General features: G+C 72.5%; 116 protein-coding genes and 3 pseudogenes (2 of these 119 cut by a window edge). 67 read left to right on the plus strand and 52 right to left on the minus strand.

What is annotated here, in order from left to right:
* Positions 1–229: the beginning of a universal stress protein gene (locus tag ACQB60_RS22205; RefSeq protein WP_496927805.1), read on the minus strand. The gene continues 323 nt to the left of window position 1, outside the view; the window shows 229 of its 552 coding nt (coding positions 1–229); its start codon is at positions 227–229; the stop codon falls past the left edge of the window.
* 312 nt (positions 230–541) lie between these two features.
* On the opposite strand from ACQB60_RS22205, the gene ACQB60_RS22210 reads away from it, so the two are divergent.
* The 3 genes from ACQB60_RS22210 to ACQB60_RS22220 all read left to right on the plus strand — a co-directional run bounded on the left by ACQB60_RS22210 (position 542) and on the right by ACQB60_RS22220 (position 3000).
* Positions 542–1165 (plus strand): hypothetical protein, encoded by a 624-nt coding sequence (locus ACQB60_RS22210; RefSeq protein WP_496927806.1) that lies wholly within the window; start codon positions 542–544, stop codon positions 1163–1165.
* A 62-nt stretch (positions 1166–1227) separates the two neighbouring features.
* Positions 1228–1590, plus strand: a complete 363-nt coding sequence (locus ACQB60_RS22215; RefSeq protein ID WP_496927807.1) for a response regulator — start codon at positions 1228–1230, stop codon at positions 1588–1590.
* A gap of 411 nt (positions 1591–2001) precedes the next feature.
* On the plus strand, positions 2002–3000 hold the full coding sequence (locus tag ACQB60_RS22220; RefSeq protein WP_496927808.1) for an NAD-dependent epimerase/dehydratase family protein: 999 nt from the start codon (positions 2002–2004) through the stop codon (positions 2998–3000).
* Positions 3001–3075: 75 nt separating this feature from the next.
* Here ACQB60_RS22220 and ACQB60_RS22225 read toward each other — a convergent pair whose 3' ends face one another.
* Together ACQB60_RS22225 and ACQB60_RS22230 are read right to left on the minus strand one after the other, a co-directional pair.
* Entirely contained in the window at positions 3076–3708 is a 633-nt protein-coding gene (locus tag ACQB60_RS22225) for a GNAT family N-acetyltransferase (protein WP_496927809.1), read from the minus strand.
* A 167-nt stretch (positions 3709–3875) separates the two neighbouring features.
* Positions 3876–4241, minus strand: coding sequence for a hypothetical protein (locus ACQB60_RS22230; RefSeq protein WP_496927810.1), 366 nt, complete (start codon positions 4239–4241; stop codon positions 3876–3878).
* 198 nt (positions 4242–4439) lie between these two features.
* On the opposite strand from ACQB60_RS22230, the pseudogene ACQB60_RS22235 reads away from it, so the two are divergent.
* The 7 genes and pseudogenes from ACQB60_RS22235 to ACQB60_RS22265 all read left to right on the plus strand — a co-directional run.
* A pseudogene (locus tag ACQB60_RS22235) lies at positions 4440–5174 on the plus strand (MFS transporter); the annotation flags it as partial.
* Positions 5175–5250: 76 nt separating this feature from the next.
* Positions 5251–6507, plus strand: coding sequence for an SLC13 family permease (locus ACQB60_RS22240; protein WP_496927960.1), 1257 nt, complete (start codon positions 5251–5253; stop codon positions 6505–6507).
* Between the two features lie 34 nt (positions 6508–6541).
* Positions 6542–6991 (plus strand): universal stress protein, encoded by a 450-nt coding sequence (locus tag ACQB60_RS22245; protein WP_496927811.1) that lies wholly within the window; start codon positions 6542–6544, stop codon positions 6989–6991.
* 29 nt (positions 6992–7020) lie between these two features.
* The gene (locus ACQB60_RS22250; protein ID WP_496927812.1) at positions 7021–8355 is read left to right on the plus strand and encodes a threonine synthase; all 1335 of its coding nucleotides are present in this window, start codon (positions 7021–7023) and stop codon (positions 8353–8355) included.
* 74 nt (positions 8356–8429) lie between these two features.
* Positions 8430–8810 (plus strand): DUF1801 domain-containing protein, encoded by a 381-nt coding sequence (locus tag ACQB60_RS22255; RefSeq protein WP_496927813.1) that lies wholly within the window; start codon positions 8430–8432, stop codon positions 8808–8810.
* Between the two features lie 134 nt (positions 8811–8944).
* On the plus strand, positions 8945–9724 hold the full coding sequence (locus ACQB60_RS22260; RefSeq protein ID WP_496927814.1) for a methyltransferase domain-containing protein: 780 nt from the start codon (positions 8945–8947) through the stop codon (positions 9722–9724).
* A 120-nt stretch (positions 9725–9844) separates the two neighbouring features.
* The gene (locus ACQB60_RS22265; RefSeq protein ID WP_496927815.1) at positions 9845–10666 is read left to right on the plus strand and encodes a DUF8817 family protein; all 822 of its coding nucleotides are present in this window, start codon (positions 9845–9847) and stop codon (positions 10664–10666) included.
* A 91-nt stretch (positions 10667–10757) separates the two neighbouring features.
* Here the strand turns inward: ACQB60_RS22265 and ACQB60_RS22270 are convergent, their stop codons facing one another.
* Positions 10758–11366 (minus strand): phosphoribosylanthranilate isomerase, encoded by a 609-nt coding sequence (locus tag ACQB60_RS22270; RefSeq protein ID WP_496927816.1) that lies wholly within the window; start codon positions 11364–11366, stop codon positions 10758–10760.
* Positions 11367–11579: 213 nt separating this feature from the next.
* Between ACQB60_RS22270 and ACQB60_RS22275 the strand changes: the two genes are divergently transcribed.
* Entirely contained in the window at positions 11580–12281 is a 702-nt protein-coding gene (locus ACQB60_RS22275; RefSeq protein ID WP_496927817.1) for a ribonuclease H family protein, read from the plus strand.
* 99 nt (positions 12282–12380) lie between these two features.
* A complete protein-coding gene (locus ACQB60_RS22280) occupies positions 12381–13166 on the plus strand; it encodes an SAM-dependent methyltransferase (RefSeq protein ID WP_496927818.1) in 786 nt (261 codons plus the stop codon).
* A 5-nt stretch (positions 13167–13171) separates the two neighbouring features.
* Here the strand turns inward: ACQB60_RS22280 and ACQB60_RS22285 are convergent, their stop codons facing one another.
* Complete coding sequence (locus tag ACQB60_RS22285) at positions 13172–13498, minus strand: hypothetical protein (protein WP_496927819.1); 327 nt, start codon at positions 13496–13498, stop codon at positions 13172–13174.
* A 123-nt stretch (positions 13499–13621) separates the two neighbouring features.
* Here ACQB60_RS22285 and ACQB60_RS22290 point away from each other — a divergent pair, with 123 nt between their 5' ends.
* A complete protein-coding gene (locus ACQB60_RS22290; protein WP_496927820.1) occupies positions 13622–14011 on the plus strand; it encodes a hypothetical protein in 390 nt (129 codons plus the stop codon).
* A 25-nt stretch (positions 14012–14036) separates the two neighbouring features.
* Positions 14037–14621 (plus strand): TetR/AcrR family transcriptional regulator, encoded by a 585-nt coding sequence (locus tag ACQB60_RS22295; RefSeq protein ID WP_496927821.1) that lies wholly within the window; start codon positions 14037–14039, stop codon positions 14619–14621.
* 13 nt (positions 14622–14634) lie between these two features.
* Here ACQB60_RS22295 and ACQB60_RS22300 read toward each other — a convergent pair whose 3' ends face one another.
* The 3 genes from ACQB60_RS22300 to ACQB60_RS22310 all read right to left on the minus strand — a co-directional run bounded on the left by ACQB60_RS22300 (position 14635) and on the right by ACQB60_RS22310 (position 18624).
* Positions 14635–15846 (minus strand): MalY/PatB family protein, encoded by a 1212-nt coding sequence (locus ACQB60_RS22300; RefSeq protein WP_496927822.1) that lies wholly within the window; start codon positions 15844–15846, stop codon positions 14635–14637.
* 3 nt (positions 15847–15849) lie between these two features.
* On the minus strand, positions 15850–17475 hold the full coding sequence (malX, locus tag ACQB60_RS22305; RefSeq protein WP_496927823.1) for a maltose/glucose-specific PTS transporter subunit IIBC: 1626 nt from the start codon (positions 17473–17475) through the stop codon (positions 15850–15852).
* Between the two features lie 210 nt (positions 17476–17685).
* Positions 17686–18624 (minus strand): cation diffusion facilitator family transporter, encoded by a 939-nt coding sequence (locus tag ACQB60_RS22310; RefSeq protein ID WP_496927824.1) that lies wholly within the window; start codon positions 18622–18624, stop codon positions 17686–17688.
* Positions 18625–18742: 118 nt separating this feature from the next.
* Between ACQB60_RS22310 and ACQB60_RS22315 the strand changes: the two are divergent.
* Positions 18743–19231: pseudogene (locus tag ACQB60_RS22315) on the plus strand (2-oxo acid dehydrogenase subunit E2); the annotation flags it as partial.
* A gap of 323 nt (positions 19232–19554) precedes the next feature.
* Here ACQB60_RS22315 and ACQB60_RS22320 read toward each other — a convergent pair.
* Complete coding sequence (locus ACQB60_RS22320) at positions 19555–20343, minus strand: SDR family oxidoreductase (protein ID WP_496927825.1); 789 nt, start codon at positions 20341–20343, stop codon at positions 19555–19557.
* A gap of 116 nt (positions 20344–20459) precedes the next feature.
* On the opposite strand from ACQB60_RS22320, the gene ACQB60_RS22325 reads away from it, so the two are divergent.
* Positions 20460–21041 carry a TetR/AcrR family transcriptional regulator gene (locus tag ACQB60_RS22325; RefSeq protein ID WP_496927826.1) on the plus strand — a complete coding sequence of 194 codons (582 nt, stop codon included), beginning with the start codon at positions 20460–20462 and terminating at the stop codon, positions 21039–21041.
* A 13-nt stretch (positions 21042–21054) separates the two neighbouring features.
* On the opposite strand, the gene ACQB60_RS22330 is transcribed toward ACQB60_RS22325, so the two are convergent.
* The 4 genes from ACQB60_RS22330 to ACQB60_RS22345 all read right to left on the minus strand — a co-directional run bounded on the left by ACQB60_RS22330 (position 21055) and on the right by ACQB60_RS22345 (position 24005).
* Entirely contained in the window at positions 21055–21336 is a 282-nt protein-coding gene (locus ACQB60_RS22330) for a hypothetical protein (protein WP_496927827.1), read from the minus strand.
* Positions 21272–22705 (minus strand): FG-GAP and VCBS repeat-containing protein, encoded by a 1434-nt coding sequence (locus tag ACQB60_RS22335; RefSeq protein WP_496927828.1) that lies wholly within the window; start codon positions 22703–22705, stop codon positions 21272–21274. Before ACQB60_RS22335 ends, ACQB60_RS22330 begins: the two co-directional genes overlap by 65 nt.
* 233 nt (positions 22706–22938) lie before the next feature.
* On the minus strand, positions 22939–23607 hold the full coding sequence (locus ACQB60_RS22340) for a permease prefix domain 1-containing protein (protein WP_496927829.1): 669 nt from the start codon (positions 23605–23607) through the stop codon (positions 22939–22941).
* 26 nt (positions 23608–23633) lie between these two features.
* On the minus strand, positions 23634–24005 hold the full coding sequence (locus ACQB60_RS22345) for a PadR family transcriptional regulator (RefSeq protein ID WP_496927830.1): 372 nt from the start codon (positions 24003–24005) through the stop codon (positions 23634–23636).
* Between the two features lie 89 nt (positions 24006–24094).
* Between ACQB60_RS22345 and ACQB60_RS22350 the strand changes: the two genes are divergently transcribed.
* Both ACQB60_RS22350 and ACQB60_RS22355 read left to right on the plus strand, forming a co-directional pair.
* A complete protein-coding gene (locus tag ACQB60_RS22350) occupies positions 24095–24652 on the plus strand; it encodes a hypothetical protein (protein ID WP_496927831.1) in 558 nt (185 codons plus the stop codon).
* 4 nt (positions 24653–24656) lie between these two features.
* Positions 24657–24941: a DUF3817 domain-containing protein gene (locus ACQB60_RS22355; RefSeq protein WP_496927832.1), complete on the plus strand. Its 285-nt coding sequence runs from the start codon at positions 24657–24659 to the stop codon at positions 24939–24941.
* 12 nt (positions 24942–24953) lie between these two features.
* Here the strand turns inward: ACQB60_RS22355 and ACQB60_RS22360 are convergent, their stop codons facing one another.
* A complete protein-coding gene (locus ACQB60_RS22360; RefSeq protein WP_496927833.1) occupies positions 24954–25322 on the minus strand; it encodes a hypothetical protein in 369 nt (122 codons plus the stop codon).
* A gap of 407 nt (positions 25323–25729) precedes the next feature.
* Between ACQB60_RS22360 and ACQB60_RS22365 the strand changes: the two genes are divergently transcribed.
* Positions 25730–26401: a hypothetical protein gene (locus ACQB60_RS22365; protein WP_496927834.1), complete on the plus strand. Its 672-nt coding sequence runs from the start codon at positions 25730–25732 to the stop codon at positions 26399–26401.
* A gap of 136 nt (positions 26402–26537) precedes the next feature.
* Here the strand turns inward: ACQB60_RS22365 and ACQB60_RS22370 are convergent, their stop codons facing one another.
* The 3 genes from ACQB60_RS22370 to ACQB60_RS22380 all read right to left on the minus strand — a co-directional run bounded on the left by ACQB60_RS22370 (position 26538) and on the right by ACQB60_RS22380 (position 28407).
* Positions 26538–26954 (minus strand): VOC family protein, encoded by a 417-nt coding sequence (locus tag ACQB60_RS22370; protein WP_384841703.1) that lies wholly within the window; start codon positions 26952–26954, stop codon positions 26538–26540.
* 10 nt (positions 26955–26964) lie between these two features.
* The gene (locus ACQB60_RS22375) at positions 26965–27354 is read right to left on the minus strand and encodes a helix-turn-helix transcriptional regulator (protein WP_496927961.1); all 390 of its coding nucleotides are present in this window, start codon (positions 27352–27354) and stop codon (positions 26965–26967) included.
* A gap of 132 nt (positions 27355–27486) precedes the next feature.
* On the minus strand, positions 27487–28407 hold the full coding sequence (locus ACQB60_RS22380; protein ID WP_496927835.1) for an SCO6745 family protein: 921 nt from the start codon (positions 28405–28407) through the stop codon (positions 27487–27489).
* A 130-nt stretch (positions 28408–28537) separates the two neighbouring features.
* Here ACQB60_RS22380 and ACQB60_RS22385 point away from each other — a divergent pair, with 130 nt between their 5' ends.
* Positions 28538–29104, plus strand: a complete 567-nt coding sequence (locus ACQB60_RS22385) for a TetR/AcrR family transcriptional regulator (protein WP_496927836.1) — start codon at positions 28538–28540, stop codon at positions 29102–29104.
* On the opposite strand, the gene ACQB60_RS22390 is transcribed toward ACQB60_RS22385, so the two are convergent.
* Entirely contained in the window at positions 29091–29510 is a 420-nt protein-coding gene (locus ACQB60_RS22390) for a nuclear transport factor 2 family protein (protein ID WP_496927837.1), read from the minus strand. The genes ACQB60_RS22385 and ACQB60_RS22390 overlap by 14 nt on opposite strands.
* 73 nt (positions 29511–29583) lie before the next feature.
* The gene (locus ACQB60_RS22395; protein WP_496927838.1) at positions 29584–30255 is read right to left on the minus strand and encodes a DUF6445 family protein; all 672 of its coding nucleotides are present in this window, start codon (positions 30253–30255) and stop codon (positions 29584–29586) included.
* A gap of 164 nt (positions 30256–30419) precedes the next feature.
* Between ACQB60_RS22395 and ACQB60_RS22400 the strand changes: the two genes are divergently transcribed.
* Positions 30420–30899, plus strand: coding sequence for an SRPBCC family protein (locus ACQB60_RS22400; RefSeq protein WP_496927839.1), 480 nt, complete (start codon positions 30420–30422; stop codon positions 30897–30899).
* A gap of 69 nt (positions 30900–30968) precedes the next feature.
* On the opposite strand, the gene ACQB60_RS22405 is transcribed toward ACQB60_RS22400, so the two are convergent.
* The 5 genes from ACQB60_RS22405 to ACQB60_RS22425 all read right to left on the minus strand — a co-directional run bounded on the left by ACQB60_RS22405 (position 30969) and on the right by ACQB60_RS22425 (position 34358).
* Positions 30969–31262, minus strand: coding sequence for a transposase (locus tag ACQB60_RS22405; RefSeq protein WP_496927840.1), 294 nt, complete (start codon positions 31260–31262; stop codon positions 30969–30971).
* The gene (locus tag ACQB60_RS22410; protein ID WP_496927841.1) at positions 31259–31561 is read right to left on the minus strand and encodes a hypothetical protein; all 303 of its coding nucleotides are present in this window, start codon (positions 31559–31561) and stop codon (positions 31259–31261) included. The genes ACQB60_RS22405 and ACQB60_RS22410 overlap by 4 nt, the downstream gene beginning before the upstream one ends.
* Before the next feature lie 124 nt (positions 31562–31685).
* The gene (locus ACQB60_RS22415) at positions 31686–32726 is read right to left on the minus strand and encodes an NAD(P)-dependent alcohol dehydrogenase (RefSeq protein WP_496927962.1); all 1041 of its coding nucleotides are present in this window, start codon (positions 32724–32726) and stop codon (positions 31686–31688) included.
* Between the two features lie 133 nt (positions 32727–32859).
* Positions 32860–33684: an SDR family NAD(P)-dependent oxidoreductase gene (locus ACQB60_RS22420; protein ID WP_496927842.1), complete on the minus strand. Its 825-nt coding sequence runs from the start codon at positions 33682–33684 to the stop codon at positions 32860–32862.
* Positions 33685–33698: 14 nt separating this feature from the next.
* Positions 33699–34358 (minus strand): TetR family transcriptional regulator, encoded by a 660-nt coding sequence (locus tag ACQB60_RS22425; protein ID WP_496927843.1) that lies wholly within the window; start codon positions 34356–34358, stop codon positions 33699–33701.
* A 140-nt stretch (positions 34359–34498) separates the two neighbouring features.
* Here ACQB60_RS22425 and ACQB60_RS22430 point away from each other — a divergent pair, with 140 nt between their 5' ends.
* The 6 genes from ACQB60_RS22430 (at position 34499) to ACQB60_RS22455 (ending at position 40019) form a co-directional block, all read left to right on the plus strand.
* A complete protein-coding gene (locus ACQB60_RS22430; protein ID WP_496927844.1) occupies positions 34499–35047 on the plus strand; it encodes a hypothetical protein in 549 nt (182 codons plus the stop codon).
* Positions 35048–35124: 77 nt separating this feature from the next.
* Positions 35125–36027, plus strand: a complete 903-nt coding sequence (locus ACQB60_RS22435; RefSeq protein ID WP_496927845.1) for a DUF4097 family beta strand repeat-containing protein — start codon at positions 35125–35127, stop codon at positions 36025–36027.
* A 41-nt stretch (positions 36028–36068) separates the two neighbouring features.
* Positions 36069–37052 (plus strand): ATP-binding cassette domain-containing protein, encoded by a 984-nt coding sequence (locus tag ACQB60_RS22440; RefSeq protein ID WP_496927846.1) that lies wholly within the window; start codon positions 36069–36071, stop codon positions 37050–37052.
* Entirely contained in the window at positions 37049–37849 is an 801-nt protein-coding gene (locus tag ACQB60_RS22445) for an ABC transporter permease (protein WP_496927847.1), read from the plus strand. The genes ACQB60_RS22440 and ACQB60_RS22445 overlap by 4 nt, the downstream gene beginning before the upstream one ends.
* A gap of 89 nt (positions 37850–37938) precedes the next feature.
* Positions 37939–38769 carry an NAD(+) synthase gene (gene nadE / locus ACQB60_RS22450; protein WP_496927848.1) on the plus strand — a complete coding sequence of 277 codons (831 nt, stop codon included), beginning with the start codon at positions 37939–37941 and terminating at the stop codon, positions 38767–38769.
* A gap of 125 nt (positions 38770–38894) precedes the next feature.
* Positions 38895–40019, plus strand: coding sequence for a serine hydrolase domain-containing protein (locus ACQB60_RS22455; RefSeq protein ID WP_496927849.1), 1125 nt, complete (start codon positions 38895–38897; stop codon positions 40017–40019).
* A 23-nt stretch (positions 40020–40042) separates the two neighbouring features.
* Here the strand turns inward: ACQB60_RS22455 and ACQB60_RS22460 are convergent, their stop codons facing one another.
* The gene (locus ACQB60_RS22460; RefSeq protein ID WP_496927850.1) at positions 40043–40945 is read right to left on the minus strand and encodes a GNAT family N-acetyltransferase; all 903 of its coding nucleotides are present in this window, start codon (positions 40943–40945) and stop codon (positions 40043–40045) included.
* A 139-nt stretch (positions 40946–41084) separates the two neighbouring features.
* Here ACQB60_RS22460 and ACQB60_RS22465 point away from each other — a divergent pair, with 139 nt between their 5' ends.
* Positions 41085–41786, plus strand: coding sequence for a peptidylprolyl isomerase (locus tag ACQB60_RS22465; RefSeq protein ID WP_496927851.1), 702 nt, complete (start codon positions 41085–41087; stop codon positions 41784–41786).
* On the opposite strand, the gene ACQB60_RS22470 is transcribed toward ACQB60_RS22465, so the two are convergent.
* The gene (locus ACQB60_RS22470; protein ID WP_496927852.1) at positions 41773–42750 is read right to left on the minus strand and encodes an NAD(P)-dependent alcohol dehydrogenase; all 978 of its coding nucleotides are present in this window, start codon (positions 42748–42750) and stop codon (positions 41773–41775) included. The two genes, ACQB60_RS22465 and ACQB60_RS22470, sit on opposite strands and share 14 nt — an antisense overlap.
* Positions 42751–42903: 153 nt before the next feature.
* On the opposite strand from ACQB60_RS22470, the gene ACQB60_RS22475 reads away from it, so the two are divergent.
* Entirely contained in the window at positions 42904–43560 is a 657-nt protein-coding gene (locus tag ACQB60_RS22475) for a TetR/AcrR family transcriptional regulator (protein WP_496927853.1), read from the plus strand.
* A 39-nt stretch (positions 43561–43599) separates the two neighbouring features.
* Here ACQB60_RS22475 and ACQB60_RS22480 read toward each other — a convergent pair whose 3' ends face one another.
* Positions 43600–43977, minus strand: a complete 378-nt coding sequence (locus ACQB60_RS22480; protein WP_496927854.1) for a VOC family protein — start codon at positions 43975–43977, stop codon at positions 43600–43602.
* Positions 43978–44365: 388 nt separating this feature from the next.
* Here ACQB60_RS22480 and abc-f point away from each other — a divergent pair, with 388 nt between their 5' ends.
* The gene (gene abc-f, locus ACQB60_RS22485; protein WP_496927855.1) at positions 44366–46090 is read left to right on the plus strand and encodes a ribosomal protection-like ABC-F family protein; all 1725 of its coding nucleotides are present in this window, start codon (positions 44366–44368) and stop codon (positions 46088–46090) included.
* Between the two features lie 32 nt (positions 46091–46122).
* Here the strand turns inward: abc-f and ACQB60_RS22490 are convergent, their stop codons facing one another.
* The 3 genes from ACQB60_RS22490 to ACQB60_RS22500 form a co-directional block, all read right to left on the minus strand.
* A complete protein-coding gene (locus ACQB60_RS22490) occupies positions 46123–46692 on the minus strand; it encodes a TetR/AcrR family transcriptional regulator (protein ID WP_496927856.1) in 570 nt (189 codons plus the stop codon).
* Between the two features lie 108 nt (positions 46693–46800).
* Positions 46801–48192: an amidase gene (locus ACQB60_RS22495; protein ID WP_496927857.1), complete on the minus strand. Its 1392-nt coding sequence runs from the start codon at positions 48190–48192 to the stop codon at positions 46801–46803.
* Entirely contained in the window at positions 48155–48388 is a 234-nt protein-coding gene (locus tag ACQB60_RS22500) for a hypothetical protein (RefSeq protein WP_496927858.1), read from the minus strand. The genes ACQB60_RS22495 and ACQB60_RS22500 overlap by 38 nt, the downstream gene beginning before the upstream one ends.
* A gap of 180 nt (positions 48389–48568) precedes the next feature.
* Between ACQB60_RS22500 and ACQB60_RS22505 the strand changes: the two genes are divergently transcribed.
* Together ACQB60_RS22505 and ACQB60_RS22510 are read left to right on the plus strand one after the other, a co-directional pair.
* The gene (locus ACQB60_RS22505; RefSeq protein WP_496927859.1) at positions 48569–49474 is read left to right on the plus strand and encodes an MBL fold metallo-hydrolase; all 906 of its coding nucleotides are present in this window, start codon (positions 48569–48571) and stop codon (positions 49472–49474) included.
* 141 nt (positions 49475–49615) lie between these two features.
* Complete coding sequence (locus tag ACQB60_RS22510; protein WP_496927860.1) at positions 49616–50539, plus strand: GNAT family N-acetyltransferase; 924 nt, start codon at positions 49616–49618, stop codon at positions 50537–50539.
* A gap of 65 nt (positions 50540–50604) precedes the next feature.
* Here ACQB60_RS22510 and ACQB60_RS22515 read toward each other — a convergent pair whose 3' ends face one another.
* On the minus strand, positions 50605–51234 hold the full coding sequence (locus tag ACQB60_RS22515) for a TetR/AcrR family transcriptional regulator (protein WP_496927861.1): 630 nt from the start codon (positions 51232–51234) through the stop codon (positions 50605–50607).
* A gap of 118 nt (positions 51235–51352) precedes the next feature.
* On the opposite strand from ACQB60_RS22515, the gene ACQB60_RS22520 reads away from it, so the two are divergent.
* Genes ACQB60_RS22520 through ACQB60_RS22530 form a run of 3 tightly spaced genes read left to right on the plus strand, consistent with a single transcriptional unit; the run spans position 51353 to position 53295 of the window.
* Positions 51353–52264 carry an SDR family oxidoreductase gene (locus ACQB60_RS22520; protein WP_496927862.1) on the plus strand — a complete coding sequence of 304 codons (912 nt, stop codon included), beginning with the start codon at positions 51353–51355 and terminating at the stop codon, positions 52262–52264.
* A gap of 42 nt (positions 52265–52306) precedes the next feature.
* Positions 52307–52594, plus strand: coding sequence for a hypothetical protein (locus tag ACQB60_RS22525; protein ID WP_496927863.1), 288 nt, complete (start codon positions 52307–52309; stop codon positions 52592–52594).
* Positions 52595–52599: 5 nt separating this feature from the next.
* Positions 52600–53295 carry a hypothetical protein gene (locus ACQB60_RS22530; RefSeq protein ID WP_496927963.1) on the plus strand — a complete coding sequence of 232 codons (696 nt, stop codon included), beginning with the start codon at positions 52600–52602 and terminating at the stop codon, positions 53293–53295.
* 19 nt (positions 53296–53314) lie between these two features.
* Here ACQB60_RS22530 and ACQB60_RS22535 read toward each other — a convergent pair whose 3' ends face one another.
* Positions 53315–54037 (minus strand): TetR/AcrR family transcriptional regulator, encoded by a 723-nt coding sequence (locus ACQB60_RS22535; RefSeq protein ID WP_496927864.1) that lies wholly within the window; start codon positions 54035–54037, stop codon positions 53315–53317.
* Between the two features lie 130 nt (positions 54038–54167).
* On the opposite strand from ACQB60_RS22535, the gene ACQB60_RS22540 reads away from it, so the two are divergent.
* The 3 genes from ACQB60_RS22540 to ACQB60_RS22550 all read left to right on the plus strand — a co-directional run bounded on the left by ACQB60_RS22540 (position 54168) and on the right by ACQB60_RS22550 (position 56335).
* On the plus strand, positions 54168–55097 hold the full coding sequence (locus ACQB60_RS22540) for a zinc-binding dehydrogenase (RefSeq protein WP_496927865.1): 930 nt from the start codon (positions 54168–54170) through the stop codon (positions 55095–55097).
* Between the two features lie 72 nt (positions 55098–55169).
* Positions 55170–55847, plus strand: coding sequence for a hypothetical protein (locus ACQB60_RS22545; protein WP_496927866.1), 678 nt, complete (start codon positions 55170–55172; stop codon positions 55845–55847).
* A 50-nt stretch (positions 55848–55897) separates the two neighbouring features.
* Entirely contained in the window at positions 55898–56335 is a 438-nt protein-coding gene (locus ACQB60_RS22550; RefSeq protein ID WP_496927867.1) for a hypothetical protein, read from the plus strand.
* Positions 56336–56366: 31 nt separating this feature from the next.
* On the opposite strand, the gene ACQB60_RS22555 is transcribed toward ACQB60_RS22550, so the two are convergent.
* The 3 genes from ACQB60_RS22555 to ACQB60_RS22565 all read right to left on the minus strand — a co-directional run bounded on the left by ACQB60_RS22555 (position 56367) and on the right by ACQB60_RS22565 (position 60620).
* Complete coding sequence (locus ACQB60_RS22555) at positions 56367–58076, minus strand: alpha,alpha-phosphotrehalase (RefSeq protein WP_496927868.1); 1710 nt, start codon at positions 58074–58076, stop codon at positions 56367–56369.
* 17 nt (positions 58077–58093) lie between these two features.
* Positions 58094–59719 carry a PTS trehalose transporter subunit IIBC gene (gene treB / locus ACQB60_RS22560; protein WP_496927869.1) on the minus strand — a complete coding sequence of 542 codons (1626 nt, stop codon included), beginning with the start codon at positions 59717–59719 and terminating at the stop codon, positions 58094–58096.
* Positions 59720–60026: 307 nt separating this feature from the next.
* Positions 60027–60620 (minus strand): TetR/AcrR family transcriptional regulator, encoded by a 594-nt coding sequence (locus ACQB60_RS22565; RefSeq protein ID WP_496927870.1) that lies wholly within the window; start codon positions 60618–60620, stop codon positions 60027–60029.
* 48 nt (positions 60621–60668) lie between these two features.
* Here ACQB60_RS22565 and ACQB60_RS22570 point away from each other — a divergent pair, with 48 nt between their 5' ends.
* Positions 60669–61226, plus strand: coding sequence for a GNAT family N-acetyltransferase (locus ACQB60_RS22570; RefSeq protein WP_496927871.1), 558 nt, complete (start codon positions 60669–60671; stop codon positions 61224–61226).
* Between the two features lie 24 nt (positions 61227–61250).
* Here ACQB60_RS22570 and ACQB60_RS22575 read toward each other — a convergent pair whose 3' ends face one another.
* Positions 61251–62165: an NAD(P)H-binding protein gene (locus ACQB60_RS22575; protein ID WP_496927872.1), complete on the minus strand. Its 915-nt coding sequence runs from the start codon at positions 62163–62165 to the stop codon at positions 61251–61253.
* A gap of 69 nt (positions 62166–62234) precedes the next feature.
* On the opposite strand from ACQB60_RS22575, the gene ACQB60_RS22580 reads away from it, so the two are divergent.
* The gene (locus ACQB60_RS22580) at positions 62235–63062 is read left to right on the plus strand and encodes a LysR family transcriptional regulator (protein WP_496927873.1); all 828 of its coding nucleotides are present in this window, start codon (positions 62235–62237) and stop codon (positions 63060–63062) included.
* 64 nt (positions 63063–63126) lie between these two features.
* On the opposite strand, the gene ACQB60_RS22585 is transcribed toward ACQB60_RS22580, so the two are convergent.
* Positions 63127–63966 (minus strand): SDR family oxidoreductase, encoded by an 840-nt coding sequence (locus ACQB60_RS22585; RefSeq protein ID WP_496927874.1) that lies wholly within the window; start codon positions 63964–63966, stop codon positions 63127–63129.
* Positions 63967–64059: 93 nt separating this feature from the next.
* Between ACQB60_RS22585 and ACQB60_RS22590 the strand changes: the two genes are divergently transcribed.
* On the plus strand, positions 64060–64431 hold the full coding sequence (locus tag ACQB60_RS22590; RefSeq protein ID WP_496927875.1) for a winged helix-turn-helix transcriptional regulator: 372 nt from the start codon (positions 64060–64062) through the stop codon (positions 64429–64431).
* Positions 64432–64444: 13 nt separating this feature from the next.
* Here ACQB60_RS22590 and ACQB60_RS22595 read toward each other — a convergent pair whose 3' ends face one another.
* Complete coding sequence (locus tag ACQB60_RS22595; RefSeq protein WP_496927876.1) at positions 64445–64675, minus strand: hypothetical protein; 231 nt, start codon at positions 64673–64675, stop codon at positions 64445–64447.
* 41 nt (positions 64676–64716) lie between these two features.
* A pseudogene (locus ACQB60_RS22600) lies at positions 64717–64797 on the minus strand (DUF2071 domain-containing protein); the annotation flags it as partial.
* A gap of 204 nt (positions 64798–65001) precedes the next feature.
* On the opposite strand from ACQB60_RS22600, the gene ACQB60_RS22605 reads away from it, so the two are divergent.
* On the plus strand, positions 65002–65544 hold the full coding sequence (locus ACQB60_RS22605; RefSeq protein ID WP_496927877.1) for a DM13 domain-containing protein: 543 nt from the start codon (positions 65002–65004) through the stop codon (positions 65542–65544).
* Between the two features lie 46 nt (positions 65545–65590).
* Here the strand turns inward: ACQB60_RS22605 and ACQB60_RS22610 are convergent, their stop codons facing one another.
* Positions 65591–66595, minus strand: a complete 1005-nt coding sequence (locus ACQB60_RS22610; RefSeq protein ID WP_496927878.1) for an alpha/beta hydrolase — start codon at positions 66593–66595, stop codon at positions 65591–65593.
* A gap of 122 nt (positions 66596–66717) precedes the next feature.
* On the opposite strand from ACQB60_RS22610, the gene ACQB60_RS22615 reads away from it, so the two are divergent.
* Positions 66718–67122, plus strand: a complete 405-nt coding sequence (locus ACQB60_RS22615) for a nitroreductase family deazaflavin-dependent oxidoreductase (protein ID WP_496927879.1) — start codon at positions 66718–66720, stop codon at positions 67120–67122.
* A 110-nt stretch (positions 67123–67232) separates the two neighbouring features.
* On the opposite strand, the gene ACQB60_RS22620 is transcribed toward ACQB60_RS22615, so the two are convergent.
* The 3 genes from ACQB60_RS22620 to ACQB60_RS22630 form a co-directional block, all read right to left on the minus strand.
* Positions 67233–68315, minus strand: coding sequence for an alpha/beta hydrolase (locus ACQB60_RS22620; protein WP_496927880.1), 1083 nt, complete (start codon positions 68313–68315; stop codon positions 67233–67235).
* Positions 68316–68603: 288 nt separating this feature from the next.
* Positions 68604–70148 (minus strand): AMP-binding protein, encoded by a 1545-nt coding sequence (locus ACQB60_RS22625; RefSeq protein ID WP_496927881.1) that lies wholly within the window; start codon positions 70146–70148, stop codon positions 68604–68606.
* Between the two features lie 99 nt (positions 70149–70247).
* Positions 70248–70568 carry an ArsR/SmtB family transcription factor gene (locus ACQB60_RS22630; RefSeq protein ID WP_496927882.1) on the minus strand — a complete coding sequence of 107 codons (321 nt, stop codon included), beginning with the start codon at positions 70566–70568 and terminating at the stop codon, positions 70248–70250.
* Between the two features lie 176 nt (positions 70569–70744).
* Between ACQB60_RS22630 and ACQB60_RS22635 the strand changes: the two genes are divergently transcribed.
* From ACQB60_RS22635 to ACQB60_RS22670, 8 genes are all read left to right on the plus strand, one after another.
* The gene (locus ACQB60_RS22635; protein ID WP_496927883.1) at positions 70745–71062 is read left to right on the plus strand and encodes a putative quinol monooxygenase; all 318 of its coding nucleotides are present in this window, start codon (positions 70745–70747) and stop codon (positions 71060–71062) included.
* 519 nt (positions 71063–71581) lie between these two features.
* Positions 71582–74647: an eCIS core domain-containing protein gene (locus ACQB60_RS22640; RefSeq protein WP_496927884.1), complete on the plus strand. Its 3066-nt coding sequence runs from the start codon at positions 71582–71584 to the stop codon at positions 74645–74647.
* 105 nt (positions 74648–74752) lie between these two features.
* Entirely contained in the window at positions 74753–75625 is an 873-nt protein-coding gene (locus ACQB60_RS22645; protein ID WP_496927885.1) for a GyrI-like domain-containing protein, read from the plus strand.
* Positions 75626–75695: 70 nt separating this feature from the next.
* A complete protein-coding gene (locus ACQB60_RS22650) occupies positions 75696–76274 on the plus strand; it encodes a TetR/AcrR family transcriptional regulator (protein ID WP_496927886.1) in 579 nt (192 codons plus the stop codon).
* Between the two features lie 120 nt (positions 76275–76394).
* On the plus strand, positions 76395–77177 hold the full coding sequence (locus ACQB60_RS22655) for an oxidoreductase (RefSeq protein ID WP_496927887.1): 783 nt from the start codon (positions 76395–76397) through the stop codon (positions 77175–77177).
* 184 nt (positions 77178–77361) lie between these two features.
* A complete protein-coding gene (locus tag ACQB60_RS22660; protein ID WP_496927888.1) occupies positions 77362–78720 on the plus strand; it encodes an LCP family protein in 1359 nt (452 codons plus the stop codon).
* A gap of 180 nt (positions 78721–78900) precedes the next feature.
* Positions 78901–79524, plus strand: coding sequence for an RNA polymerase sigma factor (locus ACQB60_RS22665; RefSeq protein WP_496927889.1), 624 nt, complete (start codon positions 78901–78903; stop codon positions 79522–79524).
* Positions 79524–79988, plus strand: coding sequence for a hypothetical protein (locus ACQB60_RS22670; RefSeq protein ID WP_496927890.1), 465 nt, complete (start codon positions 79524–79526; stop codon positions 79986–79988). The genes ACQB60_RS22665 and ACQB60_RS22670 overlap by 1 nt, the downstream gene beginning before the upstream one ends.
* Before the next feature lie 755 nt (positions 79989–80743).
* Here the strand turns inward: ACQB60_RS22670 and ACQB60_RS22675 are convergent.
* Positions 80744–81304 (minus strand): hypothetical protein, encoded by a 561-nt coding sequence (locus ACQB60_RS22675; protein ID WP_496927891.1) that lies wholly within the window; start codon positions 81302–81304, stop codon positions 80744–80746.
* Between the two features lie 111 nt (positions 81305–81415).
* Between ACQB60_RS22675 and ACQB60_RS22680 the strand changes: the two genes are divergently transcribed.
* Together ACQB60_RS22680 and ACQB60_RS22685 are read left to right on the plus strand one after the other, a co-directional pair.
* A complete protein-coding gene (locus ACQB60_RS22680; RefSeq protein ID WP_496927892.1) occupies positions 81416–82945 on the plus strand; it encodes a cellulase family glycosylhydrolase in 1530 nt (509 codons plus the stop codon).
* A gap of 309 nt (positions 82946–83254) precedes the next feature.
* Entirely contained in the window at positions 83255–84490 is a 1236-nt protein-coding gene (locus tag ACQB60_RS22685) for a methyltransferase (RefSeq protein ID WP_496927893.1), read from the plus strand.
* 47 nt (positions 84491–84537) lie between these two features.
* On the opposite strand, the gene ACQB60_RS22690 is transcribed toward ACQB60_RS22685, so the two are convergent.
* Positions 84538–85938: a PucR family transcriptional regulator gene (locus tag ACQB60_RS22690; protein WP_496927894.1), complete on the minus strand. Its 1401-nt coding sequence runs from the start codon at positions 85936–85938 to the stop codon at positions 84538–84540.
* A 126-nt stretch (positions 85939–86064) separates the two neighbouring features.
* Here ACQB60_RS22690 and ACQB60_RS22695 point away from each other — a divergent pair, with 126 nt between their 5' ends.
* From ACQB60_RS22695 to ACQB60_RS22705, 3 genes are all read left to right on the plus strand, one after another.
* Positions 86065–87234, plus strand: a complete 1170-nt coding sequence (locus ACQB60_RS22695) for a lactate 2-monooxygenase (RefSeq protein WP_496927895.1) — start codon at positions 86065–86067, stop codon at positions 87232–87234.
* Positions 87231–88301 (plus strand): 2-hydroxyacid dehydrogenase, encoded by a 1071-nt coding sequence (locus ACQB60_RS22700; RefSeq protein WP_496927896.1) that lies wholly within the window; start codon positions 87231–87233, stop codon positions 88299–88301. Before ACQB60_RS22695 ends, ACQB60_RS22700 begins: the two co-directional genes overlap by 4 nt.
* Positions 88302–88518: 217 nt before the next feature.
* Entirely contained in the window at positions 88519–88950 is a 432-nt protein-coding gene (locus tag ACQB60_RS22705) for a hypothetical protein (RefSeq protein WP_496927897.1), read from the plus strand.
* Here the strand turns inward: ACQB60_RS22705 and ACQB60_RS22710 are convergent.
* Complete coding sequence (locus ACQB60_RS22710; protein ID WP_496927898.1) at positions 88903–89385, minus strand: hypothetical protein; 483 nt, start codon at positions 89383–89385, stop codon at positions 88903–88905. The genes ACQB60_RS22705 and ACQB60_RS22710 overlap by 48 nt on opposite strands.
* A gap of 2 nt (positions 89386–89387) precedes the next feature.
* Positions 89388–89573 (minus strand): hypothetical protein, encoded by a 186-nt coding sequence (locus ACQB60_RS22715; protein WP_496927899.1) that lies wholly within the window; start codon positions 89571–89573, stop codon positions 89388–89390.
* A 226-nt stretch (positions 89574–89799) separates the two neighbouring features.
* Between ACQB60_RS22715 and ACQB60_RS22720 the strand changes: the two genes are divergently transcribed.
* Both ACQB60_RS22720 and ACQB60_RS22725 read left to right on the plus strand, forming a co-directional pair.
* Positions 89800–90474: an ArsR/SmtB family transcription factor gene (locus tag ACQB60_RS22720; protein WP_496927900.1), complete on the plus strand. Its 675-nt coding sequence runs from the start codon at positions 89800–89802 to the stop codon at positions 90472–90474.
* A 35-nt stretch (positions 90475–90509) separates the two neighbouring features.
* On the plus strand, positions 90510–91733 hold the full coding sequence (locus tag ACQB60_RS22725) for an MFS transporter (protein ID WP_496927901.1): 1224 nt from the start codon (positions 90510–90512) through the stop codon (positions 91731–91733).
* A 112-nt stretch (positions 91734–91845) separates the two neighbouring features.
* On the opposite strand, the gene ACQB60_RS22730 is transcribed toward ACQB60_RS22725, so the two are convergent.
* Positions 91846–92274: a DUF4190 domain-containing protein gene (locus tag ACQB60_RS22730; protein WP_496927902.1), complete on the minus strand. Its 429-nt coding sequence runs from the start codon at positions 92272–92274 to the stop codon at positions 91846–91848.
* Positions 92275–92518: 244 nt separating this feature from the next.
* On the opposite strand from ACQB60_RS22730, the gene ACQB60_RS22735 reads away from it, so the two are divergent.
* Positions 92519–92953 (plus strand): OsmC family protein, encoded by a 435-nt coding sequence (locus ACQB60_RS22735; protein ID WP_496927903.1) that lies wholly within the window; start codon positions 92519–92521, stop codon positions 92951–92953.
* A gap of 31 nt (positions 92954–92984) precedes the next feature.
* On the opposite strand, the gene ACQB60_RS22740 is transcribed toward ACQB60_RS22735, so the two are convergent.
* A complete protein-coding gene (locus ACQB60_RS22740) occupies positions 92985–93647 on the minus strand; it encodes a TetR/AcrR family transcriptional regulator (RefSeq protein WP_496927904.1) in 663 nt (220 codons plus the stop codon).
* A gap of 127 nt (positions 93648–93774) precedes the next feature.
* Here ACQB60_RS22740 and ACQB60_RS22745 point away from each other — a divergent pair, with 127 nt between their 5' ends.
* On the plus strand, positions 93775–95277 hold the full coding sequence (locus ACQB60_RS22745; protein ID WP_496927905.1) for a cytochrome P450: 1503 nt from the start codon (positions 93775–93777) through the stop codon (positions 95275–95277).
* 27 nt (positions 95278–95304) lie between these two features.
* Here ACQB60_RS22745 and ACQB60_RS22750 read toward each other — a convergent pair whose 3' ends face one another.
* Positions 95305–96786, minus strand: coding sequence for an amidase (locus tag ACQB60_RS22750; protein WP_496927906.1), 1482 nt, complete (start codon positions 96784–96786; stop codon positions 95305–95307).
* Positions 96787–96862: 76 nt separating this feature from the next.
* The gene (locus ACQB60_RS22755; RefSeq protein ID WP_496927907.1) at positions 96863–97609 is read right to left on the minus strand and encodes a helix-turn-helix domain-containing protein; all 747 of its coding nucleotides are present in this window, start codon (positions 97607–97609) and stop codon (positions 96863–96865) included.
* Positions 97610–97807: 198 nt separating this feature from the next.
* Here ACQB60_RS22755 and ACQB60_RS22760 point away from each other — a divergent pair, with 198 nt between their 5' ends.
* Entirely contained in the window at positions 97808–99028 is a 1221-nt protein-coding gene (locus ACQB60_RS22760) for an MFS transporter (RefSeq protein ID WP_496927964.1), read from the plus strand.
* On the opposite strand, the gene ACQB60_RS22765 is transcribed toward ACQB60_RS22760, so the two are convergent.
* A complete protein-coding gene (locus tag ACQB60_RS22765) occupies positions 98997–99869 on the minus strand; it encodes an LLM class flavin-dependent oxidoreductase (RefSeq protein ID WP_496927908.1) in 873 nt (290 codons plus the stop codon). The two genes, ACQB60_RS22760 and ACQB60_RS22765, sit on opposite strands and share 32 nt — an antisense overlap.
* Before the next feature lie 439 nt (positions 99870–100308).
* Between ACQB60_RS22765 and ACQB60_RS22770 the strand changes: the two genes are divergently transcribed.
* The 6 genes in view from ACQB60_RS22770 to ACQB60_RS22795 are tightly spaced (at most 35 nt apart) and all read left to right on the plus strand, a layout consistent with a single transcriptional unit that may run on beyond the window.
* Positions 100309–101655: an ABC transporter substrate-binding protein gene (locus ACQB60_RS22770; protein ID WP_496927909.1), complete on the plus strand. Its 1347-nt coding sequence runs from the start codon at positions 100309–100311 to the stop codon at positions 101653–101655.
* The gene (locus tag ACQB60_RS22775) at positions 101652–102626 is read left to right on the plus strand and encodes a carbohydrate ABC transporter permease (RefSeq protein ID WP_496927910.1); all 975 of its coding nucleotides are present in this window, start codon (positions 101652–101654) and stop codon (positions 102624–102626) included. The genes ACQB60_RS22770 and ACQB60_RS22775 overlap by 4 nt, the downstream gene beginning before the upstream one ends.
* A gap of 12 nt (positions 102627–102638) precedes the next feature.
* A complete protein-coding gene (locus ACQB60_RS22780) occupies positions 102639–103451 on the plus strand; it encodes a carbohydrate ABC transporter permease (RefSeq protein ID WP_496927911.1) in 813 nt (270 codons plus the stop codon).
* A gap of 28 nt (positions 103452–103479) precedes the next feature.
* Positions 103480–106686: a glycoside hydrolase family 38 N-terminal domain-containing protein gene (locus tag ACQB60_RS22785; RefSeq protein WP_496927912.1), complete on the plus strand. Its 3207-nt coding sequence runs from the start codon at positions 103480–103482 to the stop codon at positions 106684–106686.
* Positions 106687–106721: 35 nt separating this feature from the next.
* Positions 106722–108425, plus strand: a complete 1704-nt coding sequence (locus tag ACQB60_RS22790; protein ID WP_496927913.1) for a class I mannose-6-phosphate isomerase — start codon at positions 106722–106724, stop codon at positions 108423–108425.
* Positions 108422–108426, plus strand: the start of a protein-coding gene (locus ACQB60_RS22795; RefSeq protein ID WP_496927914.1) for an ROK family protein. It continues 865 nt past the right edge of the window; 5 of the gene's 870 nt are visible here — the first part of the coding sequence; it begins with the start codon at positions 108422–108424; its stop codon lies beyond the right edge, outside the window. Before ACQB60_RS22790 ends, ACQB60_RS22795 begins: the two co-directional genes overlap by 4 nt.

Genomic DNA, 108426 nt, shown 5'->3' on the forward strand with positions numbered 1-108426 from the left:
TCAGCTCCTGCCCGGCGAGCCGCCTGCAGTGTTCGAGGAGGTCGGCCGGGACGGGGGAGCGGCGGTGGCTCAGCTCGCCGCCGGGCGGCTCCCAGGCGCGCACGATCCACAGCCGGGCGCCGCGGCAGCGGGCCTCGTCGGCGGCCCGGTGCAGGGCCGTCAGACTGCCCGGCGAACCGCTCACGCCCACGACGACGCGGTCCGCCTTCAGGGCACCGGAATCGGGCATGGGTCGATCGCTCCTCGTACGTGTGGCCCACCGTGTGTGGTGTCTCCATCTGACGCCCCGTGGCCGGGATCCGGACAGTCCGCGGGGTGCTTCTTGGCGCGCTTCTGACGGGGTGTCGGGGCTGCGGATCCGGCCGCCGTCAGCGTCGCCGGGCGAGCGGCACGCATCCCTCGCCCGGAGGTGCAGCCCACACCGACAGGGTGGTTGTGCATCCGCCCGTACCGCATCACCGTCTGAACGACGTGGACCTCACCAGAGGAGCCGACACCGGCATCAACTACGTTGCGTGATGAAGCAGGTACGGTGCGTCACATGCCTGAAAGTGATCTTCCCTCCCGGGTATCCCGAACCTCCCGGGCCGCCACCGCGATCCGGCGGACCCGGCGCCGCCGCCGCACCGTCGCCCTGCCCGGCGGCCCTCGTGCCCTGCTGCGCCCCGCCACCCTCCGCGACCTGCGCGCCATCGCCGCCCTGCACGCCCTGTGCGCCCCGCTCCCGCCACGGCCCCGCTCCGGGTTCCCCGACCGTGCGGCGCTGCCCCGGCTGCTGGGCTCGCGGGCCGGGCGCGGTGTGCTGGCCGTGGCGCCCGGACGGCGCCCGGTCGGCTGGGCCTCGCTGGCCCAGGACGGGAACGGCGGCGGCGACGCGATTCTGCTGGCCGCGGCGGCCTGGCGGGACCGCGGCCTGCTCGGCGTGCTGCTCGCCGCACTCGCCGAGACCGCGCACGAGTCCGGCTGCCGCACGCTACGGGTGTGCGCGGCCCTCGACGACACCGCCGTGCGCCGGGCGGTGACGGACCTCGGAGTGCCGTACGCGGCGGCGGTCCCCGACGGCGCCGACACCTTGTACACCCTGCGCCTGCCCGCCCCAACCGCCCCCGGCGGCACGGAGGTTCCCACGGCACGCCGCGACGCGGCACGCACCCCGTCGCACTGAGCCGCCACCGGCACGGACGGCCCACACGTGCGCGGCGGGATGACCCCTTCGACAATGGGGGAGTGCTGACCGTCCTGGTACTCGCCGGAACATCGCGGGCGAGCGAGCTGATCGCCCAGATCGAGGGCGTCCCCGAGCTGTCCGTCGTCTCCCACACCTACGACGGCGGCCTCGCCCTGGCCCGCGCCCGCACCCTGCTCCCCGACGTCCTGGTGATCGACCTCAGCGCCCGCTTCTCCGGCGACGCGGCCGCGTTCATCCACCAGGCCCGCCACCTCGATCCCCCCGTCGACCTGGTGGTGCACGAGGGCGGGCGGGTCCTCGGGACCGTGTGCCGGCAGAGCGGTGCGGTGCTCGCTCCGGACGAGCGGCCGGGCGGGCTGGCCCGAACCCTGGCGGCACTCGCCCGTCATCGTTCACGCTGAGGCATGGCGGAATCCGGCGAACTCCGATCGGCACGCGGACGAGCGCTTCGCTGTGCGCTACGACGTACGCCCGCTCGACGCGACGACCTGGCCCGACTTGTCACGGCTCGTCGAGGCCGACAACGGCGTGTGGGGCGGATGCTGGTGCATGGCCTTTCACGCCGAGGGCGTGGGGCGGGGGAGGACGCCGGAGCGGAACCGGTCCGAGAGCCCGAAGACGCCGCGGGTCGGCGCGTCGCCGCGCCGTTCCTGCACAACGGCAGGGTGTCACTCTTCGAAAGCCATGGATTCGAGCGGACCCGTCAGCTGGGCAAGCACCACGGGGTGGCGAGCAGGGTCCTGCCGTGAGCGGGTGTCTGCTGTCGGCTAAGCCCCTGGGCAGCCGGGCCGCCCACCTGCTTGGGTGGCCCCATGGAGATCTTGGTTCTCGGAGGGACGGCCTGGCTGGGCCGGGAGGTGTCGCGGCAGGCGATCGCGCGCGGGCACCGCGTGACGTGTCTGGCCCGGGGCGAGAGCGGACGGGTCGCGGACGGGGCGCGGCTCGTCGCCGCCGACCGGCGCGAGCACGCGGCGTACGAGCCGCTCCTCGACCGCACCTGGGACGCCGTCGTCGAGGTGTCCTGGCAACCCGGTTTCGTACGGGGGGCGTTGGCGGCCCTCGGCGACCGGGCCCGGCACTGGACGTACGTGTCCTCCGTCAGCGCCTACGCCTCCCACGCCGAGCCGGGCGCGGACGAGTCGGCGGCGCTGCTCCCTCCGGCCGACGGCGACGAGGTCGACCGCGAGCTGTACGGCGAGGCCAAGTCCGCCTGCGAGCAGGCATCCCAGGGCGCCGTCGGCGAGCGCCTCCTCGTCGCGCGCGCCGGGCTCATCGGCGGTCCGGGAGACGGCAGCGGACGCTCCGGCTACTGGGCGGCCCGCTCCGCACGCGCTCCGCACGAGCCCCTGCTGGTCCCCGACGCGCCGACCCTGCCGACCCAGGCCATTGACGTGCGCGACCTCGCCGCCTGGCTGCTCGACTGCGCGGAGCGGGGCACCGCAGGCACGTACAACGCCGTCGGTCCCGTCGTGCCGTTCGAGGAGTGGCTCCGGCTGTCCCGCGAGGCGGGCGGGCACACCGGCCCCGTGGTCGCCGCCGGCTCCGCGTGGCTGCTCGCGCAGGGCGTCGCCGAGTACATGGGCGAGGAGTCGCTGCCGATGTGGGTGGTCGAGCCCGGCTGGGAAGGGTGGTCGGCCCGCAGCGGCGCCGCGGCGCACGCCACGGGGCTGCGCCACAGGCCGCGCGCGGAACTGCTGGCCGACACCGTGCGCTGGGAGCGCGAACAGGGCCTGGACCGGGCCCGGCGCGCGGGGCTCAGCGCCGGCCGGGAGCGTGAACTGCTGGAAGCCCTGGGCCAGTTGGCCGACTGAGCCCCTCACTCCCCTTACCGGCCCCACGGCTCGTCTCCAGGGGGTCTCCTGACGTGGCTCGCCTTCAGGGGACCCTCACGGCCGGTACACGCACGCCGTGAGCCGCGCCCGCCACGTCCACCCCAGCGACTCGTACAGCGCCCGCCCCTCGTCCGTCGCGCCCAGAACGCCGACCGCCGCCCCCTCGGCCACGGCCCGGTCGGCCAGCGTGCGCATCACCAGGCCGCCAAGTCCCCGGCGGCGATGGGCGGGTGACGTCTCCACCTGGTCCACGACCGTCGCCCCGCCGACCACCGCCATCTGCCCCTTCGCGGCGAGCTCCCCGGCCCGGTCGTGCACGCGGACGTACGTGACCCCGGCCCGGGTCTCCGCCGACACCGTGTAGCCCTCGGGCGCCGCCGGGTGCGTCGTCCGCAGGTCCACGGCCATCAAGTGCCCGGTGTCCTCCTTGTCGACGATCCACCCCTCGGGCAGCCACGGCTCGACGTCCACCGGCTCCGCGGGCACCTTCAGCCAGGTGTGCGGCACCGTGACCGAGGCGGCCGCCGCGCGCACCAGCGGCTCCCGGGCCTCGGCCACCACGTGCCGCCCCGCCTGGGCCGGCTTGCCCACCTCGATGTACCAGCCCCATGGGTGCGCCACCGGTCGCGGTGTCGCCCGCGAAAGCGCCCAGCCCGCCGCCCAGATCTCGACGAGTTCTCGATCCATCCAGTCCCCCAAGCATCGCGTGCGTAATAGTCTCAGTTGGGCTGAGCTTATTACGGCGGGCTCGGTTCGTCACAGGTACCTCTCCGTTCGTCACGGGTACCTCTCCGTGGCGCCGGAGAGGTACCTGCTGTGAGGGGCTCAGCGGGCTGGCGCGTCCGCCCGGTCCGTCAGCCGGTGGAGCCGAGACGCACGCTCTGCGCGGCCGTCCCGGTGGGCGCGTCCCACTGCGCGCCCACGCCCACCAGGTCCCAGCCCTGACTGCACGAGGGGTCCGGGTAGACGAAGACCGTCGCGTCGGTGTCGTTGCCGAGGCGCACCGCACCGCCGGGGATCTGGAGGCAGACGTCGTTCGGCGGGTTGAAGAAGGCGTCCACCGTGCCGGTGTCGGCCCGGATGTACGTGAGTTGGCCGCTGGCCGCGTGTGCGCTGGTCGGCACCGCAGCCACCAGCAGCAGCGCCGAGGCCGCCGCCATGAGCGGGCCGCCGAGCCGTCGCCGCAGTGCCGCAGCCGTCTGCCGTGATCGCTTGGCCATGGTCGTTCCCCTGTCGCTTGTCGCTCGCGCCGAGAGGGAGCCGTGGGCATCCCCGCCCCCAACACCCTTGTCCCTGTCGAGTGTTGTGGGCTCGGAGGGCGCGGACCGGGCTGTCGGCGGGCAAACAGCCGGATGGGGTGAAGGCGCGTCGCGGAAGGGGCGTGCGCGGCATGCGCCGGGGGAAGGCGCCGTGCTCCCGGTGCGCTCGGCCTGCCGTTCGCCTCGGCGATCGCCGGCTACGGCAGCTGGCGCGTGCTGTTCTGGGTGTCCGGCGCGCTCAGCCCGGCGGTGGCCGTCCTGATCCGCGTGGCCGTCCCCGACACCGAGCCACCGCGCGCGGCCCGCGGAGGCTTCGACCACGTCGGAGCCGTCGGCCTGGGCACGGGGCTCGTGTCGCTGCTGCTCGCGGTGTCGAAGGGCGCCGACTGGGGATGGCCGAGCGGCGCCCCGCTCGGCGGGAAGCTCACCACCACGTACGGGCCGAAGGCCACCCTGTTCCTCGGCTGGCTCGTCATCTCCGCGGGCTACGGCCTGTCCGTCGGGATGATGGGCTCCGAGTGGACGCCGATGGCCGTGATGATGGTGATCAACGGCGGCGTCGGTCTCGCCTGCGGCGCCATGCCCGCCCTCATCATGGGTGCGGTCCCGAAGTCGGAGACGGCCGCCGCCAACAGCTTCAACACCCTGATGCGCTCCATCGGCACCTCGGTCTCCGCGGCCCTCGTCGGCGTGGTCCTCTCCCAGATGACCGTGGCCGCCGGCCCCGTGCGCCTGCCCTCCGAGGACGCCTTCCGCACCGGCATGCTGATCGGCTGCGGCGTCGCCCTCCTCGCCGCCGCGATCACGCTGACCATCCCCGACCGCACACCCGGCCCCGGCCCTCGTGCCCGTAACGACGACCACACCTCCGTAACGGAGAATGTGCGCAGGTGACCGCACGTGCGTCACCGGCGGTGACACGGCGGACAGCAGGGTCCGGCCGGGACCGCGCGCCACCGGGAGGCAGGCCCTGAGTACCGTCGCCGCCGAGATCGTGTCGGCCGTACTGCTGGCGGGAGTGCTCGGCTTCGCCGTCGTCCGCCCACGGGGACTGCCGGAGGCGGTGGCGGCGGTGCCGGCGGCGGGCCTCCTGGTCGGCCTCGGCGCGGTGTCGCCGGACGAGGCGTGGCAGCAGACCCGCGACCTCCTGCCCGTGGTCGGCTTCCTCGCCGCCGTCCTGGTGCTCGCCCAACTCTGCGACGACGACGGCCTGTTCGCGGCGGCGGGCGACGCCGTCGCGCGGGTGTGCGGGGGCAGCCCGCGGCGGCTGCTCGGCGGGGTGTTCGCCGTCGCCGCCGTCATCACGGCCGTGCTCAGCCTCGACGCGACGGTCGTGCTGCTCACCCCGGTCGTCTTCGCGACGGCCGCGCGAGCCGGGGTGCGGGCCCGGCCGCACGTGTACGCCACCGCGCACCTGGCCAACTCCGCGTCGCTGCTGCTGCCCGTCTCCAACCTCACCAACCTCCTCGCCCTCGCCGCCAGCGGTCTCTCCTTCACCCGCTTCGCGGCGCTGATGGCGTTGCCGTGGCTGGCCGCCATCGCCGTCGAGTACGCCGTCTTCCGCCGCTTCTTCCGTACCGATCTGTCCGTGAGCGTGCCGCAGAAGCCCGCCGTCGGCCGCCCCCGACTCCCCGTCTTCACCGTCGCCGTGCTGTGCCTGACGCTCGGCGGGTTCGTGGTGACGTCGTTCGCGGGGGTCGACCCCGCCTGGGCGGCCCTCGGTGGCGCGCTCGTCCTCGCCGTCCGCGCCCTCGCCCGGCGCCGGACCACGCCGCGCGCGCTCGTCACCGCGGCGGGGCTGCCGTTCTGTCTGTTCGTGCTGGCACTCGGCATCGTCGTCAAGGCCGTGGTCGACAACGGCCTCGGCACCGCGATCGGCCACGCCCTGCCCGACGGGGACTCCTTCCTGGCGCTGCTCGCCGCCACCGCGCTCGCCGCGGCCCTGGCGAACCTCATCAACAACCTGCCCGCCGTCCTCGCCCTGCTGCCGGTCGCCGCCGCCGGCGGGCCCGGCCCGGTGCTCGCCGTCCTCATCGGCGTCAACCTCGGCCCGAACCTGACGTACGTCGGTTCCCTCGCGACCCTGCTGTGGCGGCGCATCCTGCACGAGCACGACGACGCGCCCGCGCTCGGCGACTTCACCCGCCTCGGACTGCTGACCGTTCCCGCCACACTGGTCGCGTCCACCACCGCGCTGTGGGCGGCCCTGCACACCATCGGAGGCTGACCGCACTCATGAGCACCGGAGGCCGACCGCACCCATGAGCGTCATCATCTGGATCACCGAGGGCACCTGGCCCGCCTGCGTCGACGCGGCCCGCGCCCGCGCCGCCGCCGACACCGACCTGGTCCTCCTGCACCTCACCGACGACCTGGCGGCCGAGGCCGCGCACGGCGCGTTCGCCGGACTCCTCGGCCGCGGCCACCCCGACCGCGACCCCGGCACCCGTGTCGAGCACCTCTCCGCGACGGCGGCCGACGACCTCCTCGCCCGCGCCGAACAGCGCCTCGGCCGCCCCGCCCGCCACCTCGTCCTGCACGGCCGCCCCGAACAACAGGTCGTGCTCGCCGCCGAGAACGCCGACCTGCTCATCTGCGCCCGCGACGGCGACGCCGCCCACCCCGGCCCCCGCAGCCTCGCCCCACCCACCCGCTTCGTCGTCGACCACGCCCCCTGCCCCGTCCTGCTGGTGTGGCCCACGGCTCCGTAGGGCCGGTGGCCCCCGTAGGCTCCCCAGGCGTGACCTCGACAGACGCGACGCCCCCGACGCCCCCGACGTACTCGACGAAATCGACGGACTCCACCACCGCTTCCCTCGCCACCCGCCAGCGCTCCCTCGGCGACCCCGAGTCCCGCTTCCCGCTCTGGCCGCCGCTCACCGCGGGCTGCCCCGTCACGAGCACCGCCACGATGGCGTACCCGCTCGACGTGGACTACGCGTACGAGAAGGCCGACACGGACGTCTTCGGCCGCCCCGGCACCGTCGCCGCCGGGAGCGGGAGCGGGAGCGGGAGCGGGAGCAGGGTCGAGGGCCGGGGCCACGACCGCTGGCAGCAGCTCCTCCCGCCGCTCCTGGCCCCCGGCCTCGGCGAGGGCGGCACCCCGCTGATCGACCTCGGCGACGGCATCCACATCAAGGACGAGTCCCGCAACCCCACATGGAGCCACAAGGACCGGCTCAACCGCTGCACGGTCAGCGCGGCCGTGGGCGTCGGCGCCCCGGGGATCGTGGTCGCCTCCTCCGGCAACCACGGGGCGTCCGCCGCCGCGTACGCCGCCCGCGCCGGGCTCCGCTGCGTGGTCCTGACCTCGCCGGACCTCCCGCCCGCGGTCGACTCCTTCCTCCATGCGTACGGGGCGGTGGTGCTCCCCGTCCCGACGCACACCCGCTGGCCGCTGCTGCGCGAACTGGTGGACCGCCTCGGCCTGCATCCCGTCTCCAACCAGACCGAGCCCGCGCACACCGGGCACCCCTTCGGCCCCGAGGGCTACAAGACCATCGCCTACGAGATCGTCGGCGAACTCGGCGTCCCCGCGGCCGTGTTCGTGCCCACCGGCTACGGAGAGATGCTCTTCGGCGTCTGGAAGGGCTTCGCCGAACTGCGCCGCCTCGGCGTCACGGACCGCGTCCCGCGCCTCTACGCCTGCGAGCCCGCGGCGGGCGGCCCCCTCACCGCGGCCCTGCGCGACGGCACCCCGGCCGCCCGTGTCGAGGTCGGCCCCACCGACGCGTACGGCATCGACTGCCCCGTGGGCAGCTACCGCGGCGTCCTCGCGGTCCGCGAGAGCGGCGGCCGTGGGGTGCTGGTGAGTGACCGTCAGATGTATGCGGCCCAGGGGGAGTTGGCGCGCCAGGGGCTGTGGACGGAACTCTCGGGGGCGGCGGGCCTGGCGGGGCTCCGGAGCGTGCGCGGCGCGTCGGGCAGCCCGCTCGTGGACCTCGAAGGTCCGGTGGTGTGCGTCGCCACGTCGAGCGGCTTCAAGGACCGCGCCGTCGGGACGCGCACCTCCGAGCCCGTGGAGCCGAGCTGGGAGGGGGTGCGGGGGCGGCTGCGGGCGGCGGGGCTAGGGTGAAATGTCCAGTTTCTGAGGCATGTCGTCCGCACCACGAGGCATGCCGACCACGCCACTGTGAGGGCCACGGCACCATGACGAACCAGAACCCGAAGGTCGACCGGTTCATGGAGACGGTCGAGCACCCGCAGAAGGAAGCCGTCGCGTATCTGCGCGCCGCCATCCTGAAAGCGGAACCCGGCCTCACCGAGCAGGTGAAGTGGAACGCACCCAGCTTCTGCCGCGACGGCGTCGACCGGGTCACGTTCCAGCTGAAGGCCAAGGACGTCCAGCTCATCTTCCACCGGGGCGCCAAGGTGAAGGACGGCGACGCGGAGTTCGTCTTCCCCGACGACACCGGACTGATGAAGTGGCGCTCCAGCGACCGCGCCGTGGTCACGTTCAAGGACCTGGCCGATGTCCGGGCCCACGAGGCGGCCTTCCTCGGCCTGGTCGGGCGCTGGGTCCGGGCCTGAGCGGGAGGTGCCGGGCGGCGTGCAGGGGCTGGGCGTGCCGGGGCTGGGCGTGCCGGGCGGCGCGGCGGGGTCCCACGCGGTCTCGCGTGCCGCGCCCTGGCGCGCGGCGAGCTCGGGCATGTTGACTCGCGTCCATGTCGACGACTCTCGGTGTGCCGACCCCCGACCCGGCCGCCTACATGCTGCGCGCCGCCGCGCACGACGCGGGACGCGCGTACAAACGGGACCTGCTCGACCAGTTGGACGTCCGGGCGGGTCACACCGTGCTGGACCTCGGCTGCGGCCCCGGCACCGATCTGCCGTCGCTGGCCGAGCGCGCCGGGGCGAGCGGCACGGTCATCGGCGTCGACCGGGACCCGGACATGCTCGCCGCCGCCCGCGCCCGCACCGAACGGCTCGCGGGTGTGACCGTCATCGAGGGGGACGCCCACGACCTCCCCGTCGAGCGGGGCACCGTCGACCGGGCGAGGGCCGACCGCGTCCTGATGCACGTGGACGCGCCCGCCGACGTGCTGGCGCAGCTGCGCCGGGCCACCCGCCCCGGCGCCCGGATCGCCCTGGCCGAACCCGACTGGGACACCCTCGTCGTCGACGCCGACGACCTGGAGACGAGCCGGGCCTTCACGCGCTTCACGGTCTCCCGCGCGGTGCGCAACGCGACCATCGGGCGCCGTCTCCCCCGGCTCACGGAGGCGGCGGGCTTCACCGTCGAGGCGGTGTGGGCGACGGCGCCGGTCTTCCGTGACCTGCGGGACGCCGACCACTCGCTGGGCCTGGGCCGGAACATGCGGCGGGCCGTCGATGCGGGCTTCGTGGCGGAGGAGCGCGGCCGGGAGTGGTTCGCCTCGCTCGCGCAGGGGCCGTTCTTCGCGTCGTTCACGCTGGTCAGCGTCGTCGCGACGCGGGCGCCGTAGCCAGGCCGCCCTCTTGCGCAAGCCGCGGAAGGAGGGCGGTGGCCTGCTCTGATCAAACTTGCATAGTCATTGTTAGTCAAGGTTGAATAGTTCGCCGGTCCGCAACCCCGAGGAGTCGGCATGAACGCGAAGACCACCAGTCAGCCGAAGAGCGAGGCCAAGCCCCCGGTGCCGGGCGGCGCCGCGGTGACGGCCAACGAGACCACCGTCCCCGTCCTCCCGTGCGTGGACGCCGACGAGACTCTGGCCTTCTACCGGGCCCTCGGCTTCGAGGTCACGTACGAGATGCGGAAGCCCTATCTGTATCTCGCCCTCGCCTACAGCGGGTTCGCGCTCAACTTCGGCAAGGCGCCCGAGGGTGCCGACCCGAGCAGGGAGGACCTCGGGGCCTGCCTCGTCATGGTCGACGCCGTCGCGCCCTATCACGCGGCCTTCACGGCGGCGATGCGGCAGGCGTACGGGAAGGTGCTCGCCTCCGGGCGCCCGCGCATCACCCGGTACCGGCCCGGCGCGAGCCGCTTCACCCTCGTCGACCCCTCCGGCAACAGCGTCATGTTCATCCAGCGCGACGAGCCCATGGAGCTCGAGTACGGCGGCTCCAAGGAGCTCCCGCCGCTGGCGAGGGCCCTGGACAACGCCCGCATCTACCGGGAGTTCAAGAACGACGACCGCGCGGCCGTCCGGGTCCTGACCTCCGCGCTGCGCCGCCACGGTGACGCGGCGCCCGCCGTGGACCGGGCGCTGGCGCTCGCGACCCTCGTCGAGCTGGCCGTCGCGATGGGCGAGCACGGCAAGGTCGAGGGCCTCGTCCTGGAGCTGAAGGCGATCGAGCTGAGTGCGGCGGAGAGGGAGCGGGTGGCGGACGAGCTGCGGCTGGCGCAGGACCTGGAGGCGTGGCTGGGGGAGGTCGGTCCGGGGGAGGGGGACGGAGGGCAGTCCTGAGGGGAGACCAGGGAGACTTGGGGAGCCTCAGGGGGGATCCGGGGGCCCGGGGGATCCAGGGGGCCCGGGGGAGCGGTGGGGGCGGGCCCGGTCAGGCGTCCTCGCGGGCTGCCGTGAGGAACGCCCGGATCAACTGCGGTGACTTCACGCCGGGTTCGCTCTCCACGCCGCTGGAGACGTCGACGCCCCACGCCCCCGTGGCCCGCCGGGCCTCGCGGACGTTCCCCGGGTGCAGGCCGCCCGCGAGGAGCCAGCGGCCGCGGGGTGCGGTGAAGGTGGGGGAGGCCCAGTTCCAGGGCTTGCCGGAGCCCGGGTCGGGGGCGTCGAGGAGGAGCAGGTCCTCGCCCAACGCGCCGCATTCGACGGGCAGTTCGGTGGCCGCCGTGGCCCGCAGCAGGGTACGGCCCGGCGCCCGGAGCGCCTCGTAGTACTCCCGGCCCTCGTCCCCGTGCAGCTGGACGGCGCGGATCCCGCTCTCCTCCGTCAGGCGCCGCACCTCGTCCAGCGGCTGCTTGCGGAAGACGCCGACGGTGAGGACGTGCTCGGGGACGCGCCGGGCGAGGCTCCGGGCGGTGGCGGCGTCGACCGTGCGGACGCTGGTGGCGAAGACGAAGCCGACGGCGTCCGCCCCGGCGGCCACGGCCGTGTCCACGTCCTGCTCGGTGCGGAGCCCGCAGATCTTGACATAGGGATCGCTCATGGCGGGAGTCAACCAAATCGGGTGCGGGCTGCGCGAGCGGCGGACCGGGGGCAGGGGAGCGGGGAGGGGGGAGCGGGGACCTGGAAGGCTGGGTGCGGTCTTCGGGGCCGGCGGGCGGGCGGGGCGGGTGCGGCGGCGAGCGAGGTGGCGCCGCGGTGGCGGGCGAGGTGGGCGATGGCCGCGGCACCCCGCGCGGCCTGGCATCATCGAGGGATGTCTGACTTGATCATCGCCGCCTGTGACGGAGCCGCGAAGAAGAACCCCGGACCCGCGGCCTGGGCCTGGGTGGTCGCCGACTCCGAGGGCCGCCCCCAGCGCTGGGAGGCCGGTCCGCTCGGCCACTCGACCAACAACGTGGCCGAACTGACCGCGCTGGCCGAGCTGTTGGAGGCCACGGACCCGGCGACCCCGCTGGAGGTCCGCATGGACAGCCAGTACGCGATGAACGCGGTCAGCAAGTGGATCGCCTCTTGGAAGCGCAACGGCTGGCTGACCGCGTCGAAGAAGCCCGTCGCCAACAAGGAGCTCGTCGTGCGCATCGACGCGCTCCTCCAGGGCCGCGACGTGACCTTCCGGCACGTCGCCGCGCACCGCGTGGACGGCGACCACCTGAACGCGATCGCCGACGTCGCCGCCAGCGACGCCGCGACCACCCAGGAGCCCGCCGGGACCGTCCACGGCGCGCACGCCATCCCCGAGCCGCGCCCCGAGCGCATGACATCCGGCGTCGAGGCCCGCCCCCGCAAGGCCGCTGCCGGGCGCACCGCGGGCGGCAAGGGCAAGGGCGGCGGCTCCAGTCCGGTGATCAAGGCCAAGTTCCCCGGCCGCTGCCACTGCCAGAAGCCGTACGAGGCCGGGGAGAAGATCACGAAGAACGCGCACGGCTGGGGCCATGTGGAGTGCCGTGACGTGTGAGGTCAACTCCCTCCCCGACCCGAACAGTTGACCTGTAGGCCCTGTACGCTCTGAAGATCCCTACCGGCCGGGTGGGCACGTCATGGAGTGGAGCCAGGGATGACCGCAGACGACGCGAGCTTCGTCATCGACACCAGCACGCCGCACCCGGCACGCGTCTACGACTGGCTCCTGGGTGGCAAGGACAACTACCTCGTCGACCAGGAGCTGGGCGAGAAGCTGCCGGCCGAGGCGCGCGGCAACGCGGCCCGGAACCGCGCGTTCATGCACCGGGCCGCGGCCTGGCTGGCGCGCGACGGCGTCGGCCAGTTCCTCGACGTCGGCACCGGCATCCCGACCGCGCCCAACCTCCACCAGGTCGTCCAGGAGATCGCTCCCGCGGCCCGCGTCGTCTACGCCGACAACGACCCCATCGTGCTCCGGCATGCCGAGGCACTCCTGGTCAGCACCCCCGAGGGCGCCACGGACTACGTCCAGGCGGATGTGCGGCGGCCCGAGGCGATCCTCGAACGCGCCCGCACCCTCCTGGACTTCGACCGCCCCATCGCCCTCTCCCTCATCGCGCTGCTGCACTTCATCACCGACGACGAGGACCCCTACGGCATCACCCGCACCCTGGTCGACGCCCTGCCCTCCGGCAGCTATCTGGTGCTCTCGCACGGCACCACCGATGAACACCCCGAACTCGCGGAGTCGGTGAAGACCACCTACCGCGAGGGCCAGGTCCCGCTGCGGATGCGCGGGCGGGCGGAGGTCGAGCGGTTCTTCGAGGGCCTCGACCTGATCGACCCGGGCCTGGTGACGGCCACCCACTGGCACAAGGACACCCCCGCCCCGAAGTCCGAGCGCAGCGGCTTCTACGTGGGCGTCGCCCGCGTCCCCTAAGGGCTTTACGGGGCCTTCCCCTCGGTCGTCGTGCGGACCTTCCCCTCGGCCGCCGTGCGGGCGTAGTGCTCGGCGATCTCGTCACTGGTCGCCAGCCACACGCCGGGGTGGCCCGCGACGTACTCGAGGGCCTGGTCCAGGTACTTCGCGCGGAACGCCTGGCCGGTGACGAAGGGGTGCAGGGCCAGGGCCATCACCCGGCCGCTGCCCTCCGCGTCGGCGTGGAGCTGGTCCCAGCCGAAATTCAGCGGGTCGGGCACGAGGGCCGCGGTCGCCTCGTTGATGCTCGTGGAGGGCCGGTCCACCAGGAAGTGCTCGGCGTTGAGCCCCACGTAGAAGGCGACGCGGGCGCCGCCGGGTCAGTGGATCGGCTCGCGCTCCATGATCACGTTCCGTCGCCCTGCGGTCCCCGGGTCCGGCTTGCAAAAGTTATCCACGCGGATAAAGTTATCCGTATGGATAAGAAGATCTACGGGCGGATACGCGCCCTCTACCTGACCGTCCTCGCGCTCTCCGTCGCCACCCTCGCCGCCGCCGGAATCGTCGGCGGCAGTGACGCCCTGTGGATTCGTGGCACCATCGTGGCCGTGATCTCAGCTGTTCTCGTCCTGCTGGCCAAGCGGGCCTTCCGGGGCAGCCGCGGCGCCTATGTGCGGATGCGGCTGATGACGGCCGTCGCGCCCCTCGGGGTCCTGCTCGTCCTCGGCCTGCCGATCGACGGCTTCCCGGCCTGGATGAAGGCCGAGCAGGTCGCCGTCGGCGTACTGCTCGCCGTGGCCGCGATCCCGCTGTGGCGCCGCACCGTGCGCCACGCCTACCCGAAGACCGCCCCCTCGGCCCGATGACCCCGAAGACGGAGGACCGCTCGCCGTGACCACCCCCACCAGGCGCCGGGCGACGGAGGCCCGCAGGGAACAGATCATCTCCGCCGCCGTGGCGCTCCTCGCCGAGCGCGGCTGCCAGGCCACCACGTTCGACGCCATCTGCGAGCGCGCCGGGCTCTCCAGCAAGCGGCTGATCACCTATCACTTCGCGGGCAAGGAAGAGCTGTTCACGGCCATCGCCGCGAAGGTCGTCGCCGACGCGGAGGCGTTCATGCGTCCCGCCCTGGACGCGGCCACCGGAGCCCGTGAACTCCTCATCACTCTGATCCGGGCCAACGTGACGTTCATGGCAGGGCACTTGGAGCAGATGAAGGCGCTCCAGCAGATCATCTTCAACGGTGGCCACGCCTGGGACGAGCACCACACCGACTCGGTGAACCGGCTCGCCGGCCTGTTCACGGACGGGCAGCGCTCCGGGGCGTTCCGCCCCTGCAACGCGCAGGTCATGGCGGTGACCCTGCGCGCCGCCCTGGACGGCGTATACGAGCCGCTGGCCGAGGGGATCGACCCCGCTCGGTGCGCCGAGGAACTCGTCGAGATCTTCGACCGCGCGACCCGGGCCGCCGGATAGCCCGGCGCGGGTCTCAGCCTGCCGCAGAGCCGCCCGGCGTCGTCGCCCGGAGCGCGCGCACCAGGGCCGTCACTCCGCGTTCCGCCTTCTCGCGCGGGCAGCCCACGTTGAGCCGTACGAAGCCCGGGGCGCCGTACGCGGTGCCAGGCATGATGGCGACCTTCTCGTGCTCGATCAGCCGCCGCTGCAGCACGTCGTCGTCGACGCCGAGCCGGCGCAGGTCGATCCAGGCCAGGTAGCCCGCCTCCGGTGGGCGCCAACTCAGCTCGGGGAAGGCCGAGTCGAGGTGGTCGGAGACGAGGCGCAGGTTGTCCGACACATAGGTGCGCAGGGCGTCCAGCCAGGGGGCGCCCTCGCGGTAGGCGGCGATCGTGGCGGTCAGCATGAGCACCGCGGGGGAGGAGAGGCCGTCGGCGTCCTTGAGGCGGGAGAGGTACGCGGCGTGGCTGGCCGGGTCGCCGATGATGCCGTAACTGCCCGTGAGCGCCGGGATGTTGAAGGACTTCGATGCGGAGGTGACGACTGCCCAGCGTGCGTCGTCCCCCTGCGCCGTGGCGTAGTGCGACCAGGGGCGGTGGACGTGCGGGGCGTGCGTCAGGTCCGCGTGGATCTCGTCGCTGACGACCGCGACCCCGTGCCGCGCGCACAGCTCCGCCATCCGCCCGAGCTCCGCCGCCGTCCACACGTGCCCGGTGGGGTTGTGCGGCGAGCAGAGCAGGAGCACGGACGTGTCGGGCAGGGCCAGCAGCCGCTCGAACTCGGCCCAGTCGTCCAGGGCGCAGCCCCGCAGCTCACGGCCGTGCGCCGCGACGAGCCGGGGAAAGGCGTCGTACGCGGGGGTGTGCGTCACCACGCCGTCCCCGGGCCGCGACCACAGGTCGATGAGCGCCCCGGCCTGATAGAGGACGGAGGGCGCGTACGCGAGGGACTCCGGTTCTACGGGGGTGTCGTAGCGCCGCCGGTACCAGTCCACGACCGCGCCGAGGAAGTCGTCGTGGCGCCAGCGCGAGTAGCCGAGCACGGCGTGCTCCAGGCGGCCGCGCAGGGCCCGCATGACCTCGGGGGCGGTCTCGAAGTCCATGTCGGAGATGGTGAAGGGGAGCAGGCCGGGCACGCCGAAGCGGTCCTCCACGTAGTCCCACTGCGTGCACCACGTGCCGTGCCGGTCGACGGCGCGGTCGAAGTCGTACGGGCCCGCGCTCGTCGCCGGGGTCTCGGTGGCCATGGCTCAGCCCGCCGGGGTGAGCTTGGCGATGGCGTCCTTCACGGACTGCACCTGGGGGCCGATGATCACCTGCACATTGTGCTGGTCGAGCTTGACGACACCCACCGCGCCCAGCTTCTTCAGGCGCGCCTCGTCGAGCAGCCCGGCGTCCTCGACGGTCATGCGCAGGCGCGTGATGCAGTTGTCGAGCGAGGTGATGTTGGCGGGGCCGCCGATGGCCTCGAGGATCGCGGCGGGGTCGTACTTGCCCGCGACCAGCTCGACCGCCGGGGCGCTCGCGGCCCCCTCGGACTTCCCGGAGTCGTTGGCCGCGGCCTCCGTCTCCACCGACTCGGCGAGGGCCTCCGGGTCGCGGCCCGGGGTCTTGAGGTCGAAGCGGCGGATCGCCCAGCGGAAGAGGAAGTAGTAGACCGCGAACCACACCGCGGCGATCACCGGCACCAGATACCACTTGGTCGTCGTGCCCTGGAGGACGCCGAAGACCAGCCAGTCGATGACGTTGCCGTCGGTGTTGCCGATGAAGACGCCCAGGACCGCGGCGGTCAGGAAGCCGAGGCCGACCAGGACCGCGTGGATGAGGTACAGCCACGGCGCGATGAACAGGAAGAGGAACTCCAGCGGTTCGGTGACGCCGCCGACGACGCAGGCCACGACGCCGGAGATCAGGAGGGCCTTGATCTCGGGGCGCATCTTCTTGTTTGCGCAGTGGTACATGGCGAGGGCCGCGCCCGGCAGTCCGCCGAGGTAGGCGGCCATCTTGCCCTGGGAGAGGAAGTGGGTGGCGGTGGTGACGTCGCCGGTCGGCGCGTTCGAGCAGTTCAGCTGGGCGTAGAAGAGGTTGAGCGCGCCGGAGACGTGCTCGCCGCAGACCGCGCCGGAGCCGCCCACGTCGGTGAAGCGGAACATGGCGACGAGGATGTGGTGCAGGCCGATCGGGCGCAGCAGCACCTCGCCCATGCCGAAGAAGAACGGGCCGAAGACCCCGGCGTGGCCGATGGCGGTGCCGACCCAGGAGATCCAGCTGTTGAAGGTCGGCCAGGCCAGCGGGATGAGCAGCCCGACCACGCTCAGCACGAGCGCGGAGACGATCGGCACGAAGCGCAGTCCGCCGAAGAACGCGAGGGCGTCCGGCATCTGCTTGGTGCGGTAGCGCTGGTGCAGGAGCGCCACGACGACGCCGACGACGACCGCGCCAAGGAGCCCGGTGTCGATGGACTTGATGCCGAGGACGTCGGCGATGCCGTAGTGCGCGATGGACTTCTTGTCCTCGAAGTCGACGCCCTTGGCGGTGAGGAAGAAGTTCACCGCGAGGTTCATCGAGGCGAAGCCGACGAATCCGGAGAAGGCGGCGACGCCCTTGTCCTCGCGGGCCAGGCCGAGGGGTATCGCCATGGCGAAGAGGACGGGCAGGAACGTGAAGGCGACCGTGCCGGTCGTCGCCATCCACGTGAAGACCAGGTGGAGCGGCTCCCACTTGAGGAAGGGGAGGTTCTGCGCGACGGCGTCACTGGACAGCGACGAACCGACGCCCAGCATGATCCCGCAGAACGCGAGCAGCGCGACGGGCAGCATGAACGTCTTGCCCAGCCCCTGCAGGAACTCCCAGAGCGCGGCCTTGGTCTTCTTCATGGAACGGCTAACCTCGCAGGTCCCGCGGATGGACGCCGGGGCCCAAGGTGGAGCGTTCGGCGCATGACGACACTGTCATCGGGCCTGATCCTCATCGATTCCCGATCCCCGCATCAGGAGCGAAGGCCCCGAGTGCGGATGACCGAAACGCCCGTCCACGAGGCGCCGAAGGTCCCGGCCGCCGATGTGGGTGCACCGTACACCGGATGTTCAGCGCCCGGCAGCCGTAGGGGCGTCCGTCACGTCGAGGAAGACCTGGTCCGCGGTCGGCCAGAGGTGGGCGACGGAGCTCTTGATGCGCTCCGAGACCAGCTCGACGTGTTCGCTGTCGAGGCCGGGGGCGAGGTCGATGCGTGCCGCGACGAGAGCCGAGTCGGGGCCGAGCCGCATCGTCAGGAGCGCCTCGACGCTGTCGATCTCGGGCTGGGCGTCGAGCAACGCCCGGATGCGGGAGCGCATTTCGGGGTGGACGGCCTCGCCGATGAGCTCCTCACGCGCGTCCCTGCCCAGCCGGTACGCGACGTAGCCGAGCAGCGCCCCGATGGCGAGCGACGCCGACGCCTCCCAGGCGGCATGGCCGGTCACCATGTGCAGGGCCATGCCCGCGAGGGCGAGGCAGACACCGAGCACGGCCGTCGCGTCCTCGGCCACCACGGTCCGCAGCGCCGGATCCCCGCGCACCGCGTCGGGCGCGCGCCGCCGCTGATACAGCGCCCGCACCAGGGAGGCCCCCTCCGCGAGGAAGGCGACACCCAGCACGGCCAGCCCCGCCACGTATCCCTCGTGCGTCTCGTGCGGCCCCGACCGCAGGGTCTGTACGCCCTGGAACACGGAGAAGCAGGCGCCCGTCACGAAGATGCCCACGGCGGCGAGCAGCGACCAGAAGAACCGCTCCTTGCCGTAGCCGAAGGGGTGGCGCCGGTCGGGCGGGCGGCGGCTGCGGCGCAGCGCGGCGAGGAGGAAGACCTCGTTGAGGCTGTCGGCGACCGAGTGCGCGGCCTCGGACAGCAGCGCGGGGGAGCCGGTGGCGACGCCGCCGACCGCCTTGGCCGCGGCGATGAGGAGGTTGGCGCCGAGGGCGACGAACACGGTCAGGCGGGTGCCGCCCTCCGCGCCGGACGCACCCTTTCGTCCCTTTTGCTGGCTCACGAGCGGGCGGGTACCCCGGGCGCGGGGCGGGACGCCTGGCAGTAAATGATCGACGATCGATCATGCACGGCCAGGCCCAGCTGTCGTCCATGGTCGAGGTGGACGTCACCAAGATCCCCGCATCAACGAGGACGAGGGCACCATCACCTACCACGACTCGGAGAACATCGGCATCGCCGTCGACTCCGAGAAGGGCCTGATGACCCCGGTCATCAAGGGTGCGGGCGACCTGAACCTGGCCGGCATCCCCAAGGCCACCGCCGACCTCGCGGGCAAGGTCCGGGGCGACAAGATCACCCCGGACGAGCTGTCCGGCGCGACCTTCACCATCTCCAACACCGGCTCGCGCGGCGCCCTGTTCGACACGATCATCGTGCCCCCGAACCAGGCCGGCATCCTCGGCATCGGCGCCACCGTCAAGCGTCCCGTGGTCATCAACCACCCGGACCTCGGCGAGACCATCGCCATCCGCGACATGGTCCACCTGACCCTGTCCTACGACCACCGTCTGGTCGACGGCGCCGACGCCGCCCGCTACCTGACCACGGTCAAGCAGATCCTCGAGGCCGGCGAGTTCGAGGTCGAACTCGGCCTGTCGATCCCGTAAGGCCCGCAAAGAACGCACGCCCGCAGGCCCGAGGGCCTGTCCGGCGGATCTTGCCGCGGTCGCGGTCTCTGGCACCTCCCCAAGCTCTCGACTTCGTTCGGGCAGGGGAGGCCCCATCGCTGCGGAGTTGCCGTCAGTTGCCGATGCTCCGCGCTGACGCCCTCCTCCGCCTTGCCTCGCGACGCACCAGAGACCGCTCACCTGCGACGAGAGGGCGCTGCAGGAATCATGCGGCCTGATCCGCCGGACAGGCCCTAGACGAGTAGTTCCGAATTCCCGTCTGTCGCGCTCCGGGCGGACGAAGGGAATTCGGAACTACTCGTCTAGCCCTGCGCCGTCGGCCGCACCACGATGTCCCCGACATCGACACTCGCGGGCTGCTCGATCGCGAACGCGACGGCACGGGCTACGGCCTCGGGCGGGATGCCGATGTCGCCCATGGTCGCGCCGAGTTGGTCCCGTACGTCGGGCGCCATGCGGTCCGCGAACTCCGTGCGTGTGACGCCGGGTGAGACGACCGTCACGCGCAGGCTGTCGCCCGCTTCCTGGCGCAGCCCTTCGGAGACGGTCCGCACCGCGTTCTTCGTGGCGGCGTACACCGACTGGAGCGGCACGATGCGCAGCCCGGCGGTGGAGACGGTGTGGACGAAGTGTCCGGAGCCCTGGCTGCGGAACACGGGGAGAGCTGCGGCGATCCCGTACAGGACGCCCTTGAAGTTGACGTCGATCATCTCCTCCCAGTCCTCGACGCGCAGTTCGTCCAGCGGCGAGATCAGACCGACCCCGGCGTTGCCGACCAGGACGTCGAGCCGGCCGAACCGTTCGCGGGCCATGTCGACGAGCCGGGTCAGGTCGTCGCGGCGCGTCACGTTCGTGGGGACGTGGGCGACCTGGCCGCCCGCCTTCTCGATCCGTTCGGCCACGGCTCGAAGCCGGTCCGGCCGCCGCGCGCCGAGCACGACCTTCGCGCCGCGCCCGGCGAGCAGCAGGGCGGTCGCCTCGCCGATGCCGCTGCTGGCGCCCGTGATGGCGACGACCTTTCCCGCGATGCCGTCGGCGCCCTCGATCCCCTCGGTCCCCTCGACGCCCGCGATTTCTTCGATCTCTGGCATGGCTGTTCCTTCGCGTGGTGCGGGCAGAGTAGAAGTGGAGGCGCCGCCACTTAGCTTCACCGTAAGTGGAGTACCCTCCACTTAGCAAGGGAGTGCGGGAGCGAAGGAGCGGGCCGGTGACGGCACGGGAGACGGGGCGCCCGCTGAGGGCCGACGCGCAGCGCAACCGGGAGAAGATCCTGGCGGCCGCGGTGCAGGTGTTCACCGAGGAGGGACTGAACGCCCACTTCGAACGCATCGCGAGAGAAGCGGGCGTGGGGACCGGCACTCTCTACCGCAACTTCCCCACCCGGGAAGCCCTGATCGAGGCGGCCTACCGCAATGAAGTGGCGCGGCTCTGCGACGCCGCCCCCGAACTGCTGGCGGCCATGCCGCCCCGCGAGGCCCTGCGCGCGTGGATGGGCCGCTTCGTCGACTACGCCACGGCGAAGCGCGGCATGGCCGACGCCCTGCGCGCCGTCGTCGCCTCCGGGGGCGATCCGTACGGCCCCAGCCGGGAGTTGATCCAGAAGGCCATCGTCACCCTCATGGAAGCCGGGACCGAATCCGGTGCCTTCCGCACCGACATCCGCCCCACCGACCTGTTCGCCGCGCTCGCCGGCATCGCCCTCACCTCGTCGGATCCGGACCGGCGCGACCAGGCCGAGCGCCTTCTCGACCTCACCCTCGACGGACTTTCGCCGCCGGTACGCGGGTGAGAGGTCACCCCGGTCACCCCAACTTCCGCTCCAGGCGGGCCAGTTCGGCGCGCAGCTGCGCGATGTCCGCCTTGTCGGCGACCTGGTCGCCCTGCTTCAGCTCGACGACCAGGGTGCCGCCGGGCTCCAGGACCACGAGGGACGTCTCGGCGATGCTGTCGCCGCCCTGTGAGCGCACCGCGACGTCGAGGTCGCCGCGGCGCAGGCCCTGGTGCCGTACGGCCCGTTCGTCATCCGCTGCCGAACCGGTCCCGGTCGGCGTCGCCCTTCGGTTGGACGTCGGCCATGCCCACATCCGTACGGTCGAAGGTGACCGCGGCCTGCCGGGCGAGGCCGCGCTCGCCGCCCAGGAACACGCTCACACTTCCGGCCTGGTGGAGCGGGCCGCCGAAGTCGCCGGTGACGAGGTCGTCGCGGCCGTCGCCGTTCACGTCGCCGACGGCCGCGCTGTCGTGCAGCGGGCCCTCGGTGGCCGCGCGCCCGGTGCCGGGGCCGTCCGGGCTGCCGTACAGGACGTGCGGGTTGCCGGTCCGCCGGTCCTTGCCGGGGACCATGACGTCGGCGCGGCCATTGCCGCCGAAGTCGGCGGTGAGGTGGGCGTCGAGGGAATCGGACGCGCCCAGTGAGGCGGGCCCGTCGTCGCTGCCCTCCGGGTCGTAGTGGGTGTCCGCGCCGTGCCCGAGGGCCTTGAGGTCGCCGACGCGTTCGACGGAACGGTCCGTGCCCACGCGGTAGTACGAGGCGTCGACGTACACGTCGGGCGTCGTCTCGTCCGTCACCTCCTCGCCCACGGCTCGGAATCCGGTGGTGAAGAACTCGTCCCGGCCGTCACCGTCGAAGTCGCCCGCGGTGAAGGTGTACGCGGAGACCGTGCCGCGCCGGGTGAGGTCCACGTACCGGCGCTCGGCGGGGTGGCCGCTCCGGTCGAACGGGCCGTAGTCGATGGCCGCGCACCGCACCTCGTTGTCCGCGTCCTTGGTCGCCGCGAAGGGGCCGGAGGCCAGATCGGCATGGCCGTCGCCGTCGAAGTCACCCGCCGCGACGGGCGGCGCGTCGGAGCCGGGAAGCCGGGTGAAGGGCCCGCTCACACCGCCCTTGCCGCCCCAGACGATGCCTTCCTTGTACGGGGTGCGGCGGCCGCCGTCCCGAGTCCTGACCAGCGCCCGGTACAGGATGTCGGCGCTGCCGTCGCCGTCCCAGTCGGCGGTCTGCGCCACTGCATACCTGTACGCGCTGTCGCCCGACGAGGTCGTGTCCAGTTCGGGGAACCGGCCGGAGAGGGGGATGCGGCGGCCGGTGGTGGCACTGGTCGCACTGGTGGCGGCACCGGCGGGGGAGCCGAGCAGCATGAACTGTCCCGTGCCGGGGCCGAGTTCGCCGAGCAGGAGGTCGCCTCGTCCGTCGCCGTTGAAGTCGTCCCGGTTGAGCGGTTCGGGTTCGGGTTTGCGTTGAAGCTTTGGCTCGGGCTTGCGTCGGGGCTCGGACTGGTCGCGGGGCGGGGTGGTCGTGCCGGTCGGTGTGGGGCGTGCGCTCGGCGTGGCCTTGCAGGGGCCGAGCGCGGTCGTCCGCTCGCCCCGGTCGTGGTCGTCGCCGGGCCTGCCCCCGCCCGTGCAACCGGAAGTGAGCAGCAGTGCCCCGGCGCAGAGGAGCGCGAGGCCCGGCACGAGGAGGCGCCTGCGGGTCCGCCGAGTCCAGCGGTCCCGGTGGCTCCCGTGGTTTCCACGGCTTCCATGGCTGTCGTGGCCCGGGACGCTTCCGTGGCTCCCATGGCCTGCGTGGCTCCCGCGGCGACGATCTTCATCCGGCATGGAGCAAGTCTTGGCAGGTGGGGACGGCGAACCGCTCACGGGCCCGTAACCGTTGCGTCACGGGACCCGGGGCGGACCGTCCGCCGCCGTCAGAGCAGTTGGGGCAGCCGTGCGCAGCGGCGGCAGGCCCGCGCCGAGGCCGCCACCGCCGCGTGCGAGGCCGCCGCGAGCACCCCGGCGAAGGCGAGCAGCGGCCAGTTGGTGGCGAGAGCCGCGCCGGTGGCGAGCACGAGGGCCGTGACCGCCATGGCGGTGCTGGCCGTGGTCCCGGCCCAGGCGACCACGCGCGGCAGCCCCTGCGGCGTGGGCAGGCGGCGGGCGAGCGTGCCCGTGACGGCCAGCGTCACCGCCGCCAGGAGGGCGGCGCACAGCGCGACACCGGCCAGGTGCACCGCCATCAGCTGCGCCGTGCGCGGCAGCGGTGACGCCTGCGGATGACCGGCGTTCCAGGCCAGCGCCCAGCAGCCGATGAGGAAGGGCGCGGTCAGGGCCACGGCGCGGGCGGTGTGCCGGGCCTGGGCGATCGTCAACTCCCGCTGGCAGCTGGGCACCAGCTCGTCGACGGTGCCGAACTCCCGTACCGCCTGCCGCGCCGCCGCCTCGTGGGGCACGCCCTCGGCGACGTGTGCGGCGGCCGTGTCCACCAGGCCGTCGCGGAGCTCCTCGACCAGCCGGGCCTTGGCGCCGGATGGCCCGTGCAGGGCCGCGCTCAGGGCCGCCACGTGCGCTTCGACGGGGTCCGCTCCTGGCTTGCTCATGAGGTCCACCCGCGGCCTTGGACCGCTCATGTCGCGAGCCCGGGCAGGGTGCCGGAACTCCCGGAACTCCCGGGCTGCGCACCGGGGTTGAGGACCGCGCCGATCGCCTGCGTGAACTCGCTCCACGCCGTCCGCTCGCCCGCGAGCGAAGCGCGCCCCGCGTCCGTGAGCTCGTAGGCCCGGCGCCGCCGCTCGCCCTCGGACTGCCAGCTGCTGCTCAGCAGGCCGAGCCGCTCGAGCCGGTTCAGGGCCGGGTAGATCGTCCCCGTGCGCAGCTCCAGTACGCCGCCGCTGCGGCGCTGCACCGCGGCGATGATCGCGTAGCCGTGCAGCGGGCCCGGCTCCAGCGCGGCCAGCAGCAGTCCATCGAGGTGCCCTCGCACCGCATCCGCCTTCATGGGTAGGCAGCCTACACAAGGAGGGTGTAGGCAGTGTATGTATTGGCAGCCAACATATTCAGATCCCTGTTCCGGCTTGGAGGTCCGCAGTGACCAAGCTGCTGTTGTCCGTGCATGTCCTCGTGGCGATCCTGGCGGTCGGCTCGATCACCGTCGCCGCCTCGATGTTTCCGCGCTACGCGGTGCGTGCCGCCGGGGCCGACGACGGGGACGGGCGGTCCGCCGGGATCGCGGCGCTGCTGCATCGCGTCTGCCGTGGGTACGCCGTCGCCGGGCTCGCCGTCCCGGTGTTCGGCCTGGCCACCGCCGTCCAGCTCGGCGTGCTCGGGGACGCGTGGCTCATCGCCTCACTCATCCTGACCGTCGCCGCCGCCGCGCTCCTCGGCCTGGCGGTCCTGCCCGCGCAGGAGCGGCTGTTGGGCCGGGCCGGGGTCGGGCTGGAGGGGAAGGCGGAGCCGGGTGGGACGACGGAGGCGGGTAGAGCGGCGGAGCCGGGTGTGACGGCGGAGGCGGTGGCGACCCCGCAACCGGGCGCGCTCCAGCCCCTCGCGGCCCGGCTCGCCATGCTGACCGGGATCTTCAACGTCCTCTGGGCGGTGGTCGTCGTCCTCATGATCGTCCGCCCCGGCTCCACGACGGGGGCGTGATCCCGTGCGCACCCTGCGGCCCCCGCGCACCCTGCGCATCGCGGCCACCGCCGAAGCCCTGTCCCTCGCCGCCCTCCTGGTCAATCTCTTCACCGCGCATGTGCCGTCCCTCTCCGCCCTGTTGGGCCCGCTGCACGGCACCGCCTACCTCGTCGTGATCGCTTCGGCCTGGGCGCTGCCGCGGGCCACGGCGCCGGGCGCCCGATGGCGCGCCGTCGTCCCGGGGATCGGCGGCGTGCTGGCGCTGCGGCGGACCGTGGTCCCGGAAGCGGCCGACGCGGTTCCGTAGCCCCGCGGCGCCTCAGTAGTGGATCCCGAAGGACCGGTCGGCGAGGGGCGTGGGCGGGGGAGTCGGGCGGGCCAGCGCGACGATCTGGCGCACCACGGCCCGCGGCAGACCGAGGTAGGCGGCCAACCAGCTGGTCCGGTGGCCCTGTTGGGCGAGAACGTACGCGGCGTGGACGCGCGGGTCGTAGACCGCGCACTCGCCGTCGCCCGGCCGTGCGTCCGGGGTGTCGAGCAGATACGTCGTGGAGCTGCCGTCGTGGGTGAGCCGGATGACCGGCTCCCTGGGTGTGAACCGGTCCGTGAATTGCTCGGTGAACCGGTCTGCGAAGCGGTCCTTGTTGTGGTCTGTGTGGCGGTCCGTGTTCTGGTGGGTGAAAGCCATGGCGGCCTCCCGGAGTTCGGGCGGCGGCACGGACGGACGGACGGATGCCTGGAACGCCGTCAGTGCGTACCGAGAAGAGACGGTCGGGTGCGTGGTGTCGGACTCGGACTGTTGCCCATCGATACCGCCTCCTTTCCTCTCGGTCGGCGCGCTCACTCCTCGCGCCTGCTCACGATGACCGATTCGCGCCTGCTCGCGATGACCGATTCCCAGCGTAGCCGTCTCGTGCGCGGACCTATGGTCGGCCGTTACATGATCTTGCAGTGGCTGCAATGCCCGGTGCATACGTTTATGTCCTCCCTGCAGGGCAGGGGGAACGCCCCTCCTCGGGGCAGGGGGTTCGCTGTCCTCCTGCACCAACGGGGAGGCGCGCGAACGACCACACAGTGAAGGGGACCACCACCGCCATGCGTACCACCACCCGCCACGGAGCACTGCGTACCGCCGCCATCGCCGCCCTCACCGGATCGGCGCTCTTGATCCCGGCTGCGGCTGCCATGGCGGACGCTCCCGCCGCGCACGTCAGCGCCGCCGCGGCGAGCAAGCCCGCGAAGCCCGCCAAGCCGGTCACGATCGACATCGGCGCCGGTGTGTCCGTGACCGTCAAGGGCGGCAAGGCCGCGTTCGACGGCAAGACGCTCAAGCCCGGCCAGGTCTACGACAAGGGCATCTACGTCTACTACAGCGCCGACGGCAAGCGCGTCTACAGCAAGACGCAGGGCGGCGGCGTGCCGTACGCGATCTGGGACGCGAAGACCGGTAAGTCCCTGGGCACTCAGAAGACCAAGCCCACCGCGCCCAAGGCCAAGGCCGCGCTCACCGCCAAGCCGTCCGCCACCACGGTGAAGGCGTGGCAGGAGCTGCGCGTCAACGGCAAGGCGACGGGCATCAAGGCGGGCAGCAAGGTCACCCTGCAGCAGAAGCAGCGCGGCACCTGGAAGGCGCTGCCCGCGAGCACGGCCGTCAACAAGTCCGGCGCCTACAGCCTGCGGGCCAAGCTGGGCCTCAAGGGCAAGAACGAGCTGCGGGTCGTCAGCGGCAAGACCTACTCGCCGGTCTTCGCGGTGACCGTGCGCTGACCGAGCTCCGAGCGAGATCTGACCGGCCTCGGGCCGGCCTCAGGCCCCCTTTCTCCCTTCGACTCAACGTGCCGTTGTGGCACGGAGTTGGGGAGGAAGGGGGCCTGAATGCGCTGGTCCTCGCAGAGGAGTGGGCTCACTCCTTGGGCTTCTGGTTGAAGCGCAGCATGTTCCCCGCGGGATCGCGGAAGGCGCAGTCGCGGACGCCGTAGGGCTGGTCGACCGGCTCCTGGAGGACCTCGCCGCCCGCGGCGCGGATGCGCTCGAACGTGGCGTCGCAGTCGTCGGTGGTGAAGATGACGGCGCGCAGCAGGCCCTTCGCCAGGAGTTCGGCCATGGCCTGCCGGTCCGCGTCCGAGGCGTTCGGGTCCGCGAGCGGCGGTTCCAGGACGATGCTCACGTCCGGCTGCGACGGCGAGCCGACCGTCACCCAGCGCATCCCTTCGAATGCGACGTCGTTGCGCACTTCCAGGCCGAGGACGTCGCGGTAGAAGGCGAGCGCCTTGTCGTGGTCGTCGACGGCGATGAAGCAGGTGGAGAGTGTGATGTCCATGTCCTCCACGCTAGGCGCGGGGGTCGGACTTCGCTTCTCCATTCCTGACCGGTCCGTTTCTGACCGGCCTGGTGTGGATCTTGGCGATGCAGGCCGGGATGGCCGCGCCCTCCTCGTGGTCGCGGGCCCGGTAGGCGCTCGGGCTCTCGCCGACCAGCTCGGTGAAGCGTGAACTGAACGACCCCAGCGAGGTACAGCCCACCTCGAAGCAGACCTCTGTCACCGACAGGTCGCCCCGCCGAAGCAGCGCCTTGGCGCGCTCGATGCGGCGCGTCATGAGATAGCTGTACGGGGTCTCGCCGAAGGCGGCGCGGAAGCTGCGCGAGAAGTGGCCGGGCGACATGAGGGCGAAGCGGGCGAGGGCGGGGACGTCGAGGGGCTTCGCGTACTCGCGGTCCATCAGGTCACGGGCCCGGCGCAGCCGGACGAGGTCTTCCAACGACGTCACCCGACCACCATCGCACAGCACCGGGCGCGGCACAGAGGAGAGGGGCAGGAGGGGGGCGGGGGCACGAGGGGGTCGGGCCCGTCCTCACACCTTTCCGATGCCCAGCGTGTTCTGCGCGGGCAGCAGGCCCGAGCCCAGAACCGCCACCCAGTACGTGCCGAGGAGCTCGGAGAGCCGCTCGACGCGGTCCGTGCCGAGCGCCCGCCACGGCCGGGCGGCCAGCTCGTCGGTGCGGCGCTCGACCTCGGCGCGCAGCGCACGGCCCGCCTCCGTCGCGTGGCCCTCGGTGTCCAACAGGCCGCGCTCCAGCAGGCGTTGGCGCCCGGCCGCCCAGTCCTGCTGGCTCCAGGCGCGGCTGGCGAACGTCTCGGTCGGCGCGGCTCCGACGGCGGCGAAGGAGACCAGGGACTCCACCGGGTCGAGATCCGCGGCGAGCAGCGCCGCCACGTGTCCGTCGCCGCGGTGCTCGCGCAGGATCGTCGCCGCCTGCCAGAGCACCAGGTGCGGCTCCTTCGGCCAGGGCTGTGCCGCGTTCGCGGCGGCGATCGGCCGCCCCGCGGTGTCGGCCGCTTCCGCTGCCGTACGGGCGAGAGCGGCCGCCTCGGCGAGTTCGGGGCTGTCGACGTGGTCGCCGAGCACGGCGCGGTACGCGCGGTCGACCGCACGCAGGCGCGCGGCGAGGACCGCCTCGGGCGCCGCGAGGTCCCAGGCGGCGGGGATGTGGGTGCCGACCATGTCCGGGTGGAAGCTGTAGAACGTGGCGGTCACCAGTTCGCGGCTCGCCGCGCCCAGCGGAGCCGCGCGCCAGGCGAAGTAACTCGGCCACCGCTCGCCGGTCTTGAAGCCGAGCGCCGCCGCCTCGTCGAGGGCTTCCGGGGCGTAGTAGAGGACGGCGTGCAGCGGCTCCAGCAGGTGCCACAGCTGCCGCACCCGCCCCGACGGGATCTCCTGTGCGTGCTCTGCCGCGTGGTTCGCTCCGGGCTCCTGTGCCTGTTCCTGCGCCATGACGGTTCCCTCCGGTGGTCCGGTCACCGGCCGCTGGTCGGCCCTCGGCCGGGCTCGCAACTTGTCACTGGCTAGATTGCGCTCGCGAGGCAAACTTGTCAATGACTAGATTCCGCGTAAGGTGCCTGGCATGGACAGTCAGCGCACCTATCACCACGGCGACCTGCGCCGCGCCGTGCTCGCGGCGGCCCTCGACGTCATCGCGGCCGACGGCCCCGGCGCCCTGAGCATGCGCGACCTGGCCCGGCGCGCCGGCGTCTCGCACGCGGCCCCCGCCCACCACTTCAAGGACCGCACCGGCCTGCTCACCGCTGTCGCGGCCGAGGGCTACGAGCTGCTCGCCGACTCGCTCGGCGAGGCCGCCGGATTCCGCGAACAGGGCGTGCGCTACGTGCGGTTCGCCCTGGAGCACCCCGCGCACTTCCAGGTGATGTTCACGCCGGAGCTGCTGCGCGCCGACGACCCGGACCTGGCCGCGGCGCGGGAGCGCGCGGGCGGCCGGCTCCGCGCCGGGGTCGGCGGACTCGCCGCGGCGGAGCGCGGCACCGATGCCCGCCTCGCGGGGACCGCCGCCTGGTCCCTGGCCCACGGCTTCGCCACGCTGCTGCTCAGCCACAACCTGGAGGGGCCCGTGGGCGACCGCGACCCCGAGGAGGTGTTCCGGGCTCTCAGCGGGCTGCTGTTCAGGGAGAGTTGAGCGGGTCGTAGCAGTCGTAGTTCCGCTGGGAGACGATCCGTCCGTCGCGGAACTCGAGGAAGACGGCGATGTGGGCGCGCAGCACCCGCCCGGCGGGCAGGCCGCCGAGGTCGACGGCGAGCGTGCCGGTCCACGTCACTTCCAGGGCCACCTGATCCCCGCTCGCGACCGCGTTGTGCACCTCGAACCGCTGGTGGCTGATGACGCCGCGGCCCCGCTCCGCGCTCTCCAGGACGGCGTTCAGATCCCGCCGTACGCCGTCCGGGAACAGGGCGTTGGGGAACTCGTGCTGCACCGCGTCCTCGTGGAAGTAGCGGGCCAGCTCCTCGCCGACGGCTCCGCGCGCCACTGCCTCGTGGTAGCGGACGGCCGTGGCGATGTGCGCGTGCTGCGGCATATCCGGCATGCGCAGCAGGGTACTTGGGGCCGCTCGCGCCGGGGCCGGGGTCGCGCCGTCCGGCAGCTCCCGGACGGCGAACTCAGGCCATCCAGAAGAAGACGGCCGTCATCCGCTTCTCCTCCAGGGTCCGGCCCCAGTAGGCGGAGGCCGTGTGGATGAGGTTGGCGGAGTACAGGAGCAGCCGGTTCGCGCGGTGCGGGACGCGGACGTCCTCGACAAAGGCGTCCGGTGACACGAACCGCGTGCCGAGGGCGTCGACGAGGTTGTTGTGCGGGGCGGCCACCTGGTTGCCGCCCAGGGATCCGCCGGGCAGGCGCTGCCGGTAGAAGCTGGTACCGCACTCCTTCGGCACCCGCGGGTTGAGGTACAGCACCGCCGCGTAACGGCACAGGCTGCGGGAGTCGGTGTGCGGCCGCGGCTCGCACTCGCCCTCGCCGACGACCTGCACGCAGTTGTGGTTGAACGTGCCGCCGCCCGCCGGAGGCCGCGTCCACAGCCGGGACGCCCCCGTCGCCCCGCTCACCAGCCGCTCCACCCGGGCGAGTTCACCGCGCTCCAGACCCGGCATGGTGCGCAGACCCGGCCAGCTCTCGGGCTTGTGCGGATACCCCTCGGTCCAGTCGTCCCGGGCGAGACACCGCTCCCGTACGGCGTCCGGGTCCGGCAGGACGTCGTCGAGGATCCAGTAGTCGCGGCCGCGCGTGGGCTTGCGGTAGGGCAGGGTGGGCAGTGGCGGAGGGTGAAGTGCCATGTCGGCGAGGCTAGTTACGGTCGTACGGCGACTGGATCAGGCCGCGGTCAACCTTCCCCCTGGCCGTGGTCAACGTCCCCCCAAGCGTTCCTCATGCCCGGCGTGCGCAAGCCGGTGCCCCGCGCCACCTCGCGCCGCTCGACGCGGATGGGCACCATGAAAGGGTGAGAGACGCCGAGAGCAGCAGCCCTGTGCCCCTGCCGGCCCCCGATCTCGGGGCGCGCCCGCACGGCGTGACCGTGGAGCGCGTGATGAAGGCGCCGCCCGAGGCGGTGTACCGGGCGTGGACGGAGGAGGTCGACGCCTGGTTCGCGGAGCCGGGCCTGATCCGGATGCGGGCCGTGGTGGGGGAGCCCTTCGTCTTCGTCACCCGCCACGAGAAGGCCCTGCACCCCCACTACGGCAGATTCCTGGCCCTGGAGCCGAACCGCCTGGTGAGGCTGACCTGGGTCACCGGCGCCATGGGCACCGACGGCGCCGAGACCGTCGTCACGGTCAAGCTGGAGCCCGCCGCGGACGGCGGCACGCGGCTGTGGCTGACCCACGCCGGGTTCTACAACCAGACCGCGGCCCGGGGCCACGGCGACGCCTGGACGCAGCACGTCCTGCCCCACCTCGACGACGTCCTGGCGGACGAGCGCTGAGCCGGGGCGCGACCGGCTGGTCCAGGCGTCTGTGCGCCAACCGCTGTGGTACGCGGGGGAGTTGAGCCGTCACCGGCACGGCCGGCGGGTGACCGTAGCGGTCCGGAGGGCCTCGACGGCCCGCCGGAGCTCGGCGTTCTCCCGGCGCAGGCGGCCGAGTTCGGCCTCCTGCGGGGAGGGTGCGCCGGACGGGCCGCCGGCGGCGGGAAGGTCCTGGCGGACCCACTTGCGCAGCGTCTGCGTCGTCCCGATGCCCAGCTCGGCGGCGACGGCCTTGAGCGAGGCCCACTCCGTGTCGTGCTCCGGCCGTACCTCGGCGACCCGCCGCACCGCGCGCCTGCGCAGCTCGGTGGGGTACGTCACCGGGTCGCCCGGTGCGCGGGGACGTGGTCGGCGCCCGCGGGGGCCTCGACGGTCTTGAGGTACAGGTTCCCCTTGCTGTCCTTGCTGATGTACAGGTCCTTGGTGGGCGTGGACTCGGTACCGGGGACGGCCTTCTCGGGCTTGCCGTCCCGGTGGTCCTTGCCCTTCTCGTCGTTCCGGCTCTGGTTCTGGCCCGCTCCGTCGTGGCCGCCGGTCGTCGCGTTGGCGACGCCCGCGAGGGCGAACGAGCCGATGAGGACGGCGGCGGAGGTGAGGGCGATGCGCTTGCTGATGTTCATCGGAATTCCCTTTGCTCTGGGGGTTCTGCGCTGACCCTCAGAACGTAAGCGAATCGGACATTTCGCCGCTGTTAACCCTTCGCTCGCAGCAGCCCGCAGCTGTCCTCGCCGTCTTCGGCCGCACTCAGCCGTTCGGCAGGATGACCGCCCGCCCGTTGATCCGGCCCTCGTGCATCCGCTCGTACGCCTGGGGCGCGTCCTCCAGCGCGTACGTCTCGACATGGACCCGGATCGCCCCGGCGCGGGCCAGGTCGAGCACCTCGATCAGCTCGGACCGCGAACCCCAGTACGGAGAGCGGACCGCGACGTCGTACGCCGTGGTGCCGAAGCCGACCGCGGCGGCGCCGCCCCCGAGGCCGACGACGGTGACGTCCCCTTCGACGGCCGCGCAGGCCGTCGCCGTGGCCACGGTCGGCGGGGCACCGACGAAGTCGAAGACCGCCGCGGCGCCCAGGCCGCCGGTCAGTTCGCGGACCGCGGCGGCCGCCCTCTCGTCGGACAGGACCGTCTCGTGGGCGCCGACCTCACGGGCCAGACGCAGCTTCTCCTCGCTGACGTCGAGGGCGATCACGCGCGCGGACGTGAGCGCGCGCAGCAGCTGGATCGCGACGTGCCCGAGGCCGCCGGTGCCGATGACCACGGCGGTGCTGCCCGGGGTCAGCTTGGGCAGCGACGTCTTGATGGCGTGGTACGGGGTCAGGCCCGCGTCGGTGAGCGGCACCGCGGTCACGGGGTCGAGGGAGCCCAGCGGCACGAGGTGGCGCGCGTCGTCGACGAGCAGGTACTCGGCGATGGCGCCGGGCGCCCCCAGGCCGGGCGGGCGGATGCCCAACTCGGCCGCGCGCGTGCAGTAGTTCTCCTTGCCCTGCGCGCACATGAGGCATGCCCCGCACCCCCACGGCCCGTACACGGCCACCGAGTCACCGACGGCGAAGCCGGTGACTCCCTCGCCGAGCGCGGCCACGGTCCCCGCGCCCTCGTGGCCGAGGGTCAGCGGCAGCGCGAAGGAGAGAGCCTTGGCGGGCTGGCTCATCACGGCGACGTCGGAGTGGCACACCCCGGCGGCGGTCACCTTCAGGAGCACCTGGCCCGGTCCCGGCTCGGGGCGGGGGACGGTCACCACCTCGGGGGCGGCGCCCACGCTGCGGTACTGGAGGGCCCGCATCTCGGCGGGCAGGGCGTGCGGGGTGGTCGACTCGGCTGCGGCTGCGGCTGCGGACACTTGGGGTACCTCCACGGGGGTTCGGGGTCTGTCCGGCGTGTTCCTGTCCGGCGTGTTCCTGTGCGGGCCTGCGGGGTCAGCGGGCCGCGTAGCCGCCGTCGACCAGGTGGTAGCTGCCGTTGATGAAGGAGGCGCGGTCGGAGAGCAGGAACAGGGTGAGCTCGGCGACCTCGGCCGCGGTGCCGAGGCGGCCCTGCGGGTGCAGCGAGACCAGATGCGCGCGCTGCGCCTCGTCCCCCTTGAGCAGCGGGGTGTCGATGAAGCCGGGGCCGACCGCGTTGACCCGGATGCCCTGGGCCGCGTACTCGACGGCGGCCGTCTTGGTGAGGCCGACCACGGCGTGCTTGGCGGCCGCGTAGGCGGGGGAGCCGGCGAAGCCGTTGGTGCCGAGGATCGAGGACATGTTGACGACGGCGCCGCCGCCCGCGGCCAGGAGGTGCGGAAGCTCGTGACGGAGCGAGTAGAAGACGCCGTTGAGGTTGGTGTCGATCACCCGCTGCCAGTCCTGGACCGTGTACTCGCCGGTGGGCGCGGAGGCCCCGGCGATGCCCGCGTTGTTGAGGGCCAGGTGCAGCCCGCCGAACTCCTCGACGCCGGCCTCGACCGCGCGGCGCACCGACTCGGGATCGGTGACGTCGACGCGTACGGCGAGGGCACGGGCGCCGGATGCGGTGAGCTCGCGCGCCACGTCCTGGGCACCGCGCTCGTCGAAGTCGGCGACCACGACGGCCGCTTGAGCGGCGGCGAGACGGCGGGCGACCTCCCGGCCGATGCCGGAGGCGGCACCGGTGACGAAGGCGGTCTTCCCGGCGAACTCGCCGACCGCGCCGGTCGCGGGGGCGGTGGCGGCCGCCGCGCCGGTCTCGGTGGTGGTGGTCGCGGTGGTGGGCGTGAGGGACATGGCAATACCTGAATTCACTTGCTGGTGGGGCTGGTTGAGCGGGGTGCGTCGGCCGGTGCGGTGAGCCCGGCCGTCGGCTCGGCGGCCACGGCCGCGAACGCCGCGTCGATGAGCCGGGGCAGGGAGGCGGTGGCCGCGCCCGGCGCGATCCAGAACCGCACCGCCGTGCCGAACGCGCCGACCGCGAGCGAGACGGCGAGCGCCGGGCGCAGATCGCGCTCGGCGTCGAGGCCGAGGCGGCGGGCGACGATCGCCACCGACTCGCCCTGGGCCTCGTCCTGCACCCGCAGATAGGCGGGGAGCAGGGCGGGTTCCTGGTGGAGCAGGCGCAGTAGATCGGCGGAGCGCGGTTGCCGGTGCCAGGCGGTGGGCTCGTCGTCGAGCCAGCCGCGCAGCGCCCGGTAGTAGGCGGTGAGCGGCTCCTCGTCGGCGGGGCGGGCGGCGAGCGCCGCGTTGATGCGGGCGTAGTCGGCGCGCAGCGAGTCGACCACGGCGTCCTCCTTGCCGGAGAAGTACCGGGAGAAGGTGCGCCGGGAGACGTCGACGCGGTCGCTGATGGCCTCCACCGTGACGCGGTCGAGCCCGCCCGTGAGGGCGAGATCCGCGGCGGCCCGCGCCATGGCCTCCCGGCTCTGCTGCACCTTGCGGACCCTGCGGCCTTCCTCGCTGCTCATGGATTCACCGTACACCTAAAAGTGTCCCATTGGGACAGTTGGCCTGGTCGGACAGCTTCGGCGCGGGGAGTGGTGCCACATGGCGCCGTGTGGCGCCACTTGCACTTGACGCGGCGCCATGATGGCGCCATAGTGAAGCCATGGACCTCACGCCCTATGTCAATCACCTTCGCGAGGAGCTCGCGGTGGCCGCGGCCGCCGGGGGAGACGAAGCCCGTGAGCTGGCCGACCGGCTCACCGCCCCCCTGGAGTCGGCGTCCCGGCTCGTCCTGCTGAACGCCCTGTCCACGGCGATGGACGAGATCACGCTCGAGCTCGCTCCCGGATCGGTGGACGTGCGGCTGCGCGGCCTCGACCCCCAGTTCGTGGTGACGCCGCCGCCCGCGGCCGAGCCCTACGAGGAGGTGGTGGCGCAGGCTGGCGCCGCATTGGCGCCACAGGCGGCATCGCAAGTGGCGCCGGCCGCTCCGTTCGAGGGCGACGAGGGCGCCACCTCCCGCATCAACTTCCGCCTCCCGGCGCCCCTCAAGGCCCGCGTCGAAGAGGCGGCGAACCAGAGCGGGCTCTCCGTCAACGCCTGGATGGTGCGCGCCGTCTCCGAGGCGCTCGCGCCCGCCGCCGGACCTTCGGGCCCCGCCCCGCGCCACCGCGGCGCCGGAGCCAAGGGCTTCACCGGCTGGGTGCACTGACCCCACCGCACCGCCCCCGCCCCACCCGTCAGCACACCCACCACGACCCCACTACTAGTCCTGAGGACGCGACAGCCATGTCTTTTTCCGAGACCTTCGAGACCCCCGAGCCGATCTCCGTCACCCTCCATCTCGAAGTCGGCGGCGCCACGATCGTGGCCGGGAAGCGCACCGACACCACCGTCACGGTCCGGCCGACGGAGGCCGACAAGGACGCCGACGTGCGCGCCGCCGAGCGGACCACGGTCACCTACTCCGGCGGGCAGCTGACGGTGCGCTGCCCCAAGAAGGGCCTCTCCTTCAAGAACCCGGGGTCGGTCGACGTCGTCATCGAGCTGCCCGCGCACTCGCGCCTCAACGGCCGTACGGGCGTCGGGACGATCGTGTCCGAGGGGCAGCTGGACACCTGCCGCGCCGAGATCGGCGTGGGCGACCTCCACATGACGCACATCGGCACCGCCCGCCTCTCCCTGGGGCACGGCGACATCCTCGTGGACCGCATCAGCGGCGACGCCGAGATCTCCGGCGGCGGCCGCCTGCGCGTCGGCGCGATCGACGGCACCGCCACCGTCTCCAACTCCAACGGCGAGACCCACCTGGGCGAGGTCACCGGCGAGATCCACGCCAAGGCCGCCAACGGAGCCATCGTCGTCGGCCGCGCCCACGCCGGGGTCGAGGCCAAGAGCGCCAACGGCTCCATCCGCGTCGACGAGCTCTCCAGCGGCAGCTCCCGGCTCGAGACCAGCACCGGAAACATCGAGATCGGCATCCGCGAGGGCACCGCCGCCTGGCTCGACGTCCGCTCCAAGTTCGGGCACGTGCGCCACCTGCTCGACTCCACCGAAGGCCCCGACAAGGCCGAGGGCAGCGTCGAGGTCCGGGCGCACACCGGGGTCGGCGACATCACCGTCCGCCGCGCCACCACGACCGGCACCGCCACCGCCACCGGCACCACCACCGAAGCCGACACCGACGTCTGAGCCGCCGCCGCGGACTCACGAAGGACCAAGGAGCGCACCCCATGAGCCCCTCAGCCACCGCCACCCGCGCCGCGGCCGTCACCGCGACCGGACTGCGCAAGTCGTACGGGGACAAGGTCGTCCTCGACGGCATCGACCTGCACATCCCCGAAGGCACCGTCTTCGCGCTGCTCGGCCCGAACGGCGCGGGCAAGACCACGACCGTGGAGATACTCTCCACCCTCCTGCCCGCCGACGCGGGCCGGGCCGCCCTCGCGGGCCGCGACCTGGCCGAGGACCCCGACGGGGTGCGCGGCGCGATCGGCGTCACCGGCCAGTTCGCCGCCGTCGACGGTCTGTTGACCGCCGAGGAGAACCTCACCCTGATGGCGCGGCTGCACCACCTCGACCGCGCCGAGGGGCAGCGCCGCGCCGCCGAGCTGCTCGAACGCTTCGAGCTCACCGAGGCCGCCCGCAAGCCCGCAAGCACCTTCTCCGGCGGCATGCGCCGCAAGCTGGACCTCGCCATGACGCTGGTCGGCCGGCCGCGGATCATCTTCCTCGACGAGCCCACCACCGGCCTCGACCCGCGCAGCCGCCGCACCATGTGGGAGATCATCCGCAGCCTGGTCGCCGACGAGGGCGTCACGGTCTTCCTCACCACGCAGTACCTGGAGGAGGCCGACCAGCTCGCCGACCACATCGCGGTCCTCGACCACGGCAGGCTCATCGCGCAGGGCACCGCCGACGAGCTCAAGCGGCGCGTCCCCGGCGGTCACATCCGCCTGGAGTTCGGGGACGCGGGCAGCCTCATGGCCGCCGCCGGGCTCTTCGCCTCCGTCACCACCGACTTCGAGACGTTCGCCCTGCAGGTGCCCAGCGACGGCTCCGCCGCGACCGTGCGCGCCGTCCTCGACATCCTCGACGACGCGGGACTGCGCGCGGAGACCCTCCTCGTGCGCACCCCGGACCTCGACGACGTCTTCCTCGCCCTCACCGGCACGTCCGACCCCGCCGCCAACTCCTTTACGGAGAGCCACCGATGAGCGCCACGACCGCCGCCCCCTCGTACGCCGTCCGCGACACCCTGACCATGCTCGGGCGCAACCTCAAGCGCGCCCGCCGCTACCCCTCCCTGACCGTCGCTGTCGTCGCCATGCCGGTGATGATGCTGCTGCTGTTCAACTACGCCTTCGGCAGCGCGCTCGGCAACGGCATCGGAGCCGCGGAGGGCGGCGGCAAGTACATCGACTACGTCGCGCCCGGCATCATCCTCATGGCCGTGACCGCCGGTGCGCTCACCGGGGCCATCAGCGTCTGCGTCGATGTGACCGAAGGCATCGTCAAGCGCTTCCGTACGCTGCGGATCTCGCCGTCCGCGTTCCTGAGCGGCCATGTGATCGGCAACGCCCTGCAGACCCTCACCGGCGTCGTCCTCGTCATCGCCGCCGCCCTGGCGATGGGCTTCCGTCCGAGCGCCACGCCCCTCGAATGGCTCGCCGCCGCGGGCCTGTTGACCTTCCTCACGGTCGCCCTCACCTGGATGGCCGCCGGGATCGGCCTGGTCGCCAAGACCGTCGAGTCGGCCAGCAACATCCCCATGCCGCTGCAGTTCCTGCCCTTCCTCGGCAGCGCCATCGTGCCCACCGACTCGATGCCCACCGGGCTGCGCTGGTTCGCCGAGTACCAGCCCTTCACCCCGGTCATCGAGACCCTGCGCGGACTGCTCATGGGGTCGGCGATCGGCAACAGCGGCTGGGCCGCCCTGGCCTGGATCGCGGGCCTGACCCTGATCGGCTACGTCTGGGCCAAGCGGACCTTCAACCGGCCCGCGGGCCACTGAGCCCCACCCCGATTAATTGTCAGACTGACCCTGGGTAGGGTGGGCGGAACAGCCCACCCTACCCAGGGTCAGTCGAACGAGGAGCAGACGTGAGCGAGTCGGCGTCCACCGCCCTGCAGCAGGAGATCGCCCGGGAACTCCAGGTCGCCGAGGTCTTCGAGGCCGGGCGGGAGATCGAGCGCCGGGTCGCCTTCCTCACCGAGCGGCTCACCTCCACCGGACTGCGTTCCCTCGTGCTCGGCATCAGCGGCGGCGTCGACTCCACCACCACCGGCAGGCTCTGCCAGCTCGCCGTCGAGCGCGCCCGGAAGGCCGGACACGAGGCCCGCTTCTACGCGATGCGGCTGCCCTACGGCGTCCAGGCCGACGAGCACGACGCCCAGCTCGCGCTCTCCTTCATCCGCGCCGACGAGGTCCTGACCGTCGACATCAAGCCCGCCAGCGACGCCGCCCTGGCGGCCACGCTGGCCGCCGGGGTCGCCTTCCGCGACGCCCACCACCAGGACTTCGTGACCGGCAACATCAAGGCACGCCAGCGCATGATCGCCCAGTACGCGGTGGCGGGCGCCCACGACGGCCTGGTCGTCGGCACCGACCACGCCGCCGAGGCGGTCTCCGGCTTCTTCACCAAGTTCGGCGACGGCGCCGCCGACCTCGTCCCGCTCACGGGCCTGACCAAGCGCCGGGTGCGCACCGTCGCCGACACCCTCGGCGCCCCCACCGAGCTGGTGTGGAAGGTCCCGACCGCCGACCTGGAGACCCTCGACCCGGGCAAGGCCGACGAGGACGCGCTCGGCGTCACGTACGACGACATCGACGACTTCCTGGAGGGCAAGCCGGTGGACCCGCGCGCCTTCGACACGATCGTCAACCGCTACCGCCTCACGGACCACAAGCGCCAACTGCCCATCGCCCCCTGAGCTCCCGGCCCCCCGCCCCTGCTCCCCCTGCTCCCCCTGAAACCGCCGGGGCCCGCACCGATGAGTTCCGGCCGCACGCACGGTCGACACAGGGACAGGCTTCAGCAGGGGAGAGGGACGGCGTCATGAGCGATGTGCAGCGGCGGGTGCAGGAGACCATCGAGGGGCTCGTGGAGTCGGGCGCCGAGCGCGGCGTGCAGGTGGCCGTCTACCACCACGGCCGCCAGGTGGTCGACGCCGTGGCCGGGGTCGCCGACCCGGCCACCGGGCGGCCGGTCGACTCCGGCACCCCGTTCTACACGTACTCGATGGTCAAGGGCGCCGCCGCGACGCTGGCGCACCTCCTGGCCGAGCGCGGGCTGTTCGGCTACGACACCCCCGTCGCGGAGCTGTGGCCGGAGTTCGCCGCCCATGGCAAGGACAAGGTGACGGTGCGGCACGTCCTGAACCACACCGCGGGTGTGCCGGGGATCCCCCTGGACACCACCGTCGAGGACCTCTGCGACTGGCACGCGATGTGCGCCGCGATCGCCGCGTCCGAGCCGTGGTGGGAGCCGGGCACCAAGGCCGGCTACCACGCCTACACCTTCGGCTACGTCCTCGGCGAGGTGATGCGCCGCGCCTCCGGCAAGGGTGTCGCGCAGCTGCTGCACGAGGAGATCGCGGTGCCCCTGGGCATCGTGGACGAGATCTACTTCGGCATGCCCAGCGACCAGCACGCCCGCCTCGCGCGCCTGGAGGACGCCCCGCCGCCCGAGGGCGAGGCGGGCGCGGACCACGAGCTGCCCGCCGACCACCCCATGCTCCGCTCGGCGCCGACGGCGACGTTCCCGACAGCCGCGCTCGGCAACCGCACCGACGTACTGGCCGCCGACATCCCCGCGGGCGGCAAGACCACCGCACGCGCCATGGCCCGTCTGTACGCGGCGACGCTCGGAGAGGTGGACGGCGTCCGACTCCTCACCCCCGAACGGCTGTCGGCGGCCACGGACGTCTCCTTCAGCGGAGTGGACGAGATCTTCGACATGCCGAGCACCTGGGGCCTCGGCTACGCGATCGGCGGCGTCTCGGGCGAACTCACCGAGACGGGCCGGGCGGTGTACGGCATCGGCGGAGCGGGCGGCACGTTCGCGTACGGCGACCGCGCCCACGGCATCGGCTTCGCCCTGGCCAAGAACCGGCTCACCCACGACTTCGCCGCCGCCGGCCAGGTCATCGCGGTCGTCGAGGAGGAACTGGCCCGGCCCTGAGGGGAGTGCGGGCCCGCCGAGGCTCAGAGGAACTGGCCGCTGGCCAGGTACGGCGCGGGGACGTCCATGCCTCGTACGGCGATGTAACCCTCCTGACCGATGGCGAGCCGGGCCGCGAGGCCCACGTCGACGGCCCATTCGTTGGGCGTGGTGATGCAGTTGACCACCGTGTCGCCGCGCGCCGCGGCCAGGGCCTCCCACAGCAGCCGCTGCGCGGTCTCGGGGTGCGCGGCGGCCAGCAGGGACGCCTGTCCCCGGCCGTCGACGTACACGTATCCGGGCCGCGCCCGGTCCCGGCTCACCACCAGGCGCAGCGTGTCGAGCATGTAGCCGTGGTCGGGGCCGTGGCCCGCCACGCGCAGCTCCCGGTCGAGCCGGTCCATCCAGGCGAAGTCGTCGGCGCCGCCCTCGCGCAGCCCCTCGACCACGGGGAGCGTGGAGCGGTCCACGGTGCCGACCATCCGCATCTGCGGGTGCAGCGAGAAGCCCGCGAGGCGGTAGCGGCGGGTGGCGCCGGGGTGGACGCTGGAGGAGAAGATGCCGGGGCGCCCACCGGCGTGGGCGAGCACGGCGTCCATCAACCGCGCCCCGACACCGCGCCCTTGATGGCTCGGCAGCACGCCGTACGTCGCCAGGAACCACAGGTCGTCGCGGTTCTGCGAGATGCCGAACCCCACCACCTGACCGGCCGGTCCGGTGGCGTCGGCGGCGGGATCCACCGCGATCCAGCAGCCTCCCGGATCGACGTCCAGGAAATAGCGGATCCGCTCGATCCACCGCTTGGCGGCGACCGCCGGGCGCAGCTCGGGCTCCGGGTCGCTGACGAGCCGGCTGAGCCGGTCCGCGTCCAGGAACGTCACCGCCGACGCCCGTTCCGCCGCCGGGAGATCGTCCACGCGCAGCGGCCTGACCTGTACGGAGTCCATGGGCGCAGGCTAGGGATGGGCGGGGTGTGGCCGCATCTGATTTTGGGGGCTGGTGGTGCGTGACCTCAGCCGCAAAGATGTTGCGGTCATGCCAGGGATGTTGGGGGAGGGACCTCAAGTGCTCCGTAAACACCGTGCGTTGCTCGCTGCCACCGCCGCTGCCACCGCCGTCCTGACGTTCGGGGCCTCGGCGCCGGCCAGCGCGGGCGCCGCCGACGCGTCGTCCGGACCGCCCCGCACGGCGCGCGCCGCCGACGCCTCGCCCGCACGGGCCGCGGCCACCGCCTGCACCTACACACCGGCCGTTCCCGCCGACAACTTCAAGGGCATCCCGAAGTTCGACCCGAAGCAGGCGGCCCGCCCCTACAGCGCCAGGCTCCGCACCAGCCAGGGCACCGTCACCTTCAAGGCGCTGACGGACAAGGCCCCCTGCACCACGTTCTCCTTCCGCTTCCTCGCCGAGCGGAAGTACTTCAACCGCTCGCACTGCCACCGCCTCACCACGGCCCGCATCTTCGTCCTCCAGTGCGGCGACCCGACCGGCACGGGCAGCGGCGGCCCCGGCTACTCCTTCCCCGACGAGAACCTCGAGGGCGCGACCTACCCGGCGGGCACGGTGGCGATGGCCAACGCGGGCCCGGACACCAACGGCAGCCAGTTCTTCTTCGTGTGGAAGGACACGAAACTCTCCCCGAAGTACACGCCGTTCGGCCGCGTCACGGGCGGACTCGACGTCCTGGAGAAGATCGCGGCGGCCGGCGAGGACGACCAGAACGGCCCAGGCGACGGCTTCCCGACGCTGCCGGTGAACATCAAGCGCGTGCAGATCAAGGGGCATTGACCCTGACCACGTACTTGCCCCGCACGCCGCCCGCCTCCAGGGCACGGTGTGCCGCGGCCGTTTCCTCCAGGGGGAAGACGGTGTCCACCGCCGGGCGCAGCTTCCCCTCGGCCACGTGGCGGGCGAGGTCGTCCAGATCGGCGCGCTTGGGGTCGCCGCTGAAGAAGCGCACCCGGCCGCGTCCGTGCACCGTGCTGGCCGCGACGTAGCCCAGCGTCGCGGCGGCCCGCGTCGGGTCGAAGGCGATGGAGACCATGCGCCCGCCGGGGTTCAGCAGGCGCCGGAAAGCGCGCAGGTCGGTCCCCGCGGTGTCCAGGACCACGTCGAAGCGGCCCAGTTCGCCCGGCGGGACGGCCCGGTGGTCGACGGCCTTGTGCGCGCCGAGGCCGCGGACGAAGCCGAGGTTGGCGGCGCGTGCGAGGGCCGTCACCTCGGCGCCGTACGCCCGGCCGAGCTGCACGGCGGCGTTGCCGACGCCGCCCGCCGCGCCCCGCACGAGGAGGCGTTCGCCGGGGCGCAGCCCGGCCTTGTCCCGCAGGGCGGTGACGGCCGTGGTGGCCACCGGCAGCGCGGCGGCGTCCACCAGGTCCAGCCCGTCGGGGGCCCGGCCGAGCCGCTCGGCGGGCACGGTCACGAACTCGGCGGCACTGCCGAAACCGGAGGTGCGGCCGAGCACACCCCAGACGCGGTCGCCGACCGCGACCCCCGTCGCACCGGGGCCGAGCGCGGCGACCTCGCCGGTGAGGTCAAGGCCGATGCGCTGGGGGAACTTCCGGCCGGTCAGGAGGCGGACGCGGCCCGCGCGGGCCGACAGCTCGCCGCCGTTGACGCTGAACGCGCGCACCCGTACGAGCACTTCTCCCGGTCCCGGCTCGGGGCGCGGCACCTGGTCCACGTACAGCACGTCGGGGCCGCCGTAGCGGTCGAAGAGCACTGCCTTCATCGTCGTGCGGTCGTCGTTCATCGCTCTGCCTCTGCCTCTGCCTCTGCCGCTGTCTCTGCCTCTGCGTGCTGCCCCTGCGGCCGGGACCCCACGGGGATGTGGCGGTCCGTCCTCTTGACCGTAGGCTCGTAAGCGGACGAGATCGTCCACTTGGCTCCGAAGTGAGAGGCGGCGATGACGGAATCCTCTCGGATCACCGACCCGGAGGGCCTGCGGGCGGACGCCCGGCGCAACCGTGAGCGCGTCCTCGTCGCCGCCCGCGCGGTCTTCGCCGAGCGCGGGATCGACGCGCCGATGGCGACCGTGGCCCGCCGGGCCGGGGTCGGCGTGGCCACGTTGTACCGGCACTTCCCGACCCGGGACGCCTTGGTGCGAGGCGCGTTCACGCAGCAGATGGACACGTGTGCGCGGACGCTCAGCGAGGCTCTCGCCGACCCCGACCCCTGGCGGGGCTTTCAGCGCCTTGTCGAGACGGTCTGCGCGCTCCAGCGGGAGGAGCGGGGGTTCCCGGCCGCGTTCGTCGCGGCCTTCCCGGACGGCGCGGCGCACCACGCGCAGGCGCGGGAGCACGCCGAGCGGGACCTCATGACCCTGGTGCGCAGGGCCCAGGCAGCCGGTGCGCTGCGGGCCGACTTCCATCCGTCCGACCTCGCCGTGGCCCTGGTGGCCCACTGCGGTCTGGTGACCGCGCTGCCGGACGACGGTGCGGCCTCCCGGCGCCTGGTCGCCTACCTGCTCCAGTCGTTTCGCGCCGATGCGGTCAACAGACCCCTGCCGCCGCCGAGTTCACTGTCGCTGGACCGCTTTCCGCTGGCGGCTGACGGGGTCTAGGCCGGGTCCACGAAGCCTCGCCTCGCCTCGGCTCGCGCCTCAGGCCGAGGTGGCCTGGGAGATCATGATCTCCATGCCGTCGGGCGCCGACACCGTCACGAACGCGCCCCACGGCTCGACCACCGGGTCGCTCACCGGGGCCCCCGCGGCGGCCAGCTGGGCGTGGGTGGCCATGACGTCGTCGCACGCGAGGTTGAATCCGGCGCCGCGCTTCGGGTCCGGGGTGATGCCGAAGTCCGCGGCCTTGGCGATCACGACGCGGGTCCGCGCCCCGGGCAGCTCGACTTCGAGCCAGCGCTTGCCGGGCGCCATCTCGGCGTCGGTGTGGACCGTGAACCCGAGCGTGCCCACGAAGAAGTCCAGGGTCTCCTGCTGGTCCGTCACATAGAGGGTGGCGAAGGCGAGATGGGTGATCATGCGCGCTCCTTGTCGGGCTTGTCGGGCTTCTCGGGGGCTCCGCCGCGACGGCTCCGTGCGCGTCGCTGCCCCTGTCTCACGGATCGAGCATGCCTGGTGCGGGTGGGCGGCGCCCTCCGGGCCGGAAAAGGAGTGGCGCGAGACGATACGTCTTGTTACGGTTGCCGCATGAGTTCGTACTACTTCTTCCGCTGATACCGGGCGCGCGGACGCGAGGCGCGGCGGCACGTGAGTGTGCCGCCGCCCGCCGTCCCCACCTCTCCCGCCCCCGGCCACCTCGACGGTCTGCCGACCCGCCGCACAGGCACACGCAGACGCACACGCATGCGTACGCGTACGCCCATGCCTGCGGCGCGCCGCACCGTCGTACCCCTGAGGAAGAAGCACCATGCGCGAACGCGCCCATACGACCCTGCCCGCGGCCGCCCCCGCCCCCACCACTGATATCGCTGCCGCCTCCGGCACCGGACCCACGCCGTCCGGCCACCCCGGCGCCTCCGCCCAGCTCGCCCTGAAGGACGTCGCCAAGACCTACGGCACCCGCACCGTCCTCGACCAGGTCTCCTTCACCGTCCGGCCCGGCGACAAGGTGGGCGTCATCGGCGAGAACGGCTCCGGGAAGTCCACCTTGCTGCGCCTGCTCGCGGGCGTCGAACAGCCCGACAGCGGGGAGATCCGCGTCCGCTTCCCGGGCGGCATCGGGTACCTCGCCCAGAGCCTCGGCCTGCCCGCGACGGCCACCGTCCAGGACGCCGTCGACCAGGCGCTCGCCGACCTGCGCGAGCTGGAGCGCCGACTGCGCGCAGCCGAAGAGCGGCTGGCGTCCGAGACCGTGGACGAGGCCGAACTCGACGCGTACGGCGAGCTGTTGACGGCGTACGAGGAGCGCGGCGGCTACACCGCCGACACGCGCGTCGACGCCGCCCTGCACGGCCTCGGCCTGCCGGGGCTCGACCGTGCCCGGCCGCTCGGCTCCCTGTCGGGCGGCGAGCAGTCCCGGCTCGCGCTGGCCTGCGTCCTGGCCGCCGCCCCGGAACTGCTGCTCCTCGACGAGCCCACCAACCACCTCGACGACCAGGCCGTGACGTGGCTCCAGCAGCACCTGGCCGCGTACCGGGGGACCGTCGTCGTGGTCACCCACGACCGGGAGTTCCTCACCGCGGTCACCGCCACCATCCTGGAGGTCGACCGCGACACCCACGCGGTGCTCCGCTACGGCGACGGCCTGAGCGGCTACCGCGCCGCGAAGGCCGCGGCCCGGCAGCGCCGGGCGCAGCGCCACGAGGAGTGGCAGGCGGAGCTGGCCCGTACCCTGGAACTCGTCGAGGCCGCGGGCCGCCGTCTGACCGGCACCGGCAAGGACCCGCGCCAGGGCTTCGGCAAGCACCGCCGCTCCCACGAGGCGAAGCTCGGCGGCCAGGTGCGGGCGGCCCGGCAGCGCGTGCACGAGCTGCGCCGGAACCCGGTACCGGCGCCGCCCCGGCCCCTGCGGTTCGACGCGGTGCCGGAGACGGCCGACGCCGGGGCGGGAGGTGAACCGGCCCTCGAAGTCGCCGACGTCGTGGTGCCCGGTCGGCTCGACGTCCCCGCGCTCCGCATCGAGGCGGGCCACCGACTGCTGGTCACCGGGCCCAACGGGGCAGGAAAGTCAACCCTGTTGAGGGTCATCGCCGGTGACCTCGCGCCCGAGGAGGGCACCGTCCGGCGCGCCGCGCGCCTCGGCTACCTTCCCCAGGAGACCGGGGCCGCCCCCGGCGCCCGACAGCCGCTCCTCGCGGCCTTCGCCGCCGGTCTGCCCGGCCCGCCGGACGAGCACGCCGACGCCCTCCTCGCGCTCGGCCTCTTCCGCGAGGAGGACCTCACCGTCGCGGTCACCGCCCTGTCGGTCGGCCAGCGCCGCCGCCTCCAGCTGGCCCGCCTGGTGACCCGCCCCGCCGATCTCCTCGTCCTGGACGAGCCCACGAACCACCTCGAACCGACCCTGGTGGACGAACTGGAGGAAGCGCTCGACGCGTACAAGGGGACGCTCGTGGTGGTCTCCCACGACCGGGGCTACGTAAGGGAGTTCAGGGGCGAGCGCCTGGTACTGGAGGGAGGGCGCCCGGCCGCCTGACGACGGGCGTCGCGTCAGGAAGGGAAATCAGGTCAGGCTGTGGGCGGTGAGTGAGTGATCGCGGTTGCCACGAGTCGGCGGGCGTAGGAGGCGTTGAGTTCATCCGGGCGGAAGAGGATGCGATACATCAGGGGGGCGACCACGTGGTCGATGACCGCTTCGGTGTCGGGTGTGGTCTCGCCGCGTTCGGTCGCGCGGGTGAGGATGACGTCGATCTGCTCGGCGGCGTAGGCGGAGCACCGGCCGGCGTTGCTGCCGTCCGGGTCGCCGAGCAGGGCGTCGCGGATGTAGGCGCGGCCTGCGGGGGAGGCCATCTCGTCCAAGAACTGCTCGGCCCAGGCGGTCAGGTCGGACGTCAGGTCACCGATGTCCTTGGGTGCCGTGTCGGGGCGCAGGCGCTCGACCGCCACGTCCGACATCAGTTCCTGCAGGTCTCCCCAGCGGCGGTAGATCGTCGACGGCGTGACGCCCGCGCGCTGGGCGATCATCGGGACCGTCAGGGCGTCCCGGCCCACCTCCGACGAGAGTGCGCGGACGGCGGCGTGCACCGATGCCTGGACTCGGGCGCTGCGCCCGCCGGGGCGCACCATCTGGCGACTCATGACACCAGCTTAAAGCAAAGTTGTTGCGTCTAGGTGTGTGGAGGCGTGCCCCGGAGCGCCCTGCAGGCCCGGGCCCTGCGGGGCGCTCCGCCGGGCCTGCGCTCTGGCTCAGGCCACCGGCGCGAGTTCGCGGGCCGGTTGGGTCTGCTCGTAGGCATGACCGACCCGCAGCAGCGTGCTTTCCCCGAGAGGTCGGCCGAGCAGTTGCATGCTGACCGGCAGGCCCGCCGCGTCGAAGCCGACCGGGACGGACAGGGACGGCACGCCCGTGATGTTGGCCGGGGCCGAGAGGCGTACGTATGCGTCGGAGACGCTCTCGACCGTGCCGTCGGGCCAGGTGATCGTCTCCTCGTCGGCTGCCGCGGCGGTGGCCGGGACCGTGGGTGCGGCGATGACGTCGACCTCGTCCAGCAGGCGGGCCCATGCCTGGCGCATGAGGGTGCGGGAGCGTTGGGCGCGCAAGTAGTCCCCGGCGGGCATGAGTTCACCGGCCTCAAGGAGGGTGCGGACGTCCGCCTGGTACAGCTCGGGAACCGTGCGCAGGGTCTGCTCGTGGTAGGCGGTGGCCTCCGGCACCATCAGGCCCCACTGGGTGGCGTGGAGGTAGCGCGTCATCGGAATCTCCACCTCGACGAGCCGCGCGCCGAGGGCCTGGAGCTGGTCGATGGCGTGCCGCACGGTGGTTTCCACCTCTGCGTCGACGCGATCGAAGTAGTAGTTGCGCGGTACGCCCACACGCAGCCCGGTCAGGTCCGTGGTCGCCCCCGGCCGGTAGGGCGTCGCGGGCGCGACCAGCGAGGCGGGATCGCCCGGGTCGTGACCGGCGAGGACGGACAGGACCACGGCTGCGTCCGCCACGGTCCGGGTGATCGGGCCGACGTGATCCAGCGACCAGGACAGCGATGTGACGCCCGTGCGGGGGACGAGGCCGTAGGTCGGCTTGAGGCCGACGACTCCGTTGAGCGCGGCGGGCACCCGGATGGATCCGCCGGTGTCGGTACCGAGGCTGAAGGTCGCGGTGCCCGCGGCGACGGCGACGGCGGACCCGCCGCTGGAGCCGCCTGCGATCCGGTCGCGGTTCCAGGCGTTGTTGGTCTGAGGGGTGGTCAGGCCGTAGGCGAACTCATGGGTGTGGGTCTTGCCCACCGTGACGGCACCGGCTGACGACAGGCGCGCGGCGACCGTGCTGTCGGCCTTCGCGCGGTGGTCGGCGCGAACCCTGGAGCTGGCTGACGTCGCCGCGCCTGCGACGTCGATCAAGTCCTTCAGTCCCATGGGGATGCCGTGCAGCGCATGTCGGAGGCGGCCGGCCGCGGCGTCGTTCGCGGCCTCGAGGGCTTCTTCGCGGGCCCGCTCGGCGCTGACGGTGACGTAGGCGTGAAGGTGTGGTTCCACCTTCTCGATGCGGTCGAGGACGGAGTCCACCAGCTCGACGGGGGACAGCTGCCCTGCCCGGATCGCGTCAGCGGCTGCGGTCAGGGGCAGTTCGAACGGCTGCATGGTGCTGCTCCTCTCCCGCGCGGTAGGCGAGGGCGGGTGGGGTGTCTCCGAAGTCGATTTCCCGCAGGACGGCGACGACGGAATGGATGTGGTTGGCGGTGAGCGCGACCGCCTCGTGGCGGTCGGCCGGCAGCGGGAGTCCGGCACGGGTGGCCCAACGGGCCGCCTCCGGCGGAGTGAGTTCATCGGAGGGCACGGATCTGTCTCCTGGTCAGCTGGAGCGACGGAAGCCCTCGCACAGCTAAGGCTAAGGGTTTGCGTTAGGTGACTGTACGACCCTACCCTGCCTTAAGGCAAACGAATTGCTTTTACGGTGACGGGGCGGCACTCCTGCGACGCCTCCCACCACCACGACGACTGAAGGCGAGCAGAGACCATGAAGACCCGGCCATCCACTGCCGCTCCCTCCTGGACCGTGGGCGACATCGCCGTCCACCGCATCGACGAGGTCCCGCTGCCGCCCGCGACCGGACCGTGGCTGCTGCCCGGCGCCACCACGGACGTGGTCTCCCGACATGACTGGCTGCGCCCCGACTTCGCCGACCAGGACGGCATCCTGCGCCTCGACAGCCACAGCTTTGCGTTCGTCGTGGGCGGGCTGCGCGTTCTCGTCGACACCGGCATCGGCAACGGCAAGGAGCGGGCCAACCCCGCCTGGCACAACCTGCGGACGGACTTCCTCGAACGCCTTGCCGCCGCCGGCTGCTCCCCGGACTCCGTCGACCTGGTGATCCTCACTCACCTGCACGCTGACCACGTGGGCTGGAACACGCGGGAGACGCACGGCGAGTGGGTCCCCACCTTCCCCAACGCCCGCTACCTCACCTCTCGCACCGAGCGGGAGTTCTGGGCCACGTACGACATGGAGGAGCCGCGCAAGCACATGTTCCGCGACTCCGTGATCCCGGTCGAGGAGGCGGGGCTGCTCGACCTCGTCGACGTTCCCGAAGGGGGCGCAGTGATCGCTCCGGGGCTACGCCTGATCTCCACACCCGGTCACACCCCCGGCCACATCGCCGTCGAGCTGACCAGCCGGGGCGAGAGGGCGCTCATCACCGGCGACTGCATTCACCACCCGGTCCAGCTCGCCGAGCCCGCGATCGGCGCCTGCGTCGACATCGACGCGGCACGCGCGCACGCCTCGCGTCGTGAGCTGCTCGATTCCCTGGCCGACACGGACACCCTCCTGCTCGGTACTCACTTCGCACCGCCCACCGCCGGCCGCGTGATCACCCAAGGAGGCGCCTACCGTCTTTCGTCTGTCCCCGCCGCATCGCACTGACGTCACTGGGGCCTCGTGCTGTGCGTCAAGTGAGGCGTGGGGCTCGGGGGTCGGGCTCGGGGCTCCCGTATCATCGGCCGAGTACCGCATCGCGTGGCGGCCTCCTCAACGATCCTCGATGATCCTCACCGGAGGTCACGTATGCCCGCCCCTTCCCTCACCGTGCGCCCCTTCCGCCGCGACGACCGCGACCAGCTCACCGAACTGGTCAACCAGCACGTCGCCGCCGTCGTCCCCGGCGTCTCCGTCTCCGTCAACACCGTGCTCAGCGGCCTGGAGCGGCAGCCCGAGGAGTTCATCACCGACCCCTGGGTGGGCGAGCGGATCACGCTCGTCGCCGAGCAGCGCCGGTCCGTGGTGGCCGCGGCGCACCTGCTGCGCCACCGCGCCGACGGCGACGTGGGCGAGCACTTCCGGGACGCGGGCGAGATCGCGTGGTTCGTCTTCCGGCCGCCGGCCTCCTTCTGGCCGGACTCGGACGAGGCCGCGCGCCTGCTCATGTCCGCCTGCCTGGCCCAACTCGCGCGCTGGAACGTCCGTGTCAGGTACGCCGACGGCGGGCTGCCCGCCCCGCTCGTGTACGGCCTGCCCCGCAACTGGCCCCACATCCGCGCCCTTTACGAGGACGCGGGCTTCCGCCACGTCGGGGGCACGGAGGTCGTCCTCATCGCGCGGACGGCCGACCTGCCCGCCTCCGCACCCCGCCCTGGGGTGACGGTCGAGCGGACGCTGGGCGAGTGCGGCACGCGCTTCACGGCGTACGACGCCGGGGGCGCGCTCGGTTTCGTCGAGGTCGACACCGCGCCGGCCCGCGCCGAACGCCACAGCCGCTCGGCGGGCCTCGCCGACATCGGCAACCTCCACGTCGCACCGGCCCACGAGGGCGAGGGCCTGGAGGGCTGGCTGCTGGCGCGGGCGGGAGGGTGGCTCCGGCTGTGCGGCGTGGACCGGCTGGCGGCCTACGAGTCGGCCGGGGACGGGGCGGCGATCGACCGCCTCACGTCGGCGGGGTTCCAGGAGCTCACGCGCACCGACCGGGGTTGGGAGCACCGCCGCGCCGAGTAGTCGGCTCGCCGTAGCGGGTAGGGGCCGGGGCCTCCGTTCGTCCGTCGAGCGGGGGCCTGCCCGGCTCACTTCGCCTCGGCACGCCCCACGATCACGGCCTTGAGCTCGTCGAGTGCGTCCCGCAGCAGGGGAGCCATGCCCGCCGCGTCCTCCGTGCTCTCCGCGTCCTCCGTGCTCTTCGCGCCTTCCGCGGTCTTCGCGTCGTCCGCGATCCAGCGCTCGAAGCCGACCTTGAAGACGGCGACCCCCGCCTCGGCGGCCAGGCTCGCGGCCGGTTCGCCGACGCCCCGCCCGCGCAGGGCCTCGGCGAGCGCGGTGGACATCGAGGCGAGCTTGATGAGTTCGCGCTCCTGAAGCTCGGCGTTCGAGGTGATGACGGCCTGGCGCTGCCGGGCGAAATCGCGCCGCCCCTTGAAGGAGTCGGCGAGGGCCTCAAGTCCCGTCGCGACGGCGTCGATCGGTGGCGCGGACGGCGGGGCCTCGCTGACCGCGTCGGTGAACAGCTGCTGCAGTTCCCCGGCGCCGCCGAACAGCACCTCGCGCTTGTCCGCGTAGTGCCGGAAGAAGGTGCGCTCGGTGAGACCGGCCCGTTTGGCGATCTCGGCGACCGTCGTCTGGTCGTAGCCGCGCTCGCTGTAGAGCTCCATCGCCGCCGTGGCCAGGCGTCCGCGCGCGTCAGGCTGCCATCTACCCATGGCCGGATCCTACGTGATGACAGAGCCTGACATCAGGTGTACCGTCGAGGTCAGCTGATGTCAGTCCCTGACATCAGCTGACCGGCTCACCAGCTCACCAGCTCTCTGGAGTCTTCTCATGCGCATCTTTGTGACCGGAGCGTCCGGCTGGATCGGATCCGCCGTCGTTCCCGAACTCCTCGAGGCGGGCCACCAGGTCGTCGGGCTCGCCCGCTCCGACGCCTCTGCCGCCGCCCTCACCGAGGCCGGGGCGGAGGTGGTCCGCGGGACCCTCGACGACCTCGACGTCCTGGGGAGGACCGCCGCCGCCGCGGACGGCGTGATCCACCTCGCCTTCAAGCACGACATCGCCTTCAGCGGCGACTTCCAGGGCGCCGCCGAGGCCGACCGCCGCGCGGTCGACGCCTTCCGGGACGCCCTCGCCGGGACCGACCGCCCCTTCGTCCTCGCCTCCGGCGCGCTCGGCATCAAGCCGGGCGCGCTCGCGACCGAGCAGGACGTGCCCGCCGTCGACGGCTCGCCGTTCTCGATCCGGCAGACCACCGCCCAGGCGACGCTCGCCCTCGCCCCGCACGGGGTGCGCTCCTCCGTGGTGCGGCTGTCCCCGACCTGCCACGGGCAGGGCGACAACGGCTTCATGCCCGCACTGATCGGCATCGCCCGCGCCAAGGGGGTCTCCGGCTACGTCGGCGACGGCGCCGCCCGCTGGCCCGCCGTCCACCGCCTCGATGCCGCACGCCTGTTCCGCCTCGCGGTGGAGAAGGCCCCGGCGGGGTCGGTGCTGCACGGCGTAGCCGAGGAAGGCGTCTCACTCCGTGACGTCGCCGAGGTGATCGGCCGCCACCTCGGCGTGCCGGTGACCTCCGTCGCCCCCGAGGCCGCGGCCGACCACTTCGGCTGGCTCGGCCCTCTCGTCTCCCTCGACAACCGGGCGTCGAACGACCTGACCCGCGACCTCCTGGACTGGCAGCCGACCCACATCGGCCTCCTCGAAGACCTCGACAAGGGCCACTACTTCGACGCCGCCTAGGTTCGGAGGGGCGGACGGCGCCGCAGCACTAGGCTGACCCCCATGCACATACGCCTCGTCGACCCCCGTGACACCACCTGGGAACAGGACCACGCCGCGTACCGCGTCTACTTCTGGGAGGGCGGGTCCGAGGGCGAGTCCAGGACCTCGTACGAGTACGAGGTCCTGGACGAGGTCGACGTCGAGGAACTCCTCACCTGGGCCAAGGAGTACGCGGCGGAGCGGGGATGGACCTACACGGTGTACGTGTGGGTCGCGGGCGGCGTCGTCGGTGACGGCAAGGGCGGGTCCGGGCTGATCCGTCTCGCAGGCATCCACCCGTCGCGGTGACGACGATGGTCGTGATCCCCGGGTATGAGTCGGGCCCCTTGGCCGAGGGGGCGGACTTCCTCGACGAGCCGCTGTTCTGGCCGGGCCACCTCGGCTCCAGTCTCCCGGCCGGGGAGGCGCAGGCCCTCGCCTTCGGGGCGGACCGGGACGCCGCACGGGAGGTGTACCGCAACGTCATGGATCCGGTGCGCTGGCCGGTGTTCCGTGTGGAGTTGACCTCCGGGCACGTGATCCACGTCGTGTACCGCAACCTCGACGGCGACATGGGCGTCGACTACCTGGTCGTGGCGCCCGGGGCGCGGGAGGCGGTGACGCTCGCCTGCGACGAGGGGAGTTTCATGGGGCCCGGTCTCTCCTGGCCCGAACTCGAAGCCGTGGCCGGGCAGTCGGCCACGGAGGGGGTCGTCGACCCGGACGCGCGGCTTCTGCTGCTCTTCCCGATGCTCGGCGACGCGGACGTGCCCGAGCACGCGGCCTCCCGCCTCGCCTCGGCACTGGCGGCCCTGACCGTCGTCGAGCGCCCGGAAGAGCTCGCACCCCTCCTCCTGCGCCAGCAGGGCCAGTGGCAGGCGCCCAACTGGAGCCAGGACGACGGCACATGGGTCTGCGACGGCGCCCACAGCGTCCGTAACCCGGTGAACCCCTTCGCGCTGCCCGCCCCGCGCCTCGTGGAGCTCGGCGCCGCGTTGAACGAGCGCTGAGCAGGGGTCGTCTCGCGCGTCAGTCCGCGGCCGGACGCGGTCGCGCGGTCATCGTCAGGCTGCCGGGGACGGCGGCGAACGCGGTGCGCAAGTCGGCCGCGAGGTCGGCGCGTTCAGGGGTGCCGCCGCGTGCCGTCCAGGTGTCCAGGGCGCAGTGGAACGCGGCGAGCACCACGTCCAGGGCGAGCCGGGGGCGGAGGTCTCCGGTCTCGTCGAGGTCGAGCCTGCGGTGCAGCACGGTGAGGGCCGCGCGGCAGGTGCGGTCGCAGAATTCGAGGCCGTGCGCGCCCATCGAGGGTGTCTTCTCCGTGAGGCGGCGGCTGAGCAGCACGCGCCGCGCCCAGTCCTCGGCCGTCATCCGGTCGAGGGTGTCCAGAAGCGTGCCCTGCAGTACTTCCAGGAGCGTGGGGCCGGTGAGGTCGCGGGCCGCGAGCTCGTCGAGGAAGGCCGTCCAGAGATCCTGGGTCGGCGCCATCGCCACGTCTTCCTTGCTGGTGAAGTTGCGGAAGAACGTGCGCTTGGAGACGTCCACCGCATCACAGAGCTCATCGAGCGTCGTGGCGTCGAAGCCGCGCTCGGTGAAGCGCTCCAGAGCCGTGTCGATCAGCGCCTGACGGGTGCGCAGCTTCTTGCGCTCGCGCAGCGGGAGTTGATCCTGTGCCCGCGCCTGCGTCCGCGCTGTCGGGCCCTGCGGCTCCGGCCGCTCCTTCGGTCCCTGTGACTCCTTCTTCGATTCCGGCATGGCCGCAGCCTACCCCGCGGCGCCCCGAGGGCGCGAACGCCTCTTGCGCGCTTATGCCACTCGGTGGCATAACTGGTCGCGGCCCTTCCCGGCCGCGTTCGTACTCCGCCCTGCCGAAAGGTCCGCACCCATGCGCGCCCTCCTCGTCGACCGCTCAACTCCCGCCGGACTGCGCCTCGGAGAGGCACCCGAACCCGACCCCGCCCCGCACCAGGCCCTGATCCGGACCGCCGCCACCTCGCTCAACTCCGGTGAGGTCCGGCACGGCCTGGCGGGCGCGCCGGACGGCGCCGTACTCGGCTGGGACGTGGCCGGAGTCGTGGAGCGGGCCGCCGCCGACGGGTCGGGCCCCGCCGTCGGCACCCCGGTGGTGGGGCTCTCCGACGGCGGCGCCTGGGCCGAACTCTGCGCCGTGGGCACCGACGTGATGGGGGAGGTGCCGGGCGACGCCGACCTCGGGGCGATCAGCACCGTTCCCGTGGCGGGCGCCAGCGCCCTGCGCGCCCTGCACCGGCTGGGCCCGATCCTCGGCCGGCGGGTCCTCGTCACCGGGGCCACCGGCGGCGTCGGCCGGTACGCCGTGCAGCTCGCCCGGCTCGGCGGCGCGCACGTCATCGCGTCCACCGGCAGCCCCGCCGCGCACGGCGACGGCCTCCGCGCCCTCGGCGCCCACGAGGTGGTCGCCGGGCCCGCCGCGCTCGACGCGCCGGTGGACGGAGTGGTCGACATGGTGGGCGGGTCCCAACTCGTCGACGCGTACGAGAAGGTGGCCGAGCGCGGCACGCTGGTCGCCGTGGGGCACGCGACGGGGCAGGGCGAGAGCTTCCCGTTCGGGGCGCTCTTCGGCGACCAGGGGCGGCACGACCGCTCCCTCACCACCTTCTTCCTGCTCGCCTGCACCGGCCTCGGCCCCGATCTGACCTGGCTCGCGAGCCGCGTCGCCGTCGGCGACCTCGACCCGCAGATCTCCTGGCGCGGCAGCTGGCACCAGGCCGCCGCAGCGACCGAGGCCCTGCTCGAACGCCGCCTGCACGGCAAGGCGGTGCTCGACATCGGCTGAGGGCTGCCCGGTCCCGTGCCCGGTCCCGAACCGGAGGTCGCCCCGATCCGCGCGGCACCTAGGATCACCGCCATGGATGCAGTGCACATACGTGGTGGTGACGGGGGCTCCGGGTTCGATGCGGGCGCCGGTCGGACGGGCAAGGCGTCGTCGCGGCGGGCGGGCCTCATCGGTACGGCCGTGGTGCTGGTGATCGGCTGGGCCGCCGCGGCGGGCAACACCGGCATCGCGTACGCGACGCTCGGCACCGACTGGATCCCGATCGCGACCGGCTGCGTCGGCGGCTTCGTGTTCGTGATCGCGCTGCACCTGCTGCACGAGGTGCTGTGGACGCTGCTCCTCGCCGCCGCGGCCGGTGTGCTCGTGCTCGTCGGCTCCGTCCAGTACGCGCCCGAGGCCGCCCTGGAGCGCCGCGGCATCCGCGAACAGGTCACGATCGTCGAGCACAAGGCGATCTCCCGCAGCAGTCACGAGTTCACCCTGCGCGGCCCGGACGGCAGGCTGGACGAGCCCCTCACCTACGACGGCAGCAGTCCCGGGCACGAGGTGGGGGACCGCCTGGAGATCCTCCGCGACCCGGAGGGGACCGTGCCCCTGGAGGTCGCCGCGGACGTGGACGCGAGCGGCCAACTCGGCTCCCTGATCACGGGAGTCGGCGTCTGGACCGCCCTCACCCTGATCGCCGGGCGCCGCGCGCACGTCCGGCGACGGCGCGCGGCCGCCGTGGAGGACGGCGCACTGGTCAGCTGAGCACCTCGCGCTACCGTGGTGGCCTGGGCCGTCAGGGCAGGGGGATCGTGATGCCGCGCACCGAACTCGTCTCCGAGAACGCACCGGCGCCGAACGCGGAGCATTTCCAGGCTCTCGCCGCGGCGCTCCGACGAGCGATGACACCGATCATTGATGTGTGCGGGCGGACCTCTGTTCTCCGCCGGTCCGCTCTCGACGCGTGCGGCTGCCGGTGCGGCACGCATCCTGAGTTCCCCGGCTCGTGCAGCAGCCATGCCGAACCCGGACTGACCGTTCACCACGTTCCGATGTGCCGCAACTGCCATGACATCCGCATGGGGCTGGCGCCCCAACGCGAGGCGGAGCTGGAAGCGGTGACGGAGACCTGCACGTGCCACTGCTGGGCCAACCACCCCGACGCGCCTGGCATTTGCGAAGCGGCCTCCGATGACAGCGTGGCGATCGACGGGAGCCCTGTGTGCCTCGAATGCGCGGGCGCCAGCTGCTGACCGGCGACGGAACAACAGGCACTGACCGCCGTCAGCGGTCGCCGCGCACCCACATCGCCGCCTGGAACGGCGCGAGCACCGCCGACAGCGGCTGTTCGTCGACGATGTCGATGTAGGAGGCGGCCAGGACCCGCCACCCCGACGAGGGCACCTTGTCCGGGCGGAACCACGGCTGCGGCTCACCCGTCAGATTGGCCACGACCAGCAGCTCCGCGTCACCGTGGCGGCGTGTGTACGCCCACACCGCCGGGTCGTCGAACGTCACGTCCGTGTAGTCGCCGTGCACGAGCACCGGGTGCTCCTTGCGCAGCGCGATCAGGCGCCTGTACGTGTGGAAGACCGAGTCGGGGTCCTTGCGGGCGGCCGCGGCGTTGATGTCGGTGCGGCGGCTCGGCGGCAGCCAGGGCGTGCCCGTGGAGAAGCCGCCGCCCACCGAGTCGTCCCAGCGCATCGGGGCGCGGCTGTTGTCGCGGGACTTGGCGGCGAGCACCGTCATGATCTCGCGCACCGGCACCCCGTCGGCCCGCCACGCCTCGTACAGGTTGAGGCTCTCCACGTCCCGGTACTCGCGGATCGCCGTGTAGCCGGGGTTCGGGGCGCCGAACTCCTCGCCCTGGTACACGTACGGGGTGCCCTGCAGTCCGTGCAGTGCGATGGCGAGGGCCTTCGCGGAGGGGCCGTGCAGGGCGCCGTCGTCGCCGAAGCGCGAGACGATGCGCGGCTGGTCGTGGTTGCACCAGAACAGCGCGTTCCACGCCTTGCCGTGCATGCCGTCCTGCCAGCGGCCCATGAGCCGCTTCAGGTCGACGAGGTCGCGCGGCGCGACGGTCCACTTCTCCCCGGCGACGTAATCCACCTTCAGATGGTGGAAGTTGAAGGTCATGGACAGCTCGGCGCCGTCGTTCGCGGCGTACTGGACGCAGTTGTCCAGCGTCGTCGACGACATTTCGCCGACGCTCATCAGGCCGTTCGGGCGCAGCACTTCCTCGCTCAGTTCGCGCAGGAACTCGTGCACGCGCGGCCCGTCCGTGTAGAACTCGCGGCCGTCGGTGCCGGGGGCGTCGGGCAGTCCGGGATCCTTCGACACCAGGTTCACCACGTCGAGCCGCACCCCGTCGACGCCCTTGCCCGCCCAGAACCGCACCACGTCGTACAGCTCCGAACGCACCCGGGGATTCTCCCAGTTGAGGTCGGCCTGCTCGACCGCGAACAGGTGCAGGTAGTACTGGTTGCTCGCCTCGTCCAGGGCCCAGGCGCTGCCGCCGAACTTGGACGCCCAGTTGTTGGGCACGCCGCCGCCCGGGGCCGGGTCGCGCCAGATGTAGTAGTCGCGGTAGGGGCCGCTCGGGTCGGCGAGCGCGGCCTCGAACCAGGCGTGGGCGGTGGACGTGTGGTTGAGCACCATGTCCATCACGAGCCGGATGCCGTGCGCGTGCAGGGCGTCGACGAGCGCCTCGAAGTCGGCCATCGTGCCGTACGCCGGGTCGATGGCGCGGTAGTCGGCGATGTCGTACCCGTTGTCGACCTGCGGCGAGGCGTACACGGGCGTCAACCACACGGCGTCCACGCCGAGTTCGACGAGGTGGTCGATGCGCTCGATGACGCCGCGCAGGTCACCGGTGCCCGAACCGGTCGTGTCCTGGAAGGACTTGGGGTAGATCTGGTAGATCGTCGCCGACCGCCACCACTCCTGGTCGACCTCCGGCATCGCGGCGGAGCGGCTGTGCTTCTCGTACGTCATGTTCCTTTTCCTGGAGGTCAGTTGGCGGCGGTTGCCGCGGTGGAGGCGCCGGCAGCGGCAGCGGCGGCGGCGTTCACGGCGGGGGAGGGAGAGGAGGAGGGAGAGGGGGAGGGGGAGGAGTCAGGGGTCGAAGCGGCGACGGGTGCGGCGACCGGCGCGGACCCGCCCGCGTCCGCGGCTCGCACGGCCTCGCTTCCGCCCGTGCCCTCACCCTCGCCCTCGCCGAGCATCGCCCGGGCCGAGGCGCGGCGCGCGAGGGCCACGGTCAGCAGGATCGGCACCGCGATCGCGACGGCCATCGCGAGCGAGAACCAGCCCCAGTAGCGCGGCTGCACGGACAGGATCCCGAGCGGACCGCCGTTGCCGATGCTGTTGGCGAGGACGCCGCCGAGCCCGCAGACGAGGGCCGCGAGCGAGGAGCCGACCATCGCGGCGAGCATGGGCCAGCGGAACTTCAGGTTCACGCCGTACAGGGCGGGCTCGGTGACGCCGAGGTACGCGGAGATGGCGGCCGGAATCCCGATCTCCCGGTCCTTGGCGCGCTTGGCCACGATGATGACGCCGACGACGGCCGAGGCCTGCGCGATGTTCGACAGGGCGAGCAGCGGGAAGATCGGGGTGCCGCCCATGTCCTGGATGAGCTGGAGGTCGACGGCGTTGGTGGTGTGGTGCAGGCCGGTGATCACCAGGGGCGCGTAGAGGAACCCGAAGATCATTGCCCCGACGGGCGCGAAGCTCCCGGTCATCGCGGCCTTCGCGGCGTGCCCGACCAGTTCGCCCACCTCGCGCCCGACGGGCCCGAGCACGGCGTGCGCGAGGAAGACGGTCACGAGCAGCGCGCCGAGCGGCACGATCACCTGGTGCAGGACGGTGGGCACGGCCTTCTTCAGCCACCGCTCGGTCATGGCGAGGGCGAGGCCCGCGAGGATCGCGGGGATGACTTGTGCCTGGTAGCCGACCTTCTCCATGGTGAAGAAGCCGAAGTCCCACGCCTCGGGCTTCTTCGCGCCGAGTTCGTAGGCGTTCATGAGCTGCGGCGAGACGAGGGTGATGCCGAGCACGATGCCGAGGACCGGTGTGCCGCCGAGCTTGCGCACCGTCGACCAGCACACGGCGACGGGCAGGAAGTGGAAGATCGCCTCGCCGATCAGCCACAGGAAGTCGTACGTGCCCTTCCAGAAGGTGGAGCCGTCGGTGAGCGGCTTGTCGCCGAAGAGCGCGACGTCGCCGATCAGGTTGCGGAAGCCGAGGATCAGACCACCGGCGATGATCGCGGGCAGCAGCGGCACGAAGATCTCGGCGAGATGGGAGATGCCGCGCTCCCACCACTTCATGTTGGCGCGGGCGGCGGCCTTGACGTCGTCCTTGGAGGCGGCCGCGCCCTCGCCGAGCAGCCCCACCAACTCCCTGTGGTACTCCTCGACTTCGTTGCCGATCACGACCTGGAACTGCCCGCCGCTGGCGAAGCACCCCTTGACCCCGTCGAGCTGCTCGATCGCCTTGGTGTCCGGCGCGGCCGGGTCGTTGAGGACGAACCGGAGGCGGGTCAGACAGTGCGTCACGGAGGCGACGTTGCCGGCGCCGCCGACCAGGTCGATCAAGGTCCGCATGCGCTCGCGCACGGGGGCCGCCGAGGTGGCCATAGGGGGTGCTCCTTCTGTCAATGCACGACCACGCGTGGGTCATGTATCGGCAAAGTTCGCAGACCGGGGGCGGCGGAGTGAGGTCAATAAGGCCCGAATAAAGTGGACCAAAGACCTGGGGACGAGCGCCTCGGGATGGTAGGGGGCGGGGGAGTGGGGGGGGGCGGTCGAAGTGGACTATGTCGGCGACGTCTTCGTCGGGCTGCCCGCTCTGGCGATCATCGCCTTCACAGGCTTCGCCGCGTGCCGGGTGCAGCGGTGGACCGCGGCCCAGCCCGCGACCGCGGCCTGATCCGCCAGACAAGCCCTACATCTGGCTCGGCATCAGCGACGCCAGATAGTCGTCCACCAGCTCCACCTGGCGCTCGGGCGTGAACTCGTCCGGGGCGAACAGCGCCTGCACCACCAGTCCCAGGACGAAGGACTGGGCAGCCGCCGCGACGCGGGCCGGGTCGCCCGGGGGGAGCTCGCCGCGGGCCTGGGCCGTGGCGACCAGGCCGGTGAGCTTGGTGCGGCTGTCGGCATAGCGGCGTGCGTGGTCGGCGCTCAGGCCCGGGTCGGCGAGGGCGACGTCCCAGGAGGAGACCCAGATGCGGTTGGCGTCGGTGGCCTCGGGGGTCAGCGGCAGGACGTCGAGCAGCGCGGCCCGCACCGCGGGCAGCCCCTCGTCGGCCGTGCGCCGGGGGCGGGCCGCGCTGCGCTCTTCCAGCAGGTCGAGGGCGTGGGCGACCAGGTCGCGCTTGGCCGGGAAGTAGTGCGTGAGCAGCCCGGTCGTGGCGCCCAGTTCGGCGGCCACCGCCCGCAGCGTCAGACCGCCGAACCCGTGCGCGGCCAGCACCCGCCAGACCGCTTCGGAGACGTCGCGGCGGCGGGCTTCGTGGTCCCCCTTGGTGCGTGGCATGCTGCTACCGTACATACTCGTAACGCTTGTTATGCGAATGGGGTCATCATGTTCTCCCTCCCGCTGCGCGGCGACGCGCGCCTCGAACCGCTGGAGATCTGGCACGCCGACGAGTTCGCCGCCCACCTGGACCGGGCCCGCGACCACATCCGGCCCTGGGTCGGTCCCGCGTTCGTCACCGATGACCTCGACGGCGCCCGCGGCACCCTCGCCCGCTACGCCGAGCGGCAGGCCGCGGACGGCGCCCGCCTCTACGGCATCCGGCTCGGCGGCACGCTCGTCGGCGGCGTGATGTTCACGGACTTCAGCACCGCCACGAGCTCCTGCGAGATCGGCTGCTGGACGGAGCCCGCGGGCGAGGGCCACGGCCTGGTCACCCAGGCGTGCGGCGCCCTGCTGGACTGGGCGTTCACCACCCGCGGCCTCTTCCGCGCCGAGTGGCACTGCCGCGCCGACAACGACCGGAGCTCGGCGGTCGCCCGGCGCCTCGGCATGACTCTTGAGGGCGTACGGCGGCAGTCCTGGCCCTTCGAGGGCGTCCGCCACGACAAGGAGGTCTGGGCGATCCTGGCTCCCGAGTGGCGAGACGGCGCGGCGGCCGCCTGAGCGAGCCCCCTCAGCGCTCGCCCGTCATGTTCGGCGGCCGCCCTCCACCGCCGGCTTGAGCACCTGCTCGCACCACTCCCGGAAGGACGTCGGACTGGAGCCCTGCGCCGTGCGGTCGACGGACTCGTCGAGGCCCTCGTTCTTGGCCCGCATCATGTCGACCATGCCCTGGACGTACGCGGACCCCAGGCCGTACGAGGTGAGGCGGGCCCCGAGGGAGTCGAGGGACTCGCGTACGTGGCGGACCGGCCGGCCGAGGACCTCGGACATGATGCGCGCCATGTCGTCCGGCGAGATGTCCTCGGGGCCGAGGACGGGCACGCTTCCCGTACCCGTCCACGACCGGTCGCGCAGCAGCTCGACGGCGGCCGCGGCGATGTCGCGGGTGGCGGCCGAGGGAACCTTGCGGTCGCCGGGGAGGGTGTCCGTGAACACGCCGTCGTCGCGGATCGCGTCCACCTGGCGCAGCAGGTTGTCCATGAACGACGGGTTGTCGAGGGCGCGGTAGGCGACGCCGGTGCTCGCGATGAGGTCGTCCATGGCGAGGGACGCCGTGACGAACCCGGCGCGGTCGGCGACGGGGGTGCCGCGGCCGAGCGCCGAGACGCCGACGACGTGCCGGACGCCGTGGGCCGTGAACGCTGCGGCGGCGGGCCGGGTGAACCCGGCGAAGGCGGCCTCCAGGGTGGGGGCGTGGGGATTCGGCGGGACGACCCAGAAGACCGCGTCCGCACCGGCGAAGGCCCGGTCGAGGACCTCGGGGTCGTTGTGCGAACCGGTCACGACGTCGACGAGGCCGTGCTCGCGGACCGGGCCGGGGAGCCGTGCGGGGTCGCGCACGATGACGCGGAGCTTCTCGTCGTGGACGGGGGCCTGGTCGAGCAGGATGCGCAGCACCTGGCTGCCGATGTCTCCCGTAGGAGTCGTGATCACCATCATGCGACCAGTCTTGGCCCCGGCCGATTTCGGCGTCCAATACCCTTCTTCACCGATTGATACGCTCCGGGTATGGATCTGGATCTGCGCAAGCTCCGCTACTTCGCCGCGGTGGCGGATCACCGGCACTTCGGCCGGGCGGCCGAGCAGCTCTACATCGCGCAGCCCGTGCTGAGCCGCCAAATCCGGGCGTTCGAGCAGGAGTTGGGCTGCACGCTCTTCGACCGGACCACGCGCAGCGTGGAGCTGACCCCGGCGGGCCGCCAACTCCGCGAGGAGGCGCGCACGCTCCTCACGGCCGTCGATACGGCGATCAGGCGCGTCCACGACGTCGACCGCGGCGTCCAGCGGATCGCCGTCGCCTTCTCGCCCGGACTCCCCGTCTCCGAGGCGATCCTGGTGTTCAAGGAGAAGTACCCGGACACGGAGATCGATCTGGTCCCCTCGCACTGGCGGGAGCGGGAGGCCCCGCTGCGGGACGGCCGCGCCCAAGTCGGCTACCTGAGGCGCCCGTTCGACGAGACGGGCCTGCGCATCATCCCCCTCGGCGACGAGCCCCGCGCCGCCTGCCTCCCCAGGACCCACCCCCTGGCCCGCCGCCGCACCCTGCGCATGGCGGACCTGGAGGGCGAGCCGATCCTCGACATGCACCAGCGCCGCACGTCCTCGGTGGAGGAGAAGTTCGAGCTCATCGCCTCCGGCCACGGAATCGCCGTCGCCCCCCGGAGCGTGGCCCGCTCCTACACCCGCCCCGACCTCGTCCAGATCCCCGTCACGGACGCCGAGCCGATCAAGACGTGCCTGGCCCTGGCCGAGGACCTCCGGGAGGCCCCGGTGCTCGACTTCGTGGACATGGCGACAAAGACACTGCTGCGGGACGGGCCGGGGCCGGAGCAGTGACGCCCGGCCGGCATCTGCCTCGTTCCGCGTGCCCGTTCCGCGTGCCCGTGTCCGTGTCCGTGCCTCAGCGGAAAGCGGCGATGTTGCGGGCGACCCAGTCGCCGAAGGGGTGCGGCGGGCGACCGAGGACGCGTTCCACGTCCGGGCTGATCCGCAGTTCGGCCGGGTTGGGGGCGGAGATGATGTCCAGGGTGTCGTCGGCGAGTTCCGCCGGTACGAAGCGGGTCATCGCGGCCCGGGCCTCGTCGCGGGTGAGCTCGTGGAACCGTACGGGCGAGGCGAGTCGGGCGGCGATCGCCTCCGCCTGCTGACGCGGCGTGACGACCTCCGGCCCGGTCAGCTCGTACACCCCGCCGGTGTGGCGGTCATCGACGAGGCAGGCCGCCGCGACCGCGGCGATGTCCACGGGATCGACGACCGGCACCCCCACATCGCCGAAGGGCGCGGCGACCACCCCTTGCGTGCGGACGGACTCCGCCCAGGCGAAGGCGTTGGAGGCGAATCCGCCCGGCCGCACGACGGCCCAGTCCAGGCCGGACTCCCGCAACGCGTCCTCCAGCGCGCGCATCGCGACCCGCGACGGGCCGAGCGGGCGGGTCGCCACGCCCTGCGAAGACAGCAGCACGACCCGGCGCACCCCGCCGGCCACGGCCAGGTCGATGAGGTCGGCCGGCCTGGCCTCGGGGGCGTGCAGGTCCCCGGACAGCAGCAGGAAGAGCGCCTTGGCTCCGTCCAACACGGGCGCGAGGCTTGCCGGTTCGGCCAGATCGGCCACCGCGTGCCGGACTCCCTCCGGCACCGCCGCCGCCCTCCGCGACACCGCCGTCACCGGCTCGCCCGCCTCGGCCAGGGCCTGCGTCAGAGGCCGTCCCACATTCCCGGTGGCTCCGGTCACCACGATCATGTTCAGCTCCAAGTCCGTTGTGCAGTACGTGGCGTGACGCTAGGAGCAGGGACTTACTTTCCGTAAGAACATACCCAGAGGTAAGCTCCCGACATGAGGGGAGGCGCGCAGCTGACACAGCCCGGGACGGCCCGCCGGTATGAGGTGTTTCACACCGCCTGCCCCGCGCGCGACATGGTCGACCACGTCACCAGCAGGTGGGGCATCTGGGTCCTGATCTCCTTGCGGAGCAACGACCTTCGCTTCTACGAGCTGCGCGACAGCATCCAGGGCGTCAGCGAGAAGATGCTGGCCCAGACCCTGCGCGCACTGGTCAAGGACGGTCTGGTCTGGCGCAAGGTGGAGCCGACGACGCCGCCCCAAGTCACGTACGGACTCACGGAGTTCGGCCGGGACGTCAGCGAGCCGCTGACGGACTTGTTCGACCGGATCACGCGGCGGCTGCCGCCGTGGAACGCGGACTGACGGCCGCCCGCCGCTAGGGCCGGGAGTCCCGGTCCCGGAGAGCGCTGAGGCCCTGGGCATCGGCGAAGTGGTCGTAGGCGTGTGCCTGCCGACGCGCATCGCGCATGCCCCTGGTGGCTTTCGTCTCGATCCGATGCGTCTCGGGACGGAGAGGCATCCGCCGCCGCTCCCGGCGCACGAGCACCGTGATCGAGGCGGCCAGGATGGCGACCACGGCCGCGACGGCCGCCCCCACGTAGACCACTGGTCCCCCCCCCGGTCCGCAGCCGTCTCGGACCGTTCACTTTAGGGCGTGGGGATCCCCGCCGGAAGCGTTGTGCGGCCGAGGCGGACCGGGACGCCCGCGGAGTACAGGACGCTGGCGGGCGGGCAGGAGCGGTGCCACGACGTCCGGGGCGACGGCCCAGTGCACGAAGCAGAGGTCGAGCCACTCGTCCGGACCGCGTGCGACGTAAGGGTTTCGTCATCACGATCCGGGAGGCCGCCTCGCCGTACCTCCGTTGAATCAGTGACGGGTGACAGGTGACGGGTGACCCACGAGTACCTACTTCAACGGCCTTGGAGGCAGACATGCGCGCACGACGATTCCTCAGCGCGCCGGTGATCATCGGCGCCCTGCTGGCCGGCCTGGTGGTGGCCGGGGCGGGCCTCTACTGGTTCCAGCCGTGGAAGCTGTGGACCGACGAGACCGTGCGGGAGGAGCTGCCGGGCGCCGCGGCCCCGCGGGGCGACGGTGCCGCGGCCGCCGGGCCGCGCACGCTCGCCGAGGGCCGGTTCATCAGCCACGAGCACGGCACCCGGGGCACGGTCCGGATCCTCCGACTGGCCGACGGGTCACGGACGTTGCGACTGGAAGGGCTGGACACCAGCAACGGGCCCGCGCTGCGTGTCTGGATCACCGATGCCCCCGTGAAGCAGGGCACGGCCGGGTGGCGCGTCTTCGACGACGGCGCGTACGTCGACCTCGGCGCCCTCAAGGGGAACAAGGGAGACCAGAACTACGCCCTGCCCGCCTCGGCCGACCTCGACGACCTGACGAGCGTCTCGATCTGGTGCGAGCGCTTCAGCGTGTCGTTCGGCGCGGCGGAGCTGCGCCCCGTGACGGCGGCCTGACCCGGAGCCGGGCCACGGTGGCCGGCCCCGTGGGCGGGGCTGCCCCTCACCCCGCCTTGCGGAGCCGCTCCACGATGCCCTCCAGGTCGGCCCGGAACATCCCTTCGCGGATGATGTGGCCGCCGGGCTCCTCATGCGCCTCGTACGGGATTCCGGCGCCGTCGAGAAGAGCACGGAACTCCCGCTGCCCGGCGAGGACTTGTGTCTCGTTGGCGGTGTCGAACCAGTTGACCGGGTCCGGGCTGGTCCCGGCCACGAGGAAGACCCGCTTGTTCCGGTAACTCTCCACGCGCTGCACGGGGTTGTCGGCGCTGACCCGGGCCTCGTCCCACAGCGGCGCGCCGTAGACCGTGCCGCCCGCCAGGTCCAGCGCCCCCGAGGACACGTTCGCCCAGTGCACGACCAGGCCCCCGTCACGCCGCAGGCTCGCCGGACCGGAGTGGGCGCTCACCGACGCGAAGTGCCCGTAGTACTTCGCCGCGTACTTCAGCGCACCGAACCCGCCCATCGAGAACCCGGCGACCGCGCGGCCGTCGTACTCCGCGTACGTACGGAAGTTGGCGTCGATCCAGGGGAGCAGCTGGTTGATGTGGAACGCCTCCCAGTTGCGCGGCCCGACGTTGGAGCTGACCGGGTTCGCGTACCAGCCCGCGTGGCCGCCGTCGGGCATGACCACGATCAGCGGCTTGCCCGCGGTCCAGTCGCGGATGCCCGCGCGGTCGAAAGTGATGAAGTCCTGGTCGGTGCCGCCGCCGTGGAAGAGGTAGAGGACGGGGTAGGTGCGTCCGCTGGAGTGGTAGTCGTCGGGCAGCAGTACGTTCACGCCGACCCCCGGATTCCAGCCGACCTCGGCGGTCTGCACGCGGTAGAACCACATGCGGGGATCGCTCTCGTTGCGCTCCACGATGTGCAGCCCGAACCCGTCGTCGGCCGCACGGGCCGAGGAGGCGGAGGCCACGACGCTCCCGGCGCCGAGCGCGAGGGCGGCGGAAAGGCCGCCTGCGGACCTGAGGACGGACCGGCGGGTGGGGCGGGGGCGGGAGTTGCTCAAGGGTCTCTCCGATGGGTTGGCGGTGCTTCGACGGTGGGAGGGATGCCGGTTGGATTAACCAGCGCACGGCCTGTGTTGTGCAGCGTGCGAGACCCCCGCGAAGAGAGACGAAAAGAGGACCCATGCTGTTCGGTGACGAGCACGTGCGCCGCTACGAGGAGACCGACGGGGAGGTCGGGCACGACTGGGAGAAGGGCGCGCCCATCCTCATCCTGACCACCAAGGGCCGCAAGACCGGCGAGGACCGCAAGTTCCCGCTGATCTACCAGGAGCACGAGGGCGCGTACGTGATCGTGGCGTCCAAGGGCGGCGCCCCCGAGCACCCCGGCTGGTACCTGAACCTCCAGGCCAACCCCGAGGTCCGCGTCCAGGTCAAGGCCGACAGGTTCCAGGCCCGGGCCCGCACCGCCGACGCCGCCGAGCGGGCCGAACTGTGGCCGAAGATGGCCGCCGTGTGGCCGGACTACGACGAGTACCGGAAGAAGACGGACCGGGAGATCCCGGTGGTGGTGCTGGAGCGCGTCTGACGCGCACCGGCCGAGAGGCAGCCCACTGAGTGCGTCACTCGGAGCGCCGCTGAGAGAGCCAGGGAGGGGGGCCGGATCCCCGGCCCCCCTCCCTCTCTGCCCCTCCGCTCCTACTTCACCGGCGTCCCCCACCCATTGGGGCAGGTGCCCTTCTCCCCGCCGTAGACGTACGCGGCGAAGTCCTTGAGGTCCTGGACCCAGTACTTCCAGTCGTGGGTGCCCGTGCCCGTGCAGAACTCGTGAGTCACCTTGCGGCTGTTCAGGTTGGCGTGCAGGCTCTGGTTCCAGCCCTGGACGTCGGTCTCCTCGGTGCCCGCGTACATCGCGAACTTGCCTGTGTACGCCGCGTACTTGTCGTCGAGTGCGAGGTTGAGCGGGTTGAGGGACGGCCAGGTCGACGAGGGGCCGAAGACCGTTTCCATGCGGCCCTGCGTCGACGCGGTGACCCGGTAGGCGCCGTCGGCCAGCCCGGTCCAGTAGAACGCCGCTCCATAGACCCACATGGAGTCGTCGACGATCTTCTGGGCGTTGGACTGGTAGATGTCCGTGCCGCCGGAGAACGTGCCGACCGCCGAGAAGAGGTCGGGATGGCGGCCCGCGTAGCGCAGCGCGCCGTACCCGCCCATGGAAGCTCCGGCGACGGCCCGCCCCGAACGGGTCTTCTTCGTATTGAAGTTGGCGTCGATGTACGGCACGAGCTGCTTGATGTGGAAGGTCTCCCACAGGGGCGCGAAGCCGCCGTCGGTCTTCCCGGCCCAGTCGCTGAACCAGCCCGCCTTGCCGCCCTCGGGCATCACGACGATGCCCTTGAACGCGGAGCCCGCGAGGGCCGCCTCCACGTTGCCCGCGTCCGACTTCGACCACTGCTCGAAGTCCCCGCGCCCGCCGTGCAGGAGGTACAGGACGTCGTACGGCTTGGCGGGGTCGGTCTGGTATCCGGCGGGCAGCAGGATGCGCACCTTGACCGGCTTCGTGACGTCGCCGCTCGCCCCGCGCGGCGTGAAGACCGCGGAGGTGGTCACGGTCAGGTCCCCGGCACGCCCGCTGCCGGAGCCGGGGGAGGGCGCCCAGTCCTGGAAGGTCAGGCCGTGGGAGTTCGGCTCGGGCAGCGGGGGCAGGGCGGTGGCGGCGGGGGCCGCGCCGGCCGGGGTGGCGGGCTGGAGGCCGAGGACGGCCGCGCCGGCCAAAGCCACCAGCCCAAGTGCCCGCCGGAAACCGGCCGTTCGTGCCCCGCGCGTTCTTCGTGTCGTTCCTCTTCGCATGGTTCGGTTCCCTCTCGGTTCTCGCAGGCAGAAGCAGCGTGAGAAGGTCCCGAACGTACGGGCGTCATCGCCCCCGGCGAATCCCGCAGCAGGTGGAGCCCCGCGTACCACGTGGGGTCTACGTGGCGCGGGCGTACAACCGCCGTGGTACCGCGCCCCGTGCGGCGTGACCGCGCCGCCTCACCTCGCGGCCCCGCGCCAACCGGACACGCGGCCGCGTCAGCCGGAGAGCTGGGACGCCAGCCGCTTCTTGTCCGGCTTGCCCGCCGCCGTCAGCGGAATGGCGGGGACCACGTGCAGGGCGTCGGGCCGGTAGAGGCGTCCCTTGCGGTCGGCGACGAAGTCCCGGACCTCCTCCAGCGAAGGGCTCTGTCCGGCGGCGGGCACGACGGCGGCGTGGACATGCTCCACCGACTCCGCGTCCCTGGTGCCGAAGACCGCGCACTGGGCGACGGCGGGGTGGCTCAGGAGCAGGTCCTCCAGCTCCGCCGGATAGACGTGGCCCCCGACGACCACGATCATCTCCTTGATCCGGTCCACGAGGTACAGATAGCCGTCCTCGTCGAGGTGCCCGACGTCACCCGTGTGCACCCAGCCGTCGCGCAGCACCTGGGCGGTGAGCTCGGGCTGCTTCCAGTAGCCGCTCATCGCGTGCGGCGAGCGCACCAGGACCTCGCCCGGCTCCCCGGGCGGCAGGGCGGCGCCGTCGGCGTCCCGGACGACGATCTCCACGCCGGGTATCGCCCGCCCGACGGTCAGCCGCCCGCCGCGCCCGGTCAACTCCTGCTCCTCGGGGGAGACTTCGGTGATGTGCTGCGTCTCGGCCTGGCCGTAGATGCCGTAGAGCACGGGCCCGATGGCCTTGGCCGCCTGGCGCAGCCTGGCCGGTGAGGCGGCGGTGCCGCCGTAGGTGATCCGGCTGAGGCTCGACAGGTCGGTGCCGGGCAGGTCCCGGTGGTCGAGGAGCTGGTAGATCAGCGGCGGCAACAGCCAGGTGTGGGTGATGCGTTCGCGCGCGATCGCGGCCAGGACCGCGCCCGGTTCGAAGCCGTGTTGCAGGACGACGGAGCCTCCCTGGTAGAGCGTCCGGTCGATGAAGAACCCGGCGAGGTGGGAGAGGGAGGTGCAGGCGAGGAAGCGGGGCGGCTCGCCCGCCCCCGCCATCCGGTCGTCCAGGCCGGTCCGGTGTGAACCGTGGGTCATCTGAATGCCCTTGGGGATGCCGGTGGTTCCGCCGGTGTGCCCGATGCGCCAGTCGTCGTCCGGCCCGACGAGCCCGCCCATGGGCCGCGCCGGCCGCCGGTCGGCGACGGCCAGCACGTCCTCGGCGACGTCGCTCACCCCGAGGCCGAGCAGCGGCGGAACGCCGTCGATCCGCAGCAACTCCTGTGCGGTGTCCTGCCGTTGGCCGTCGACCAAGAGGAGGGCGCACTCCACGCTCTCCATGATGCGGGCCATGGTCGCCGGGCTCATCCCCTCGTAGAGGCTGACGATCCGCCCACCGGCGAGGTTGGCGGCGTAGCGGGCGACGAGGGCCTCGGGGGTGTTGCCGGTGAGCAGTGTGACGGTGGTCCCCCGTGCCACCCCGCGCTCGGCCAGCTCCCCGGCCAGCCGGTACACCCGGTCCCGGAACCCTCCCGCGCCGATCACCTGCCCCTCGGCCGTGGTGATGACGTCCCGGGACGGATCCTCGCCCAGCGCATCGAGGAGGGCCTCCACGTAACTGACGAAAACGCCCTGTACAGCGCCTGATTGCTCGCTCATCGCTCTTCTCCCGCACGCCGAGAACCGGTGGATGCCGTCGACGCTAGTGCGGACCGAAGATGCCTTCCACGACCAAATTCGCTATCTCTTCATGCCGTGTCAGGCATGAGTGTCCTCGGCCGCCACGATGCCCAGAAGGCCGGGAAAGCGCTGTTCGATGTCGGCCCGGCGGAGGCTGGCCATCCGGCTGTTGCCCCGGTCGACCTGGCGGATGAGCCCGGACTCGCGCAGGGTGCGGAAGTGGTGGGTGACGGTCGCCTTGGACACGGGCAGCGCGAACGAACTGCAGGTCCGCGCCGTGTCGTCGGGCGCGAGAGCCAGCTCGCGCACCACGCCGCGGCGCAGCGGGTCGGCCAGTGCGGCGAGCACCGGGCCGAGCTCGATCTCCTCGACGGCCGGGTGGCCTTCGTCGTCGGGCATCCGGTGGCTCCCTCGTGATGGATTCAGGGCGTTGGGCCGCTAGGTATGAGTTGCATCGTACCTCGGGGAGTGGCTAGCGTGCCGAAGGTACGAAGGTGGCCATACCTAAACGGTGTGCCGCAACAGTCGTACGCACCTACTGGTGTGCCCGCCCACATACCTGCCGGAGGAAGTCCATGGCCCAGCCCTTCACGCTCGTCGGCACCGCCCGCCCCAAGTCCGAACGGGCCGCGGAACTCAAGGAGTTGCTGCTCTCGTTCGTCGAGCCGACCCGCCAGGAGGCCGGTTGCCTGGAGTACCACTTCCACGAGGACCGCAACGAACCCGGAGTCTTCGTCTTCTACGAGGCGTGGCGCTCCCAGGCGGATCTCGACGCCCACCTTGCCCTGCCGCACATGAGCGCCTTCTGGGAGCGGCGCATGGACTACCTGGAGTCCGACCTGGAGATCCGCTTCCTCACCATGCACAGCCCGTACGAAGGGCCTGGCCGGTAAGGGAGTTGTGCCGCGCCACCGGAGGTGCGGCCGGCCCACGAGTCCTCGCTGCTGCGGCGCGACGTCGCGCCGGCCGCGACCAGGTGGAGGTCTGAGACTTCCGCATCGCCGCATCGCCGCATCGCCGCATCGCCGCATCGCCGACGCCTCGGCCGTCACGTGGAGGAGGCGCCGCCACCGCTGCGCGCACTGCGGCCCGACGTGCCCGAGCGCGTCGAGGGACTGGTCCTCGTGCTGTTGGCCAAGGAACCGCGACGGCGCGACCACCCCTGGGACACGGCCACCGGAGAGCGACGCCGCACGCTGACCGGGCTCACCGTGCGGACCCCTGGCAGCTCACGACAGCGTGCCCTCACGACTGCCCCGGCGGACCTGTTCGCCCGCGGGAGTCGACAGCTACAACAGCGCTGGGGGAGTACGCCGGAAACGCTGTCCCGCTGCCTACCGGACCGAAGAGGTAACACCATGCACGCGCACGAGAAACGTCCTGAGAAGCAAGAGGGAACGCAGGGAACCGGTGTGCGGCGGGCGTCTTCCGTGTCCGGGGGCGTGGACCAGGGGCCGATGAGCGCGGGGCGGGCCGCCGCACTCCAGGGTCTGGTGGGCAATCACGTGGTCGCCCGCCTGCTCAAGGAGGAGCGGCACGTCCACGGCGCCGGCTGCGGGCACGGTCACACGGGCGGGGCGAAGGGCGACGTGGGAGCGGTCGCGGAGAGCGAGCCGGTCGACCAGGTGGCGCTGCTCAACGACGCCATCAACTCGCCGAGCCAGCCGATCGCCGACCCGGTCCGCAAGGAGGCGGAGGCGTTCTACCAGACCGACCTGTCACCGGCCCGCGTCCACAGCGACACCGTCGCCCAGCGGGCCACCGCGGCGATGGGGGCCGAGGCGATGACGATCGGGCACCACATCTTCCTGCCACCGCAGGCGGCCCAGAAGAAGGACATCGTCGGCCACGAGCTGAGTCACGTGAGCGACAACCTCTCCGGGCTGAAGGAGACGGGGAACACCAACAGCGCGGGCGTCACCGTCACCGACCCGGGACAGGGCTCCGAGCGCAAGGCAGTGGCCAACGGCGCGGCGTTCGCCGCGGGGGCGAGCAGCCCGCCGTCGAGGGGCCCGCGCCCGCCGGCCCGGCCCGGCGGAGCCGTGGACAGCGGGGGCCTGGACAGTGGGGGCCTGGGCGCGCCCGCGCAGCGCTCCGTGGTCCCCGCGGGTGGCCTGGTCGTGGCCCGCGCGAAGGACGAGAAGTCCTCCAGGAGCAGCAAGCCCTCAAGCAAGTCCTCGGGCAAGTCCTCGAAGGACAGCAAGTCCGCCAAAGACAAAGACAGTAGGTCTTCCAGGGAGAGCAAGTCCTCCAAGGACAAAGGCTCCACGAGCAAGGCCGGCAGCTCCAGGACCGCGCAGCCCCCGGCGGCGGCGAGCGGCAAGGCCCCCGGCCGCACGGAGATCATGGCCGAACTCGACCGGCTCGCCGAGCTCTGCACGTGCAAGCAGAACAAGAAGCAGTGGGGCCGGCTCGTCAAGCAGATAGCGATCCGCTACACCCGCGACTACTCGAACGAACGCGATGCGCAGAGCCTGCGGCACATCGTCCGCCAGGCGCTCGCCGCCGTGTCCGACGCAGAGCGAAAGGAAAGGGAGGGGGCGGCGTCGGCCGGGGGCAAGGGCAAGGAGAAGGCGGGTCCGTCGGGTGAAGCCGGGGCGAGGAAGCCCGCGCAGGCGGTCGTGGAGCAGGAGATACAGGCAGCGACGGCCAACGGGCACCTGGTCTTCGCCAGCAACTACAACCAGTCCATGCGGCGGTTCTTCGAGATGCTGCGGGAACTGAGTGACGGCGGTGACGAGCAGGACGTGATGGGCGGCGACGCCCTTCAGAAGCTGCTGACGACGGACTTCGGTGACCAGGAAGGCGTATCGGACGACAGCGAGTCGGACTCCGAGGCCGAAGAAGTGCCCGCCCCGGCCGACGCGAGCAAGGGCAAGGGCAAACGGGCCGCGGGGGCGAGCGCCGACAAGGACACGAAGCGCCGCCGCACCGAGAAGGACGCCGAGGACGGCGCGCCGAAGAGCAGCAGGCAGGTACTGAAGCAGGAGGGGACCCGGCGGAACCGGCAGGCTCTGCTGAAGGTCCGTGAAGGTTTCGTGGCACAGGTGCGGGCACTGGAGGCGGTGGACCCGGACGCCATGGACGTGGACGGGGCGGAGAGCGGCGGATTCAAGCGCGACAACGCCACGTTGCAGTCCCTGCGCGCGACCTCACACATTCGCCTCGTCGACGTTTCCAACGAGGCAGCGAAGAGCGTGTCGCACCGGAAGTACTTGGCCGAACTGCTGGCACCGGGGAATTACCCGGGCTACGCCTATCTGGTGCACAACGGCGAGGGTGCGGAGAAGTTGCATGCGGAGCAGAAGCTTCTGCAATTTCTTCAGAATGCGGAATTCAACGAGGACACGCCCCACGACCCCATCCACATCCGCGGTACGAAAAGGCCGTGCGACGCCTGTCTCGCCATGCTGCGCTATTTCGAGGAGAAGGTCGGTCTCAATCTGGTCTACAACCGCGGCGGGAACCAGCTCTACAAGGAAGCGGAGGAGAGCGGCATCCAGAACCTCTCCGGGTATGACGAGTCGGCGACTGAGGACGTCGGTGAGCACTTGCGCGAGCACATGGGTGACCCGGAGCGCCTGATGTACGCGTCCGCGCCGAGGCACGCGACCCCCGCTGCGGCCGGCAACGGCCTCGAGGAGCCCGAGCGGGGAGCCGGGGGCGGCATGCAGCAGCGGTACACGGTGCCGGAGAAGAAGAACAAGAAGGGCGAGACCGTCCGCGTGATCCCGTCCGGCACCGACATCCTGGTCAAGGACGACACCCCCTCCAACAGTGAGGCCGAGGACGTCGACGAGACGGGGCTGGTGGCGAAGACCTCCGCGCTCCGGATCGGCAACCCGGTGGGCGCTCAGGGGCCGAGCGCGAAGGAGCGGAAGGCCGACCGGGACGCGGAGCTGAAGGTGCGGGCCGAGGCGAGGAGGCTGGCGTTCGAGAGGGACACGGTCCCCGACTTGCGCAGCGCGGCGGGGGCGGAATTCTGGGCCGAGGTGGAAGCCCGTACGGGGAAGGGCGGTCGGTATGAAAAGGAATTCCCCGATGCCTTGCGTCGGAAGATCAGGGACCTGACGCGGGACGACATCGAGATGAAGAAGCTGATCATGGCCCGTCTCGATATCTCTGCTGCCGCACTGGACAAGCAGATGGAGAAGCTTGAGGGTAAGGGCAAGCTGGCCACCCCGCTGAAGAGGGTCGAAGGCGCGGCCGCTCGACTGGAAGCGGCCATTCCTGAGCGCTTGAAGGGGTTGTGGCTGGCCAAGAAGGCGGAGAACGAGAATCTTCCGGCCGGGCAGAAGCCTGGGAAACTGAGCGTGAAGCCGAAGGACGTCTTCACTCCTGAATTCGAGCTCTTCCTGGCCCAGATGATGAAAACGTGGCCGACGCCAATATCCGCCAACTCGATAGCGGACCACCTGCTCCTGCCTCAGCAGTCGTTCAAGACGTGGGCGAAGGACTTCCCCGACCCGGGCGAGTGAGGAGCGAGGAGTTCCTCGCACCCGACCGCACCGGGCACAGCATGTCGGGTCCGCGAGGATGATCCTTCCTAGCGTGGTGGACGTGAGCAGGAAGGAGGGCCTGGAGTGCTGGAACGCCTCAACCAGGCCATGGAGTACATCGAGGACCACCTCGACGAGCCGATCGACGGGGCCGAACTCGCCCGGATCGCGGTGACGTCGGAGTACCACTTCCGGCGGATGTTCTCCGCGCTCGTGGGCATCCCGCTGTCCGAGTACGTCCGGCGCAGGCGGCTGACCGTCGCGGGCGCCGAGGTGCTCGCGGGGCAGCGGGGTCTGCTCGACATCGCGATCGCGCACGGCTACGGCTCCGGCGAGGCGTTCGCGCGCGCGTTCCGCGCCCTGCACGGCGTCGGGCCGCAGGAGGCCCGCCGGACCGGCGCGGCGCTGCGCTCGCAGCCTCGGATGTCCTTCCGTCTCATCGTCGAAGGGAGCGACAGCATGCGCTATCGGATCGTGGAGAAGCCGGAGTTCCGGGTGGTCGGCAAGAAGGCGCGGGTCCCCCTCGTGCACGAGGGCGTGAACCCGGAGATCGCCGCGTTCATCCGCGGCATCGCCCCGGAGACGCTGCGCCGCATCGAGGCGCTCGGCGACCAGGAGCCGCGCGGCATCGTCTCCGTGAGCGACGACCTCGCGGCCTCCCGGCAGGAGGGCACCGAACTCGACTACTACCACGCGGCGTTGAGCGGCCGCCCCGCCCCGGAGGATCTGGACGAGCTCGTCGTCCCTGCCGGCACCTGGGCGGTGTTCGAGAGCTCGGGGGAGTTCCCCAAGACGCTCCAGTACCTGTGGCGGGACGTGTTCACGCAGTGGTTCCCCTCCAATCCGTACCGCAGCAGGCCCGGCCCCGAGATCCTGCGGACCAGCCTGTCGGACGACGGCACGGAGGCGGACGCGGAGCTCTGGATCCCGGTCGAACGAGCTGAACGAGCTGAATGAGCTGAACGGGAGGAACGACCCGGACGAGATTCTTGACCTGTGGGTCCATAATGGTGATACGGTCTCGATCATGGGAAGGCCGAAGCAGTTCGATCCGGACGCAGCCGTCGAGCAGGCGATGGAGGTGTTCTGGCGCAAGGGGTACGGCGCCACGACGCCCCAGGACCTCGTCGACGCGCTGGGCATCGGCAAGGGCAGCCTCTACAACGCCTTCGGGAGCAAGAGCGCCCTCTTTCGCCTGGCCCTGCGCCGCTACCGCGACAGCCAGGCGCTCGCCCTCGTCGCACTCCTCGAAGAGCCGGGCCCCGTGCGGGCCCGGCTCCGCAAGGCCCTGCTGCTCCTCGTCGAGATGGATCTCGCCGACGCGGACCGCAGGGGCTGCATGGCCGTCAATACGGCGGCCGAGATGGGGAGTTCGGACGAGGAGGCGACCGACGTGGTGCGGCGCATGTTCGACCGCACCGAAGAGGCGTTCCGCGCCGCCGTCGAAGAGGGGCAGCGCGCCGGGGAGTTGACCCCCGGGCGCGACCCCCGCGCCCAGGCCAGCCTGATCCTCAGCACCCTCGTCGGGCTGCGGCTCGTGGCCCGGGTCGAGCAGGGTCCTGACCGGCTGACGCGGGCGGTCGACGCGCTGCTCGACGCTCTGTAGCGGAAGCCGGAAGCCGGGAGTCTCCTCGACGCCCTTTTCCTGTACGGGGGTCGGGGCACCTTTACCCATTTTCTGTACCTCTAGGTCAATAACCACGTCAAGAAGTCGGAGCACCGCACCATGCAGCTGAACCTCACCGGCAAGACCGCCGTCGTCACCGGCGCCAGCCGCGGCATCGGCCTCGCCACCGTCCGGGCCCTGACCGCCGAGGGCGTCCGCGTCGTCGGCGCCGCGCGCACCGTCACCCCCGAGCTCAAGGAGGTCGCCGCGGCCGCCGTCGCCGCCGACCTCGCCACCCCCGGAGGCGTCGCCGACCTCATCGATGCCGCCCACACGGAGCTGGGCGGCATCGACCTCCTGGTCAACAACGTCGGCGGCGGGGACGACGTCGAGCCCGTCGGGTTCCTCGACGCCACCGACGCGCAGTGGGAGTCCGTCCTCGCGCTGAACCTGCTCAGCGCCGTCCGCGTCACCCGCGCCGCGCTGCCCGGACTGATCGAGCGGCGCGGTTCCGTCGTCAACGTCTCCTCGGTCAACTCCCGCCTGCCCGCGGCAGGTCCGGCGCCCTACAGCGCCGCCAAGGCCGCCCTGGCCGCGCTCGGCAAGTCCCTCGCCGAGGAGTTCGGGCCGCGCGGCGTACGCGTCAACACCGTCTCGCCCGGCGTGGTGCGCACCGCCATCTGGGAGGACCCCGAAGGCTTCGGCGGCAAGGTCGCGGCCGGGGCGGGCGCGGAGCACGGCGCCTTCCTGCGGCAGATACCGGAGGCGTTCGGCATCACCTCGGGCCGGATCACCGAGCCCGACGAGGTCGCCGCCCTGATCACCTTCCTGCTCTCCGACGTCGCGGCGAACATCGTCGGCGCCGACCACGTCATCGACGGCGGCACGGTCAAGACCCTCTGAGCCGTGGGGGCGTGCGAGGGTGTGCGGGGGCGTACGGCGCTCCCGCACCCCCGGCCCGGTGTTGCGGACCTGGTACGCGCAAGCCGGTGAAATGGCGGACACGGGGGCTTCGGTGGGCGAACCGGGGGAGGGCGCGAGCCTAGCCTGCGGCCACGCAGAACCCCCTGACCAGCCGGAGGCGCCCGTGCCGACCTCGCCCGCACCCACCCCGACGCAGATGGACCCGTCGCCGCCAACTCCCGCCGGGCGCCGCCGGATTCCGCGCCGCCGGGGCGTCGCCGCGCTCCTGGCGGCCGCGCTGGTCTGCGGCGCGTCCGTCGCCGCCGCGACCACGCCCGCCGACCCGCCCGCCCCGCGCGGCGGCAAGGGCACCAACATCCTCGTCGTCGGGCTCGACCGGCGCAGCGGCATGAGCAAGAAGGAGATCCAGCACTTCCACGTCGGCGGCAAGGAGTGCAACTGCACCGACGTGATGATGCTGGTGCACCTCGCTGCCGACCGGCGGCGGCTCAGCGTCGTGTCGATCCCGCGCGACTCGTACCTCCCCTTCGCCGCCCACGAGGGCGGCCCCGCCCACTCCGGCAAGATCAACGGCGCGTACCAGGAAGGCGGCCCCGATCTCACCGTGCGCACCGTGGAGCGGGCCACCGGGCTGCGTGTCGACCACTACCTGGAGACCGACTTCCGCGGCTTCGCAGGCGCCGTCGACCACTTCGGCGGCGCCCAGGTCTGCACCGACAAGCCGCTGCGCGACCTCGGCTCCGGGCTCAAGCTCGCTTCCGGCACCCACTGGATCGACGGCCGCACGGCGCTGCGCTACGTGCGCGCCCGGCACGTCTCGCCGCCCGGCGACCTCGGCCGCGTCCGGCGCCAGCAGCGGCTCGTCCTCGGCATGCTCGACCGGCTCGCCGACGCGGGGGCGCTGCGTAACCCCTACGCCTCGGCCTACGCCGCCCGCGCCCTGTACGAGCACGTCCGCACCGACCCGCACACCGGCCCGGGCGAACTGGCCGCGCTCGCCTGGTCGATGCGCGATCTCACCGCCGAGCGCACCGAGTTCGCGACCGTGCCGATCTCCGACTTCGACCACCCCGTCCCCGACTGGGGCTCCACCCTGCTGTGGGACGCGCCCCGCGCCCGCGCCCTGTTCACGGCCCTGCGCGAGGACCGCCCCCTGGTCACCCCGCGCACCGGCGCCGAGCCCGCCCCCGTCGACATGCCCCCGGCCTGGGTGCGGGTCCGCGTCGACGACGCCGCCACCGCCGAGGCCCTGCGCGCGGACGGCTTCGACGTGGCCGCCACCCCGCGTCAGGGCTCCCCGGCCAAGGGCCCGACCGTCATCACGTACGACCCGGCCATGGAGCGCTACGCCGCCACCCTGGCCACCGCGCTCCCCGGCGCCCGCCTGCGCCAAGTGCCGGGCCAGGGAAGGGAGTTCCGGGTCACGGTGGGTGCCGCGCCGCAGCGCGTGGCGAAGGTGACGTACGACCGCAGCAGCGTGGAAGGCGCTCCGGTGACGGGTGACCAGCTGCGCTGCCGCTGACGTTCCCGTACGGGGGACACGGGCGCCCGACGCCGTGTCCCCCGTACCTGCCCCCCCGCACCCCACGCACATGCGCGGTGCATATATCTGACGGAGCAACACCTCTCGGGGGCCACCGCTACCTTCTGGGACCAACCGGGCGTCACGGCGGCGCACGGGAACGGTCAAGGAGGTACCGCCGTGATCCCTGAACCGCAATCGGGCGACGGCGAGCGGCTACTGCCCGGGCGTCGGCGGGCCCCGCTCCCGCCGGACGTACAGGCGGAGCAGGACGAACTGCTCGACGACTTCTTCCCCTGGTTGAAGCGCGAGGCATACCGCGAGTTCGGGCACCTCCTCGTCGACAGCGAGCGGGTCACGCTGCAAGCCGTCGCGGAGGTCTTCGCCCGCTGGGAGGACTACCGCGCGGAGGAGATCCGGCGCCACCTGTACGAGGCCGTCATGGACCTGGCGGCCGACTACCGCGACAACCTGCCCGACCCCCGGTACGCGCGGCCGATCTGCGAGGACCTCGCGCCGATCTTCGGCACCTGGGCGGGCGCCCAGGAGGTGGGGGGCCGGGGCGGCGGCAAGGCGCTCGTGGAGTCCCTGTACGAGGTGGACCGGCTGCCTCTGCGCCGCCGCGAGGCGTTCCACGCGCGCGCCGTCTTCGATCTCGACTGGAAGGAGGCCGCGAGGGTCCTCGGCGTGGGGCAGGGGGCGCTGCGGACGTACTACTGCAAGGCCAGACGGGACCTCATGAAGGTCGGCGTCGATGTCGAGGAACTGACCGAGTTCCTCTCCAAGGTCATGAGAAGGAGTTGATGCAGATGGCCGAGGAAGGGCTGCCGCAGGGGCAGTGCACGGACACCCGCCGGGGTGACCATGGATTCCGCCTCGATGACGATCTGAACCGCATCTACAAGCAGGCGAGCCTCAGAGACCAGCGACGCATCTACGTTCGGGAGGAAGTGACCCGCCTCCGGGCGGGTGGCAGCCCGCCCGAGCGGCCCCTCAGCGCCGCGCCACCGGACTTCCGCTGCTCCGGCGGGCCCAGGCGGGCCCGCCCCCCGGTTCCCCGGTGGACCGTGGAGAGCCTGTTCTGGGTGGCCGGCATCGTCGTCACGGGCCTGGTGTGGGAACACCGGGGCGTGGTCGCGAGCCTGGTCGGACCGCTCACCGCGGTGGCATTCGCCGTGCGCCACCGCTTCCTCGAGTACGGCTCGATGCCGGTGCGCATCAAACGAGTCGAGCGCAGACGGCGTCAGGAACGGCTGGCCAACCGCTAGCCGCCCGACTGCCCGCCACCGTCGGAACTCGCAGGCCGGACAGTGGCGGACAGCCCCAGCGCCCCCAATGAAGGAGCACCTGCATGGCACAGAGTGACACAAGTACCGCAGAGCCCCGCTCAGTTGACGCGAACGGTCCCCGGAAGAGGGCCGGATCCGCTACGGAAATACGGGACGGCCCCCGGCTGGTGGGCTGATCGGAGGGAGGGGAGAGGGAGCGAGGGGAGCCGGGGGACCGGGGGCGGCAGGGGGGCCGGGGGCGACAGGGGGACCTGAGGGGGACTCGGGGGGATCGAGGGAATTGGGGGATCGGGGATCGGGGATCGGGGATCGGGGGGTCGGGGGAAAGGGGGAATCCGCGGTCGCGGGGATGACGCCGCGCCCGTCGCGGTGTCGCGGATCGGCCCGAGCGACTCCCTGGTGACCGCTCAACGAACCGCCGATCAGGCCGAGTTCGGGGGCGACGACGGTGCAGGCCGCCGCCACGGCCTGGCTCACCGCCTCGCTGGAGACCTCGACCGCCGCCGCGACCGCCTCGCCCGGTCTGCCTTGCGGCGTACCGCGCCTTCCGGGCTGGACAGCGCTCACGGAGCTGCGTCGCCCCACTCGCTCTTCCCGGCCCGCGCCTTCTGGCTCGTGCCTCCCGGCCCGCGCCTCCCGTTCGGCGACTTCGCAGCTGAGGGCCACCGGCAGCACCCCACCGCGTCACCCCGGCAGGCCCACGGAGCGCAGCCGGCTCGGGGCGCGCCGGCCGTCTACAGGCTCGGGTCCCGCTCCGGCGGCACCTCGAGGACGGCCCGGCGCCTCCGCTCGCTCGCGCAGGTCGCGAGTACGGCGAGACCCGGCAGCCATCCCAGGGCCAGCCCCCACAGCGCCCCGGACATGCCACCCGCCAGCGGCAGTGCGAGCCAGCCCCACGAGTCGGCCTCGACCATGCGCGCCGCCACCAGGCCGCGCCAGACTCCCGCGGCCGCGGCACCCGCGACGAGTGCCGTCCACCCTGCCCACGCCCGGCGCATCCGGCCTCCGGTGGGCCGCTTGCGCACATGGCGCCGCATCCGTGCGACCGCGACGGCGAGCAGGAGCAGCGCCGCGAAGTCCTCGCACAGCTGCCAGGCCCACTCCGTGCCGCCGAGCGGGACCGCTCGCAGCCCCGGCAGGGCCATCGGCACGCCGAGCGCACTCGGTACCACGGTCAGACCCGCCCGCGCGGTGAACGCCGTCAGGACGGTGGCGCTGCCGTGCAGCAGCACGAGCAGCAGACAGCCCGCGGCGGCGGCCGCGACGGGACGGGTGCGGATCTCTGGCCGGCGCATGGCCGGTCACTGTAGGCGGCGGACGCACGCCTGGGCAGGGGGTGGACGAAGGAAAAGTGAACACTTCTCAGGTATTCCGCGGGGCCGTGCCACCGATCTACGATCCGCGGCATGCGACGCGAGGGACGGCGCGGCCGAACGCTGCGCGCACGGTGGTCGACGGCCTGGCTCGGCCAGGCCAAGTGGCGCGGAAAGTGGCGTAGTCGGACGGTTTACGGTGTCACGCTCGCCGTCGCCGCCGCACTGCTCGTCGCCGTGGGCCCCGAAGGCTCGGGCGCCGCACGGGCCGCGACCGCCAGCGGCCACCGCTGGATCACCGACCGGGACGGCCGCGCCCTCGTGCTGCGCGGGCTGTCCACCGCGAGCAGCGCCAAGCAGGCACCCGACGGCATGCCCTGGATCACGGAGAAGGACGTCGAGCGCGAACGGCGCGCGCTCGGCACCGACTTCGTCCGCTTCCTCCTCCAGTGGCGCAACGTCGAGCCGAGCCCGGGCCGCTACGACGAGGACTACCTCCGTGACGTCGCCGAGCGCGTGCGCTGGTACGGCGAGCGCGGCTACAAGGTCATGCTCGACATGCACCAGGACCTGTACGGCCCGGCGACCGGCGGCAACGGCGCCCCGGCATGGGCGACCGACACCGACGGACTCCCCTCCGCCGCGCAGGACCCCTGGGAGCTGGGTTACGTCGAACCCGGCACGGTGCGCGCCTTCGACCACTTCTGGGGCACCGACGGCGGCGGCCGCGACCTGCGCCGCCATTACGCGGACGCCTGGCGCCACGTGGCCCGCCGCTTCGCCGCCGACGACACCGTCATCGGCTACGACCTCATGAACGAGCCCTGGGGCGGTACCGTCCAGGGCCCCGCCTTCGAGTCCGGGCCACTCGCCGGCCTCTACCAGAAGACCATCGACGCGATCCGCACCGTCGACCGCGACCACTGGCTGTTCGTCGAGCCGTCGGCGATCGGCGCCAACTGGGGCTTCGCGACGGCCCTCCCGCGCCTGACGGACCCGCGCGGCGACGGCGCGTCCGCCCGCATCGCGTACGCACCCCACCTGTACCCCCTGCCCATGGACCTCGGCGGCGGCTACACCGGCGCCACCAAGGCCCGGGTCGACGCGTCCCTCGACGCCTGGCGCGAGCAGACCGAGAAGACCGCGCGACGACTGGCCGCCCCCGTCGTCATCGGCGAGTTCGGCCTGGACGTCACCCTGCCCGGCGCCCTGGAGTACGTGGCGAAGGTCCAGCGCATGGCCGACGACATGGGCGCGGGCCTCGCGTACTGGTCCAACGACCCCGGTTCCTGGGCGCCTTGGGACTCGGACATGAAGCCCACGAAGCTGCTCCCGGTGCTCGACCGCCCCTACCCGCGTGCGATCGCCGGGGACCCGGTGGGATACGCGTGGGACGCGGGGGCGAGGCGGCTGACGGTGCGGTGGCGGGGGACGGGCGGAGCGGCGGGCGACGGGGTGCCGGGCGGCACGGAGATCTACCTGCCGGAGCGCTTCTTCCCGCACGGCGGACGGGTCAGCGGTGGCCGCCCGGTGTCCTGGGACCCCAAGTCCCGCATTCTGACGGTCCGTTCGGGACCGGGCGAGCATGCGGTGCGCGTCACGCCGCGTGCGGCGCCCGCTTGAGGGTTTGCCCGCGATGCGGCCCGCGTGAGAAGGTCCGGAAAGCTTCTCCGTTTTCTCTTCTCGCTGAAGTTCAGTGGTTCTCCGAAAGGGCAGTTCGTGACGCACGGCATCGTCGCAGGCGTGGTCCAGGGGATGGTCCTGGATGACCGCTCCTCGGGCGCTTCGACGCGGAGCCGTCACCACTCCCTCTGACCCACCCCCTTTCGCACGCCCGCGAAACCGGCCCCGGGCCGGGTGGTTCCGTGTGCTCCCGTCGAAGTGCTCTTCGTGCCCCGCACGTTCGATCACGTCGATCACGAGGAGTACCTGGTGTCCAGGTTCCACTGGACCGAGGCCGAAGTCGCCCGGTCCGCCCGCTGGCATTCCGAGAACGAGTCCCGCCCGCCCCGCCGTGTCGTCGTCGCCGACGACCGCATGAAGGCCGACCACGCCTACCGCCTCGCCTGCGAAGGCACCGCCCTGCTGTGGCGGGGCGACTATCACGGAGCGCGCCAGCTGCTGAGCGCGCTGGGGCGGCGGGTGGACCGGAAGGATGCGGTCCGGAAGGGCGCCGCGGCCGCGGCGCCCGCCCCGTTGGATGGTCCCGGCGAGGTCGGGGGCCCGAGCCCCGCCGAGGCGTTCCACGCCGAGCGCCGCGCGCGCCGCCACCGCGCCCGCGTCCTCGGCATGCTCCTGGTCCTCCTCGAAGGCGACCACACCCTCGCCCTGCGGCGGGCGCCCGACGTCCGGCAGGCGTGCGCCGAGGCGTACGGGCCGCCGCCGGGTGAGCCCGTCGGGGTCGCCCTCACCGAGCTGCTCGGTGTGCTCGGCGCACATCAGTGGCGCACCAAGGGAGTTGAGGTGCCCGCGCTCGGCGCCCGCGTGCACCCCCACTACGGGGTGTTCTCGCCGGTACGGGGCGAGTACGTGGACCTGGTGGCCCGGGCACCGCTGCCGGCTGCTGTGCGGAGCGAGGGCCCGGGTAGCCCGGGTACCCCAGGCACCCGTACGGCCTTCGACCTGGGAACGGGAACCGGGGTACTGGCGGCCGTGCTCGCCCGCCGCGGCGTGGCCCGCGTCGTGGCGACCGACATCTCACCGCGCGCCCTGGCCTGCGCCCGCGCCACCATGGACCGGCTCGGGATCGCGGACCGCGTGGACGTACGCGACACCGTCCTCTACCCGGAGGGCCGTGCCGGGCTCGTGGTCTGCAACCCGCCCTGGATTCCGGCCCGTCCGAGCTCGACCCTGGAACAGGGCGTCTACGACCCGGGCGGCCGCATGCTCCACGCCTTCCTCGACGGCCTCACCGCACACCTCGAACCGGGCGGCGAGGGCTGGCTGATCCTCTCGGACCTGGCCGAGCACCTCGGGCTGCGGACGCGGCGGGAACTCCTTGACGCCGTGGCGGGGGCGGGGCTGCGGGTCGTCGACCGGTCCGACGTCCGGCCGCGGCACCCGCGCGCCGTGGACCCCGACCCCGACGATCCGCTGCGCCTCGCCCGTGCGGCGGAGGTGACGTCGCTGTGGCGGCTGGCCCCGGTTGGATCGGCCCCGGTCGGCTGACGGTCTTCATCACCTCTTGATAAGCACCGTGACGGGCCTCGGACGGCTCACCGGTGTGCGGCGCCTCCCGCCCGTGCACCGGACGCGATCGTACGGGCGATGTCGAAGGTCAGCCGCTGCCACGGGTCCTGCGGGTCGCGGCCCGTCACAGCCAGGACGCGGCGCAGCCGGTAGCGGACCGACTGGGGGTGGAGGTGCAGGGCGCGGGCTGCGGCGTTGGCGGAGCCCGTGTCGATGTAGGCCGTGAGGGCGTCGAGGAGGTGGCCCTGGCCGGGTTCGGCGAGCGGACCGAGGACGATCCGGCCGATCCGGTCGGGCCCGGCCACCGGGTGCCCGGCGAGCAGCGCCAGGACGTGCGCGTCGGCGTCGGTGAGGACCCGGTCGGCCCGGTGGGCGTGCGGGGGAGCGGTGTCCAGGGCCCCGGCCGCGAGCCGGTGCGCGACGGCGACCCGGTCGAGGCTCTCGCCGACGATCACACACCCCCGCCAGCCCTGCGCCCGCAGGACGCCGGGCACGGTCTCGGCGGCGCCGACGGGCAGCAGCAGGACGGCACGCGAGCCGTGGGTGGTGGCGAGTGCGACGGTCTGGCCAGGGGGTCGGAGCCCGGCGTCACCGGCTTCGGTGCTGTCGGCGTTCGTGGCCGTGCTCCTCCTGGTGCTGCCGTTGCCGTTGCCGTTGCCGTTTCCGCTGCCGCTGGCGATGCTCGCGGGGGCCGCCCCCGCCCTCACCCCCTTGTCCGGCACCTTCTCCGGTTGCTTCTCCGGCGCCTTCTCGGGTCGTTTCGAGGGTCGTTTCTCCGGCGCCGTGAGCCCCGCCAGCAGCCCCATCGCCGCCGCGAGCGACACCTCAGGCTCGTCCGGGGCGATTGGTTCCGCCGCCAACAGGCAGTAGCGCTCGGGGAGTTGGACGCCCAGGCGGGACGCTCTGTCCGTGAGGGCGCCGAGGGAGGCGTGGCGGCCTGCGATCAGGTCGTCGAGGAGGAGGCGGAGGGCGCGGTCGCGGTCCGCGGTGAGGCGGTCGGCCGTGGCCGCGTACGCCGTGGTCATCTCCTCCGAGATGGTGTCGACGGCGGCGAGGAGGAGACGGGCCAGGGCGAGGGCGTCGCGGGCCGGCAGGCGCGGGGCGCGGGCGGCGACCTGGTCGGCGAGGACCGTGGCCGCGACCCGGTAGGCGCGCAGGACGGCGGGCAGCGGCCGCCCGTCCGCCGCCCGCGCCGCCGCGATCCCGCGGAAGCGGCGCAGATCGTCGCCGCTCACCTCGCCCTCCGTGACCCACAGGTCGAGGAGGCGTTCGAGGCCCCACGCGGTGATGGCGCGCACCTCGGGCAGGCGGCTGCCGTCGAGTGCCGTGTACGCGGGAACCCGTTCGTGCACGGCTTCCACGACGGCCTCGACGACGGCGGGGTCGGAGAGCAGTTCCCGGCGGATCTGGTCGCGCTTGTTTATCACACAGTGATAGTCCCATCGGAAAGGGGTGCGCACGGCCATGGACGGGAGGGGAGCGGGTGAGCAGGATCGTGGCCAGCAGATCGCAGTCTCAGCGTGAAGAGCAGTGACGAGAGACGGGACCCTTGCATGGCGGCGAACTGGGCTGACTTCCAGTACGAGATCTACCTCAACGGCATGACCGGGGCGGTGCCGCGGCTGCCCACCGACCTGACCCGCCTGGAGGAGCTCACCGAGCAGCGGCTCGGGCCCGGCCCGGTCGGCTATGTCGCGGGCAGCGCGGGCGACGGCAGCACCGCCGCCGCCAACCGGGAGGCCCTGCGACGCCGCCGCATCGTGCCGCGCATGCTCCGCGACGTCCACGAACGCGACCTGTCCGTCGAGGTGTTGGGCCACCGGCTGCCCGCGCCGCTTGCGCTCGCCCCCGTCGGCGTCCTGTCGATCATGCACCCGGAAGGGGAGTCCGCCGCCGCGCGCGCCGCCGCGGCCCGGGGCGTCCCGTTCATCCTCTCCTCCGCCTCCAGCACGCCCATGGAGCAGGTTGCCGAGGCGATGGGGGAGGGGCAGCGGTGGTTCCAGCTGTACTGGGCCAAGGACCGCGACGTCACCAAGAGCTTCCTCGACCGGGCGAAGGCCGCAGGGTTCAGCGCCCTGTTCGTCACGCTCGACACCCCGCTGCTCGCCTGGCGGCCCCGCGACCTCGACCAGGCGTACCTGCCGTTCCTGCACGGCGTGGGCACCGCCAACTACTTCACCGACCCCGCCTTCCAGGCCGGCCTCGCCAAGCCCGTACACGAGGACCCGAACGCGGCCGTCATGCACTTCGTGGGGATGTTCTCCGATCCCGCCAAGACCTGGCCGGACCTCGCTTTCCTCCGGGAGAACTGGGACGGCCCGATCGTCCTGAAAGGCATCCTGCACCCCGACGACGCGCGCCGCGCCGCCGACGCGGGGATGGACGGCGTGGTCGTCTCCAACCACGGCGGCCGCCAGGTCGCGGGCTCCGTCGCCGCCGCCGACGCCTTGCCGCGCGTCGTCGAGGCCGTCGGGGACCGGCTCACCGTCCTCTTCGACAGCGGCATCCGCACCGGCGACGACATCGTCAAGGCCCTTGCCCTGGGCGCCGATTCGGTGCTCGTCGGCCGCCCGTACGCGTACGGTCTCGGCCTCGACGGACAGGCGGGCGTCGACCACGTGATCCGCTGCCTGCTCGCCGAACTGGACCTGACCCTGGCCCTGTCGGGCCACGCCACTCCGTCCACCCTCACCCCCGACGACCTCACCGAGGCCCCCGCATGACTGAGAACACGAAGAACACGAAGAACACGAAGAACACGAAGAACACGAAGAACACGAAGAACACGAAGAACGCCGAGAACACCAAAAACACCAAAAACACCAAAAACGTCCTGGCCGTCATCTCGCCCCACGTGGGCGGCCGTTCCGTCGGCGCCGCGCTCGCTTCGGTCTTCCCGGAGCAGGCCCACGTCACCGTCGTCGAGGCCACCGACGAGAACCCCGACGCGCTGCGCTCCGCGCACGTCATCATCACCGGCCTCGGCCCCGTCACCGCTGAGCACATCGCCGCCGCCCCCGACCTCGAACTCGTCCAGTGCGCAAGCCACGGCTTCGACTACGTCGACCTGGAAGCGGCCCGCGAGCACTCCGTGCACGTCTGCAACATCGGCTCCAGCGGCGCCGAGAAGCAGAACGTCGCCGAGCAGACCTTCGCGCTCATGCTGGCCCTCGCCAAGCAGCTCGTGCCCGCCCACACCGCGTTGACCGAGGCGGACTGGGCGCTGCCCCGCCTGCAGCAGTCGATCACCGAACTCTCCGGCAAGACCCTCGGCATCATCGGCCTCGGCCACATCGGCGAGGAAGTCGCCCGCCGCGCCGTCGTGTTCGACATGAACATCGTGTACGCGGGTCCGCGCCCCCTCGCCCCCGAGGCGGCCGCCCGACTGGGCAACGCCCGCCACGTCCCCCTCGACGACCTCCTGCGCACCTCCGACTACGTATCCCTGCACGCCCCGCTCACCGAGGACACCCACCACCTCCTCGACGCACCCCGCCTCGCCCTGCTCAAACCCACGGCATTCGTGATCAACACGGCACGCGGCGCGCTCATCGACCAGGACGCCCTCGCCGACGCCCTCACGGCAGGCACCCTGGCGGGCGCCGGAATCGACGTCTTCGACCCCGAACCCCCCACCGCGGCCCTCCGCCTCCTGAAGGCCCCGAACGTGGTGCTCTCCCCACACGTCGCAGGCGTCACAAGGGAAACCCTCGTCCGCATCGCGCTGGCGGCGGTGCAGAATGTGGTGGAGCACTTGGAGGGGAAGCCGGTCCGGGACGTCATCTCCTGACGCGGCAGCGACGGCTGTGGAACGGGGCCAGGGGTCAGGGGCCCGCGCACGCTCCTCTGCCTCTCCGGCACCCATGGCGTCACGCCGGACTGCGTGACCGGGACGATTCGATCCGTTGAAAGGAACTTGACTCGACGCCGACCCCCGCTCCCATCAAGCTGAGCGCGGGGCATGCAGGGAGGGCAGAGCTGACGGTGAGCGACGTCGGAGGACGCCCATGCCCAAGAGATTCAGCCTGTTCGCACTCGTGGCTGCGTTGTTGGCGGTACTGGCCATGGCGATGGCCAGTGCGCCTGCGCAGGCCGCGGGGTTCACGCCGATCAACGTAGGGAAATCGAGCCACTGTCTGGACAACGCCACGGAGAACGCTTCAAAGCTCGATTTCCAGGCGGGTCTGTTCACGTTCACCAACGCACGCACGGGACGGTGCATCACCGCACCTGCCTCAGGTGCGGGAACGGTCACGGTCCAGTTCTGCGACGCGTCCGCGGCTCCCGCCGGGCCGGGCACACTGAGGGACCGGCCCGGCGGGGGTCCGTCTTCGGGCGCCCAGCAGGGCGACCGTCACGAGCTTCGTGCCGCCAGGCACCTCACTGAATCCTCAGACCAGGAACAGCACGATCGCCACACCCAACGTGATGACCGCTGAGAGCTGCGCAACGAATGCCGCAAACAGCAGCCTCCCCTTGCGGCGGCAAGCGGCGTGCAGAAATCCCCAGCTTTCAAGTTGAACCCGAGCAACCTCACGCTTCGCTTTCGCCTCGTCTGCAGACCAGAGAGGTTCCGCGATGTGTGCGTGCAACGTTTCTGGATTCACTTCCAGAAACTTCATCGGAATGTTCGCCCAGACTCCGAAGGCGGCCGCCACGATGAATCCGATGAGCGCTAGACCTACGAGGACTCGCGTAGCGGCTGACTGCTCCAACTCATCCGGCGATAGAGCAGCCAGACCCAGCAGAACCGTCACGAGTGTGCCGGATGTCGTGATGACGGAGATCGCCCGGGACTCCAGGGCGGCCCGTCGAGCGGCTACCGCCGTAATCTCCTTCTCGATATAGGAGACGACCACCTCGCCCGCTGACACTTTCAGATCACGTGAGGGGGCTCGGAGAAGCTGGGGTCTTCTTCCGAAATCGCAAGACTCGGAGCCTCTGTAATCACAACAGCGCCAAACCTCGGGTACTCTTCATCCCCTCCTGCTTTTGCCTCTTGTTTCTGTGTCTGCTGAGCTTTCGGGGACTTTCCCTCATTCTTCTTCTTCTTTTTCCCCACGGGTACCCCTTCCCGGCCGGTTTCTCATGGTCCAAGAGAATCCCCTTGATCGCCATCTTCTCGTCGAAATCGATCGAGGAGTTACGCCACCGCGACCACACGCGCCTCACATACCCGCCCGTACCCGCCCCCTGGCGTGGCTGCTCGTCACTTGACGCGAGCGCGCGCCAACTACCCTTCACAACAACTCTTTTGAAAGAAGTGTTGTAGGTCTATCGTGGCGCGCATGGCGGACACGAACACGGGATGGGAACTGGGCACCGCCGCTCTGCGCGTGCTCGCCCACCCCCTGCGCATCCACGTCCTCACGCTGCTGCGTCAGCGGGGCCCGTCGACGGCGACCAGGGTCGCGGAGGAGCTCGGCATCAATCCCGGTGCTGCGAGCTATCACCTGCGGCGCCTCGCGGCCGGTGGGCTGATAGCCGAGGAACCGGGGCGCGGCAGCGGGCGCGAGCGGTGGTGGAAGGCTGTCCACCAGCAGTCGATCCATGATCCCGCCTCTCGCACTCCCTCGTGCCATGCCCCTTCGCCTATGGCTTCGGAGCAGCGCGAGGCCGGACGTGGCTATGTGCACGCCGTGGCCCTCGCGGCCGCGGATCGCTTGCGGGCGGCGGCGCAGGAGGTGCCGCTGCTGCCTGAAGAGTGGTTCGAGGTCGGCACGTTCGGGGACTTCGTGCTGAGGCTGAGTCCGCAGGGGGTCGCGGACATACGGGACGAGATCTTCGCGGTGGTCGCCCGATACCGGGAGGCAGAGGGCGGCGACGCCGAGCGCGGTGAGGATGTCGACGGGCTGACGCCGGTGACGGTGCAGGTGCAGGCGTTTCCGGTTCCCGGCACGGTTGCGTTGCAGTCCGCCGAGTCCGCCGCGATCGTTCGGTCCGACGGTGCCGACAGCTCGTGACAGACCCAGACCCAGAACCAGAACCGTCCCCGGTCATGGCTGCCGCACGGCCCGCCCACCGGGACGGCAACGTATTGCGCTGGCTTGCGGCGTACACCGCGTCGGTCACCGGTGACGTGGTCTACTTCCTGGCGCTGTCGTGGTCGGCGACCCGTACGGCCGGTCCCTCGCAGGCGGGTTTGGTGGTCGCGGCCGGGGCTCTCCCGCGTGCGGTGTTCATGCTCGTCGGGGGAGTGGTGGCGGACCGCCACGGCCCGCGCCGGGTGGCGGCGGTCAGTGACGGTGTCCGCTGCGTGGTCATCCTGGGCGCGGCCGCCGCGCTGCTGCTGGCCGCGCCGGGGACATGGCTGCTGATCCTGCTCGCCCTGATCTTCGGCGTGGTGGACGCGGTGTTCATGCCGGCCGTGGGCGCGTTTCCGCCTCGCATCACGACGAGGGATCAACTGGCCCGGGTCCAGGGCATGCGCGGACTGTCGATTCGGGTCAGCAACTCGGTGGGCCCCGGCGTGGCGGGAGTCGTGCTGGCCCGGGGCGGGGCAGCCGGTGCCTTCGCCGCCGCTGGAGTCCTCTTCGCCGTGTCGCTCGCCCTCCTCCTCACCGTGCGGGTCGCACCCGCACCCGCACTCGCCCTCGGGTCGACGGCTCCTCAACGTGCCGCCGCCCTCGGGGAGTTGCGTGACGGTCTGCGCTATGTGCGCTGCCACCGCACCCTCGCTCCACTCGCAGCGGTGATCGGGCTCAGTGAGATGTGCTTCAGCGGGCCCGTCGTCCTGGGGCTGGTGCTGCTGGCGGGCGAACGGGGATGGGGTGCCGTGGGGGCGGGTTGGATGGCGAGCGGCTTCAGCGTGGGGGCCGGGGCCGCGGCCTTATGGGTCACGGTGGTCGCGCGGATTCCGCGCGTCGGGTGGAGCGTGATCACTGGGCTGCTGATCGCCGCTGTGGCCACGGGTGTCCTGGGCCGCGCCCCGTCCTTGCCCGCCGCCGTTGCCCTCACCGCCCTGATCGGACTGGGCAGTGGTGTCACCACGACGCTCACCAGCACTCTGGCCCAAGCGGAGGCCGACCCCCGCTACCTCGGCCGTGTCACCGCACTGACGACCCTGTGCACCCTGGGTCTGGCCCCCGCCCTCCTCCCCGTCGCGGGCCTCACCGCCCAACTGTGGGGCGCAGCCGCCCTCTTCGCCGGATGCGGCGTGATCAGCCTGCTGGCCGCCGCGGTGGCTCTTGCCGTACCGGGCTTGCGTCGGGCCGGAGCGTGATGACGATGACGCACCGAGAACGCAACCGCGGGCCGGCACCGTCGTCGGTGCCGGCCCGCAGGTGTGTGTCCGGGCGGAGGCTCTGTGGGCTCCTGGATCGGTGCCCGGGGCCTCAGGCCGCGCCCATGACGCTGGCGAACAGGAGCAGGCCGAGCAGCGGGAGCAGCACCGTCGCCACCACGCCGCAGATCAGGCCGCCCGTCGCGGCCCCCTTGTTCGTGGCCTCGCCCTTGTTCGCCTTCGATATGCCGATCGAGCCGAAGATGATCCCGAGGATGCCCAGGATGATGCCGACGAACCACAGGATGAAGGTCAGGCTCAGGACCACGCCGATGATTCCGCAGACGAGTCCCGCGGTGCCCATCCCGTTGCTCGGCTGCATCGCCATCGGGTAGCCCGGTCCCGGTGCGCCGTAGAGCGGGGGCGCGGCCGGGTACTGGTGCGGCGCTCCGGCCCCGGGAGCGGGGTAGCCGTAGCCGGGAGCAGGCGGCTGCTGCGGCTGGGGGTACGGGTTGTGGGCCGGGGCGTTGGGATCGGACATGATCTCCCTTCCGTTTGGTGAGTCGGGACATCGTAAGTGGTCAGGGCCGTTCGGGCTCAGTCGTTTGCGTGGTCCGTGGGGGCGTTGGCCACAGGAACCCCTGGGGGAGGGGATGCAACGGGCGCTCATCGTCCGGTAGTTGCTCAGGCACGTTCCGTCCGCAGCGTGGCGCGGGAGGGGACGGGAGGGGGCGGGAGGGGGCGGGGTGATCCGTATCCCGGTGGTCCGCGGGTACGGTCACGCCATGGCCGACTACCGCATCGAAACCGTCCGCAACGGCTACCGCGACTGGACCGCCCGCAACGACCGCGGCGCCGAGGTCCGCATCGGTGCCGCCGACGACCCCGGCACCCAGCCGTCGTTCACCCCCGTCGAGCTGCTGCTCGCGGCCCTCGGCGGCTGTGGGGGACTGGTCGTCGACCGGACCGCCCGCGCCGTGGACCACGACGACCTGCGCATCGTCGTGGAGTCCGTCTCCCGCCCCGAGGACGACGGGCGCGTGGGCGTCGTCCGCGTCTCGTACGAGATGGAGCTGCCCGAAGGCACCCCCGCCGAGGTCTTCGCGCGCGGGGTGCGCCTGACGCACGAGCGGTACTGCACCGTCAGCCGCACCGTGGAGCACGGCGCCCAGGTCGAGGCGGTCCTGCCCGACGGGACGGTGGCCTTCTCCGCGGGGTGACCCACCCGGTGCCCTCGCGTCGCGGGGGCCGTCACGGTGTGATGGCACCCAGCAGGGCCCGCGCGCACACATCCCGCACCGCGTCGCGCGAGAGCTCCTCCGGGCGCTCCAGCCACTCCAGGCAGACCGCCACCAGGAAGGCCAGCCAGCCGCGCACCGCCAGGCGCAGTGCGGGCAACTCCTCGTCGGTATAAGCCGTTTCGGGCGCCGCGGCGAGCGCCTCCAGGATCTGCCGCTCCTGGTTGTCGAGGCCCTCCCGGTAGACCGCGCGCACCGTGGGGTCGCCTGCCGCCTCCGCCCGGTGGAAGGCGCGGAAGCCCTCCGCGTGCGACTCCACATAGCCGAGGAAGGTGTCGAGCCCGGTGCCGATCTGTTCGCGCACCGGGATGCCCGGCACCGCCTGTGTGAGGCGCAGCATCCGCTCGCTCTCGCGGCGCACGACCGCCGCGAAGAAGTCCCGCTTCGTCGGGAAGTAGTGGTAGAGGAGCCCTCGGGAGACGCCCGCGATCTCCGCGACCTGCTCGATCCACACGTCGTCGTACGGGTTGCTGGCGAAGAGCCGCGAGCCCACGCACAGCAGCTGCTCCCGGCGCTCCTCGGTGCTCAGGCGGCGGCGCGTGCGCTCCTGGGGCTGTCCTTCTCCCGTCCGGGCTCGCTCGCCGCGCACGTGAGTCCGCTGTCCCTTCGCCGCCATGCCAGCACCCTACTTGACCTTTCCCCTCCTTACTTGACGTGGATTCAATAGCGGCAGCACACTGGGGGCGCTTATTGAATCCACGTACAACAGTCCCAACGGGCCTGTCGCACAAGGGAGATGGCTCATGGCGCAGGTGACGCAGCGGCCGACGGCGGGTGGAGGGGATGCGGGCGGAGCGGTCGGCCCGGCCGCCGTGCCCAAGGGGTTCCGCAGCGCCGAGCTCGGCTGGCCCGAGCTGCGCCGCATCCCGCACCCGCCGCGCCGCCTGCCCGTCCTCGGCGACGTCGTCGGCGTCAACGTCCGCACGCCCGTGCAGGACTCGATGCGGATCGCCGGACAACTCGGGCCGATCTTCCGCCGCAAGGGGTTCGGCAAGGAGATCGTCTTCGTCTGGGGCGCCGATCTCGCGGCGGAGCTGGCCGACGAGGCGCGGTTCGCCAAGCACGTCGGCCTGGGCGTCGCCAACCTCCGCCCGGTCGCGGGCGACGGCCTGTTCACCGCCTACAACCACGAGCCCAACTGGCAGCTCGCCCATGATGTCCTGGCCCCCGGCTTCAGCCGTGACGCCATGGCGGGCTACCACCCGCTGATGCTGGACGTGGCACGGCAGTTGATGACCCGCTGGGACGCCCAGGAGGCGGCGGGCGACCGCGTGGACGTGCCCGGGGACATGACGAAACTGACCCTGGAGACCATCGCCCGCACCGGCTTCGGCCACGACTTCGGCTCCTTCGAGCGCAGCCGCCCGCACCCCTTCGTGACCGCGATGGTCGGCACGCTCACCCACGCCCAGCGCCGCAACGTCGTCCCGCCGCTGCTCACCCCGCTCCTGCTGCGCGGCGCCGAGCGGCGCAACGCCGCGCACATGGCCTACCTCAACCGCACCGTGGACGACGTGATCGCCGTCCGCCGCGCTTCCGGGCAGCGGACGGGGGCGGGGGTCCGGACGGGAGACCTGCTGGACCGGATGCTGGAGGTCGCCCACCCCGAGACCGGCGAACGGCTCTCACCGGAGAACATCCGCCGCCAGGTCATCACCTTCCTGGTCGCCGGGCACGAAACCACCTCCGGCGCCCTGTCGTTCGCGCTCCACTACCTGGCCCGCCACCCCGACGTCCTGGCCCGCGCGCAGGCCGAGGTCGACCAGGTCTGGGGCGACGCCGACGAGCCCGCGTACGAGCAGGTCGCCAAGCTCCGCTACCTGCGCCGGGTCCTGGACGAGTCCCTGCGCCTGTGGCCCACCGCCCCCGCCTTCGCGCGCGAGGCCAAGCACGACACCGTGCTCGGCGGCGTCCACCCGATGCGGCAGGGCGCCTGGGCCCTGGTCCTGGTGGCGATGCTGCACCGCGACCCCGCCGCCTGGGGCGAACACCCCGAGCGCTTCGACCCCGACCGCTTCGAGGCGGCCGCCGTACGCGCCCGCCCACCCCACGTCTTCAAGCCCTTCGGCACCGGCGCCCGCGCCTGCATCGGCCGCCAATTCGCCCTGCACGAGGCCACGTTGGTGCTCGGCCTGCTGCTGCGCCGCTACGACCTGCACGCGGACCCGGGCTACCGGCTGCGCGTGGTGGAGCGGCTGACGCTGATGCCGGAGGGGCTGCGGCTGGGGCTGACGCGCCGGGGTTAGCCGGCGCCGGCGATCCCGGTGCGGCCCTCAGAGCTCAGGCCACCGCCCCGCCCACGGCCGCGCCGCCTCCACCTGCGCGCACAGCGACAGCAGCGGGCCCTCGCCCGCGGGCCGTCCGGTCAGGCTGACGCCGATGGGCAGGCCCGCCGCGTTCCAGTACAGGGGCAGGCTCACGGCGGGCTGGCCGGTGATGTTCAGGGGGCTGGTGAAGGGGGTGAAGAGGGACTGGCGGTGGAGTTCGGCCACGAGCTGGTCGTCGGTCGGCTCCGTCTCCCGGCCCTCGGGGCCCTCGAAGAACGACAGGGGCTGCGGTGGCAGGCCGAGCGTCGGGGTGAGCACGGCGTCGTACGGGCTCGTCGCCTCGATGACCCGGCGGGTGAGCGTCTGGGCGGCGGCGAGTGCCCGGAAGAGCTGCTCGCCGCTGACTTTGCGGCCCTGGCGCCGCCAGAAGCGGGTCAGGGGGCGCAGGAGGTGCTCCTTCTCCTCCGGGACCTCGTAGCGCAGGGACTGGACTCCCCACAGCGGGAAGAAGATGGAACCGATCGCGCCCACAAAGGGGTTGGGGATCTCCTCGACCTCGTGGCCCAGGCCGGTCAGGAGCGCGGTGGCGTCCTCGTAGGCGGCGCGGCAGTCCGGGTCGACGGCCTGGCCGCTCTCGCCCAGGTCCGCGTAGCGCGCGATGCGCAGGCGCCCTGGCTCGCGCTGCGCGTGGGCGAGGAAGGTCTCGCCCGGGGGCAGCGGCTGCGCCCAGTACGGGTCGCCGGGCGAGGGGACGCTCAGCACGTCGAGGAGCGCCGCCGCGTCGCGCACCGTGCGGGCCAGCGGGCCCTCGACGGCGAGGCCCGCCACATTGGGCTCCGGGGCCGAACTCACCCTGCCCCGCGAGGGCTTGAAGCCCACGATGCCGCACACGCTCGCGGGGATGCGCAGCGAGCCGCCGCCGTCGCTGCCGTGCGCGAAGGGGACGATCCCGGCGGCGACGGCCGCGGCCGCCCCGCCGCTCGATCCGCCCGCGGACAGGCGGGTGTCCCACGGCGTACGGGCGACCGGCGCGACGTCGCTGGCCGTGTAGGAGGCGACGCCGAACTCGGGGGTGTTGGTCTTGCCGAGGCTGATCGTGCCCGCTGCCTTCAGCAACCGGACGCTGTGCGCGTCGTGTTGCGGGACGTTCTCGGCGAAGGCCGCGGAGCCGTGCATCGTGCGCACCCCGGCGGTGGCGGTGAGGTCCTTGACGGCGGTCGGAACGCCGAAGAGTGGGGGGAGGTCGGCCGGGTCCTCGGTGGCCAGGCGCTGTTCGGCGGCCTTCGCCGCGGCGCGGGCGGACTCCTCGGTGAGGGTCACGAAGGCGCCGAGCGCCTCGTTGTGCGCGGCGATCCGGTCCAGGCCGTGCTCGACGAGCTCGACGGGACTGATCTCCTTGGCGCGGACGGCCGCGGCCTGCGCCAGCGCGTCCATCGCGGCGATTCCCTGTGCTCCCGGTGCTCCCTCTGCGGCGCTCTCCTGGCCCATCTGCCCATCTTCCCTTTCGGTGACGGTCGTTGACCTGCCGGTACGCGGCCTTCCGGCCGTCCGCCGAGGCTACCCGTCACACCGGGCGGCCATGTGTGCCGGGGGTGTAGCCGAACGCCCGCCGGAACACGTCGATGAAGGCGCTCGTCGACGACCAGCCGCAGCGGTGCGCCACCGCGGTGACCGGCACGTCGTCGCCGAGCACCCGCAGGGCGTGGTACAGCCGCAGCTGGGTGCGCCACTGCGGGAAGGTCATGCCGAGCTCGCGGCGGAAGAGCCGGCTGAGGGTGCGCTCGCTCGCCCCCGCCCCGGCGGCGAACTCGGCCAGCGGGCGCGGGTCGGCCGGGTCCTCGTGCAGCAGGTCGCAGACGGCCGCGAGGCGGGGATCGGTGGGTGCGGGCAGCTGGACGGGCTGCTGCGGCGAGGCGCGCAGCTGGTCCAGGAGGACCGCGCGCAGCCTCCGGTCGGCGGGGGAGTCGGCGCCGGGGTCGCGGGTGCAGGCGAGGATCAGCTCGCGCAGGAGCGGGCTGACGGCCAGGACCGTGGGGGCGTCCAGGCCCAGCGGGTTGGTGGCGGCGGGCAGGCCGAGCAGGTGCAGGGCGAGCTGTCCGTGCGCGCGGTGCGCGTGGACGCAGCCCGCGGGCACCCAGATCGCGCGGGTGCCGGGCGCGAACCAGGTCCCGGCGTCGGTGGTGACGGCCAGGACGCCCGAGCCCGCGTAGATGATCTGGTGCGTGTCGTGCCGGTGCGGGTCGACGTGTTCCCCGGGCGCGAGGGACTTGGTGATGGTGGGGGCCTCGGGGAGGTGGCGGATCTCCGACATAGGTTGGCATTTTATCGGAAGCGCGCCAGGGTGCCGGGCGGCCACGATGAGGCGGTGCCCAAGAAATCCGTACAGACGAACCCCGTGCCGCAGACAGCTCCCCCAGAACTGCCGGAACAGGCCGCTCCCCAGGAGACGCGGCCCTCGCCCGCCCGGCGCACCGGCCCCGTCACCCTCCTCGCCCTCAGCCACGCCTGCGTGGACGTCTACCAGGGGGCGGTCGCCGCCCTGGTGCCGTTCTTCGTAGCCGAGCGCGCCTACAGCTACGCCGCCGCCTCCGGCATCGTCCTCGCCGCCTCGCTGCTCTCCTCGGTGGTGCAGCCGCTGTTCGGGGCGCTCACCGACAAGTGGGCGCTCCCGTGGCTGCTGCCGGTGAGCACCCTCGCGGGCGGCGTCGGCGTCGCCCTCGCCGGGGTCGGCGACTCGTATGCCCTCACGCTCGCGGTCGTCGCCGTGTCCGGGATCGGGGTCGCCGCCTACCATCCCGAGTCGGCTCGCGTCGCGCGGGCCGCGAGCCGGGGGAGCCACACCGCGATGGGCTGGTTCTCGCTCGGCGGGAACCTGGGCTTCGCCGCCGCGCCGCTGCTGGTCGCCGCCGTCGTCGGGGTGGGCGGTCTGGGCGCCTCGCCGCTCCTGGTCGTCCCCGCCGTCGCCGGTGCGGCGCTGTGCCTGGCCGCGCTGCGCTCGGCCGCCCCTCGCGCGGGCGCCGCGACGGCGAGCGGGCCGCGCGGGGGGCGGTCCGCCGTCCGCGACGACTGGCCCTCCTTCCTCCGCCTGACCGGCGCCATCATGTGCCGCTCCATCGTCTTCGTCGGCCTCAGCGCCTTCATTTCCCTGTACGTGCGCCAGCGCACCGGAGGCGGCCAAGTCGCCGGTACGGCCGCGCTGTTCGTGCTCTACATCGGCGGCGCGGTCGGCACCGTCGCCGGGGGGAGGCTCGCCGCCCGGTACGGGCGCGTGTCCGTGGTGCGGTGGTCGTACGCGCTGTCCGTGCTCTCCGTCGCGGGCGTCGTCCTCGTGCCGGGGCCCGCGCTCTTCGCCGCCGTCGCGCTCACCTCGGCCGGCCTGTACGTGCCCTTCTCGCTGCACGTCACGCTCGGCCAGGACTATCTGCCCAGCCGCGTCGGCACCGCGAGCGGCGTCACGCTGGGCCTCGCGGTCAGCGTCGGCGGCCTGGCGAGCCCCGCCATCGGCGCCCTCGCCGACGCCACGTCGCTGCGCACCGCCCTCGCCCCGCTGATCGCCCTGCCCGCCCTCGGCTGGCTGCTGCTGCGCACCCTGCGCGAGCCCGAGACGCTCGAAGCGGCCGCGGACCGGGCGTCGGCGGCCGCGCGTACAGAGGGCGTTGCGGAATCGAGGAAGGACGCCGCCGAGCCGGCGGCAACCGTCACGGAACCAGCGGGCGAACCTCGTCCGTGACGAACCGCACGACCCCCTCGGGGTCCGGCTCGTCGGCCGTGGGCTGCAGGACGACCGTGTCCGCGCCCGCCGCCGCGAGGTCGCGGACGGCCTTCGCCCACGCCTGTGCGTCCCCGGCGACCCCGAGGTCCTCCGTCGCCGCCCGCCCGTCGCGCACGAGCTCGGCGCGCAGCCGCTCCGCCGCGTCCGGCCCGGTCGCCGCGTACAGGTAGACGATGACGGGGTGGGGGCCGGTCCGCCCCGCCGACTCGCGCCCCTCATCAATGAGTCGGCGCGCCGCCCGCACCGCCTCCACCGAGGCGCTCGCGTCCAGGATCGTGCCGTCCGCCGCCTCCCCGGTGAGCCGCACCGACCGCGGCCCCCGCGCCCCCGCGAAGACCGGCGGCGCCTCGGCGGGCGGCCAGTCCAGGGCGACGCCGTCCAACTGCACGTACCGCCCCCGCGTGGTGACGCGCTCGCCCGCCAACAGGGCCCGCATCGCGTCGAGATGCTCCCGCAGCAAGGTCACCGGCGACTCGGCCCGCGCGCCCACCTGCCCCATCCAGTCCTGCACGCCGTGGCCGACGCCGAGCAGGACGCGGCCGGGGAAGAGGCGGTGCAGGGTGGCGGCCTCCATCGTGGCGAGCGCGGCGTTGCGCAGCGGGACCGGCAGCAGGCCCACGCCCACGCGCAGCCGCTCCGACCAGGCGAGCGCCGCCGCCGCGCTCGCGATGCCGCTCTCCAGGAAACAGTCCTCCCAGAGCCACAGCTCCTCCAGGCCCGCCTCCTCGGCGGTGCGCACCATGCCGCGGAGCCGTTCGGGAGGGAGCTGGGGACGGAACACCACACCGAGAGTCGTCATGCCGCCTTCCTAGCCGTCTCCCGGCGGGCGATCAACACCATTTCGCGGCCGCCGCAGCGGCACGGACGAGACGCGGGCGGGCTCATCGTGGCGTTGGTGCGGAATCCGCCGGACCGGGTGGAGCAGGCGCGCGGCGTACCGGACGGCGGCCGGGGCCGATGCCCCGGCGGCGGCGATGGAAGGGAGCTGACGCGAAGTCCAGCAGGGCCTGATGACGCAGGAGGAGTTCGCGGCGGCCAGGGCGGAGCTCCTGGGCGGCGGGTGACACCTCCGACCCGCTGAGCGTCACCCTCAACGGGCTCTGGGACATGGCGCGTTGAGGACCTTCGCCTGCCCCCGGGCCGTCCGGGCCATTGACATCCACCCCCGGTGCCGAGAAGCTCCAAGACGCCCGTGTTAACGCTAACACCGGGCCGACTCACGCCTGGGGGAGCCGCCCATGTCAGGTCGTTCCGTGGGGTCGTCACCAGGGCCCCAGCTCGCCCGCCGCACCCTCCTCGCCGCGGCCACCGCTGCCGCTGCGGGCGGGCTCACCACCGCCTGCAGCTCGGCCTCCGGGCTGCCCGCGGGCAAGGTCGCCGTGCTCGGGGACAGCGCCGCCTGGGAGAAGCCCATGGCCGCCGCGGGCGCCGCGATGAAGCAGGCGGCCGCCCTCCAGCTGGTGCCCCAGGTCAACCCGTCCCTGGAGTCGTTCGAGCAGATCGTCAAGTCCTCGCTGCGCACCGACCGCACCCCCGACCTCCTCAAGTACTGGTCGGGCTACCGGCTCCAGGACCTCGCCCGCACCGGCGGCATCGTCGACCTCAGCGAGCAGTGGGACGCCGCCGTGCGCAGGCGCTGGGTCGACGCCTCGCTGCGGAGCGCCTTCACCTACCGGGACCGGGTCTTCGGGCTGCCCATGAACCTCGCGTACTGGGTGCTCTTCTACAACCCCGAGGTCTTCCGCGCCCACGACCTCCAACCGCCCGCCACCTGGGCCGAGTTCATGACCGTCTGCGCCCGCCTGAAGAAGAGCGGGATCACGCCGCTGCACGGCACGGCCGCCGACCGCTGGCCCTCCTTCATCTGGTTCCAGGAGGTCCTCAGCCGCCAGGACCCCCAGTTCTACGACGACTTGATGAACGGCCGCGCCCGCTACACCGACCCGCGCGCCGAGCGCGCCCTGCGCACCATCGCCTCGTTCTTCGACAAGGACTGGTTCACGCCCATGGACATGAGCCACACCGACGCGGCGGGCGTCCTGGTGCACGGCAAGGTCGGCATGGTGGCGTGCGGCACCTGGTTCGGCGGCATCCTCGGCGGGGTGGGCGGCAAGCCCGGCAAGAACTACGGCGCGTTCGTGCTGCCCATGGCCGCACCGGACACGCGCCCCTGCGTCATCTTCGAGTCCAGCGCCCTCGTCGCCACCGTGAAGGGCCCCGACCGCACCGAGGCCGTCAAGGCGGCGAGCAACTGGCTGCGGCCCAGCGTGATGAAGGCGTTCTCGCACACCCTCCAGGACGGCTGCCCCAACCCGCGGGTCGCCCCGCCCAACACGGTCATCGCGGGCCTCGCCGAGAAAGTGCGCGGCGACCGGCTGCGGATGCTCAACCGCTTCTGGGAGCAGGGCCCGCCCGAACTGGTCGAGGCCACCGTGGACGATCTCGCGGGCTTCCTGCTGAACCCGTCCTCGTACCGGAAGGTGCTGCGCACCATGCAGGGCCGCGCCGACGACGCCTGGAAGGTGTGGCGGGAATCCGAGAAGACGGAGAAGACCGAGCAGGGGGAGGGGGCGAAGGGGACATGACCGAGGCCGTGACCACCGCCGCGACCGGCGCGCCCGAACCGGTGCGCGCCCGCCGCCGGGTGCCGCTGCGCACCCCGCACCAGGCCGCCCGCACCAGTGGCCGGTTCGGCGGGCCCGTGGCCGCGCTGCCCTGGGCGCTGCCCGCCCTCGCCTTCGTCGGCGTGCTGCTCGTCTACCCCTTCTTCCGCAGCGTCTACGGCAGCTTCTTCGAGGACAACGGCTTCACCAGCAGCTACACGGGCCTGGACAACTACGCCAGGCTCGCCGACGACCCGGTCTTCGGGCGCGCTCTCCTCAACACCCTGCTGTGGGTGGCCGGGACGCTGCTGCTTCCGGTCCTGGCCGGGCTGCTCATCGCGGTCGCCACGCACCGCATGCGCTTCGGTGGCCTCGCGCAGCTCGTCATCGTCCTGCCGTACGCGATCTCGGTGGCCGCCACCGCCGTGCTGTGGAACTTCATGCTGACGTCCGAGGGCGCCGTCAACCAGGTGCTGCGCGCCGTGGGCCTCGACTCCTGGGCGCACGCCTGGCTCCTGGAGTGGCCGCAGAACACCCTCGCGATGATCGTGGCCGGCACCTGGCAGGCGACCGGCCTGAACGTCGTGCTGTTCGCGATCGGGCTGCGCGCCATTCCCCAAGAGACCGTCGAGGCCGCCGAGTTGGACGGGGCGAGCGGCTGGCGGATGTTCCGCCACATCACGCTGCCGCAGCTGCGGGCCGTCACCGTCGTCGTGGTCGGCATGGCCGTCGTGAACAGCCTGAAGGCGTTCGACATGATCTGGGTCCTCACCAAGGGCGGCCCCTCGCGCTCCTCGGAGACCCTCGCCCTGAGCATGTACCGGGAGACCTTCCGGCTCTTCCACGTGGGCTACGGCTCGGCGATCGCCCTGGTCCTCTCGGTGGTCGTCGTCGCCTCGTCCTGGCTGTATCTGCGCCGCCAGATGCCGCGTACGTCCGCGGACGAGAGCTGAGGAGGACACCCCATGGGACGGACCGTACGGCGTCTCTTCGTCGCGGTGTGCGTGGTGCTCTGGCTGGTCCCGCTCTACCTCCTGGTCGTCAACTCCCTTACTCCGGCGGCCGATTACCAGGGCAAGCCCCGCTGGACGGTGCAGGGCTTCGCGCTGTGGGACAACCTCAAGACCGCCTGGGACCAGGCCGGCATCGGTGACAGCTTCCAGTCCTCGCTCCTGTACGCCGTGGTGTGCGGGCTCGTCGCCGTCCTCGTCGCGGCCATGGCGGCCTTCGCGGTGGTCATCCTGCCCATCCCCAGGCCCGCCTTCTGGTTCTGGCTCATCTACTCCGGCACGCTCTTCCCGCTGCAGATGTTCCTCGCCCCGCTCTTCGGCCTGTACGCGGACGCCCACCTCTACGACACCCGGCTCGGCCTGATGCTGGTGTACTCGGCGTGGGCCATCCCCTTCGCCTTCTTCCTGATCCGCAATCAGATGACCACGATGCCACCGGAGTTGACGGAGGCCGCGCTCATCGACGGGGCATCCCTGCGCCGGATCTTCTGGCGCATCCACGTGCCGCTGCTGCGCGCCGGGCTCGCCGCCGCCTTCATCTTCCAGTTCACGGCCGTCTGGAACGACCTGCTGCTCGGCATCACGCTCAGCCGCAGCCCCGAAGTGCAGCCCGTGATGGCGGCCCTGACCACGCTCAACACGGCCTACTCCTCGGCCGGTCCGCCCGTCATCCTGGCGGGCGCGCTCATCGTGTCCGTGCCCACCCTGCTGCTCTTCCTGGTGTTCCGCGGCCTGTTCCTGCGCGGCATCACCGCCAACGCCCGCTGACCCCTCACACCCGCCGGGAGACCTCCGCATGACGACACGGGCCCTCGTCCGCACCACCGACTGGGACAACGACCGGATCCGCGCCAGCCTGCGCACGGCCGCCGCGAGCGCGGAGGGGACCCTGGACGGAGCCGACGGAGCCGACGGCGCCCTTGGAGCCGCAGGCGTCGGGCTCCGGCTCACCGTGGAGCCCCTGATGCGGTACGCGGACGACGGCTCGCTGCTCCAGTCGCTGCGCGTCGAACCCGTCAACGGAGCCGCCGTACCGGCCGAGTTGAGCGTCCGTACGGAGTCCGGGGCCGCGCTGCCCGCCGAGCGCGTCGCGGGGCCCGGCCACTCCGTGCGCCTCCTGCTGCCCGCCGTGGAGACGGCCACCCGCGTCACTGTGAGCCTCCCCGGCGGTGACGCGGGCATCGACGTACAGCTCACCCCGCAGCGCCACTGGACCATCCACCTGATCCACCACTCCCACCTCGACATCGGCTACACCGACCCCCAGGGCCACGTCCTGGCCGAGCACCTGTCCTTCCTCGACTCCTGTCTGGAGCTGACCCGGGCCACCGACGACTGGCCCGAGGAGTCCCGGTTCCGCTGGTGCGTGGAGTCGCTGTGGTCGTTCCGGCAGTGGGCCGACGCCCGGCCCGCCGAACAGGTCGAGGAGTTCCTGCGCCGGGTCCGCGAGGGCCGCGTCGAACTCACCGCCCTGCCGTTCAACCTGCACACCGAGACCTGCTCCACCGACGAACTCCACGAACTGCTGCGCCCGGCCCACGAGATCCGCACCGAGCACGGCATCGACCTCACCTCCGCGATGCAGACCGACGTGCCCGGCGCCGTCGTCGGCCTCGTCGACGCCCTCGCCGCGGCAGGCGTCAAGTACCTGTCCGTGGCGCACAACTGGGCCGGACGTTCCGTGCCGCACCTCGTCGGCGGCGAGAGCCTGCCGCGCCTGTTCCGCTGGCGCGCCCCCAGCGGCAACAGCGTCCTGGTCTGGGTCACCGACACCCCGCACGGCCTCGCCTACATGGAGGGCCCGCTGCTCGGCTTCGACACCCGCTACGCCGACGTCGACGACCTGCTGCCCGCCTACCTCACCTCCCTGGCCAGCAACCCCTATCCGTACCGGGGCGGCATCTTCGGCTGGGCCATGGACCAGGAGGACATCAAGCGCGAGCCCTACCCGTGGGACGTCCTGCACCTGCGCGTCCAGGGCAAGTTCGGCGACAACGCGCCGCCGCGCCGCATCATCGCCGACACCGTGCGCCGATGGAACGAGACCTGGGCCTACCCGCGCCTCAGGCTCTCCCGCAACGAGGACTTCTTCCGCGACGCCGAAGCCCGGCTCGGCGACGAGATCCGCACCTTCGAGGGCGACTGGACCGACTGGTGGGTGGACGGCGTCGGCTCGGGGGCCCGGCCCCTGTCCCTGGCGCGCACCGCCCAGTCCGTGGTCGCCGACGCCCAGACCATCGGGACGCTCGCCGGCGTCCTCGGCGCCACGGGGGCCGAGGACGACAGCAGGGACGCCGCCGGGGTCTACGAAGCGGTGTCGCTCTTCGACGAGCACACCTGGGGCGCCGGCGACCCCTGGACCCACGGCGACGAGGGCGGCCACAGCGGCGAGCACCAGTGGCACTGGAAGTACGGGCAGGCCATGCGCGCCCACGACGACGCCGACGCGCTGCTGCGCCGGGCCTGCGCCCGCCTCGGCCAGCGCCTGGCGCCCGCACGGGACGCCACCGCCTCGTACCACGTGCTCAACACCTGCTCCTGGCCGCGCACCGACGTCGTCGAGCTGTTCCTGGCGGAGAGCACCGTGCCGCTGGAGCAGTCCGTCACGGTCCGCGACGCGCGCACCGGGGAGCGACTCCCGCACGAGGAGCGGGCGCAGAGCAACGACGACCACCGCGACGCAGGGCGCTTCCTGGTGCTGCGCGTGGCGGACGTGCCGGCCGCCGGGTCGGTGCGGCTCGACATCACCGGGGACGCCGACGCCTCCACGGGGGGAGAGGCGCCGGGGTCCCCGGTGGTGAAGGCCGCCACGGGCTGGAACCCGACCGGCGGCACGGAGAACGAGGACCCCGCCGAGACCGCCGCCGAGGCCCTCGCCCACCCCGACCCCACCCTCCTGGAGAACGAACACCTCGCCGTCCGCGTCGACTTGGCGCACGCCTGCATCGCGTCGGTCGTGGACAAGGAGACGGGCCGTGAACTCGTCCGCGCCGACGCCATCATCGGCTTCAACGGCTACATCCACGACAGCTACACGACCGCGGGCGCCTTCAACCACAACTCCAGCCGCACCACCGGCTCCGACCGGCTCGAACACCTCGGCGCCCGCGCCGTCGCCCCGCCCGCCGCCCTCGTCGCGCGCCGCTCCACCGCGACCGAGGAGACCCTCACGTACGAGACGCGCCCGGCCGGCGCCAACCGGCTGCGCACCACCCTCACCCTGGCGCACGGCGTGCCCCGCCTCGACATCGAGAACCGCCTCGACAAGGACGCCACGCTCGGCAAGGAGAGCGCCTACTTCGCGTTCCCCTTCGCCTTCGACGAGCCGCTCGTGCGCATGGAGGCATCCGGCGGCGCCACCGGCACCTCCCTCCCCGTCGTTCCGGGCTCGGCCCCGCACATGCGGGCCGTGCGCCGCTGGGTGACCCTGGCGGAGCCGGACCTCGCGGTGGCCTGGTCCACGCAGGACGCGCCGCTCGTGCAGTTCGGCAACATCGCGCTGCCGTACGCGCCGTTCCCCAAGACCCTCGGTCACGACGAGCCCGCCACCGTCTTCTCCTGGATCCACAACAACCTCTGGGACACCAACTTCCCCAGCTCCCAGGGGTTCGAGTTCACCTTCCGCTACAGCCTCGCCTGCGCGCGCTCGGCGGACGGCCTCGGACCGCGCACCGCCGCGGCCTTCAGCCGGCCGCTGCGCGCCGTACGGGCCAGGGGGGCGGGACCGGACGCGCGGGACACCCATGTCCTGGCCGAGTTGGGCAACCCGCGCGTCCGCCTCGTCGGCGCCACCACACCGGAGCCGGGCACGGTGCTGCTGCGGCTCCAGTCCTTCGCCGAGGAGCCCGTCGCCTGCCCCGTCCGCGTCCCCTTCACGGCCGCCTGCGCACACGCCGCCGACTACCTCGGCACCCCTCAGCGTGAACTCCCCTTCACGGACGGCGCATTGAGCGTCGACGTGCCCGCGCTCGGCACCGCGGCCGTCCTCCTGACCCGCCCCTGAACCACCCCGCACGACGTACGTCCGAAGGAGAACGCGTGTACCGGCTCGACCCGCGCTACGCCCCGGCCCCCGGGACCGCCCTGACCACCGGATGGGACGCCGTGGCCGCCCGGCTCCCCGAGGGCCCCGCGACCGTCGCCGTCGACGGACCGCCCACCGTGGACTGGGACGTCCTCGCCGCCCGCCTCACCCAGGGCCCGGCCGCACGCGGCACGCGGGTGCGTGCCCTGGACGTCCGCGCGCACTACGCGCCCGCGGCCGTGGTCCGCGACCGGACCGACGCCGCCCCCGACGACCCGTACTACTGCCCCCTCGCCGGCAACCCGCTGAGCGACCTCTTCGAGGAACCGCCCCGCCCACCGCGCCCCACCGACGGCCTCCTCCTGCTGTACGGGCCCGGTGCCGCGCTCCTCCCGCACGACCGCCTCTGGTACGCGGACCTGCCCAAGCGTCACGCGGAGGCGGCCGTGGCGAAGGGCTTCGGCCGCAACCTCGGACTCCCGGGCGAGCGGGGCGACTTGAGACGGCTCTTCTACGTCGACTGGCCCATGCTGGACCGCCACCGCGACGCCCTGGCGCCACGCCTCGACGCCTGGCTCGACGTGCAGGACCCCGAGCGGCCGGTGCACGTGGACGGCGACGGACTCCGCGACACCCTGGCGGGACTGGCCCGCCGCCCGGTGCGCACGCGCCCCTACTTCAACTCCACGCCGTGGGGCGGGCATTGGGCGGAGAGGGAGCTGGGCTTCGCTGCGGCGGCACGCAACACCGCGCTCGGCTATGAACTGATCGCGCCCGAGGCGGGCGTCCTCATCGGCCCCGACGCCACCCGACAGGCCGAGATCCCCTTCCAGTTGCTGTGCGTCCTGCACCCGCAAGCCCTCCTCGGCCCGTCCGTGCACGCCCGCTTCGGCACCTCCTTCCCGATCCGCTTCGACTACCTCGACACCGTCGACGGCGGCAACCTCTCCGTGCACTGCCACCCCCAAGAGGCGTACATGCGGGCGCGGTTCGGCTGGACCTACACCCAGCACGAGACGTACTACATGACGCTCGGCAGCCCCGACACGCGCGTCTTCCTCGGGCTGCGCGAGGACGTGGACCTCGACCTGTTCCGCAAGGAGATCGAGGAGGCCGCGACCGACGGGGTGCCCATGGACCCGGAGGACCACGTCCTGACCTTCCCCGCCGACCGGGGCCGCCTGTTCATGATCCCGGCAGGCACCCCGCACGCCAGCGGCGCCGGGAACGTCGTCCTGGAGATCAGCGCCACCCCCTACCTCTACAGCCTGCGCTTCTACGACTGGCTGCGCCCCGACGCCGACGGCAGACCCCGCCAACTCCCCTACGAGCACGGCCTGGCGAACCTCCGCACGGACCGCCGGGGCGAGGCGGTCGCCCGTGACCTCGTCCAGGAACCGCGCACGCTGCGCGAGGGCGCGGGCTGGCGCGAGGAACTCCTCGGCGCCCTGGACGAGATGTTCTATGAGGTACGGCGCCACACACTGGACGCGGGGGCCGTGGCCGAGGACGACACGGCGGGCCGCTTCCACGTCCTGAACGTCGTGGAGGGGCACGGGGTGACGGTGGAGACGGCGGCGGGAGACCGGCACCCGCTCGCGTACGCCGAGACGCTGACGGTGCCCGCGGCCGTGGGCCGCTACCGCCTCACCGCGCCCGCGGACGGCGGCCCCGTCAAGGTCGTCAAGGCCCTCGTACGCGACCGCGCGGCCTCATGAT

Origin of the sequence: Streptomyces odontotermitis (assembly GCF_050510915.1) — a bacterium.
Classification (GTDB): Bacteria; Actinomycetota; Actinomycetes; order Streptomycetales; family Streptomycetaceae; genus Streptomyces.

Bases quoted from the DNA above. Each gene is read 5' to 3' on its own strand.
- ACQB60_RS22470 (WP_496927852.1), bottom strand. From the start codon at position 42,750: ATGAACGACGACCGCACGACGATGAAGGCAGTGCTCTTCGACCGCTAC.
- ACQB60_RS22380 (WP_496927835.1), bottom strand. From the start codon at position 28,407: ATGGCGCAGGAACAGGCACAGGAGCCCGGAGCGAACCACGCGGCAGAG.
- ACQB60_RS22280 (WP_496927818.1), top strand. From the start codon at position 12,381: ATGACCGCAGACGACGCGAGCTTCGTCATCGACACCAGCACGCCGCAC.
- ACQB60_RS22780 (WP_496927911.1), top strand. From the start codon at position 102,639: ATGGGACGGACCGTACGGCGTCTCTTCGTCGCGGTGTGCGTGGTGCTC.
- ACQB60_RS22370 (WP_384841703.1), bottom strand. From the start codon at position 26,954: ATGGACATCACACTCTCCACCTGCTTCATCGCCGTCGACGACCACGAC.
- ACQB60_RS22565 (WP_496927870.1), bottom strand. From the start codon at position 60,620: ATGCCACGCACCAAGGGGGACCACGAAGCCCGCCGCCGCGACGTCTCC.
- ACQB60_RS22490 (WP_496927856.1), bottom strand. From the start codon at position 46,692: ATGAGTCGCCAGATGGTGCGCCCCGGCGGGCGCAGCGCCCGAGTCCAG.
- ACQB60_RS22770 (WP_496927909.1), top strand. From the start codon at position 100,309: ATGTCAGGTCGTTCCGTGGGGTCGTCACCAGGGCCCCAGCTCGCCCGC.
- ACQB60_RS22670 (WP_496927890.1), top strand. From the start codon at position 79,524: ATGCAGATGGCCGAGGAAGGGCTGCCGCAGGGGCAGTGCACGGACACC.
- ACQB60_RS22655 (WP_496927887.1), top strand. From the start codon at position 76,395: ATGCAGCTGAACCTCACCGGCAAGACCGCCGTCGTCACCGGCGCCAGC.
- ACQB60_RS22365 (WP_496927834.1), top strand. From the start codon at position 25,730: ATGCGTACCACCACCCGCCACGGAGCACTGCGTACCGCCGCCATCGCC.
- ACQB60_RS22635 (WP_496927883.1), top strand. From the start codon at position 70,745: ATGGCCCAGCCCTTCACGCTCGTCGGCACCGCCCGCCCCAAGTCCGAA.
- ACQB60_RS22540 (WP_496927865.1), top strand. From the start codon at position 54,168: ATGCGCGCCCTCCTCGTCGACCGCTCAACTCCCGCCGGACTGCGCCTC.
- ACQB60_RS22440 (WP_496927846.1), top strand. From the start codon at position 36,069: ATGAGCCCCTCAGCCACCGCCACCCGCGCCGCGGCCGTCACCGCGACC.
- treB (WP_496927869.1), bottom strand. From the start codon at position 59,719: ATGGCCACCTCGGCGGCCCCCGTGCGCGAGCGCATGCGGACCTTGATC.
- ACQB60_RS22290 (WP_496927820.1), top strand. From the start codon at position 13,622: ATGGATAAGAAGATCTACGGGCGGATACGCGCCCTCTACCTGACCGTC.
- ACQB60_RS22695 (WP_496927895.1), top strand. From the start codon at position 86,065: ATGGCGGCGAACTGGGCTGACTTCCAGTACGAGATCTACCTCAACGGC.
- ACQB60_RS22590 (WP_496927875.1), top strand. From the start codon at position 64,060: ATGAGGGGAGGCGCGCAGCTGACACAGCCCGGGACGGCCCGCCGGTAT.
- ACQB60_RS22525 (WP_496927863.1), top strand. From the start codon at position 52,307: ATGCACATACGCCTCGTCGACCCCCGTGACACCACCTGGGAACAGGAC.
- abc-f (WP_496927855.1), top strand. From the start codon at position 44,366: ATGCGCGAACGCGCCCATACGACCCTGCCCGCGGCCGCCCCCGCCCCC.
- ACQB60_RS22555 (WP_496927868.1), bottom strand. From the start codon at position 58,076: ATGACGTACGAGAAGCACAGCCGCTCCGCCGCGATGCCGGAGGTCGAC.
- ACQB60_RS22530 (WP_496927963.1), top strand. From the start codon at position 52,600: ATGGTCGTGATCCCCGGGTATGAGTCGGGCCCCTTGGCCGAGGGGGCG.
- ACQB60_RS22375 (WP_496927961.1), bottom strand. From the start codon at position 27,354: ATGGACCGCGAGTACGCGAAGCCCCTCGACGTCCCCGCCCTCGCCCGC.
- ACQB60_RS22730 (WP_496927902.1), bottom strand. From the start codon at position 92,274: ATGTCCGATCCCAACGCCCCGGCCCACAACCCGTACCCCCAGCCGCAG.
- ACQB60_RS22505 (WP_496927859.1), top strand. From the start codon at position 48,569: ATGAAGACCCGGCCATCCACTGCCGCTCCCTCCTGGACCGTGGGCGAC.
- ACQB60_RS22625 (WP_496927881.1), bottom strand. From the start codon at position 70,148: ATGAGCGAGCAATCAGGCGCTGTACAGGGCGTTTTCGTCAGTTACGTG.
- ACQB60_RS22455 (WP_496927849.1), top strand. From the start codon at position 38,895: ATGAGCGATGTGCAGCGGCGGGTGCAGGAGACCATCGAGGGGCTCGTG.
- ACQB60_RS22720 (WP_496927900.1), top strand. From the start codon at position 89,800: ATGGCGGACACGAACACGGGATGGGAACTGGGCACCGCCGCTCTGCGC.
- ACQB60_RS22735 (WP_496927903.1), top strand. From the start codon at position 92,519: ATGGCCGACTACCGCATCGAAACCGTCCGCAACGGCTACCGCGACTGG.
- ACQB60_RS22345 (WP_496927830.1), bottom strand. From the start codon at position 24,005: ATGAAGGCGGATGCGGTGCGAGGGCACCTCGATGGACTGCTGCTGGCC.
- ACQB60_RS22225 (WP_496927809.1), bottom strand. From the start codon at position 3,708: ATGGATCGAGAACTCGTCGAGATCTGGGCGGCGGGCTGGGCGCTTTCG.
- ACQB60_RS22605 (WP_496927877.1), top strand. From the start codon at position 65,002: ATGCGCGCACGACGATTCCTCAGCGCGCCGGTGATCATCGGCGCCCTG.
- ACQB60_RS22630 (WP_496927882.1), bottom strand. From the start codon at position 70,568: ATGCCCGACGACGAAGGCCACCCGGCCGTCGAGGAGATCGAGCTCGGC.
- ACQB60_RS22535 (WP_496927864.1), bottom strand. From the start codon at position 54,037: ATGCCGGAATCGAAGAAGGAGTCACAGGGACCGAAGGAGCGGCCGGAG.
- ACQB60_RS22580 (WP_496927873.1), top strand. From the start codon at position 62,235: ATGGATCTGGATCTGCGCAAGCTCCGCTACTTCGCCGCGGTGGCGGAT.
- ACQB60_RS22430 (WP_496927844.1), top strand. From the start codon at position 34,499: ATGGACCTCACGCCCTATGTCAATCACCTTCGCGAGGAGCTCGCGGTG.
- malX (WP_496927823.1), bottom strand. From the start codon at position 17,475: ATGAAGAAGACCAAGGCCGCGCTCTGGGAGTTCCTGCAGGGGCTGGGC.
- ACQB60_RS22750 (WP_496927906.1), bottom strand. From the start codon at position 96,786: ATGGGCCAGGAGAGCGCCGCAGAGGGAGCACCGGGAGCACAGGGAATC.
- ACQB60_RS22210 (WP_496927806.1), top strand. From the start codon at position 542: ATGCCTGAAAGTGATCTTCCCTCCCGGGTATCCCGAACCTCCCGGGCC.
- ACQB60_RS22480 (WP_496927854.1), bottom strand. From the start codon at position 43,977: ATGATCACCCATCTCGCCTTCGCCACCCTCTATGTGACGGACCAGCAG.
- ACQB60_RS22550 (WP_496927867.1), top strand. From the start codon at position 55,898: ATGCCGCGCACCGAACTCGTCTCCGAGAACGCACCGGCGCCGAACGCG.
- ACQB60_RS22755 (WP_496927907.1), bottom strand. From the start codon at position 97,609: ATGTCGGAGATCCGCCACCTCCCCGAGGCCCCCACCATCACCAAGTCC.
- ACQB60_RS22510 (WP_496927860.1), top strand. From the start codon at position 49,616: ATGCCCGCCCCTTCCCTCACCGTGCGCCCCTTCCGCCGCGACGACCGC.
- ACQB60_RS22415 (WP_496927962.1), bottom strand. From the start codon at position 32,726: ATGCGGGCCCTCCAGTACCGCAGCGTGGGCGCCGCCCCCGAGGTGGTG.
- ACQB60_RS22615 (WP_496927879.1), top strand. From the start codon at position 66,718: ATGCTGTTCGGTGACGAGCACGTGCGCCGCTACGAGGAGACCGACGGG.
- ACQB60_RS22320 (WP_496927825.1), bottom strand. From the start codon at position 20,343: ATGCCAGAGATCGAAGAAATCGCGGGCGTCGAGGGGACCGAGGGGATC.
- ACQB60_RS22650 (WP_496927886.1), top strand. From the start codon at position 75,696: ATGGGAAGGCCGAAGCAGTTCGATCCGGACGCAGCCGTCGAGCAGGCG.
- ACQB60_RS22775 (WP_496927910.1), top strand. From the start codon at position 101,652: ATGACCGAGGCCGTGACCACCGCCGCGACCGGCGCGCCCGAACCGGTG.
- ACQB60_RS22740 (WP_496927904.1), bottom strand. From the start codon at position 93,647: ATGGCGGCGAAGGGACAGCGGACTCACGTGCGCGGCGAGCGAGCCCGG.
- ACQB60_RS22570 (WP_496927871.1), top strand. From the start codon at position 60,669: ATGTTCTCCCTCCCGCTGCGCGGCGACGCGCGCCTCGAACCGCTGGAG.
- ACQB60_RS22265 (WP_496927815.1), top strand. From the start codon at position 9,845: ATGAACGCGAAGACCACCAGTCAGCCGAAGAGCGAGGCCAAGCCCCCG.
- ACQB60_RS22260 (WP_496927814.1), top strand. From the start codon at position 8,945: ATGTCGACGACTCTCGGTGTGCCGACCCCCGACCCGGCCGCCTACATG.
- ACQB60_RS22395 (WP_496927838.1), bottom strand. From the start codon at position 30,255: ATGGCACTTCACCCTCCGCCACTGCCCACCCTGCCCTACCGCAAGCCC.
- ACQB60_RS22390 (WP_496927837.1), bottom strand. From the start codon at position 29,510: ATGCCGGATATGCCGCAGCACGCGCACATCGCCACGGCCGTCCGCTAC.
- ACQB60_RS22765 (WP_496927908.1), bottom strand. From the start codon at position 99,869: ATGACGACTCTCGGTGTGGTGTTCCGTCCCCAGCTCCCTCCCGAACGG.
- ACQB60_RS22435 (WP_496927845.1), top strand. From the start codon at position 35,125: ATGTCTTTTTCCGAGACCTTCGAGACCCCCGAGCCGATCTCCGTCACC.
- ACQB60_RS22675 (WP_496927891.1), bottom strand. From the start codon at position 81,304: ATGCGCCGGCCAGAGATCCGCACCCGTCCCGTCGCGGCCGCCGCCGCG.
- ACQB60_RS22340 (WP_496927829.1), bottom strand. From the start codon at position 23,607: ATGAGCAAGCCAGGAGCGGACCCCGTCGAAGCGCACGTGGCGGCCCTG.
- ACQB60_RS22460 (WP_496927850.1), bottom strand. From the start codon at position 40,945: ATGGACTCCGTACAGGTCAGGCCGCTGCGCGTGGACGATCTCCCGGCG.
- ACQB60_RS22410 (WP_496927841.1), bottom strand. From the start codon at position 31,561: ATGAACATCAGCAAGCGCATCGCCCTCACCTCCGCCGCCGTCCTCATC.
- ACQB60_RS22445 (WP_496927847.1), top strand. From the start codon at position 37,049: ATGAGCGCCACGACCGCCGCCCCCTCGTACGCCGTCCGCGACACCCTG.
- ACQB60_RS22270 (WP_496927816.1), bottom strand. From the start codon at position 11,366: ATGAGCGATCCCTATGTCAAGATCTGCGGGCTCCGCACCGAGCAGGAC.
- ACQB60_RS22230 (WP_496927810.1), bottom strand. From the start codon at position 4,241: ATGGCCAAGCGATCACGGCAGACGGCTGCGGCACTGCGGCGACGGCTC.
- ACQB60_RS22255 (WP_496927813.1), top strand. From the start codon at position 8,430: ATGACGAACCAGAACCCGAAGGTCGACCGGTTCATGGAGACGGTCGAG.
- ACQB60_RS22745 (WP_496927905.1), top strand. From the start codon at position 93,775: ATGGCGCAGGTGACGCAGCGGCCGACGGCGGGTGGAGGGGATGCGGGC.
- ACQB60_RS22680 (WP_496927892.1), top strand. From the start codon at position 81,416: ATGCGACGCGAGGGACGGCGCGGCCGAACGCTGCGCGCACGGTGGTCG.
- ACQB60_RS22785 (WP_496927912.1), top strand. From the start codon at position 103,480: ATGACGACACGGGCCCTCGTCCGCACCACCGACTGGGACAACGACCGG.
- ACQB60_RS22575 (WP_496927872.1), bottom strand. From the start codon at position 62,165: ATGATGGTGATCACGACTCCTACGGGAGACATCGGCAGCCAGGTGCTG.
- ACQB60_RS22700 (WP_496927896.1), top strand. From the start codon at position 87,231: ATGACTGAGAACACGAAGAACACGAAGAACACGAAGAACACGAAGAAC.
- ACQB60_RS22425 (WP_496927843.1), bottom strand. From the start codon at position 34,358: ATGAGCAGCGAGGAAGGCCGCAGGGTCCGCAAGGTGCAGCAGAGCCGG.
- ACQB60_RS22385 (WP_496927836.1), top strand. From the start codon at position 28,538: ATGGACAGTCAGCGCACCTATCACCACGGCGACCTGCGCCGCGCCGTG.
- ACQB60_RS22420 (WP_496927842.1), bottom strand. From the start codon at position 33,684: ATGTCCCTCACGCCCACCACCGCGACCACCACCACCGAGACCGGCGCG.
- ACQB60_RS22300 (WP_496927822.1), bottom strand. From the start codon at position 15,846: ATGGCCACCGAGACCCCGGCGACGAGCGCGGGCCCGTACGACTTCGAC.
- ACQB60_RS22495 (WP_496927857.1), bottom strand. From the start codon at position 48,192: ATGCAGCCGTTCGAACTGCCCCTGACCGCAGCCGCTGACGCGATCCGG.
- ACQB60_RS22245 (WP_496927811.1), top strand. From the start codon at position 6,542: ATGAGCGTCATCATCTGGATCACCGAGGGCACCTGGCCCGCCTGCGTC.
- ACQB60_RS22275 (WP_496927817.1), top strand. From the start codon at position 11,580: ATGTCTGACTTGATCATCGCCGCCTGTGACGGAGCCGCGAAGAAGAAC.
- ACQB60_RS22515 (WP_496927861.1), bottom strand. From the start codon at position 51,234: ATGGGTAGATGGCAGCCTGACGCGCGCGGACGCCTGGCCACGGCGGCG.
- ACQB60_RS22330 (WP_496927827.1), bottom strand. From the start codon at position 21,336: ATGTGGGCATGGCCGACGTCCAACCGAAGGGCGACGCCGACCGGGACC.
- ACQB60_RS22545 (WP_496927866.1), top strand. From the start codon at position 55,170: ATGGATGCAGTGCACATACGTGGTGGTGACGGGGGCTCCGGGTTCGAT.
- ACQB60_RS22360 (WP_496927833.1), bottom strand. From the start codon at position 25,322: ATGGCTTTCACCCACCAGAACACGGACCGCCACACAGACCACAACAAG.
- ACQB60_RS22585 (WP_496927874.1), bottom strand. From the start codon at position 63,966: ATGATCGTGGTGACCGGAGCCACCGGGAATGTGGGACGGCCTCTGACG.
- ACQB60_RS22220 (WP_496927808.1), top strand. From the start codon at position 2,002: ATGGAGATCTTGGTTCTCGGAGGGACGGCCTGGCTGGGCCGGGAGGTG.
- ACQB60_RS22475 (WP_496927853.1), top strand. From the start codon at position 42,904: ATGACGGAATCCTCTCGGATCACCGACCCGGAGGGCCTGCGGGCGGAC.
- ACQB60_RS22725 (WP_496927901.1), top strand. From the start codon at position 90,510: ATGGCTGCCGCACGGCCCGCCCACCGGGACGGCAACGTATTGCGCTGG.
- ACQB60_RS22520 (WP_496927862.1), top strand. From the start codon at position 51,353: ATGCGCATCTTTGTGACCGGAGCGTCCGGCTGGATCGGATCCGCCGTC.
- ACQB60_RS22705 (WP_496927897.1), top strand. From the start codon at position 88,519: ATGCCCAAGAGATTCAGCCTGTTCGCACTCGTGGCTGCGTTGTTGGCG.